The organism is Salinihabitans flavidus, from assembly GCF_900110425.1.
Lineage (GTDB): Bacteria > Pseudomonadota > Alphaproteobacteria > Rhodobacterales > Rhodobacteraceae > Salinihabitans > Salinihabitans flavidus.
This window is the reverse complement of sequence record NZ_FODS01000014.1, coordinates 1-104,768: the sequence shown is the minus strand read 5'-3', so window position 1 is coordinate 104,768 and position 104,768 is coordinate 1. Positions and strand designations below refer to the sequence as shown.

96 protein-coding genes, 3 tRNA genes and 3 pseudogenes are annotated in these 104,768 nt (G+C 63.4%); 52 read left to right on the top strand and 50 right to left on the bottom strand.

What is annotated here, in order from left to right:
- A partial coding sequence (tuf, locus tag BMW66_RS12290) for an elongation factor Tu (protein ID WP_093118913.1) occupies positions 1 to 1,174 on the bottom strand: 1,174 nt, incomplete at its 3' end.
- A 98-nt stretch (positions 1,175 to 1,272) separates the two neighbouring features.
- Entirely contained in the window at positions 1,273 to 1,869 is a 597-nt protein-coding gene (locus BMW66_RS12285) for a hypothetical protein (RefSeq protein WP_093118910.1), read from the bottom strand.
- A 122-nt stretch (positions 1,870 to 1,991) separates the two neighbouring features.
- Here BMW66_RS12285 and BMW66_RS12280 point away from each other — a divergent pair, with 122 nt between their 5' ends.
- Positions 1,992 to 3,344, top strand: a complete 1,353-nt coding sequence (locus BMW66_RS12280; RefSeq protein ID WP_093118908.1) for a cytochrome P450 — start codon at positions 1,992 to 1,994, stop codon at positions 3,342 to 3,344.
- A 272-nt stretch (positions 3,345 to 3,616) separates the two neighbouring features.
- On the opposite strand, the gene BMW66_RS12275 is transcribed toward BMW66_RS12280, so the two are convergent.
- Positions 3,617 to 5,926, bottom strand: coding sequence for a DNA topoisomerase IV subunit A (locus BMW66_RS12275; RefSeq protein ID WP_093118923.1), 2,310 nt, complete (start codon positions 5,924 to 5,926; stop codon positions 3,617 to 3,619).
- Between the two features lie 114 nt (positions 5,927 to 6,040).
- Between BMW66_RS12275 and BMW66_RS12270 the strand changes: the two genes are divergently transcribed.
- The 5 genes from BMW66_RS12270 (at position 6,041) to BMW66_RS12250 (ending at position 9,564) form a co-directional block, all read left to right on the top strand.
- Complete coding sequence (locus BMW66_RS12270) at positions 6,041 to 6,871, top strand: SDR family NAD(P)-dependent oxidoreductase (protein ID WP_093118906.1); 831 nt, start codon at positions 6,041 to 6,043, stop codon at positions 6,869 to 6,871.
- A 65-nt stretch (positions 6,872 to 6,936) separates the two neighbouring features.
- On the top strand, positions 6,937 to 7,140 hold the full coding sequence (locus BMW66_RS12265; protein ID WP_093118904.1) for a twin transmembrane helix small protein: 204 nt from the start codon (positions 6,937 to 6,939) through the stop codon (positions 7,138 to 7,140).
- 4 nt (positions 7,141 to 7,144) lie between these two features.
- On the top strand, positions 7,145 to 7,717 hold the full coding sequence (locus tag BMW66_RS12260; protein ID WP_093118902.1) for a cob(I)yrinic acid a,c-diamide adenosyltransferase: 573 nt from the start codon (positions 7,145 to 7,147) through the stop codon (positions 7,715 to 7,717).
- Positions 7,718 to 7,879: 162 nt separating this feature from the next.
- Complete coding sequence (locus BMW66_RS12255; RefSeq protein ID WP_093118900.1) at positions 7,880 to 8,638, top strand: electron transfer flavoprotein subunit beta/FixA family protein; 759 nt, start codon at positions 7,880 to 7,882, stop codon at positions 8,636 to 8,638.
- Positions 8,638 to 9,564, top strand: coding sequence for an electron transfer flavoprotein subunit alpha/FixB family protein (locus BMW66_RS12250; RefSeq protein WP_093118898.1), 927 nt, complete (start codon positions 8,638 to 8,640; stop codon positions 9,562 to 9,564). The genes BMW66_RS12255 and BMW66_RS12250 overlap by 1 nt, the downstream gene beginning before the upstream one ends.
- Positions 9,565 to 9,618: 54 nt before the next feature.
- Here BMW66_RS12250 and BMW66_RS12245 read toward each other — a convergent pair whose 3' ends face one another.
- The gene (locus tag BMW66_RS12245; RefSeq protein ID WP_093118896.1) at positions 9,619 to 10,455 is read right to left on the bottom strand and encodes a DUF6473 family protein; all 837 of its coding nucleotides are present in this window, start codon (positions 10,453 to 10,455) and stop codon (positions 9,619 to 9,621) included.
- Between the two features lie 172 nt (positions 10,456 to 10,627).
- On the opposite strand from BMW66_RS12245, the gene BMW66_RS12240 reads away from it, so the two are divergent.
- Positions 10,628 to 11,503, top strand: a complete 876-nt coding sequence (locus BMW66_RS12240; RefSeq protein ID WP_093118894.1) for a 3-hydroxybutyryl-CoA dehydrogenase — start codon at positions 10,628 to 10,630, stop codon at positions 11,501 to 11,503.
- A gap of 21 nt (positions 11,504 to 11,524) precedes the next feature.
- Here BMW66_RS12240 and BMW66_RS12235 read toward each other — a convergent pair whose 3' ends face one another.
- From BMW66_RS12235 to BMW66_RS12205, 7 genes are all read right to left on the bottom strand, one after another.
- Positions 11,525 to 12,340, bottom strand: a complete 816-nt coding sequence (locus BMW66_RS12235) for a lysophospholipid acyltransferase family protein (protein WP_245729469.1) — start codon at positions 12,338 to 12,340, stop codon at positions 11,525 to 11,527.
- 138 nt (positions 12,341 to 12,478) lie between these two features.
- On the bottom strand, positions 12,479 to 12,757 hold the full coding sequence (locus tag BMW66_RS12230) for an HPr family phosphocarrier protein (protein WP_093118892.1): 279 nt from the start codon (positions 12,755 to 12,757) through the stop codon (positions 12,479 to 12,481).
- Between the two features lie 5 nt (positions 12,758 to 12,762).
- Positions 12,763 to 13,155 (bottom strand): PTS sugar transporter subunit IIA, encoded by a 393-nt coding sequence (locus BMW66_RS12225; protein ID WP_093118890.1) that lies wholly within the window; start codon positions 13,153 to 13,155, stop codon positions 12,763 to 12,765.
- Entirely contained in the window at positions 13,152 to 14,108 is a 957-nt protein-coding gene (rapZ, locus tag BMW66_RS12220) for an RNase adapter RapZ (RefSeq protein WP_093118888.1), read from the bottom strand. Before rapZ ends, BMW66_RS12225 begins: the two co-directional genes overlap by 4 nt.
- The gene (locus BMW66_RS12215; RefSeq protein WP_093118886.1) at positions 14,105 to 14,593 is read right to left on the bottom strand and encodes an HPr kinase/phosphorylase; all 489 of its coding nucleotides are present in this window, start codon (positions 14,591 to 14,593) and stop codon (positions 14,105 to 14,107) included. The genes rapZ and BMW66_RS12215 overlap by 4 nt, the downstream gene beginning before the upstream one ends.
- Before the next feature lie 5 nt (positions 14,594 to 14,598).
- Positions 14,599 to 16,320 (bottom strand): sensor histidine kinase, encoded by a 1,722-nt coding sequence (locus tag BMW66_RS12210; protein WP_093118884.1) that lies wholly within the window; start codon positions 16,318 to 16,320, stop codon positions 14,599 to 14,601.
- On the bottom strand, positions 16,320 to 17,021 hold the full coding sequence (locus tag BMW66_RS12205) for a response regulator transcription factor (protein ID WP_093118882.1): 702 nt from the start codon (positions 17,019 to 17,021) through the stop codon (positions 16,320 to 16,322). Before BMW66_RS12205 ends, BMW66_RS12210 begins: the two co-directional genes overlap by 1 nt.
- Before the next feature lie 350 nt (positions 17,022 to 17,371).
- Between BMW66_RS12205 and BMW66_RS12200 the strand changes: the two genes are divergently transcribed.
- Positions 17,372 to 18,970, top strand: a complete 1,599-nt coding sequence (locus BMW66_RS12200; RefSeq protein ID WP_093118880.1) for a phosphoenolpyruvate carboxykinase — start codon at positions 17,372 to 17,374, stop codon at positions 18,968 to 18,970.
- A 344-nt stretch (positions 18,971 to 19,314) separates the two neighbouring features.
- On the opposite strand, the gene hppD is transcribed toward BMW66_RS12200, so the two are convergent.
- Complete coding sequence (hppD, locus tag BMW66_RS12195) at positions 19,315 to 20,412, bottom strand: 4-hydroxyphenylpyruvate dioxygenase (RefSeq protein ID WP_093118878.1); 1,098 nt, start codon at positions 20,410 to 20,412, stop codon at positions 19,315 to 19,317.
- Between the two features lie 154 nt (positions 20,413 to 20,566).
- Between hppD and BMW66_RS12190 the strand changes: the two genes are divergently transcribed.
- On the top strand, positions 20,567 to 21,022 hold the full coding sequence (locus tag BMW66_RS12190) for an Lrp/AsnC family transcriptional regulator (RefSeq protein WP_093118876.1): 456 nt from the start codon (positions 20,567 to 20,569) through the stop codon (positions 21,020 to 21,022).
- A gap of 26 nt (positions 21,023 to 21,048) precedes the next feature.
- Positions 21,049 to 22,929 carry a cation:proton antiporter domain-containing protein gene (locus BMW66_RS12185; protein WP_093118874.1) on the top strand — a complete coding sequence of 627 codons (1,881 nt, stop codon included), beginning with the start codon at positions 21,049 to 21,051 and terminating at the stop codon, positions 22,927 to 22,929.
- 21 nt (positions 22,930 to 22,950) lie between these two features.
- Here the strand turns inward: BMW66_RS12185 and cobT are convergent, their stop codons facing one another.
- Positions 22,951 to 23,964 carry a nicotinate-nucleotide--dimethylbenzimidazole phosphoribosyltransferase gene (cobT, locus tag BMW66_RS12180; RefSeq protein ID WP_093118919.1) on the bottom strand — a complete coding sequence of 338 codons (1,014 nt, stop codon included), beginning with the start codon at positions 23,962 to 23,964 and terminating at the stop codon, positions 22,951 to 22,953.
- Positions 23,965 to 24,045: 81 nt separating this feature from the next.
- On the opposite strand from cobT, the gene BMW66_RS12175 reads away from it, so the two are divergent.
- On the top strand, positions 24,046 to 24,801 hold the full coding sequence (locus tag BMW66_RS12175; RefSeq protein ID WP_093118872.1) for an adenosylcobinamide-GDP ribazoletransferase: 756 nt from the start codon (positions 24,046 to 24,048) through the stop codon (positions 24,799 to 24,801).
- A gap of 82 nt (positions 24,802 to 24,883) precedes the next feature.
- On the opposite strand, the gene BMW66_RS12170 is transcribed toward BMW66_RS12175, so the two are convergent.
- From BMW66_RS12170 to BMW66_RS12150, 5 genes are all read right to left on the bottom strand, one after another.
- Entirely contained in the window at positions 24,884 to 25,393 is a 510-nt protein-coding gene (locus tag BMW66_RS12170; protein ID WP_093118870.1) for a CarD family transcriptional regulator, read from the bottom strand.
- A 289-nt stretch (positions 25,394 to 25,682) separates the two neighbouring features.
- Positions 25,683 to 26,021: a ferredoxin FdxA gene (gene fdxA, locus BMW66_RS12165; protein WP_093118868.1), complete on the bottom strand. Its 339-nt coding sequence runs from the start codon at positions 26,019 to 26,021 to the stop codon at positions 25,683 to 25,685.
- 49 nt (positions 26,022 to 26,070) lie between these two features.
- Positions 26,071 to 26,463: an RNA-binding S4 domain-containing protein gene (locus tag BMW66_RS12160; RefSeq protein ID WP_245729467.1), complete on the bottom strand. Its 393-nt coding sequence runs from the start codon at positions 26,461 to 26,463 to the stop codon at positions 26,071 to 26,073.
- Between the two features lie 4 nt (positions 26,464 to 26,467).
- Complete coding sequence (locus BMW66_RS12155; protein ID WP_093118866.1) at positions 26,468 to 29,368, bottom strand: helicase-related protein; 2,901 nt, start codon at positions 29,366 to 29,368, stop codon at positions 26,468 to 26,470.
- A 24-nt stretch (positions 29,369 to 29,392) separates the two neighbouring features.
- Positions 29,393 to 29,944, bottom strand: a complete 552-nt coding sequence (locus BMW66_RS12150) for a tetratricopeptide repeat protein (protein ID WP_245729466.1) — start codon at positions 29,942 to 29,944, stop codon at positions 29,393 to 29,395.
- Positions 29,945 to 30,026: 82 nt separating this feature from the next.
- Between BMW66_RS12150 and BMW66_RS12145 the strand changes: the two genes are divergently transcribed.
- The 4 genes from BMW66_RS12145 to BMW66_RS12130 all read left to right on the top strand — a co-directional run bounded on the left by BMW66_RS12145 (position 30,027) and on the right by BMW66_RS12130 (position 33,654).
- Positions 30,027 to 30,317 (top strand): SCP2 sterol-binding domain-containing protein, encoded by a 291-nt coding sequence (locus BMW66_RS12145; protein ID WP_093118862.1) that lies wholly within the window; start codon positions 30,027 to 30,029, stop codon positions 30,315 to 30,317.
- Positions 30,318 to 30,321: 4 nt separating this feature from the next.
- Positions 30,322 to 31,284 (top strand): alpha/beta fold hydrolase, encoded by a 963-nt coding sequence (locus tag BMW66_RS12140; protein WP_093118860.1) that lies wholly within the window; start codon positions 30,322 to 30,324, stop codon positions 31,282 to 31,284.
- A gap of 82 nt (positions 31,285 to 31,366) precedes the next feature.
- The gene (locus BMW66_RS12135) at positions 31,367 to 33,184 is read left to right on the top strand and encodes a M3 family oligoendopeptidase (protein ID WP_093118858.1); all 1,818 of its coding nucleotides are present in this window, start codon (positions 31,367 to 31,369) and stop codon (positions 33,182 to 33,184) included.
- On the top strand, positions 33,181 to 33,654 hold the full coding sequence (locus BMW66_RS12130; RefSeq protein WP_093118856.1) for a hypothetical protein: 474 nt from the start codon (positions 33,181 to 33,183) through the stop codon (positions 33,652 to 33,654). The genes BMW66_RS12135 and BMW66_RS12130 overlap by 4 nt, the downstream gene beginning before the upstream one ends.
- A gap of 8 nt (positions 33,655 to 33,662) precedes the next feature.
- Here BMW66_RS12130 and BMW66_RS12125 read toward each other — a convergent pair whose 3' ends face one another.
- Complete coding sequence (locus BMW66_RS12125) at positions 33,663 to 34,865, bottom strand: hydantoinase/carbamoylase family amidase (protein WP_093118854.1); 1,203 nt, start codon at positions 34,863 to 34,865, stop codon at positions 33,663 to 33,665.
- Positions 34,866 to 34,928: 63 nt separating this feature from the next.
- Positions 34,929 to 37,703, bottom strand: a complete 2,775-nt coding sequence (fdhF, locus tag BMW66_RS12120) for a formate dehydrogenase subunit alpha (protein ID WP_093118852.1) — start codon at positions 37,701 to 37,703, stop codon at positions 34,929 to 34,931.
- Between the two features lie 205 nt (positions 37,704 to 37,908).
- Between fdhF and BMW66_RS12115 the strand changes: the two genes are divergently transcribed.
- A complete protein-coding gene (locus tag BMW66_RS12115) occupies positions 37,909 to 38,568 on the top strand; it encodes a histidine phosphatase family protein (protein ID WP_093118850.1) in 660 nt (219 codons plus the stop codon).
- Between the two features lie 52 nt (positions 38,569 to 38,620).
- On the opposite strand, the gene BMW66_RS12110 is transcribed toward BMW66_RS12115, so the two are convergent.
- Positions 38,621 to 38,803 (bottom strand): zinc-finger domain-containing protein, encoded by a 183-nt coding sequence (locus BMW66_RS12110; RefSeq protein WP_093118848.1) that lies wholly within the window; start codon positions 38,801 to 38,803, stop codon positions 38,621 to 38,623.
- Positions 38,804 to 38,889: 86 nt separating this feature from the next.
- Between BMW66_RS12110 and BMW66_RS12105 the strand changes: the two genes are divergently transcribed.
- Positions 38,890 to 39,822, top strand: a complete 933-nt coding sequence (locus BMW66_RS12105; protein ID WP_093118846.1) for an ABC transporter ATP-binding protein — start codon at positions 38,890 to 38,892, stop codon at positions 39,820 to 39,822.
- Positions 39,823 to 39,825: 3 nt separating this feature from the next.
- Here BMW66_RS12105 and BMW66_RS12100 read toward each other — a convergent pair whose 3' ends face one another.
- Positions 39,826 to 41,403 (bottom strand): DUF5928 domain-containing protein, encoded by a 1,578-nt coding sequence (locus BMW66_RS12100; RefSeq protein ID WP_093118844.1) that lies wholly within the window; start codon positions 41,401 to 41,403, stop codon positions 39,826 to 39,828.
- A 145-nt stretch (positions 41,404 to 41,548) separates the two neighbouring features.
- Between BMW66_RS12100 and BMW66_RS12095 the strand changes: the two genes are divergently transcribed.
- Positions 41,549 to 42,367, top strand: a complete 819-nt coding sequence (locus BMW66_RS12095) for a sulfotransferase family protein (protein WP_093118842.1) — start codon at positions 41,549 to 41,551, stop codon at positions 42,365 to 42,367.
- Positions 42,368 to 42,373: 6 nt separating this feature from the next.
- On the opposite strand, the gene BMW66_RS12090 is transcribed toward BMW66_RS12095, so the two are convergent.
- Positions 42,374 to 43,027, bottom strand: coding sequence for a YggS family pyridoxal phosphate-dependent enzyme (locus BMW66_RS12090; protein ID WP_093118840.1), 654 nt, complete (start codon positions 43,025 to 43,027; stop codon positions 42,374 to 42,376).
- 117 nt (positions 43,028 to 43,144) lie between these two features.
- The gene (locus BMW66_RS12085; RefSeq protein WP_093118838.1) at positions 43,145 to 44,071 is read right to left on the bottom strand and encodes a porin; all 927 of its coding nucleotides are present in this window, start codon (positions 44,069 to 44,071) and stop codon (positions 43,145 to 43,147) included.
- 267 nt (positions 44,072 to 44,338) lie between these two features.
- Between BMW66_RS12085 and BMW66_RS12080 the strand changes: the two genes are divergently transcribed.
- The gene (locus BMW66_RS12080; RefSeq protein WP_093118836.1) at positions 44,339 to 44,836 is read left to right on the top strand and encodes a DUF3576 domain-containing protein; all 498 of its coding nucleotides are present in this window, start codon (positions 44,339 to 44,341) and stop codon (positions 44,834 to 44,836) included.
- A gap of 16 nt (positions 44,837 to 44,852) precedes the next feature.
- On the opposite strand, the gene BMW66_RS12075 is transcribed toward BMW66_RS12080, so the two are convergent.
- Complete coding sequence (locus BMW66_RS12075) at positions 44,853 to 46,112, bottom strand: glycosyltransferase family 4 protein (protein WP_093118834.1); 1,260 nt, start codon at positions 46,110 to 46,112, stop codon at positions 44,853 to 44,855.
- A 177-nt stretch (positions 46,113 to 46,289) separates the two neighbouring features.
- Between BMW66_RS12075 and leuS the strand changes: the two genes are divergently transcribed.
- The 4 genes from leuS to BMW66_RS12055 all read left to right on the top strand — a co-directional run bounded on the left by leuS (position 46,290) and on the right by BMW66_RS12055 (position 51,019).
- On the top strand, positions 46,290 to 48,830 hold the full coding sequence (gene leuS / locus BMW66_RS12070; protein WP_093118832.1) for a leucine--tRNA ligase: 2,541 nt from the start codon (positions 46,290 to 46,292) through the stop codon (positions 48,828 to 48,830).
- A complete protein-coding gene (gene lptE / locus BMW66_RS12065; RefSeq protein WP_093118830.1) occupies positions 48,817 to 49,311 on the top strand; it encodes an LPS assembly lipoprotein LptE in 495 nt (164 codons plus the stop codon). The genes leuS and lptE overlap by 14 nt, the downstream gene beginning before the upstream one ends.
- Positions 49,308 to 50,333, top strand: coding sequence for a DNA polymerase III subunit delta (gene holA, locus BMW66_RS12060; protein WP_093118828.1), 1,026 nt, complete (start codon positions 49,308 to 49,310; stop codon positions 50,331 to 50,333). The genes lptE and holA overlap by 4 nt, the downstream gene beginning before the upstream one ends.
- Positions 50,334 to 50,431: 98 nt before the next feature.
- Entirely contained in the window at positions 50,432 to 51,019 is a 588-nt protein-coding gene (locus BMW66_RS12055) for a glutathione S-transferase family protein (protein ID WP_093118826.1), read from the top strand.
- 330 nt (positions 51,020 to 51,349) lie between these two features.
- Here BMW66_RS12055 and BMW66_RS12050 read toward each other — a convergent pair whose 3' ends face one another.
- The 3 genes from BMW66_RS12050 to BMW66_RS12040 are packed head-to-tail and all read right to left on the bottom strand — an operon-like array spanning position 51,350 to position 53,917.
- Complete coding sequence (locus BMW66_RS12050; protein WP_093118824.1) at positions 51,350 to 52,513, bottom strand: TIGR03862 family flavoprotein; 1,164 nt, start codon at positions 52,511 to 52,513, stop codon at positions 51,350 to 51,352.
- A 40-nt stretch (positions 52,514 to 52,553) separates the two neighbouring features.
- Positions 52,554 to 53,168, bottom strand: a complete 615-nt coding sequence (locus tag BMW66_RS12045) for an enoyl-CoA hydratase/isomerase family protein (protein ID WP_093118822.1) — start codon at positions 53,166 to 53,168, stop codon at positions 52,554 to 52,556.
- Complete coding sequence (locus BMW66_RS12040; RefSeq protein ID WP_093118820.1) at positions 53,165 to 53,917, bottom strand: SDR family oxidoreductase; 753 nt, start codon at positions 53,915 to 53,917, stop codon at positions 53,165 to 53,167. Before BMW66_RS12040 ends, BMW66_RS12045 begins: the two co-directional genes overlap by 4 nt.
- A gap of 148 nt (positions 53,918 to 54,065) precedes the next feature.
- On the opposite strand from BMW66_RS12040, the gene BMW66_RS12035 reads away from it, so the two are divergent.
- From BMW66_RS12035 to BMW66_RS12005, 7 genes are all read left to right on the top strand, one after another.
- Positions 54,066 to 55,577 (top strand): DUF2125 domain-containing protein, encoded by a 1,512-nt coding sequence (locus tag BMW66_RS12035; protein ID WP_093118818.1) that lies wholly within the window; start codon positions 54,066 to 54,068, stop codon positions 55,575 to 55,577.
- A 156-nt stretch (positions 55,578 to 55,733) separates the two neighbouring features.
- Positions 55,734 to 57,080, top strand: a complete 1,347-nt coding sequence (locus BMW66_RS12030) for a TldD/PmbA family protein (RefSeq protein ID WP_093118816.1) — start codon at positions 55,734 to 55,736, stop codon at positions 57,078 to 57,080.
- On the top strand, positions 57,067 to 57,846 hold the full coding sequence (locus BMW66_RS12025; protein WP_093118814.1) for an inositol monophosphatase family protein: 780 nt from the start codon (positions 57,067 to 57,069) through the stop codon (positions 57,844 to 57,846). The genes BMW66_RS12030 and BMW66_RS12025 overlap by 14 nt, the downstream gene beginning before the upstream one ends.
- Before the next feature lie 92 nt (positions 57,847 to 57,938).
- Positions 57,939 to 58,181, top strand: coding sequence for a DUF4170 domain-containing protein (locus BMW66_RS12020; protein WP_093118811.1), 243 nt, complete (start codon positions 57,939 to 57,941; stop codon positions 58,179 to 58,181).
- A 6-nt stretch (positions 58,182 to 58,187) separates the two neighbouring features.
- Positions 58,188 to 59,447, top strand: coding sequence for a 3-deoxy-D-manno-octulosonic acid transferase (locus BMW66_RS12015; RefSeq protein ID WP_093118809.1), 1,260 nt, complete (start codon positions 58,188 to 58,190; stop codon positions 59,445 to 59,447).
- Complete coding sequence (gene lpxK / locus BMW66_RS12010) at positions 59,447 to 60,430, top strand: tetraacyldisaccharide 4'-kinase (protein WP_093118807.1); 984 nt, start codon at positions 59,447 to 59,449, stop codon at positions 60,428 to 60,430. Before BMW66_RS12015 ends, lpxK begins: the two co-directional genes overlap by 1 nt.
- Positions 60,431 to 60,595: 165 nt before the next feature.
- Positions 60,596 to 61,765 (top strand): GGDEF domain-containing protein, encoded by a 1,170-nt coding sequence (locus tag BMW66_RS12005; protein ID WP_093118805.1) that lies wholly within the window; start codon positions 60,596 to 60,598, stop codon positions 61,763 to 61,765.
- A 115-nt stretch (positions 61,766 to 61,880) separates the two neighbouring features.
- On the opposite strand, the gene BMW66_RS12000 is transcribed toward BMW66_RS12005, so the two are convergent.
- The 3 genes from BMW66_RS12000 to BMW66_RS11990 form a co-directional block, all read right to left on the bottom strand.
- Positions 61,881 to 62,651: an EAL domain-containing protein gene (locus BMW66_RS12000; RefSeq protein ID WP_093118803.1), complete on the bottom strand. Its 771-nt coding sequence runs from the start codon at positions 62,649 to 62,651 to the stop codon at positions 61,881 to 61,883.
- 467 nt (positions 62,652 to 63,118) lie between these two features.
- A complete protein-coding gene (locus BMW66_RS11995; protein WP_093118801.1) occupies positions 63,119 to 63,802 on the bottom strand; it encodes a DsbA family protein in 684 nt (227 codons plus the stop codon).
- Between the two features lie 13 nt (positions 63,803 to 63,815).
- Positions 63,816 to 64,316 (bottom strand): DUF721 domain-containing protein, encoded by a 501-nt coding sequence (locus BMW66_RS11990; RefSeq protein ID WP_093118799.1) that lies wholly within the window; start codon positions 64,314 to 64,316, stop codon positions 63,816 to 63,818.
- Between the two features lie 104 nt (positions 64,317 to 64,420).
- On the opposite strand from BMW66_RS11990, the gene BMW66_RS11985 reads away from it, so the two are divergent.
- Positions 64,421 to 65,470: an A/G-specific adenine glycosylase gene (locus BMW66_RS11985; protein WP_093118797.1), complete on the top strand. Its 1,050-nt coding sequence runs from the start codon at positions 64,421 to 64,423 to the stop codon at positions 65,468 to 65,470.
- Positions 65,471 to 65,531: 61 nt separating this feature from the next.
- Positions 65,532 to 66,665, top strand: a complete 1,134-nt coding sequence (locus BMW66_RS11980) for an alkane 1-monooxygenase (protein ID WP_093118795.1) — start codon at positions 65,532 to 65,534, stop codon at positions 66,663 to 66,665.
- Between the two features lie 86 nt (positions 66,666 to 66,751).
- Here the strand turns inward: BMW66_RS11980 and BMW66_RS11975 are convergent, their stop codons facing one another.
- The 4 genes from BMW66_RS11975 to BMW66_RS11960 all read right to left on the bottom strand — a co-directional run bounded on the left by BMW66_RS11975 (position 66,752) and on the right by BMW66_RS11960 (position 70,699).
- Positions 66,752 to 68,194, bottom strand: a complete 1,443-nt coding sequence (locus BMW66_RS11975) for an adenylate/guanylate cyclase domain-containing protein (protein ID WP_093118793.1) — start codon at positions 68,192 to 68,194, stop codon at positions 66,752 to 66,754.
- Between the two features lie 137 nt (positions 68,195 to 68,331).
- Positions 68,332 to 69,447 (bottom strand): site-specific DNA-methyltransferase, encoded by a 1,116-nt coding sequence (locus BMW66_RS11970; protein ID WP_093118791.1) that lies wholly within the window; start codon positions 69,445 to 69,447, stop codon positions 68,332 to 68,334.
- Positions 69,448 to 69,538: 91 nt separating this feature from the next.
- Positions 69,539 to 70,174 carry a ribonuclease HII gene (locus BMW66_RS11965; RefSeq protein ID WP_093118789.1) on the bottom strand — a complete coding sequence of 212 codons (636 nt, stop codon included), beginning with the start codon at positions 70,172 to 70,174 and terminating at the stop codon, positions 69,539 to 69,541.
- Positions 70,175 to 70,291: 117 nt separating this feature from the next.
- Complete coding sequence (locus BMW66_RS11960; RefSeq protein ID WP_093118787.1) at positions 70,292 to 70,699, bottom strand: hypothetical protein; 408 nt, start codon at positions 70,697 to 70,699, stop codon at positions 70,292 to 70,294.
- 185 nt (positions 70,700 to 70,884) lie between these two features.
- Between BMW66_RS11960 and BMW66_RS11955 the strand changes: the two genes are divergently transcribed.
- Together BMW66_RS11955 and BMW66_RS11950 are read left to right on the top strand one after the other, a co-directional pair.
- On the top strand, positions 70,885 to 71,124 hold the full coding sequence (locus BMW66_RS11955) for a hypothetical protein (protein ID WP_093118785.1): 240 nt from the start codon (positions 70,885 to 70,887) through the stop codon (positions 71,122 to 71,124).
- Positions 71,125 to 71,148: 24 nt separating this feature from the next.
- Entirely contained in the window at positions 71,149 to 71,853 is a 705-nt protein-coding gene (locus tag BMW66_RS11950; protein WP_093118783.1) for a winged helix-turn-helix domain-containing protein, read from the top strand.
- A gap of 25 nt (positions 71,854 to 71,878) precedes the next feature.
- Here the strand turns inward: BMW66_RS11950 and BMW66_RS11945 are convergent.
- Positions 71,879 to 71,952: transfer RNA gene (locus BMW66_RS11945), tRNA-Arg, on the bottom strand.
- Positions 71,953 to 72,130: 178 nt separating this feature from the next.
- Here BMW66_RS11945 and BMW66_RS11940 point away from each other — a divergent pair.
- From BMW66_RS11940 to BMW66_RS11920, 6 genes are all read left to right on the top strand, one after another.
- Positions 72,131 to 73,519 (top strand): tyrosine-type recombinase/integrase, encoded by a 1,389-nt coding sequence (locus BMW66_RS11940; protein WP_093118781.1) that lies wholly within the window; start codon positions 72,131 to 72,133, stop codon positions 73,517 to 73,519.
- A 248-nt stretch (positions 73,520 to 73,767) separates the two neighbouring features.
- Positions 73,768 to 74,109 (top strand): hypothetical protein, encoded by a 342-nt coding sequence (locus tag BMW66_RS20045; protein ID WP_139196171.1) that lies wholly within the window; start codon positions 73,768 to 73,770, stop codon positions 74,107 to 74,109.
- Positions 74,110 to 74,604: 495 nt separating this feature from the next.
- Positions 74,605 to 74,943, top strand: coding sequence for a helix-turn-helix transcriptional regulator (locus BMW66_RS11935; protein ID WP_093118779.1), 339 nt, complete (start codon positions 74,605 to 74,607; stop codon positions 74,941 to 74,943).
- Positions 74,936 to 77,446 carry a primase-helicase family protein gene (locus tag BMW66_RS11930; protein WP_093118777.1) on the top strand — a complete coding sequence of 837 codons (2,511 nt, stop codon included), beginning with the start codon at positions 74,936 to 74,938 and terminating at the stop codon, positions 77,444 to 77,446. The genes BMW66_RS11935 and BMW66_RS11930 overlap by 8 nt, the downstream gene beginning before the upstream one ends.
- Positions 77,447 to 77,651: 205 nt before the next feature.
- Positions 77,652 to 77,921, top strand: a complete 270-nt coding sequence (locus BMW66_RS11925) for a hypothetical protein (protein WP_093118775.1) — start codon at positions 77,652 to 77,654, stop codon at positions 77,919 to 77,921.
- A gap of 758 nt (positions 77,922 to 78,679) precedes the next feature.
- Positions 78,680 to 79,357, top strand: coding sequence for a HEPN domain-containing protein (locus BMW66_RS11920; protein ID WP_175483231.1), 678 nt, complete (start codon positions 78,680 to 78,682; stop codon positions 79,355 to 79,357).
- 205 nt (positions 79,358 to 79,562) lie between these two features.
- On the opposite strand, the gene BMW66_RS11915 is transcribed toward BMW66_RS11920, so the two are convergent.
- On the bottom strand, positions 79,563 to 79,880 hold the full coding sequence (locus BMW66_RS11915; protein WP_093118771.1) for a type II toxin-antitoxin system RelE/ParE family toxin: 318 nt from the start codon (positions 79,878 to 79,880) through the stop codon (positions 79,563 to 79,565).
- Complete coding sequence (locus BMW66_RS11910; RefSeq protein WP_245729465.1) at positions 79,877 to 80,146, bottom strand: hypothetical protein; 270 nt, start codon at positions 80,144 to 80,146, stop codon at positions 79,877 to 79,879. The genes BMW66_RS11915 and BMW66_RS11910 overlap by 4 nt, the downstream gene beginning before the upstream one ends.
- Before the next feature lie 577 nt (positions 80,147 to 80,723).
- Here BMW66_RS11910 and BMW66_RS11905 point away from each other — a divergent pair.
- Both BMW66_RS11905 and BMW66_RS11900 read left to right on the top strand, forming a co-directional pair.
- A pseudogene (locus tag BMW66_RS11905) lies at positions 80,724 to 81,146 on the top strand (tyrosine-type recombinase/integrase); the annotation flags it as partial.
- Positions 81,122 to 81,934: pseudogene (locus BMW66_RS11900) on the top strand (IS91 family transposase); the annotation flags it as partial. The pseudogenes BMW66_RS11905 and BMW66_RS11900, both read left to right, overlap by 25 nt.
- Positions 81,935 to 82,545: 611 nt before the next feature.
- On the opposite strand, the gene BMW66_RS11895 reads toward BMW66_RS11900, so the two are convergent.
- The 4 genes from BMW66_RS11895 to BMW66_RS11880 all read right to left on the bottom strand — a co-directional run bounded on the left by BMW66_RS11895 (position 82,546) and on the right by BMW66_RS11880 (position 86,792).
- On the bottom strand, positions 82,546 to 83,271 hold the full coding sequence (locus tag BMW66_RS11895) for a cellulose biosynthesis protein BcsS (RefSeq protein ID WP_139196169.1): 726 nt from the start codon (positions 83,269 to 83,271) through the stop codon (positions 82,546 to 82,548).
- A 319-nt stretch (positions 83,272 to 83,590) separates the two neighbouring features.
- A complete protein-coding gene (galE, locus tag BMW66_RS11890) occupies positions 83,591 to 84,655 on the bottom strand; it encodes a UDP-glucose 4-epimerase GalE (protein WP_093118763.1) in 1,065 nt (354 codons plus the stop codon).
- Between the two features lie 21 nt (positions 84,656 to 84,676).
- Positions 84,677 to 85,651: a hypothetical protein gene (locus BMW66_RS11885; protein WP_139196168.1), complete on the bottom strand. Its 975-nt coding sequence runs from the start codon at positions 85,649 to 85,651 to the stop codon at positions 84,677 to 84,679.
- Positions 85,652 to 85,769: 118 nt separating this feature from the next.
- Positions 85,770 to 86,792: a glycosyltransferase family 4 protein gene (locus BMW66_RS11880; protein ID WP_175483230.1), complete on the bottom strand. Its 1,023-nt coding sequence runs from the start codon at positions 86,790 to 86,792 to the stop codon at positions 85,770 to 85,772.
- A gap of 191 nt (positions 86,793 to 86,983) precedes the next feature.
- Here BMW66_RS11880 and BMW66_RS11875 point away from each other — a divergent pair, with 191 nt between their 5' ends.
- Positions 86,984 to 88,765 (top strand): DUF2194 domain-containing protein, encoded by a 1,782-nt coding sequence (locus tag BMW66_RS11875; RefSeq protein WP_093118757.1) that lies wholly within the window; start codon positions 86,984 to 86,986, stop codon positions 88,763 to 88,765.
- A gap of 327 nt (positions 88,766 to 89,092) precedes the next feature.
- Here BMW66_RS11875 and BMW66_RS20340 read toward each other — a convergent pair whose 3' ends face one another.
- Entirely contained in the window at positions 89,093 to 89,239 is a 147-nt protein-coding gene (locus BMW66_RS20340) for a hypothetical protein (protein WP_175483229.1), read from the bottom strand.
- Positions 89,240 to 89,644: 405 nt separating this feature from the next.
- On the opposite strand from BMW66_RS20340, the gene BMW66_RS11870 reads away from it, so the two are divergent.
- From BMW66_RS11870 to BMW66_RS11855, 4 genes are all read left to right on the top strand, one after another.
- Positions 89,645 to 90,418: a hypothetical protein gene (locus BMW66_RS11870; RefSeq protein ID WP_093118755.1), complete on the top strand. Its 774-nt coding sequence runs from the start codon at positions 89,645 to 89,647 to the stop codon at positions 90,416 to 90,418.
- A gap of 14 nt (positions 90,419 to 90,432) precedes the next feature.
- Positions 90,433 to 91,827, top strand: a complete 1,395-nt coding sequence (locus BMW66_RS11865; protein WP_093118753.1) for a hypothetical protein — start codon at positions 90,433 to 90,435, stop codon at positions 91,825 to 91,827.
- A gap of 14 nt (positions 91,828 to 91,841) precedes the next feature.
- Complete coding sequence (locus BMW66_RS11860) at positions 91,842 to 92,990, top strand: hypothetical protein (protein WP_217639306.1); 1,149 nt, start codon at positions 91,842 to 91,844, stop codon at positions 92,988 to 92,990.
- Between the two features lie 82 nt (positions 92,991 to 93,072).
- Positions 93,073 to 93,816, top strand: coding sequence for an SH3 domain-containing protein (locus BMW66_RS11855; protein WP_139196164.1), 744 nt, complete (start codon positions 93,073 to 93,075; stop codon positions 93,814 to 93,816).
- Positions 93,817 to 93,864: 48 nt separating this feature from the next.
- Here BMW66_RS11855 and BMW66_RS20500 read toward each other — a convergent pair.
- Positions 93,865 to 93,948: pseudogene (locus BMW66_RS20500) on the bottom strand (IS5/IS1182 family transposase); the annotation flags it as partial.
- A gap of 287 nt (positions 93,949 to 94,235) precedes the next feature.
- Here BMW66_RS20500 and BMW66_RS11850 point away from each other — a divergent pair.
- Complete coding sequence (locus BMW66_RS11850) at positions 94,236 to 95,627, top strand: IS1182 family transposase (protein ID WP_093118915.1); 1,392 nt, start codon at positions 94,236 to 94,238, stop codon at positions 95,625 to 95,627.
- 357 nt (positions 95,628 to 95,984) lie between these two features.
- Here BMW66_RS11850 and BMW66_RS11845 read toward each other — a convergent pair.
- Positions 95,985 to 96,061 (bottom strand) — tRNA-Arg (locus BMW66_RS11845).
- A 145-nt stretch (positions 96,062 to 96,206) separates the two neighbouring features.
- On the opposite strand from BMW66_RS11845, the gene BMW66_RS11840 reads away from it, so the two are divergent.
- Positions 96,207 to 97,226 (top strand): LacI family DNA-binding transcriptional regulator, encoded by a 1,020-nt coding sequence (locus BMW66_RS11840; RefSeq protein WP_093118747.1) that lies wholly within the window; start codon positions 96,207 to 96,209, stop codon positions 97,224 to 97,226.
- Positions 97,227 to 97,318: 92 nt separating this feature from the next.
- Entirely contained in the window at positions 97,319 to 98,671 is a 1,353-nt protein-coding gene (locus BMW66_RS11835; RefSeq protein ID WP_093118745.1) for an aminotransferase class III-fold pyridoxal phosphate-dependent enzyme, read from the top strand.
- 134 nt (positions 98,672 to 98,805) lie between these two features.
- Here BMW66_RS11835 and ykgO read toward each other — a convergent pair whose 3' ends face one another.
- Together ykgO and BMW66_RS11825 are read right to left on the bottom strand one after the other, a co-directional pair.
- A complete protein-coding gene (ykgO, locus tag BMW66_RS11830; RefSeq protein WP_012177066.1) occupies positions 98,806 to 98,931 on the bottom strand; it encodes a type B 50S ribosomal protein L36 in 126 nt (41 codons plus the stop codon).
- Positions 98,932 to 99,008: 77 nt separating this feature from the next.
- Positions 99,009 to 99,083: transfer RNA gene (locus BMW66_RS11825), tRNA-Val, on the bottom strand.
- A 148-nt stretch (positions 99,084 to 99,231) separates the two neighbouring features.
- On the opposite strand from BMW66_RS11825, the gene BMW66_RS11820 reads away from it, so the two are divergent.
- Complete coding sequence (locus BMW66_RS11820; RefSeq protein WP_093118743.1) at positions 99,232 to 100,092, top strand: N-formylglutamate amidohydrolase; 861 nt, start codon at positions 99,232 to 99,234, stop codon at positions 100,090 to 100,092.
- Position 100,093: 1 nt separating this feature from the next.
- Here the strand turns inward: BMW66_RS11820 and BMW66_RS11815 are convergent, their stop codons facing one another.
- Positions 100,094 to 101,347 (bottom strand): DNA polymerase IV, encoded by a 1,254-nt coding sequence (locus tag BMW66_RS11815; RefSeq protein ID WP_093118741.1) that lies wholly within the window; start codon positions 101,345 to 101,347, stop codon positions 100,094 to 100,096.
- 309 nt (positions 101,348 to 101,656) lie between these two features.
- The gene (locus tag BMW66_RS11810; RefSeq protein WP_093118739.1) at positions 101,657 to 103,138 is read right to left on the bottom strand and encodes a WG repeat-containing protein; all 1,482 of its coding nucleotides are present in this window, start codon (positions 103,136 to 103,138) and stop codon (positions 101,657 to 101,659) included.
- Positions 103,139 to 103,381: 243 nt separating this feature from the next.
- Here BMW66_RS11810 and BMW66_RS11805 point away from each other — a divergent pair, with 243 nt between their 5' ends.
- Positions 103,382 to 104,419: a serine/threonine protein kinase gene (locus BMW66_RS11805; protein ID WP_093118737.1), complete on the top strand. Its 1,038-nt coding sequence runs from the start codon at positions 103,382 to 103,384 to the stop codon at positions 104,417 to 104,419.
- On the opposite strand, the gene BMW66_RS11800 is transcribed toward BMW66_RS11805, so the two are convergent.
- On the bottom strand, positions 104,416 to 104,768 hold a 353-nt coding region (locus BMW66_RS11800; protein ID WP_139196162.1), incomplete at its 5' end, for an integrase core domain-containing protein. The genes BMW66_RS11805 and BMW66_RS11800 overlap by 4 nt on opposite strands.

The window sequence follows — 104,768 nt, the reverse complement described above, 5'->3', positions numbered from 1 at the left end:
ACTCAAGGATTTTGGACACGACGCCGGAGCCGACGGTGCGGCCGCCTTCGCGGATGGCAAAGCGCAGCCCGTCTTCCATGGCGATCGGCGCGATCAGCTCGACCGAGAACTTCAGGTTGTCGCCCGGCATCACCATTTCCGTGCCCTCGGGCAGCGTCACCGTCCCGGTCACATCCGTCGTGCGGAAGTAGAACTGCGGGCGGTAGTTGGCGAAGAACGGCGTGTGGCGACCGCCCTCTTCCTTGGTCAGGATGTAGACCTCGCACTCGAACTTCGTGTGCGGATTCACCGACTTGGGCTTGCACAGGACCTGCCCGCGCTCCACGCCCTCGCGGTCGATGCCGCGCAGCAGAACACCCACGTTGTCGCCCGCCTCGCCGCGATCGAGCAGCTTGCGGAACATCTCAACGCCCGTGCAGGTCGTCTTCTTGGTGTCCTTGATGCCGACGATCTCAAGCTCGTCGCCGACGTTCACAACGCCGCGCTCAACCCGGCCGGTCACAACCGTGCCGCGCCCCGAGATCGAGAACACGTCCTCGATCGGCATCAGGAACGGCTGGTCGATGGCCCGCTCCGGCGTCGGGATATACTCGTCCACCGCCGCCATCAGCTCGCGGATCTTGTTCTCGCCGATTTCCGGGTTGTTGCCCTCCATCGCCGCCAGCGCGGAGCCCGCGATGATCGGAATGTCGTCGCCCGGATAGTCGTACTCGCTCAGAAGCTCGCGCACTTCCATCTCGACAAGCTCCAGAAGCTCCTCGTCGTCCACCTGGTCGACCTTGTTGAGGAACACCACCATCGCCGGAATACCGACCTGGCGGCCCAGAAGAATGTGCTCGCGCGTCTGCGGCATCGGCCCGTCGGCGGCGTTCACCACCAGGATCGCGCCGTCCATCTGCGCCGCGCCCGTGATCATGTTCTTGACGTAGTCGGCGTGGCCGGGGCAGTCGACATGCGCGTAGTGGCGGTTGTCGGTCTCGTATTCCACATGCGCCGTCGAGATCGTGATCCCGCGCGCCTTCTCCTCCGGCGCCCCGTCGATCGTGTCATACGCCTGGAAGTCGCCGAAATACTTCGTGATCGCCGCCGTCAGCGTCGTCTTGCCGTGGTCGACGTGGCCGATCGTGCCAATATTTACGTGCGGCTTGCCGCGCTCAAACTTTTGCTTTGCCATAGTATTCCGGCGCCTCGTGGTTCGGGGGCCATCTGGCCCAATTACTCTCCGCGCGGCTCATATTGGGTTGCGCGGGGAAAATCAAGCGGGTCCTGACGTTATTGCGAGCCCAGGTCCGGACCCGTGGATTTGGTGTTCCAGCAGTCCGCCTCGACCTCTGGCGGAACGTCGTCGCCAAGGCATTCGCGGTTCTGTTCCAGCCACCGCTCCACCGCCCGCGCGGCCGAGAACGTCAGGTTCTTGATCTGCTGTTCGCGCGTCGAGGCCCAGCCCGATCCGACGAGGATGCTCCCGCCCGAGAAATCCTCGGTCACGGTGATCTGATAGGGTTCTGGGTTGAGCTTCTTGTTGAGCTTGTCGTCCCAGACGCTCACAGTGATCACGAGCGCCGATTTCGGCGAGAACACCAGCGGCACCCCCGGCTGCGCCAGCACATAGCCCGACACATTCACCCCGAAATGATAGAATCTGTCGCCCTCATAACGCTCGAACCGGGCCGCCATGGCCGATTTCATCGCCTCGATCCACTCGTCCTTGCTGGCCTCGCGCGACAGCGGACCCTTCACCAAATCGGGCGCCACCACGATATTGTGCCCCAGAGCGAAATTGCCCAGATCGGCCGGCGGATCATTCAGATCGCCACCACAGGACGCCAGAGAGGTCAGCAGCGCAAGCAGGGAAAGAAGACGTGTCATCGGCGGGCTCCATTGCAACTCACGCACCGCAATAGCTGATGCGCCGCCCCCACGCAACAAAGCGCCGCAAACCTTTGCCCCGGCGCCGCGCCCCCCTATATTCCCCTCAAAGGGAGAAACCGATGACCGATGCCGCCCTGCCCGCCCACGCGCCGCTTGCCACACAGCCGCTCGGCCTTCTGGGCAGCCTGCGCGCCGCGCGCGAGAACCTGCTCACGATCCTGCCCGAGATTGCCACCCGCCAGCCGATGGTTTCCGGGCGCACCGGCATCCGCTGGCACATGGTGATGGAGCCGGGCGCGATTCGGCGCATCCTTCTCGAACGGGTCGATGACTACCCCAAGTCGCAGGCCACCAAGAACCTGCTGCGCCCGGCGATCGGCGAATCGCTCTTCATCGCGGAGGGCGCGCACTGGCGCTGGCAACGCCGCGCGGCGGCCCCCGTCTTCTCGCGCCGCAACGTGCAAGCGATGGGGCCGATCATGACCGCCGCCGCCACCCGTGCCACCGAACGGATCGAGGCCGCCGGCCCCCGCGCCGTCGATATGCTCGACGAGATGGTGCGCACCACCTTCGACGTGATCTCCGACGTGACCTTCTCGGGCGACGACGTGTTCGACAGCGGTGCAGTGCATCGCGCCATCGACGCCTATATCGCGGAGGCGGGGAAACTCTCGCTGCTCGACATGCTCGGCATGCCCGACTGGATACCGCGCCCCGGGCGAATGTTTTCCGGCCGCGCCGTGGCGGCGATGAAAACCGTGGCCGACGACGCGATCGAGGCGCGCCGCGCCAGCGGGCCGCGCGGCACGCCCGACCTGCTCGACCTGCTGCTGGAGGGCGAAGACCCCGAAACCAGACGCGCCATGAACACCGCGGAGCTGCGCGACAACCTGCTCACCTTCATCGTCGCGGGGCACGAGACGACCGCGCTCACCCTGTCGTGGGCGCTCTACCTCTGCGCCTTCGATCCCGAGGTGCAGGAAAAGGCCCGGCAAGAGGCGCAATCGGTGCTCGGCACCCGCACCGCCACCGGAGAGGACGCCGCCAAGCTGCCCTTCATCCGCGCCATCGTCGATGAGACCCTGCGCCTCTATCCGCCGGCGGGGATCATCTCGCGCACCGCGCGCGACCACGACACGCTCTGCGGGCGGCGGGTAGGCCCCGGCGATACCGTGATGATCCCGATCTACGCGCTGCACCGCCATCATCAGTTGTGGGACGCGCCCGATGCCTTCCGCCCGGAGCGTTTCGCCGATGGCGCCAAGGTGGACCGCTACGCCTATCTGCCCTTCGGGGACGGCCCGCGCGTCTGCATCGGGGCGAGCTTCGCGCTGCAAGAGGCGGTGCTGGTGCTGGCCACGCTGCTGACACGCTTTCGCTTTTCGGCCGTGCCGGGCAAATCGCCCCGTCCGGTGATGATCCTCACCCTGCGCCCCGAGGGCGGGGTCTGGCTCACCGCCGAGCCGGTCTGAGGCCGTGCCGTCACACGCGGAATGAACGCGCGGGACGCACCGCCGCGCAGCGCATGGCCGCCCCCCAATGCGGCCACACCGCACCCTGCCCGGTTCACGCAACCCGCCCTTTCTCTGTTCCAGAAATACTCAAAAATGCAACGCGTGCCGCGTTCATCACGCCCAATCGGGCACGATACGCTGCGGCCATACCGACGGAATACCGACGTTTTACCGACGCGATACCGAAACGGGTTTTTCTGTGATTTCAGCGCGTTAACCCTGATTCGCGTTCAGGTGAAGCGATTGTCCCTCGGAAACCCCCGCGGCGCCATGCGGCCGCTGCCGGCGCGCTTGCCCCGCCACTCGGTCAGATCGGTCTCGGTGCGCGTCCGTCCCGCCGGATCTTTCCAGCTCAGCCCCTCGGACAGGGTGAAGGTGATCGCATCGCTCAGCCCCCCGTCCTTGTACCGCTGAAGCCGCACCCCCTTGCCGCGTCCCATCTCGGGCAGTTCGTCCAGGTCGAAGACAAGCACCTTGCGGTTCTCGCCCACGCAGGCCACCGCATCGCCCGTCACCGGACGGCACAGCAGTGCCTTTGCCTCGCCCCGCACGTTCAGAACCTGCCGCCCGGTCCGCGTCTGGGCCACCACCTCGTCCTCGGACACGATGAACCCATCCCCCGCCGTGGAGGCCACAAGAAGCCTGCGACCCGGTTTATGTATAAGGATATCAACGATGTCAGCCTCATTGGGCAGATCGACCATGAGCCGCAGCGGCTCGCCCATGCCGCGCCCGCCGGGCAGGTTGGCGGCGCTCACGGTGTAGAATCGCCCGTTGGAGCCGAACACCAGAAGCTTGTCCGTCGTCTCGGCGTGGAACATGAAGCGCGGCCCGTCGCCGTCCTTGAACTTGAGCTCCCGGCCAAGGTCGATATGGCCGGTCATCGCCCGGATCCACCCCATCTGCGAACAGACCACCGTGATCGGCTCACGGTCGATCATCGCCTCGATCGGAACCTCCTCCGCCTCGTCGGCCTCGGCAAAGACAGAGCGCCGCGCCCCGCCCGGATAATCCTTTCCGAACAGGCGCTTGGTCTCCTTGATCTGGTCCGAGATCTGGCCCCATTGCAGGCTCTCGTCGTCCAGCAGATCCTCAAGCCCGGCGCGCTCCAGCATCAGATCGTCGCGCTCCTTGACAAGCGCCATCTCCTCCAGCCGCCGCAGGCTGCGCAGCCGCATGTTGAGGATCGCCTCCGCCTGCACTTCCGAAAGCTCGCCCTCTCCGGTCGCGGGCAGGGGCGAGACATAATCGGCCTCCGACGTGGCGCGCACATGATCGCGGCCCCAGTCCTCGGCCATGAGGGCCGCCTTGGGCGCCTCGTCATAGCGGATGATATCGATCACCCGGTCGAGGTTGAGAAAGGCGATGATGAAGCCTTCCAGTACTTCGAGCCGGTGGTCGATCTTCTCCAGCCGGTGCTGGGAGCGACGCTGCAACACCTCGCGCCGGTGATCGAGAAAGGCGCGCAGCACCTCTTTCATCGAACAGACCTTGGGCGTCACCCCGTCGATCAGAACGTTCATGTTGAGCGAAAACCGCAGCTCCAGATCGGAATTGCGGAACAGCATCCCCATGAGCACCTCCGGCTCCACGTTCTTGGAGCGCGGCTCGAGGATCATGCGGATGTCATCGGCGCTCTCGTCGCGGATGTCGGCCAAGATCGGCACCTTGCGCGTCTGGATCAGCTCCGCCAGCTTTTCCACCAGCTTGGATTTCTGCACCTGATAGGGGATTTCCGTGACCACGATCTGCCACTGGCCGCGGCCCAGATCCTCCACCTCCCATTTGCAGCGCACCCGGAAACTGCCGCGCCCGGTGCGATAGGCCTGCGCGATGTTCTCCTTCGGCTCCACGATCACGCCGCCGGTGGGGAAATCGGGGCCGGGAACATGATTCAGAAGCGTGTCGTCACGCGCATCCGGCACCTTGATCAGATGCAGGCAGGCATCGCAAAGCTCCGCGATATTATGCGGCGGGATGTTGGTCGCCATGCCCACCGCGATCCCGCTGGAGCCGTTGGCCAGAAGGTTGGGAAAGCTGGCCGGAAGGACAATCGGCTCTGTCAGGGTGCCGTCGTAATTCTCGCGGAAATCGACCGCGTTCTCGTCCAGCCCGTCCAGCAAGGCCTCGGCCACGGCGGTCATGCGCGCCTCGGTGTAACGCGGCGCGGCGGGGTTGTCGCCGTCGATATTGCCGAAGTTGCCTTGCCCGTCCACGAGCGGATAGCGCACGTTGAAATCCTGCGCCAGCCGCGCCATCGCGTCATAGATCGCGGCGTCGCCGTGCGGGTGATAGTTGCCCATCACATCGCCCGAGATCTTCGCCGATTTGCGAAAGCCCCCCGTCGAGGAGAGCTTCAGCTCGCGCATGGCGTAGAGGATGCGCCGGTGCACCGGCTTCAGCCCGTCGCGCGCATCGGGCAGCGCCCGGTGCATGATGGTCGAAAGCGCATAGGTCAGATACCGCTCGCTGAGCGCGCGGCGCAGCGGTTCGAACACGTTGAGAGAGGGCGTTTCGCCGTTATCGTGAAGGTCGGTCATGGCACGGTGATAGCGACACTGGCAAATCGCGGCAAGCGAAAGCATCCGCTCGCCGCCCATTGCACCCGGACCCGATTTTCGAATAGCTGAACGCGAGGTCAGACAGGGCGCGCCATGGCGAAATCCATTCTCATCACCGGCTGTTCCTCGGGGATCGGCCTGGACGCCGCGCAGGGTCTGCGGGCGCGCGGCTGGCGTGTGTTCGCGGCCTGCCGCAAACCCGATGACTGCACGCGCCTGCGCGAGATGGGGTTCGAAAGCCCGTTGATCGATTATGAGCGGGGCGAGACCATCGCCAGCGGCCTGCAAGAGGTGCTGAACGCCACGGGCGGCACGCTCGACGCGCTGTTCAACAACGGCGCCTATGCCGTGCCCGGCGCGGTCGAGGATTTGCCAGCCGGCGCGCTGCGCGCCATTTTCGAGGCCAATGTCTTCGGCTGGCACGATCTCACCCGGCAGGTGATCCCCGTGATGCGCGCGCAGGGCCACGGGCGGATTGTCAACTGCTCTTCGGTGCTGGGGCTGGTCTCGGCGCCGTGGCGCGGGGCCTATAACGCCACCAAATTCGCGCTTGAGGCACTGACCGACACGCTCCGGATCGAGATGCGCGACACGCCGCTGCATGTCGTGCTGATCGAACCGGGGCCGATCGACACCCCGTTCCGCGCCAATGCCGCCCTGCAATTCGAGAAATGGATCGACTGGCGCAAGAGCGCACGCGCGGCGCAGTATGACGCAAGACTGCGCCCACGGCTCTATGCTGAAACGGGCGGCGCCGACCGGTTCGAACTGCCCCCCGCCGCGGTCACGGCAAAGCTCCTGCGCGCGCTGGAGTCCCCCCGTCCCCGGCCGCGATATTTCGTCACGACCCCGACCTACGCGATGGCCTTTTTGCGCAGGGTTCTGCCGGTCCGCGCGCTGGACTGGCTGCTGGCAAAAGGATAACCTGCCCCTCGCCTTTTTTCCCGTACCTGCTAGGTACAGGCGCAAACGCCTGAAAGGAGCAATAGATGCTCGATGACCCGCTTTTCTACGTTGTCGCCGCTGCCGTGCTGGCCGTGCTCGTGATCCTGATGATCGGGGTCGGTGGCTTTGCCAAGGGGGGCGATTTCAACCGCAAATACGCCAACAAGATCATGCGCCTGCGCATCGCCGCGCAATTCGTCGCGGTGGTGCTGATCCTGCTGTTTGTCTGGCTCAGGCAAGGGGGCTGAAGAAATGGTCGTTCTCAACAAGATCTACACCCGCACCGGCGACAAGGGGCAGACCGCGCTTGGCGATGGCACGCGCGTGCACAAATACACCGACCGCGTCAGCGCCTATGGCACCACCGATGAGCTGAATTCCACCGTCGGGCTGGCGCGGCTGCATGCGGACGGTGACATAGACGCCGCACTGGCCCGGATTCAGAACGATCTGTTCGATCTGGGCGCCGATCTCTGCCGCCCCGACCTGGAGCGGGACGCGGAGGCCGACTATCCCCCGCTACGCATGGATGACGTTCAGGTCGAACGGCTCGAGGCCGAGATCGACGCGATGAACAAGGGGCTGGAGCCGCTGCGCAGCTTCATCCTGCCCGGCGGCACACCACTGGCCGCGCATCTGCATCTGTGCCGCACCGTGGCGCGCCGGGCCGAACGGCTGACCGTGTCGCTGACAGAGCACGAATCGGTCAACGCCGCCGCGCTGACCTATCTCAATCGCCTGTCGGACTGGTTCTTCGTCGCGGCGCGCACGGCCAATGATGGCGGCAAGGCGGATATCCTCTGGAGTCCGGGGGCGAACCGCTGATCGTATGTGAAATCGCGGTAAATCCCTGAAACGCGGCGTCGGAGGGGCGTCAGGTGACGATTTTGCTCTGTTGCAGACGCGTCAGAGCCGGTATCAACACCGCGGAGAGTCATAGTCAGGGGCCGGTGCGCCGGTTCGAACACGAAGAGGAGTCCAACGCTCATGAAGGTACTTGTGCCTGTGAAGCGCGTGATCGACTACAACGTGAAGGTCCGTGTGAAGGCGGACGGATCGGGTGTCGATCTCGCCAATGTAAAAATGTCGATGAACCCCTTCGACGAGATCGCCGTGGAAGAGGCGATCCGTCTGAAAGAGGCCGGCAAGGCCGATGAGGTCGTGGCCGTTTCCATCGGCGTGAAACAGGCGCAGGAAACGCTGCGCACGGCGCTGGCGATGGGCGCGGACCGGGCGATCCTCGTCGTGGCCGCCGATGACGTGAACACCGACATCGAACCGCTGGCCGTCGCCAAGATCCTCGCCAAGATCGTGGAAGAGGAACAGCCCGGCCTCGTGATCGCGGGCAAGCAGGCGATCGACAACGACATGAACGCCACCGGGCAGATGCTTTCGGCGCTGCTGGGCTGGTCGCAGGGCACCTTCGCCTCCAAGCTCGACATCGATGGCGATCATGCGCTGATCACGCGAGAGGTCGATGGCGGCCTTCAGACCATCAAGGTCACGATGCCCACCATCGTCACCGTGGACCTGCGCCTGAACGAGCCGCGCTATGCCTCGCTGCCGAACATCATGAAGGCCAAGAAAAAGCCGCTGGATGAAAAGACCGCCGAAGACTACGGCGTCGATGTCACACCGCGGCTGGAGATCGTGAAAACCACCGAACCGGAAACGCGCAAGGCCGGTGAAATCGTGGGCTCCGTCGATGAGCTTGTGGCGAAACTCAAGGAAGCGGGGGCAGTATAATGGCAGTTCTTCTACTTGCAGAAGTGACCGGCGGCGAACTGGCGATGGACGCCACCGCAAAGACCGTGACAGCGGCCGTGAAACTCGGCGATGTGACCGCGCTTTGCGCCGGGGCCTCGGCTGCCGCCGCTGGCGAAGCCGCCGCCAAGATCGAGGGCGTGAGCAAGGTGCTCGTGGCCGAAGACGAGAGCCTCGGCCACCGGCTCGCGGAATCCACCGCGGCGCTGATCGTGTCTCTTGCGGGTGACTATGATCATATCGTCGCACCGGCCACCACCGACGCCAAGAACGTGCTGCCGCGCGTGGCCGCGCTTCTCGACGTGATGGTGATCTCGGATGTCTCGGGCGTCGTCGATGCCGACACGTTCGAACGCCCGGTCTATGCCGGCAACGCCGTGCAAACGGTGAAATCGAAAGACGCCAAGAAGGTGATATCGATCCGCACCTCGACCTTCGATGCCGCCGGCGAAGGCTCCGCCGCGCCGATCGACACCGTTTCGGCGGCCGACAATCCGGGGCTTTCCGAATGGGTCGAGGACAAGGTGGCCGAAAGCGACCGTCCCGAGCTCACCTCTGCCGGTGTCGTCGTCTCGGGCGGTCGCGGCGTCGGTTCCGAAGATGATTTCAAGCTGATCGAGCAGCTTGCCGACAAACTCGGCGCCGCTGTCGGGGCTTCCCGCGCGGCGGTCGATTCGGGCTATGCCCCGAATGACTGGCAAGTGGGTCAGACCGGTAAGGTCGTGGCGCCGGATCTTTACGTCGCGGTCGGCATCTCCGGCGCGATTCAGCATCTCGCCGGCATGAAGGATTCCAAGATCATCGTGGCGATCAACAAGGACGAAGAGGCGCCGATCTTTCAGGTCGCCGATTACGGTCTCGTGGCCGACCTCTTCACCGCCGTGCCGGAGCTGATCGAAAAGCTCTGACGGCGCCGGAACAGCGCCATCAGGAAAGGCCCGCCCGATCCGGCGGGCCTTTTTTCATGCCATGAGCGCCCGGATCGGTTGCACCAGCGCCGCCGCCGCCTCTTCGTGGGCCGCCGGGTTGAGCATCCGCCGCGCCGCCGCCCTGTCGAGTTCGGAACACCTCATGCCCTCCGTTCCCTGCGCCAGAACCTGCGCGCTGGCTGTCACTTCGATGATCGACGCCAGCCCGGGACGCAGCGCCTCGATCATGCCCCGGTCAACGTAAATCGGGTCCGGGCCGATGCCGTCCTCGGCCGCCTGCCACTGTTCCGCCGGTGAGTGTCCGGCGAACCACAAGAGCACCACATCGCCCCCGATCCGCTCGATCAGCACCCGCATCCGCGCCATCCACGCCTCGCGCAACTCCTCGCGGATCAGATCGAACCGGTCCGGCGCCTCGGCAAACAGCGCGCCCAGCATGTGCCGCGTGAAATGGAACTCCGTGAAGTCCACCTCGGGAAACACCCTTTGCATGGTCGAAGAGGCCGTCACGAAACGGTCATTGCGACGCGGATGCACCTGGTAGAAGCGGTTCGACATGTTCTGCGCGCCCATGACCTGTATCACCGTCACCTGCGCAGCCCGGGCGATGGAAAGAACCTCCGGCTCATTCAGGAACACGTCGATCCCCGCATTCACCACACCGAGGTTGATCGCCTGCACCCGCGCGATCCGCTCAACCATCTCCGGAAAGGGCCTTTCAACGAACTTGCCGAAGGTTTCCGTTCCCCCGATGAACACGGCATACTCGCCCTGCGCTCTGCGCTTCGGGCCGCGAAACCGAACGCGGGACTTTCCATAGTGACAAAGCCGGTAATCCAGCCCAACATCTGACACTGCCTCATAAGACATCTCACCACCTATTGCTCTCACCCATGGACAGATTCGGGCAAACCCGTTGCCAATCCGCTAATGCTCGCTTTTGCATTGAGTTTTAGCGGCCCCGGCCAATTCCGATCCCCGGCCCTTGAGCCCCCGCCGCCCCCCGCATATGGTCGGCGCAACAGTTGGAAAGGGGCGGATCATGGACATCAAATCGGTCGGCGTGGTGGGTGCGGGGCAGATGGGCAACGGCATCGCCCATGTGATGGCCCTCGCGGGCTACGAGGTGAAGCTCAACGACATCAGCCAGGACGCGCTCGACGCCGCGATGGCCCGGATCGAAAAGAACATGGCCCGGCAGGTGAGCCGCGATCAGATCTCCGAAGACGATATGACCGCCGCTCTGGCGCGCCTCTCGCCGACGCAGGATCTGCCCGCGCTCGGCGGGGTCGATCTCATCATCGAATCCGCGACCGAGCGCGAAGAGGTCAAGCACAAGATCTTCGACACGCTCGCCCCGCATCTCGCGCCGCACACGATCCTGACGAGCAACACCTCCTCGATCTCGATTACCCGGCTGGCAAGCCGCACCGACCGGCCCGAACGCTTCATGGGGTTCCACTTCATGAACCCGGTCCCGCTGATGCAACTGGTGGAACTGATCCGCGGCATCGCCACCGACGAGGCGACCTACAAGACCTGTCTGGGGATCGTTGAGCGGCTCGGCAAGACCGCCGCCAGCTCCGAGGATTTTCCCGCCTTCATCGTCAACCGCATCCTGATCCCGATGATCAACGAGGCGTGCTACACCCTCTACGAAGGCGTCGGGAACGTCGCCTCCATCGACAATGCGATGAAACTCGGCGCCAACCATCCGATGGGGCCGCTGGAGCTGGCCGATTTCATCGGTCTGGACACCTGTCTTGCGATCATGAATGTCCTGCACGACGGGCTGGCGGATACCAAGTACCGCCCCTGCCCGCTGCTGACGAAATACGTCGAGGCCGGCTGGCTGGGCCGCAAGACCGAACGCGGTTTCTACGATTATCGCGGAGAGACTCCGGTGCCGACGCGCTGACCCTGCGCCGGGCCTGCCTCGTCAGACCGCGCCACGGCTTCCGAGCGACAGCGTATGCGCTCGAAGCCAGGCCATGAATCCACGCGGATCGGTTTCCAGTGGCTTCATCTGCTCTGCGGTGAGCGGTTTGCCGATCACCGGCTTCTGCGGCTTGCCCGCCGAATGGACGATCTCATGCAGCAAAAGCCCCTGCCGCAGGATCGGGGAAATCCGGTTGGCGATCTGATACAGGCGGGAATTGGCGCCCGGAAAGAAGACCGGCACCACACGCGCACCAGATTGCCGGATCATCTTGGCGGTAAAGACATTCCAGTCGCGCTCCAACGCCGGGCCGAACATGCTGTCCGACGACATCACCACCCCCGACGGAAACAACGCCACGACACCGCCTTCGGCCAGATGCGCCATCGAAAGGCCGCGCATCTCCACCATCTTGCGCTGCGCGTTCGGGTCATGTGGGAACGGCACCGGGATCATGAATGAGGTCGCGCTCTCGTCAAGCCCGGTCAGCACCGACCGCGACAGGATCCGGTAGTCAAGACGCACCCGCCCGATCAACTCTCCCAGAATCAGCCCGTCCACCATCCCGTGCGGATGGTTGGCAACGACCACGACTGGGCCATCGCGGGGAATGTTGGCGACCTCCTCGGGCGGCGTCGTCACCTCGATCCGAAGCGTCTTCAGAACCCCGCTCCAGAAGGCCTGTCCGCGGTATTCGGCATTGTTGCGCTCGAACTGCCGCACCAGCCGCAGAATGGTGGCCTTGCCCGTCAGCCACTCGATCGTGCGGATCGCGGTGGAGGTCATCCGGTCATCGAAGGAATTGGCATAGGTCAGGGTGCGGCGGTCATAGGTCTGCCCGACCGTCTGCGTGCCCTCTGACTCGGGCTCGCCCGACGAACCCCGCCTCGCCGCCTTGCGCTCTGTGGTCGTCTCCGCCAATATTCCGATCCCGTTTGCGCGCCCGGGCGCGCCCTAGAAGCCTTCGCCGAACTTGTCGGCCACCAGCGCCTCGATCGCGTCGGCCAGCGGACCGGCATCCGGTCCGGTGGTCTGAACATCGATCACCGATCCCCTGGACGCCGCAAGCATCAGCAACCCCATAATACTGTCACCCCCGGCGCTCAACCCATCCTTGGATACTTCGGCTGTTGCGTCAAACCCCTCGACAACCTCGACCAGCTTGGCCGACGCCCGCGCATGAAGTCCCTTTTCATTCTCGATCCTGAGAGACCGGGAGACCGTTTCCGTCATTAAGTTCAGTCCGTGCTTATACTTTGGCTGTCGATATACTTGCGCCCGGCCTCCAACGCAGCCCGAACTGCGTCGGGCACCGACATGTGGCGGCTTTTTGCCAGCTTGATCAGAAGCGGCAAATTCGCCCCGTAGAGGATACGCCGGTTCTCATGCGCGCAGGCCAGCAAACTGAGGTTGGAGGGCGAGCCGCCGAACATGTCTGTGACCACCACGACGCCATCGCCGCTATCGACCGCGTCGGCTGCGTCGCAAATCTCACGTTGCTTGCTGGTCCGGTTGTGATCCGCCTCGATATTGACCGCGCGAATGCCTTTCTGAGTGCCGACCACATGTTCGACCGCCGCCAGATATTCCCCGGCCAGCCTGCCATGTGCAACGATCACTATACCGATCACCGGTGCCTATCCCCATCATCCAGCCGCGCATCGCCGGGTGCCACGACCTCAGGACCGGGAGTGTCCTCTCGCCGGTCCATTTCGCGGTGCCTAACTGACACCTGCCAGCCCCCCTCCGCAAGGGCTTCCGCCACCCTTTCCGTAAGGAAAACCGACCGATGGCGCCCCCCCGTACATCCGAACCCAATCGAAAAATGCGCCTTTCCCTCTTCCAGATAGGCCGGAAGCAGCAGGTTGACCAGCCCCATCACCCTTTTGAAGAACGGGTCGAACCGGGGATCGGTGGCGACATGGTCTGCCACCTGACGGTTGACCCCGGTCAGCGCGCGCAATGCCGGCTCCCAGTGCGGGTTACGCAGGAAGCGGCAGTCAAACACCATGTCGAGCCCCGGCGGCAGCCCCCGCTTGTAGCTGAAACTGACCAGCGAAAGCGCCAGATGCCGCCCGCCCTTGGGCGCGAACCAATGCTCTATCCGGTCGCGCAGCCCGTGCGGCGTCAGCTCTGTCGTGTCGATCAGGACATCGGCCCGGAAACGCACATCCTCCAGCAGGCGGATCTCGCGCGCAATCCCCTCTTCGGGGCTGTCCTCCGGGGCCATCGGATGCCGGCGCCGGGTCTCCGAATAGCGCCGCAGGAGCACTTCCGGACTGCAATCGAGATAAAGAAGCTCCGGCTCTATCCCGGGGTGCTTCTCAAGGGTCGCCAGCAAGCTCAGAAGCGCGTGAGCCGAGAAATCGCGGTTGCGCACATCCAGTCCCAGCGCCATGGGCCGCGCCCGCACCGGCCCTGTGAACAACCGCTCCACCAATCCGAGCGGCAGGTTGTCGATCGCCTCGTAGCCGACATCCTCAAGCGCCTTGATCGCGGTCAGCCGCCCGGCCCCGGAGGGCCCCGTGACAAGGACCAGTCGCTGAGTATCGGCCGTGATCTCAGGGCCGGTGTCGTCGCTCATCTCGGCGCGCTCCTCGAGCTGCTGTCAAGGCGGATCAGAATCGCAGATGCAAAATGCGCCGCGTTGATCCCGAAAAGCAAGGGAACAGAACATCCGCTGATCATCGTGTCACGATCCGGCGGAAGCCGCTCATGCTCCTCCTGGTCAAGGTCCACCGCCAGCACCACCTCCGCCGGTCCGGTCGTCCGTGTGGTCAGTATTCCAACGCCGCGCGCCTCGATCCGGCCGCGGATCGTGGGCGGCACATCGGCCATGACACGCCCATCGCTCTGCCATAGCCGGGTGCGGTCGTCGGCCACCAGTTGCGCCCCCAGAGCGATCAGTTGCAGCGCCAGCGCCGACTTGCCGCACCCGGACGCGCCGGTGATCAGCACCGCGCGCCCGGCCCGCGCCACACAGGAGGCGTGCAGCACCGTCTCGTTTCTGCCAAAAAGGCCGCTGCCTTTCGGCACCGGCCCTGTGTCGCTTTGCTGCCCGTCGCCCATCGCAGCTATACCGGCAAGCCCACCACGAAACGCGCGCCCAGCGGCTCGGAGGTCACATCGGCATCGGTGGGGCGGATGTTCTCGGCCCAGATAACGCCGCCATGCGCCTCCACGATCTGCTTGGAAATCGCCAGCCCCAGCCCGGAATTGTTGCCGAACTGATCCTGCGGGCGCTGCGAATAGAAGCGATTGAAAATCTTGCCCAACGCCTCTTCGGGGATGCCGGTTCCGGTATCCTCGACCACCACCAGAACACGGTTCGACCGACGGCGCACCCAGACGCGAATGGCATCGCCCTGCTCGCAGAAGCTGATGGCATTGGTGATCAGGTTGACGAAAACCTGCGCCAGCCGCGCCTCCAGCCCGTGAATGATGATCGGCTCACGCGGCAGATCGGTGACGAAATCAATGCCCTTGCCCTTGGCATCCTCGCCCAGATACTGACCAAGGTTGCCGACCATTTCCAGCAGGTTGAACGGCTCCTGCTCTTCCTTGACCAACTCGCTGTCAAGGCGTGAGGCGTTGGAAATATCGCTCACCAGCCGGTCGAGCCGGCGGACATCGTGGTCGATCACGTCGAGCAGTTGCTCCCTCTGATCCTCACGCCGGGCCACGCGCATCGTCCCCACCGCAGAACGCAGACTCGCCAACGGATTCTTGATCTCATGCGCGACATCGGCGGCGAATTGTTCATTGCTGTCGATCCGATCGTACAGCGCGGCGACCATGCCCCGCAACGCGCCGGACAATCGCCCGATCTCATCGGGGCGGGCGGTCAGATCGGGGATCCGCACCCGGCTGGCCTGCATGTGCCCGTCATTGCTGTCGCGCCCGATCTCCGCCGCGGCGGCAAGGTCGCTCAGCGGATTGGAAATCGTCGACGCCAGCACCATCGACAGCCCCACCGAGACCACCGTCGCAATCACGAACATCTGCAAGACCCGTTCGCGTTCCGACCGCACCATCTGATCCAGCTCGCCCTCCGGGCTACCCAGCACGATCACACCCACGGTGCGCCCGTTCTGTTCGAACGGGGTGGCCACGGTAAAGACCGGGCGTCCCTCGGGGCCACGCAGGGTGGTCAGCTGCTCCTCCCCGCTTTGCAGCGCGGCACGCGCGGCCTCCACCGCCTGCTCTTCCAGTGGCGCAATCCGCTGCGGAAAATCCGAACGGTCGCCGGCGACCTTGTCCCACACCCATGTCATCGCATCGGTGAGCGGCGTTCCCGGCGGGCGTTCCGCTAGGCTCTGGGCCGCGCCATCGTCACCACGCCCCTGACCCATCCCGGCAAGCGTTCCGCCGGTGTCATAGACAAAGACCCGCGTTCCCTCTCTCAGGGTCAGCCGGTCAAGCGTGGTCTGAACATTTATCCCGTCTCCGGTGACAAGGTTAACCGGCGCTCCCGCAGGCATCTGGACCTCGAACGCACCGGCCACGAGCCGCGCCTCTGTCATGAGGCCGCTCGCGCGCTGCACCGCGAGGCTGTCACGGGCGGAATTGAGATACAGGATTCCCGCAACCAGCAGGCAAAGCGCGATCAGGTTGAAGGTCACGATCTTCCGCGTCAGCGGCGATTTGGTGAGCGGCAACAGCCTGCGGCGCTCACGACGGCCGCGGATTTCCCTCTCGGTGGTGGCGTTGGGCGCGACCCAGTCATCGCCCAGCACCACGTCGCCGTTGCGGCCCTGGCTCATGTAACGCCCCCCGATGCCCTCAGCCAGTGCCATTATTCCGCATTGTACCTGTAGCCGATTCCATACAGCGTCTCGATCGCCGAAAACTCGGAATCCGCGGTGCGCATCTTCTTGCGAAGCCGCTTGATATGGCTGTCGATGGTCCTGTCGTCCACATAGATGTCGTCATCATAGGCCACATCCATGAGCTGATCGCGGCTCTTGACGAAACCGGGCCGCTGCGCGAGCGCCTGCAACAGCAGGAACTCGGTCACGGTGAGGGTCACATTCTTGCCCTTCCACGTCACCGAATGGCGCAGCGGGTCCATCACCAGATCACCGCGATCCATGATCTTTGTATCCTCGGTCTCGGGCATGGCGATCCCGGCCACCGCATCCTGCCGCCGCAGCAATGAGCGGATACGCTCCACCAGAAGACGCTGCGAAAACGGTTTCTTCACGTAATCATCCGCGCCCATCCGAAGGCCCAGCACCTCGTCGATCTCATCATCCTTGGACGTGAGAAAGATGACCGGCATCTTCGTTTTCTGCCGCAGCCGCTGCAACAGATCCATCCCGTCCATGCGGGGCATCTTGATGTCCAGCACGGCCATATCGGGAAGTTTCTTGTTGAAAGCGTCCAGCGCCTGCTGGCCGTCATTATAGGTCTCGACTTCGAAACCCTCCGCCTCGAGAGTCATGGAGACGGATGTCAGGATGTTCCTGTCATCGTCCACCAAAGCGATCTTCGACATTGGTCGGTTCCTTGTTCTGCTCTGTTTGCCTGCTTTTTTCGGTCATTATGCGTCGTTTAACCTCCGGCAATCAATCCAAATCTGCGATTCGGGTCACATTCCGGCCCTATTTGTGCCCGAATTTGGTTAGCAGGGCCTGAATTTCCGGAAGTCGACGCCCCTTTGGCAGGGTGATTGCGCTAAACTTCGCGCTGGTAACGCTAACTGTGCGGAACCGTCCTGTTCTTTCGCAAAACCGTCATGCTAAGAGCAGGCCATCGGCCCGCGCCGGGCGCGCCGATGGGGCCCGGGCCGTTCCCGCCCGCCCCGGGAAAGGACCGCCGCATCCGCGCGGCTACAGGAGTGTGACAATGGCATCAGGACGGGTGAACCCGAATTTCCGCCTCGAGGATCAGGGGATCGACGGGCTGGGAAATGTCTTTTACAATCTTATGGAGCCCGCGCTGATCGAAGCGGCGCTGAAGAATGGCGAAGGCACGCTTGGCAAGGGCGGCGCCTTCCTCGTCACCACCGGCAAGTTCACCGGCCGTTCGCCCAGGGACAAGCATGTCGTCACGACCGACAGCGTGGCCGACAGCATCTGGTGGGAGAACAACGCCGCGATGAGCCCCGAGGGTTTCGATGCGCTCCATGCCGACATGATCGAGCACATGAAGGGCCGCGACTACTATGTGCAGGATCTCGTCGGCGGCGCCGACCCCACCCACGCGATCAATGTGCGCATGATCACCGAACTGGCCTGGCACAACCTCTTTATCCGTCACCTGCTGCGCCGCCCCGATCGCGAAGACCTCGATGAGTTCATCGCCGACTTCACGATCATCAACTGCCCCAGCTTTCAGGCCGACCCGGCGAAACACGACTGCAAGTCCGAAACCGTCATCGCACTCAATTTCGACCGCAAGACAATCCTGATCGGCGGCACCGAATACGCCGGCGAGAACAAGAAATCCGTGTTCACGCTGCTCAACTACCTGCTGCCCGAGAAAGGCGTCATGCCGATGCACTGCTCGGCCAACCACGCGGTGGACAATCCTGTGGACACCGCCGTGTTTTTCGGGCTGTCGGGCACCGGCAAGACCACGCTGTCGGCCGATCCCGAGCGCGTGCTCATCGGCGACGACGAACATGGCTGGTCCGAGCGCGGCACCTTCAACTTCGAAGGCGGGTGCTATGCCAAGACCATCAACCTCGACCCCGAGGCGGAGCCGGAGATCTACGCCACGACGACCAAGTTCGGCACCGTGATCGAGAACATGATCTTCGATCCCGAAACCTTCGAGCTTGATTTCGAGGATGACAGCCTGACCGCGAACATGCGTTGCGCCTATCCGCTGGAGTATATCTCCAACGCGTCCTCCACCGCGCTCGGCGGGCATCCCAAGAATATCATCATGCTGACCTGCGACGCCTTCGGCGTGCTGCCGCCCATTGCCCGACTGACCCCGGCGCAGGCGATGTATCACTTCCTGTCGGGCTTCACCTCCAAGGTGGCGGGCACCGAACGCGGCGTGACCGAGCCGGAGCCGACCTTCTCCACCTGTTTCGGCGCGCCCTTCATGCCGCGCCGCCCCGAGGTTTATGGCAACCTGCTACGCGAGAAGATCGCCAAGCATGGAGCGACCTGCTGGCTGGTGAACACCGGCTGGACCGGCGGCGCCTATGGCACCGGATCGCGGATGCCGATCAAGGCCACGCGCGCCCTGCTCACCGCCGCGCTGGACGGATCGCTCGCAGAGGCGGACTTCCGCAAGGATCAGAATTTCGGCTTCGACGTGCCGGTGGCCGCGCCCGGTGTCGCCGAGGTGCTGCTTGATCCGCGCCGCACATGGGACGACCCCGATGCCTATGACGCGCAGGCCGCGAAACTGGTGGAGATGTTCTCGAAGAATTTCGAACAGTATCTGCCCCATATCGACGCCGACGTGAAGGCCGCCGCGATCGGGTGACCGGCCCACGGGGCGCGTTTTCAAACGGGGCGCCTTGCGGCGCAACTCATTGTGGTGATGGGGGGCGCCGCCCCCCCAAAACCCCCCGAGGTATTTGACCCGAGAAGATAGGGCATAAGACCTGCCTTTTTCTCTGTTCCTGAAATACTCGATCATGCAACGCCCGCCGCGTTGACAACCGCTCGAACGGGCGCGGGGCGGTATCTGGCACCGACGCGATACCGACGTTTTACCGACGTTATACCGAAACAGGACTTTCAGCGTTTTCAGCGCGTTAACCCTGATTCGCAAAAAAGGGCGCACCCCGCCGCGCACGCCCCCTCTAAAATCCGGCCGTTGGTGAATTATTCTGCGGCGTTCAACTCGCCTTTTTCGATCTGCTCGCGCTCGATCGATTCGAATAGCGCCTTGAAGTTGCCTTCACCGAAACCGTCATCGCCCTTGCGCTGGATGAACTCGAAGAAGATCGGTCCGATCACGGTCTTGGAGAAGATCTGAAGCAGGATCCGCGTTTCACCGCCATCGACCACACCTTCGCCGTCGATCAGGATTCCGTGTTTCTTCATCCGGTCCACAGGCTCTTCATGTCCCTGCACACGGTCGAAGGACATCTCGTAGTAGGTCTCCGGCGGGGCGGGCATGAACTTCAGGCCACGCTCTGCGATCGTGTCGGTCGACTCGTAGATATCTTCGGTCCCGACCGCGATATGCTGAATGCCTTCGCCATTGTATTTCTCAAGATAGGCAACGATTTGCCCCTTCTCGCCGCGATCTTCGTTGATCGGGATGCGGATCTTGCCGCAGGGCGATGTCAGCGCGCGTGACAACAGACCGCTGACCTTTCCCTCGATGTCGAAGAAGCGGATTTCGCGGAAGTTGAACAGCTTGCCGTAGAACTGGAACCACTTGTCCATATTGCCCTTGAACACATTGTGGGTCAGGTGATCGAGGTAGTAGAAGCCTACTCCCTTGGGCTTGGATTGCCGGATCCAGTCGAATTCCTCGTTGTAGGGCGACGTGTCGTAATACTGATCGGTGAAGTAGATCAGCGACCCGCCAATACCCTTGATGGCGAGCCAGTCGACGGTCTTGTCGGTCCCCTCATAGGGTTCGGCCCCATTTGCCACGGCATGGTCAAAGGCCTTTTGCGCATCGGCCACACGCCAGCCCATCGAAGGCGCGCAGGGGCCATGCTCTTCGACGAAGCGGCTGGCAAAGCTGCCCGGCTCGTGGTTGATCACATAGGTGATGTCGCCCTGCTGCCACAACTCGACCTTCCGGGATTTGTGGTTGGCCACATGCTCATAGCCCATGCGGGTGAACAGCTCTCTTAGCTGGTCTGGCTCGGGGTGGGCAAACTCGACGAACTCGAAGCCGTCTGTGCCGGCGGGGTTCTCTGCGGTGATTTCGGCGCGCGGGGCGTCATGCGGGAAAGGTCCCATTCTGGCGTCTCCTCCTGATCTGGTTGGGGTCTGTGTTCGCTTGTCGCCACTCTAACGAAAATCGGGCACGAAGTTTCCGCGAAATGTCGTATCGAATTTACAAATTTCGCGGAGTATTTATGCTAGGCTCGGAAATGATGCGGAGATTGCGCAGATGCTCGATTCCATGGACTTGAAGCTTCTCTCCGCCCTGCAGACGGACGCGCATTTGACCGCGCAGGAGCTTGGCGAGATCCTCAACCTGTCGCCAAGCCAGGCCGGGCGCCGCCGCCAACGGCTTGAGGCCGAGGGCTATATCGAGGGCTATTCCGCCCGGCTCAATCCCGGCCGGCTCGGGCTCAGCGTGCAGGCGTTCGTTCAGGTTTCGCTTCACACGCACGGAACCGAACAATCGCACAGTCTCGCGGCACTGGTGAACAGCAGGCCCGAGATTACCTCCGCGTGGACACTGACAGGAGATGCGGATTACATGCTGCGTGTCTATTGCCGGGATCTCGGGGCTCTCAACACGCTGATTCACGAGGTGCTTCTGGCCCATCCGGCTGTCAGCCGGGTGCAAAGCCAGATCGTGATGGACCAGCTCAAGCGAGACGCGCCCCTGCCAACCTGACGCCCGGCCAAAGGATATTTGACTTCATGGAAGGTTTTCTGTTTCAGGCTTCGATCTACCTTGCCGCCGCGGTGATCGCCGTGCCCATTGCCGCGCGCCTCGGTCTCGGGTCGGTCCTGGGCTATCTCATCGCGGGCGTGATGATCGGGCCGGTGCTCGGGCTGGTCGGATCGGAGACGGAGGATCTGCGGCATTTCGCCGAATTCGGGGTGGTCCTGATGCTCTTTCTCATCGGGCTGGAGCTGGAGCCGCGCACGCTCTGGGCGATGCGGCATAAACTTGTGGGGCTCGGGGGCTTGCAGATCGGGCTGACCGGGGCAGCGGTCGTGGCGGGGGCGCTGGCGCTAGGCTATCCCGTGTCGGTGGCCATCGCTGTGGCGATGATCCTTGCCCTCTCCTCCACGGCAATCGTGGTTCAGACCCTATCGGAAAAACACCTCATGCAGACCGGCGGCGGCCGCTCGGCCTTTGCTGTGCTTCTGACACAGGACGTGGCCGTTATCCCGATGCTTGCGATCCTGCCGCTTCTGGCGCTGCCACCTGCGGCGCTGATCGCGCCCGACGGCTCGCTACAGCGCGGATCGGATCAGGCCGCGCATGGCGACGGGCACGCGGCGGGCCTGTCGCTGGTGGAGGGGCTGCCTGGCTGGGGCGTCACGCTGGTCACACTGGCGGTGGTGGCGGCGGTGGTGCTGGCGGGCGTCTATCTGATCCGGCCAGTGTTCCGCTTCATCAACGGTGCCCACCTTCGTGAGATCCACACCGCCTTCGCGCTTCTGATCGTGATCGGAATCGCCTTTCTGATGACTTTGGTGGGGCTGTCGCCCGCGCTTGGCACATTTCTTGCAGGCGTTGTGCTCGCCAACAGTGAATTCAAGCACGAGCTGGAAAGCAATATCGAGCCGTTCAAGGGACTCCTGCTTGGCCTGTTCTTCATCACGGTGGGCGCCGGAATCAATTTCGGCACCTTTCTGGGCGCACCCTGGATCATCCTCTCCCTGACCATGGCGGTCATCGCGATCAAGGCGGCGGTCCTGTTTGTGCTGGCGAGACTCTTCCGGCTGCGCGGACGGGATCAATGGCTTTTTACGCTCAGCCTTGCGCAGGCCGGGGAATTCGGGTTCGTCCTGATCTCATTCGCGCTTCAGCAGAATGTGCTACCGCCCGCACTTGGCGAACGGCTGCTTCTGGTGGTGGCCTTTTCGATGCTGATCACGCCGCTTCTGTTCATCCTGCACGATGTGCTTGCCAAACGGCTTACCCCGTCCGTCACGACGCGCGATGCCGACACGATCGACGACGAAGGCCCGGTGATCATCGCCGGGATCGGGCGTTTCGGACAGATCGTCAACCGGCTGGTGCGCGGCGCGGGGTTCAATACCGTGGTTCTGGACAACAACATGGATACCATCGACCTGATGCGCCAGTTCGGGGTCAAGGGATTCTTTGGCGATCCCACGCGCCCGGAGATGCTTCAGGCTGCCGGGATCGACGAGGCAAGGGTGATCGTTGTCACGCTCGATGATCCCGAGGCAACCCTGCGCCTTGTCGCACATGCACGCAGGATGCGGCCCGATATCCACATCGTCGCCCGCGCCCGCGACCGCACCCATGTGTTCAGGCTCTACAAGGCGGGCGCCAATGACATCGTGCGCGAGCTTTTCGACAGCTCGCTACGCGCCGGGCGCTATGTGCTCGAAAACATGGGCTTCAACGAATACGAAGCCGCGCAGGCCACCAACACCTTTTACAATCACGACAGGTATTCGGTGCGCGAACTGGCGCAGCTTTGGGACCCGGAGGTTCCGACAGCCAAGAACACCGCCTATGTCGAGCGTGCCCGCGAGCTTGAGAAAGAGCTTGAGACCGCGCTTCTGTCGAAGCTCGAAGGTGACGATGCCGCCTGAGCGCGGGCAATTCCCGTAGCGTCACCCGCCGGCGACACCCGCCTCCTCGAAGGTGGACATGCCAGAGTGACAGGCGACCGCCGCGCGCAGCAGATGTATCGCCACCGCCGCGCCGGAGCCCTCGCCCAGCCGCATCCCGAGTGCCAGTAGCGGCGCCTTGTCCAGGTTTCGCAGCAGGGTCTCATGCCCGGCTTCGGCACTGACATGGCCCGCCACCGCATGATCGAGCGCACCATTGCAGGCCGCCTCCAGTGCCGCCGCCGCCGCCGAACAGATGAACCCGTCAAGGATGACCGGGATACGCAGAACACGGGCGCGCGCGATTGCGCCGGCCATCGCCGCAAGCTCCCGCCCGCCGAGACAGCACAGTAGATCGAGCCCGTCACCGGCAGCCCCGTGCCGCGCGACACCCTCGCGCACCACCCGCGTCTTGTTGGCCAGCCCGGCCGCGTCCACGCCGGTGCCGCGTCCGACCCAATCCTCTGCCGCACCACCGAAAAGCGCGTGCGCAAGGGCCGAAGCAGAGGTGGTATTGCCAATACCCATCTCGCCCACGATGACAAGATCCGCCCCAGGGTCCACCGCATCCCAGCCGGTGCGCAGGGCATCGGCAAAGCCCGCCTCATCCATCGCCGGGGCCTGCGTGAAATCGGCAGTGGGCGTATCGAGCGACAGTGCATACACATCCATTTTCGCACCCGCCAGAGTCGACAACTGGTTGATGGCGGCGCCGCCCGCCTCGAAATTGGCGACCATCTGCACCGTGACCTCTGCCGGAAAGGCGGAGACGCCTTGCGCCGTCACTCCGTGGTTGCCGGCAAAAACGATCACCTGCGGCGCGGCAATCCGTGGACGGTCGGTTCCGCGCCAGCCCGCATACCAGATCGCCAGATCCTCCAACCGGCCAAGCGCGCCGGGAGGCTTGGTCAACTGCCTGTTGCGTGCCTGCGCGCCCTCGGTCGCGTCGGGGTCCGGCCCCGGCGCCGCTGCCAGTGCTTCGCGGAACGCGGCAAGCGTTGTGAACCTGTCGGACATGACCATCTCCCGTTGTGTTTTGCCTGTCGGGGCTGTTTACCTGATCACGCCCTCCCGGCAAGACAGGAATGAGACACCCGCATGTTCAGCGACGACACCTCCGCCGCAGTCCGCCCCGGTGACATCCTCACCGCGCTCGCGCTTCTGACCCGGCTTCCGGTGCGCGCCGACTTTTCGCGCGGGGCGCGGGCGGGATGGGCCTATCCTCTCGCGGGGGCGGTTCTGGCAGGACTCGCGGCACTGCCGACCGGCGCGGCCCTGGCGCTTGGGCTTCCGTCCGAGTTGGCGGCACTGCTCTTCATCGCAACGGTTGTCATCCTAAGCGGCGCAATGCACGAAGACGGGCTTTCGGACGCGGCGGACGGGCTCTGGGGCGGATGGGATCGCGCCCGGCGGCTGGAGATCATGAAGGACAGCCGGATTGGCGCCTATGGCGTGATCGCGCTCTGCCTCGCGCTTGCGGCGCGCTGGATGGCTGTCGGAGCCGTTCTTGCGGGTGACGATTGGCTTGGCCCCCTCATCGCGGTGGCCATGCTTTCGCGTGCGGCGATGCCGGCGCTGATGGCTGCCCTGCCACATGCGCGCGACAGCGGGCTGTCCCACGCGCAGGGCCGCGCAGACCGGGGCACCGCACTGATTGCCGCCGCGCTGGCAGGCCTCGCCGCGCTGATGCTTGCCGGAGGCACGGGCGTGTCTCTCATCATTGCAACCTTGCTGATCACCGCTGCCTGCGGCTCCATTGCTCGGGTCAAGATCGGCGGGCAGACCGGAGATATTCTCGGCGCCACTCAGCAGATTGCGGAGATCGCCCTTCTGCTGATCCTCGCCGCACAATGACCCCCCACGCCGGACAGATCGCAGCGCATGAAAAAGGCCGCGTCCTTTCGGACACGGCCTTTCAATCGCATGTTCCGGCAGATCAGGCCGCGCGGGCCATCAGAACGTCATCCACCTGTTTGGCGGCCGACACCTCGTCACCGCCGGCCACGGCGGCCACTTCGCGGGTCAGACGCTCCAGCGCCGCTTCGTAAAGCTGACGCTCGGAATAGCTCTGCTCGCGCTGATCGTCGGTGCGATGCAGATCACGCACCACCTCGGCGATGGCGATCAGATCGCCGGAGTTGATCTTCTGTTCGTATTCCTGCGCCCGCCGCGACCACATGGCGCGCTTGACCTTGGCCTTGCCTTTCAGCGTTTTCATCGCCTGGCTGATCACGTCCGGCGAGCTGAGAGACCGCATTCCGACCTCGGTGGCCTTGTTGGTCGGCACGCGCAGTGTCATCTTGTCCTTCTCGAATGAGATCACGAAAAGCTCCATAGCGATTCCGGCGATCTCCTGATCCTCGATCGAGATGATCTGCCCTACCCCGTGCGCGGGGTAGACAACATAATCATTCGGGCGAAACTCGTTCTTCTTACTCTTGCTCATACAGTCCTTCCTACGGCAGAGCCCCTGTCTTGCCGACAAAGAAACCCGGGCGGAAAACGTCGTTCCCCGCGTCGGGAGGCTTCAGGCGCAAAACCATCCTCGCCGCGGCGCTGGCGGAATGGCTATCAGGTGGTCCAATTCACATGTGGACATAATGTAACATAAAAATGACCCTAGCGGAAGCGCCCTGCATCCGTGGTCCGGGTTTCCCCTAAACAACAGACCCGTAGGGCGATTTTTCGCCACAGCGGCAAGGGTCATACGTCTGCGTCGGGCCGAATCGCCTCAGTCAGCCGCCTTCGCCCGGCTCCTCGGAGAAGTATTTCTCCATCTTGCCAGACTCGCCGTCCCGCTCTTCCGCCCCCGGAAGCGGGTCTTTCTTCGTGATAATCACCGGCCAGACTTCCGAGTACTTCCGGTTGAACTCCACCCATTTTTCCATGTCCGGCTCTGTATCGGGACGGATCGCATCCGCCGGGCATTCGGGCTCGCATACGCCGCAGTCGATGCACTCATCGGGATGAATCACGAGGCAATTCTCACCCTCATAAAAGCAATCCACCGGACAGACTTCAACGCAGTCCGTATATTTGCAGGCGATGCAGTTTTCGGTGACGACATAGGTCATGGCGATGTCTTTCCGGTGATGTTCTCTCGTGTAGCTAAATCAGGGCAAGTCATTCTTCAAGCGCCCTGCGCTTCATAAGATCGAGATTGCGACGTTCACGCTTGGTCGGGCGTCCATTTCCCGACTCGCGGCGCGGGCGCGGAACGCTGTCATCGGGATCGCTCAGGTCGGTGTAAAGGGTTTGCGCCTCCGCCGCCGGGCCGCGCCGCGTGCCAAGCTCGCAGACCTGCACCACCCGCACCACCTTCGCCTGCGGAAATGTCAACACATCCCCCGGCACGATCCCATGCGCGGGCTTGGAGGCGCGCGCGCCGTTGATCCGCAGATGCCCGCCGCTGATCACCTTCGCGGCAAGACTGCGCGTCTTGAAGAAGCGGGCCTGCCAGAGCCATTTGTCCACACGCAGTTTCACCGGGGTCCCGGAACGCTCCGGACCATCCACGGGTTCAGTCCTTCTCCTTCAACCCCATGAGCGCGGCGGCAAAGGGGTTGTCGGGGTCGATGGGCTTTTCCTTTTTCGGTGGACGCGCCTCGAACTGGCGCGCGCCCTGCTGCTCGCGCCGGGGCTTGTCCTTGCCGCCCTTGCCGCGCGGCTTGTCCTGTTGGCCCTTGGCGCCCGCGCCTTGAGGCTTGCGCCCCTTGCCGCGTGCTGGACCATCGTTCTGACGCCGCCCGCGCGGCGCCCATGTGAAGGTATAGAACACCTCGGTTTCGGCTTCTTTCGCAGCCGCCTCCTCTGCGGAGGCTTCCTCGCCATCGGCCTCTTGCGCGCCTGCGGCGGTCTCTTCGCCCGCAAGATCGGTCGTCCCCTGCGGCGGTTCAGGCACCTCGACCGGCGGCTCCGGCTCGGCCGGCGTCTCGGCGGGCTGCTCCACCGGGTTTTCCTGCGACGTCTCTGTCGGGGTCTCGCTCGGGGCGTCGCCCGGCACTTCGTGCGGCTGCTCTTCGGGCCTGGGTTCCTGTGCCGCCTTCACCTTCGGACGCTCGCCCTTCTCGGCCTTGTAGCCAAGGCCCTGCATCAGGTCCGCGAACTGCTCCAGCGTCATGCCGGTGATCGAGAGCATGTCCGGCTTCGCCTCGAACCCGCCCCGGCTGTCCTCGGCGCGCAGCATATCGGCCAACCGCTCCAGCATATCAATACGGATCGCGCGGGCACCGGCGGCGCGATACCCCGCCATGGTGTAATACCCCTTGGGCGCCCCCTCGGCCGCCGGCACGGTGACAAGGCCCGGCGGCGGCGCTTCGGGAAACTCGTCAAGTCCCTGAGACAGCGACCACAGCACGAGCCGAAGCCGCGTTGGCGCGGGCTTGAGCAGCAGCGGCATGAACACCGTGAACTGACCAAAGCGGATACCGTGCTTGCGCAGGCTGCCACGCATCTGCTGATCGAGGGCCTTGACCTCATCCGCGACCTCTGCGCGCGGGATCACACCCAGAGCCTCGACCATGCGGAAGGCAAATCCGCGCGCCAGCCCGGTCAGCGCCTCGTCCTTCTGCAAGGCAATCAACGGCTCGAACAGCGCGGCAATCTTGCGGTCGATGAAATGCTGCAACCGGCGCTGCACCTTCTGCAACACCTCCGGTCCGGCCTCTTCATCGACGAACACCTCGACCTGCGGACGCATCGGGTCGGCCCCGGCGACCAGCTTGCCGACCGCACTCTCGCCCCACATCAGGCCGCCTTGTTCGGTAAAATCAATCTCGGTATCGGGCGCGTTGTAGAACCTGTCGGCGCGCAGATGAAATTGCGGCGCCAGCGCCTGAACAGAGGCCGCCTTGAGCGTCTTGGCCTCGGCCCCCTCCGCTCCCTTGTCCGCCCGGAACCGGAACCCTTCAAGCCGACCGACGAATTCGCCTTCGACGATCACTTCACCCTTGTCATTCACCTCGGCCAAAAGGGCCTCCTTCTGCTTGAGCCGCCGCATGAGCACCGATGTGCGCCGGTCCACAAATTTTTCCGTCAGCCGCGCATGGAGCGCATCCGACAAGCGATCTTCTACCGCGCGAGTCTCGTCGCGCCAATGATTTTCGTCAACAACCCAGCCCGAACGCTGCGCGACATATGTCCATGTGCGGATAAACGCCAGTCGTTTCGACAGCGCGTCGATATCGCCATCCACCCGGTCAATGCGCTTCACCTGCCGGGCAAGCCAGTCACTGGGCACCTGTCCGCGCTCATGCAGATACCCGAAGATGCCTTCCAGAAGGCCGGTGTGTTCGGCATGGCTGATGCCGCGGAAATCGGGAATACGGCAGACATCCCACAAAAGCCGCACAGAGGGCGCGTCACTGGCGCGCGCGCGCACCTCCGCCCCCTGCGCCAAGGTTTTCAGCGCGCCAAGGTCATCGGCCTCCCGCGCGCGCATCAGCATCGGGATGTCAGGCCCCTCCTCCAGCGATCCGATCAACGCGTCGATACTGCCGAAGCGCAGCCCGGCATTGCGCCAGTTGAGCCGCTGAATCGGTGTAAAGCGGTGATCCATGATCGCCCGCGCCACTTCGTCGTCAAGCTGTGGCGCCTCGCCCGTCACACCGAAACTGCCATCGCGCATCCCGCGTCCCGCGCGGCCCGCGATCTGTGCAAGCTCATTGGGCGCAAGCGGCCGCATCCGCCGTCCGTCGAATTTCGTCGTCGAGGAGAAGGCCACATGGTCGATATCGAGATTGAGACCCATCCCGATGGCATCGGTCGCAACAAGATAGTCCACATCGCCGTTCTGATAGAGCGCAACCTGTGCGTTGCGGGTGCGCGGCGACAGCGCGCCCATCACCACAGCAGCGCCCCCTTTCTGGCGCCGGATCAGTTCCGCCATGGCATAGACGTTTTCGATCGAAAACCCGACGATGGCGCTGCGCGGCGGCATCCGCGAAATTTTGCGGCTGCCGGAATAACTGAGCGTGGACATGCGTTCGCGCTGAATGAACTGCGCCTCGGGCACAAGCGCGCGGATCGTGGGTCGCATCGTGTCGGAGCCGAGAAACAGTGTCTCATGCAACCCGCGAGAGCGCAAAAGCCTGTCGGTAAACACATGGCCCCGTTCGGGATCGGCGCAAAGCTGGATCTCGTCCACGGCAACAAAATCCGCACCCATGCCCTCGGGCATCGCCTCCACGGTGCAGACCCAATACTGGGTACGCGGCGGCACGATCCGCTCTTCCCCGGTGACAAGCGCCACCACGGACGGCCCGCGCGCCTTCACGATCCGGTCATAAACCTCCCGCGCCAGCAGCCGCAACGGAAGTCCGATCACCCCGGTGCGATAGCTCAGCATCCGTTCGATGGCATAATGGGTCTTGCCCGTGTTCGTCGGCCCGAGGACCGCCGCAATCCGCCCTTGTCCGGTCATGGCCTCGCCTCTGGTCTGATGATGTCAGAGCGACCGCCCCGAGAGACCGGGCGCGAGTCGTTTCATCGCCTCGTCTAGGTCGGGATGATGGGGATGTATAGCCTCGACCTCTTGCAACGCCTGATGCGCAGCCTCGCGCTCATCAAGCGCCTCCATGATGGAAGCCAGTCCCATGATCGCCTGAAAATGCGCCGGCTCCAGCGCCAGCGCCTGCTCAAGATCCCCGATTGCGGGGCCGAACAACTCTGCATGGGCATAGGCGCGGGCGCGCTCCACCCAGCCTTGGGCAAAGTCCGGCGCATGGTCGGTCAGCGCGGTGAAATGTTCGATTGCGGCATGCACCTCCTGCCGCTCCATCGCGTCGCGTCCGCGTTTGAGAAGCAAGTCAGCCGCGGCAGACCCCGACTTGGACCATGCATGGCGAATCTCCCGCTCCAGCCGCACCGCCTCCTCTGGTCCGGCTTCGCGCAACTGCGCCAGAAGATCGTCCCCGGACGCCTCTTGCGCCCCCGCAGCGCCCAAAAAAGCGATTGCGGCGAAAGCTGCCGCGACGATAGGTTTGAGATAGGATTTCATGACGCCCATAACAGAATCGAATGTAACCTGTGCCGACCGCTTTACCAACTCGGCACCATCAATTCGAAGAGGATATTCACTGATGAGTGATGTTGTGACCGCAGCCGTGGACGCGCTGAGCAAAAAGCTGGGCGATGAGAGCTTCGACGGCTCCGCCAAATTCGTGATCGAAGGTGAGGGTTCCATCGTGATCGACGCCGACGGCGTGCGCGCGAGCGACGACGACACCGACGTGACCCTGACCGCCGATACAGAGACCTTTCAATCCATCCTCGAAGGAGAGACCAACCCCACAGCAGCCTTCATGACCGGCAAGCTTTCGGTCGACGGCGACATGGGACAGGCGATGAAGCTGGGCGCGCTCCTGGGCTGACCGGATGGAGTGCGCGCCCTTCTACCACGATGTCGCACGCGGCCCCGCCGATGGCGCCGCCCATTGGGTGACGGCCTCCGACGGGGTGCGTCTGCGCATTGCGCACTGGCCGCTTGAAGGCGCGCGCGGCACGGTGCTGCTCTTTCCCGGGCGCACCGAGTATGTCGAGAAATATGCTTTGGCCGCCGAAGACCTTCGCTCCCGCGGCTACGCGATGATCGGCATCGACTGGCGCGGTCAGGGGCTGGCCGGTCGGCTTCTGACCGATCGCAGCACCGGCCATGTGCAACGCTTTGCCGACTATCAGCATGATGTTGCCGGCGCGATTGCCCATGCCCGCGCGCTTGACCTTCCCGAGCCCTTTCACCTGATCGCGCACAGCATGGGCGGCGCCATCGGCCTGCGCGCGGTGATGGCGGGGCTGCCCGTCAACAGCGCCGTGTTCACCGGCCCGATGTGGGGTATTCTTCTGTCGTCAGTGATGCGCCCCGCCGCATGGGCGATGAGCTGGGCCGGGCGCAAGGTCGGCGTCGGCCATGTCCTCGCCCCCGGCACGAAGCCGGTCACCTATGTCCTCGATCAGGCGTTCGAGGGCAACAACCTGACCACCGATGCCGACATGTATCACTACATGCGCGCGCAGGTGGGCGACTATCCGGACCTTGCCGTCGGCGGGCCGAGCCTTCACTGGGTGCATGAGGCGCTTCGCGAAACTCGTGCGCTCCGGCGCATGGCCTCGCCCGATCTGCCCTGCCTGACGTTCCTGGGCGGCGACGAACAGATCGTGGACAGAGAGGCGATCCGCGACCGGATGGGCCGCTGGCACGGCGGGGAGCTGACCCTGATCGACGGCGCCCAGCACGAGGTGATGATGGAGCCGCCCGCGACACGCGTGCGCATCTTCGATGCCGCTGTGGCCCTTTTCGACGCCAACCGCAGCAGCATCAGGTCGCGTCAAACCGCCTGAAGCACGCCCGCGCCCCTTGCACCTTGGGGCCTGCTCTGCCTATCTCCTGCGCAGACACGCAAACGAACATGAGGTTTTTCCGATGCAGCTTCCCTTTCCCGTCCGCGACGCCAACGCAAGCCACGGCAGCGAAGGACTGGGCAATCTGCCCGAATGGGATCTCACCGATCTCTACACCTCGCCCGACGCGCCGGAGCTGCAACGCGATCTGGACTGGCTGCAAAAGGAATGCGCCGCCTTCGCCGCGGACTACGAGGGCAGGCTTGCCGATCTCGACGCCGACGCGCTGCTGACCTGCGTGCAGCGCAACGAACGCATCTCCACCGTGGCGGGACGGGTGATGTCCTTCGCCGGGCTGCGGTATTACCAGTTCACCACGGACGCCGAGCGCACGCAGTTCCTGTCCAACTGTCAGGAAAAACTGACCGACTACACCACGCCGCTTGTGTTCTTCACGCTCGAACTCAACCGCATCGCCGATGACCGGATGGCCGCGCTCTTCGAGGCGAACCCCGATCTGGCCCGCTACAAGCCCGTCTTTGACCGCATTCGCGCGATGAAGCCCTATCAACTCTCTGACGAGCTGGAAAAATTCCTGCACGATCTGGGTGTCGTGGGCGACGCGTGGGAACGGCTTTTCGATGAAACCATCGCCGGGCTGACATTCCAAATCGACGGCGAGGATCTCAATATCGAATCCACGCTCAACCTGCTGACCGACCACGACCGTGACAAGCGCGAGGCCGCCGCGCGCGAACTGGCGCGCGTCTTTGCCGACAACATCCGCACCTTCGCCCGTGTCCACAACACCCAGACCAAGGAGAAGGAGGTCGTGGACCGCTGGCGCAAGATGCCGAGCGCCCAGACCTCCCGCCACCTCGCCAACGATGTCGAACCCGAAGTGGTCGAGGCGCTGCGCAACGCCGTGGTCTCCGCCTACCCGCGCCTGTCGCACCGCTATTACGAGCTGAAGCGCCAGTGGCTCGGGCTGGACCGGATGCAGGTCTGGGACCGCAACGCGCCGCTGCCGATGGACGATCCGCGCACCATCGGCTGGGACGAGGCGCGCGAGATGGTGATGTCCGCCTATGCCGGGTTCGACCCGCGCATGGCCGAGATTGCAGAGCCGTTCTTTGACAGGGGCTGGATCGACGCGGGCGTGAAACCCGGCAAGGCGCCCGGCGCCTTCGCCCATCCCACCGTGACCGAGGTGCATCCCTATGTGATGCTCAACTATCTGGGCAAGCCGCGCGACGTGATGACCCTCGCGCATGAGCTTGGCCACGGCGTGCATCAGGTGCTGGCCGCCGGACAGGGGGAAATGCTCTCCTCCACCCCCCTCACCCTTGCCGAGACCGCAAGCGTGTTCGGAGAAATGCTCACCTTCCGCAAGATGCTCGACGCCGCCGACACCCGCGAGCAACGCAAGGTGCTTCTCGCCGGCAAGGTCGAGGACATGATCAACACCGTCGTCCGCCAGATCGCCTTCTACGACTTCGAATGCAAGCTGCACGAGGCCCGGCGCGGCGGTGAACTCACCCCCGATGACATCAACGCCCTGTGGATGAGCGTTCAGGCCGAATCCCTCGGCCCCGCGTTCGATTTCATGGACGGGTATGAGGCGTTCTGGGCCTATATCCCGCATTTCGTCCACTCACCCTTCTACGTCTATGCCTATGCCTTCGGCGACGGGCTGGTAAACGCCCTTTACGCCGCCTACCGCGAAAGCCCCGAAGGCTTCGAAGACAAGTATTTCGACATGCTGAAGGCGGGCGGCTCCAAGCATCACAAGGAGCTGCTGGCCCCCTTCGGTCTCGACGCATCGGACCCGGCGTTCTGGGACAAGGGGCTGAGCATGATCGAAGGCTTCATCGATGAGCTGGAGGCGATGGAGGAATGATCCTTCGCCCGGCCACCGCCCTCTGCCTTGCTTGCGCCCTGCTCGCGGCGGGGGCGGGCGCGGACGATGGCGATCCGCTCGTGGGCACATGGGACTGCCGTCATGAAAGCGCCGAGGACCGCGTGACCGAGCGGATGGAGTTTACCGCAAGCGGGCGCTTCACCGGGACGGTGGAAACCGTCCAGACGACCGAGGACCGCCCCTTCGCCATCGCCTTCACCCATGCCGGGGACTGGTTTCGCAACGGGCGCGAGCTACGCCTGACCCGGCGCAATGTCACCGTCACCTCGCTGCGCCGCGCGGGGCAGGAGGTGATCGGAACCGAGGCCGGAAACGACACCGCGCGCCGCATCGGCCGCGTCTTCCTGCGCGAGCGTCCGCGCCCGAAGATCACCGAGATGACACCGGACACGCTCGTGCTGACCGAAGGCGGGACCAGCACCCGCTGCACCCGCCACGCGCCACAATAACCGCCGGCTTACGCTGCGCCAACCCGCGCCGCCGCCCCTGCCAGAACCTTCAGCCCGACCACAAGATCCGCCTCGTCGGTGTCTTCCGCAAAATCATGGCTTATCCCGCCTATGGAGGGGACAAAGACCATCGCCACCGGCAGATGCGCCGCCACGTTGGTCGCATCGTGAAGCGCGCCCGACGGCATCTCCCGCCAGCGCCCCGGCGCCGCCTCTTCCGCCGCGTCGCGGAGCGCGGCGCGCAGCCCTGCGTCCATCGCAACCGGCTCCAGCCCCAGCATCGGGCCGGTGGACAGGGTCAGCCCCCGCTCCTCGGCCACGGCCTCTGCGGTCTCACGGATGATTGCCTCCATGCGGCGCAGGCGTTCCGCATCGCCGTCGCGCCACTGCATCGAGAATGTCACCTTCCCCGGCACGATGGAACTGGCATTGGGATGCACCGCGACATGCCCGGTGGTCCAGACGGTCGCGGGCGTGACAACATTGCGAAAGGCCGCGTTGATCCGCGCGGTGAAATCGGCCAGCCCCTGGAACGCGTCCTTGCGCAGGTGCATCGGTGTGGTGCCGGCATGGTTCTGCGCGCCCTCGAAGGTGATCCTCATATCGCGGATGCCGACGATATCGGTCACGACCCCGATCGCCTCGCCCGCCTTTTCAAGCCACGGGCCCTGCTCGATATGCATCTCGATATAGCCGGTGAACCGCGCGGGATCGACGAAATCGCCCGCCAGATGCGCCATCCGCGCACGCGCCTGCGCAAAAGTCACGCCATCGCGGTCGGTCAGCGTGTCGGCCTTCTCAAGCGGCAGCGCACCGGACCAGACCGTGCTGCCCGTGGTCACGCCGAACCGCCCTTCCTCGTCCTGGAACGACACGACCGACACCGCCGGCCCCCCGGCCTCCTGCGCGGCCCGCGCGATCTCCAGCGCCGCGATCACGCCAAGCGCCCCGTCAAGCCATCCGCCCTCGGGCTGGCTGTCGGTATGCGATCCCAGAAGAAGCGACGGCCCCTCCGCCAGTCCCCAGACCGACCCCACCGGATCGACAACGACCTCGAGCCCGATCTGGCGCAGCTGCGCCATGAGCCATTCGCGCGCCGCAATGTCGGGAGCGGTATAGGCCGGACGCGCCACCCCCTTGCCGACACCGGCGGCGCCGAACTCCCGCAGGCGATGCAGATCCGCAAGAAAGCGGTCGGGGTTGGTGTTCATTGGCCGGTCTCCTCCCTTGTCCGGAACTGAAACATCCCGGTCCGTTTTCTTCGGGAGAAACGGTTACTCCGCGGCCACCGTGTCTTCAACCTTTTCCACCCGCACCGCGGCGAACTTGAACTCGGGGATCTTCCCGTAAGGGTCGAGCGCCGGGTTTGTGAGCACATTGGCCGCCGCCTCCACATAGGCGAAGGGCACGAACACCATGTCCTCGGCAATGGCGCGATCCGCGCGCGCCATGATACGGATCGACCCCCGCCGCGTGGTCAGCGCGACCGGCTCTCCCGGCGCCACCCCCAACCGCCGAAGCGTCTTGGGATGAAGCGAGCAACTCGCCTCCGGCTCCACCGCATCGAGCACCTTTGACCGCCGCGTCATCGACCCGGTGTGCCAATGCTCAAGCTGCCGCCCGGTTGTCAGGATCATCGGATAGTCCGCATCCGGTGTCTCATCGGGCGGAATGATGGAGGCGGGGGTGAATCTTGCCTTGCCCCCTTCGCGCGGGAACCCGTCGCCAAAGACCACGGCCTGCCCCGGATCGTCCGGGCTCAGCGACGGATAGGTGACGGATTCACGCTCCAGCCGCTCCCATGTGATGTTGTCGAGCGATGCCATCGTCTTCTTCATCTCGGCAAAGACCTCGCTCACGTCGCCATACTCCCAGTTCAGCCCGATGCGCCGTGCCAGATCCACGGTGATCTGCCAATCCTCCCGCGCCTGTCCGGGCGGGGGAACGGCGGGGCGCACCCGCTGCACCTGCCGGTTGGTGTTGCTCACCGTGCCGTTCTTTTCATAAAGCGCAGAGGCCGGCAGGATGATATCGGCGTAATTCGCGGTCTCGGTCAGGAATATATCCTGCACGATCAGCAGATCGAGCTTGGCCAGCGCATCACGCGCGTGTTCCACGTCCGGGTCGGACATGGCCGGGTTCTCGCCAAGGATATACATCCCCCGGATCATCCCGTCATGCACCGCGTCCATGATCTCCGTGACGGTCAACCCCTTCTCGCCGCTGAAATCCTCGCTGTTCCAGATCTCGGTGAAGACCCGGCGCACCGCGTCATCCGCCACCGGCTGGTAATCGGGCAGGAACATCGGCACCAGCCCGGCGTCGGACGCGCCCTGAACGTTGTTCTGTCCCCGAAGCGGATGCAGCCCCGCGCCCAACTTGCCGACGTTGCCCGTCATCAGCGCCAGAGAGATGAGACAGCGCGAATTGTCGGTGCCGTGGATATGCTGCGACACCCCCATGCCCCAGAAGATCATCCCCGCCTTCGCCCCCGCGAACATCCGCGCCACGCGGCGGATCTGCTCGGCCTCGATACCGCAGAGCGGGGCCATCTTCTCGGGCGTGAAGTCGCGCAGATGCTCTTTCTCGGCGTCCCAGTTCTCGGTCCAGCGGTGGATATACTGGCTGTCGTAGAGCTCTTCCTCCACGATCACGTGCATGATCGCGTTGAGCATGGAGACATCGGTGCCCGGCCGGAACTGAAGCATCTCCTCGGCATAGCGCCGCATCCCCACGCCGCGCGGGTCCATCACGATGAGCTTGCCGCCGCGCTTGGTGAACTGCTTGAAGTAGGTGGCCGCGACCGGGTGATTCTCGATCGGGTTGGCCCCGATCACGATCGCCACATCGGCGTTCTCGATCTCGTTGAACGTGGCCGTCACCGCACCGGAGCCGACATTCTCCATCAGCGCCGACACCGACGATGCATGACAAAGCCGGGTACAGTGGTCGACATTGTTGTGGCCAAAGCCCTGCCGGATCAGCTTCTGGAACAGATAGGCTTCCTCGTTGGTGCATTTGGCCGATCCGAACCCCGCCACCCGGCGCGGATCGTCCGCGCGCAGCGCCATCAACCCCTTGGCCGCGAGCGTCATGGCCTCATCCCATGTCGCCTCGCGGAAATGGCCCGACAACTCATCGGGATCGACGTTGAGACCCTTCTCCGGCGCATCCTCGCGGCGGATGAGCGGTTTGGTCAAGCGATGCGGATGGTGGATATAGTCGAATCCGAACCGCCCCTTGACGCAGAGCCGCCCCTCGTTGGCAGGGCCGTTGATCCCCTCGACATATCTGATCTTTCCGTCCTTGACCTTGAGGCTGACCTTGCAGCCTACGCCGCAGAACGGACAGACGCTTTCCGTCTCACTGTCGAAATCGGCGCTGTCGCCCAGCTGCGCGTCATCCATCACCGTGGCGGGCATCAGCGCCCCGGTCGGACACGCCTGCACGCATTCGCCGCAGGCCACGCAGGTCGAGTCGCCCATCGGATCGTCGATGTCGAACACCGGATAGGCATTGTGCCCCCGGCCCGCCATGCCGATCACGTCGTTGACCTGCACCTCGCGGCAGGCCCGCACGCACAGGCCGCACTGGATGCAGGCATCCAGATTCACCCGCATCGCCACATGGCTGTCATCCAGAAGCGGCACATGCCCCTCTTCCAGCTTGGGAAAGCGGCTTTCGCTGACGCCCTGCATTTCGGCCATGTCCCAGAAATGCGCCGAGGCGTCATGCGCGACATCCTGCGGCGGCTGATCAGCAGCCAGCATCTCCATCACCATACGGCGCGCGCCCTGCGCGCGGGCCGTGTCGGTGGAGACCACCATGCCCTCTGCCGGCTCGCGGATGCAGGAGGCCGCCAGCGTCCGCTCGCCCTCGATCTCCACCATGCAGGCGCGGCAGTTGCCATCGGGGCGATACCCGGGCGCGGGCTTGTGGCACAGATGCGGGATGATCAGCCCCCGGCCATGGGCCACCTCCCAGATCGTCTCTCCGGGCTGGGCCGTGGCTGTCTCGCCGTCGAGGGTAAAACGGATGGATCCTGACATGTCGCGCCTCCTGCTTCGCGGGCAGTGTAACGCGAATGACGGCGGGTTCGAGGCCCCCAATCCGACAGGCAAGCGCATTTTTGCGCCAAAGACGCGCCAAAAGACGACAGCGTGCCGCGCATCGGAACGGGACATGGGCGGCGGCGCTTTTCAATGCGCGACCAATGCCCTAGATACTCCCTGACGCAGCAGGCAGAGGCGCGAAATGCCCCATATCACCCTTGTCCGCCACGGACAGGCCAACACCGCCGCCCGGGACGAGATTTCCTATGACCGGCTCTCGGATCTGGGCCATCAGCAGGCCCGCTGGCTCGGAGAGCACATGACCGCCTCCGGCGATCGTTTTGCCCGAATCTACTGCGGCAGCCTGCAACGCCACCGCGAAACCGCCGAATCGATGGGCCTTGCGGCGGACGCAGAGGTTGTCGTGGACCCGCGTTTCAACGAATTTCCCTATTTCGCCCTTGCCCAGCTTCTTGAGGCGCAGCAAGGCCTGCCCGTTCCCGGCGTCCGCGAGAATTTCGTCACGCATCTGCCGCGCCTGCTCACGGCTTGGCAGCACGATGAGATCGCGGAAGCCCCTGAATCGCATGGCGATTTCACCGACCGCATCACCGACGCGATGGCCGACATCGCGGCGGGCGAAGGTCGCGCGGTCGTGGTGACCTCGGGCGGCGTGATCGGCGGGGTCATGCGCCAGACACTGGGGCTGACGACGGAAGGCTGGGCGCAGGTCTGTCTTGCCATCATGAACACCTCGGTCCATCGCTGGCAGCTTCTCGAAGGGCGGCCCATGCTGGCGCAGTTCAACGCCATCCCGCACCTTGAAACGCCAAAACGCCAGTTCGCGCAAACACACCTCTGACGGCGCGGCCGGTCAGCGGATCATGGAACGATCCGGGCGGCCACATGCGCTTTCAGGCGGCCTCGTCGGTGAAATCGCGATGGATGAACTTGCAATCGCAATAGGGGCATTCGACAAACCCCACCTCGTGCGGAATCTGAAGCCAGACCCTCGGATGGCCAAGCCCCGCCTCACCGCCGTCGCAGGCGATGCGATAGCTGTCCACGATCCGGGTTTCGGGCGCCTCGATGGTCATGCGCAATCGGTCCTTCTGGTTGTCGTTTCCCGCAGGTTTGGGTAGGGGGAATATGAGCGATCCACGCTCCGGGGGCAAGAGCAGCCATGTCACAGAACGCCATAGAAATCAGGGATCTGCGCAAGACCTACACCGGCGGCCGCAAGTCCCCGGCGAAAGAGGCGCTTTGCGGCGTCAGCCTCGACGTGCCCTCCGGCTCCGTCTTCGGGCTTCTTGGTCCGAACGGCGCGGGCAAATCCACCCTGATCAATATCATGGCTGGTCTCGTGACCAAGACCTCCGGCTCCGTGCGCATCTGGGGCTTCGACCAGGACACCAATCCGCGCCAGTCCCGCGCCGCCATCGGCGTGATGCCGCAGGAGCTCAACCTCGATCCGTTCTTCACCCCGCGTGGGGCGCTCGAAGTGCAGGCCGGGCTTTACGGTGTGCCCAGATCCCAGAGGCGCAGCGACGAGATCCTTGAAATGACCGGCCTCACCGACAAGGCCGAGGCTTACGCCCGCACCCTTTCGGGCGGGATGCGTCGGCGGCTCCTGCTCGGCAAGGCGCTGGTGCATCAGCCGCAGGTGCTCGTCCTCGATGAACCCACCGCCGGCGTGGACATCGAGTTGCGCCAGATGCTGTGGAACAACGTGCGCCGGCTCAACCGTGAACGTGGCATGACGATCATTCTGACCACGCATTACCTCGAAGAAGCCGAAGAGATGTGCGACGAGATTGCCATCATCAACCACGGTCGGCTTGTCGCACAGGACAGCACGGAAAACCTTCTGGGAAAGCTCGACGCCAGAACGATGGTGATCCAACCCGCCGCCCCGCCCGAACGCCTGCCCGAAGCCGAGGGACTCGAAGTGACCCACCGCGAGGACGGCGCGCTCGTGCTGGGGTATCACGCCAACGCCATGCCCGCCGAGGCGGTGCTTCAGGCTGTGCGCGATGCCGGAATCTCCATCCGCGACGTGAAAACCGAACAGGCCGACCTTCAGGATGTGTTCCTCGCGCTGACATCCGGGCGCTGAGCCTCAGTCGTCGAAGAGATGTTCCGTCCGCGCGATCCGCTCTGCCGTCTCGCGCGGGGCTGACAGAAACGCCATCAGCGGCTCGACAAAGCTTTCCACCGGGTCCCGCTCCCGGATGCGGTGGTGATTCTCGAAACCCGCATCGCGGATTCGGTCGCCTTCGTGGACAATATCCTGCCGGATCGTCGGAAGCAGCCGCTCAAGCGTTTCGCGCTTCGTCCGTTCCCCGGCCAGCCCGATCCGCATGGCATGACCTATCAGATACTCATCCGAAAAATCGCACTGGATCTCCAGCATCCGGGTGGTGGACCTGTCCCCGAAAAAATCCAGCATCAGGTCAAGCGCCCCGGGATCAAGACAGATGGCAAGCCGGTTTGTGTCGTAATAGTCGAACAGCATCCGCATGAGCGCCCGCCGGTGCCGGGTCCGCTTGCCGATCGTCGCCTGAATCCCGCCAAGATCGGGCAGTTCCGTGCCCTCCTCGTTGAACAGATAGGCGATCGCGGGAACCTCCGTCTCCCGGCGGATACTGTTCAGAAGCCGCTTGGCCACATGCCATTTCTTGCACACCAGAATCAAAAGCTCCCGATCCCGGCCCAGTGTCGATTCGGTTTCCCAGAACCGGGTGCCGAACCGCCGCCCTGTGCGCCCCCGCTCTGTCATGAAGCGAAACAGGCTCGGCCCCTCCGCGGAAATGCGGAACTCCACCCCCTTGGTGGCATAGAGCCGGCCCAGCCGCTCCTTGAGTTCCGTCGCCTCGGGGCTGATCTTGCGGGCGAAGAGATAATCCTGATTGAGCAACAGATCATAGTGATCGTTGTAGAAGGTCAGCGGCATCCCGTAGTCGGTGAACATCAGAAATGTCAGCGTGCGCGAACGGATCTGCGTTTCGGGCACCAGATGGCGCACGACGGTCTGGAAAAACGTCTCGTCGGGAATCCAGCTGGTGCGAAAGAACCGCATCACATCGGGCCTCTGCCGGGTGAAGGCCAATACCGCCTCGATCGTCTGGCGCCGCAGGCACCACCACTGGCTGCCGATCTGCACCTGAATATCCGCCGGGATTTTCCGCGTGAGGCCAAGACGTTTCTGGATCTCGAACATCGCGTAGAAACGCCGCCGCTGCGTGCGTTCGTTGAACCAGTGGCGATAGATCAACCGCTCCTGCTTCCAGCCGGTCTTGATCCAGTCACTTTCGAAATAATCAAAACTCTCGATGAAATCGACGTCATTGCTGTCGAGATACTCATGCACGTATTCCGACGACTTGATCGCCATGCAATCGCCCGACAGCATGTAGAAATGCGTGGCCCTCGGAAACGCCTCCACCGCCGCCTCCACCGCATGAAGCGTGGCCTGCACGAGCGACCATTCCCCCCAGCCGCACTTGAGCCGCTTTCTGGCGAAGGTGACGTTGGGGTTGCCCTCAAGGGCCTTGCGAATCTGCTCGAAATGCTCGGGCCGGGCGCGGGCGTCGAAATGGATCGCCATGCAGTCGCCCGTCGCCGTCAGACGCTGCGCCTGATCGATAATCGCCTCCGGATCCTTGTGGCACAGCAATATGAAGGCGATTTTTGCCATTCCGGAAACACAAACCCCATGTAGTGATTTATTGTTCTTCTAGATAACGGTGAACGGACATTGAATAAACACGGAATGTTTGGTTTTTTCAAAGGGTAATCAAAACCGTGGCCCATTGCCCGCCACGATAGCAGGAGATGCGCAGATGGGGTTTCCCGGCACCTGGATGACGGAAAGCGAAAGCGTGGTGTATCGCGTGGTGCCGAAATGCGCCTGCTCCACCATAGGGCAGATTCTCTACTACTCCGACCATGGCGAATTTTTCGACGGCGACATTCATGACGCCACCGCCGGCCTGCACAAATGGGGGATCGAGACGAGCCGGGATCTGATCACCGCCAATGTGCAGGGGCATAAATCCTATGCGTTCACCTGCGTGCGCAACCCCTACACCCGCCTTCTGTCGAGCTTTTTCGACAAGATCTGCGGCATTCAGCGCAACGGGAAACGCTATCGCGGCAATCTGGTGCCGCTGTTGATGCAGAAATACGGGGTGGAGGTCGGCGGCGACGACGGGCAGGACGACTTCGATCAGGTCCGCAGTTTCCGGCGCTTCCTGCTGTTCGTGCGCGACACGATCCGCTGGCGCCGCCCGATGGAGCCGGACATTCACTGGTCCGCCACCTCGGGCCATGTGGCCACCTTCATCGCCAATGGCGGCACCTACGATAAGATTTTCTGGACCGAGGAATTCAACGACGGGATGCAGGATGTGCTCGATCACATCGAAACGCCCCACAAGGTCGATCTGGCGACCATCCCGCGCTTCAACGAAAGCGAAAGCCATGGCCCCAAACGCGCCCACCCGGTCGAGGAGTATTTCGACGATCTGTCGATGCACCTGATCTACGAGATCTACAAACGCGACTTCGACCTGTTCAAATACGATTTCGAGAATCCGTCGAACAAGCGTCCCATCGCGGAGATCGACCTTGAGGAGGTGCACGCCAAGCTGGGCGACTGACCCCGATCAGCGCGCCTCGCGCTCTCCGAAGATGGCGGAGCCGACGCGAACATGCGTCGCGCCAAGGGCCACGGCGGTCTCGAAATCGCCGCTCATTCCCATGCTGAGGCCAGAAAGCCCGTTGCGCTCCGCGATCTTGGCCAGCAGCGCGAAATGCAGCGCGGGTTCCTCATCGACGGGCGGGATGCACATCAGCCCCGCAACCGGCAGGTCGAGCGCGCGGCAGTCGGCGACGAAATCATCCGCCTCGGTGGGCAGAACGCCCGCTTTCTGCGGCTCCTCGCCGGTATTGACCTGTATGAAAAGCTCCGGGCACTGGCCCATCTCCTGCGCCAGCCGCGCCAGTGTCTTGGCCAGCTTGGGCCGGTCCACCGAATGGATCGCCTCGAAAAGCTCCACCGCCTGCCGGGCCTTGTTGGTCTGAAGCGGGCCGACCAGATGCAGCTCGATCCCCTCGAACCGCGCGCGGAAATCGGGCCATTTGCCGGCGGCCTCCTGCACCATGTTCTCTCCGAACCGGCGGTGGCCCTCGCTGAGAACCGCCTCCACCCTCTCGTTGGGCTGCCGCTTGGACACGGCGATGAGCTTGACGCTGCCAGCCGCGCGCCCGGCCTCTGCCTCGGCCTTTTGGATGCGGGTCAGGATCTCGGATAGCGGCATGGCGGGCCCTCTGGCTGCAGTATTCTGTGACAGGGGCAAACAACACCATCGCGCCGCAAAAGAAAAGGGCAGGTCCGATGGACCTGCCCTCTAAGCGATACGTTCGACTTCCGAAGATCAGAAGTTGAAGCGAACACCGAAGTCGGCGTGGTTGTAGCCGTTCACATCGTGAACAACACCGGCTTCGAGCGACGCGCCGCCGCCGAGGCTGTGGGACACGCCCACACCGAAGGTTTCGCCGCCAGCGGCGCTGTCTTCAGTGGTCACAGTCGCGTCGATGCGGGTTGCCGCGCCAACGTTGAACTGACCGCCGAGCATGGCTTTGGTCACGCCGTCGTTATCCGCCACGCCAAAGCGCAGGCCCACGTCGCCGACCTTGCCGGTGGCGGTCAGGACGAGCTTGTCTTCGCCAGCAACTTCACTGTCCTGGTAACCCAGGGCAACGGTCCAGCCGTTGAAGTTGTAGGAACCGTGAACAGCAGTGCGCGCGGTGCCAATGTCGTTGGTGTGCGAGAGGTGTGCACCAAAGTCACCAGCCGAGTAGCTGATTTCGATACCCTGTGCCGCACCACTGGTGCCCACGCTGGCGCCGCCCGAGCTATAGGCGTCCCAGTTGAAGTAGCCCTGCTGCGACGTGTTGGTCACGAGGCTCATGAAGCCAAGGCCGGTCAGGCCGAGGTCGGCCGACTGGGTGGCCATGTAGATGCCGGGCATGCATTCGATGGCGCCGCAGATGTTGCCGATGGCAACGCGCGCACCTTGCCACTCTGCATAGACCTGCGGTGCGTTGAAAGCAAAGCCGGTCATGTTGTTGCCCATGGAAGTGGACTGCGCACGGATGCGACCACCGAAGGTGAGGCCGTTGTCGGCTTCGGTCTTCACGTCCACCTGGAGGCGGAAGCGGTTGTAGAGCAGGGTGGAAGAACCGGCTGCGGAATCGTCGTAACGAACACCCATACGGCCATAACCGCTGAGCGACACTTCGGCAGCTGCCATGCCGGCGGTGGCGATGAGCGCCGTCGTTGCAAAGAGAACTTTTTTCATCGTTTTTCCCTCGGATTTCTAAAGATGCGCCCAATCCAGTGAATCCGGAAAGGGTATGTGAGGTTCAATCGCTCTTTTCGGGGGGTGTTTGCAAGCGGCGCAGACCCCACCCCGGCATTGGGCCGCCAAGATGGTGCAACGATGCCACACCCTTTTCCCACCGCCGGACCGATACACCCCCATGCGCCCGGCGCCGCGGGCAAAAACCCTTGCCCCCGCCGCCCCCCTTGGATAGGACGGTAGGCGTTCCAGCAGGTGACCGGTGACATGACGAAAACCCGTATCGCAAACACCCTGATCTCGGGGGCATTGATTCTCACGCTCGCGGCTTGCGCCGGCGCGCGCAATACCGGCGGCGCCGGTGGCGACGCCCCGCAGAATCAGGGCGTGAGCCCGCGCGATGCCGGCAACGAGGCCGAACCCACCACGATCTGGGATCTGTTTCGCGGGAATCAGGCCGATGTCACCGTCAAGGTGAACAAGTACATCTGGAACGCGGCGCTTGAGGTGCTCGATTTCCTGCCGGTGCAATCGGTCGATCCCTTCTCGGGCGTGATCGTCACCGGCTACGGCACCCCGCCCGGCGGCGGGCGCGCCTATCGCGCCACCATCTATGTCAAGGATCCCGCGCTCGACGCCCGCTCGCTCAATCTCGCGATGCAGACCCGTGGCGGCACGCCCGTATCGGCCAGCACCGTCCGCGCGGTGGAAGATGCGATCCTGACCCGCGCCCGGCAGCTTCGCATCGCCGACGGCAACCTCTAGGCGGCGCACACCCGCCTCAGTCGCCCACCGTTCCCGGCCGCATCATCGCCAGCCTGCCGATCCAGTCGATCTGCCGGGGCAGGCAGACGCGCCGCAGGTCATACCCCTGCTGCACGAACTCCCGCGCCGACCGGCCCAACGCCGCGCGCGCCCCGGAATCCTCCAGCAGCGCGCACACCTCCTCCACCAGCCGGTTGCCGTCGAAAAACGGCACCAGCCGCCCGGTCTGCCCTTGTTTGATCACCTCGCGCACCGGCGCGGTATCGCTGGCCACGATCGCCGCGCCCGCGCTCATCGCCTCCAGCAGCGACCAGCTCAGCACGAAAGGATAGGTCAGGTAGACGTGCACCCGGCTGACCTGCAACAGCGACAGGAAGCGATCATATTCAATACGCCCGAGGAAATGCACCCGCGCCCAGTCCGCGTCAGGAATCTGGTCGCGCACCTCGTCGATGAAGATTTGCTTCCACGTCTGGCCCTTGGGCGCGCGCGCGCCATAGCTGACCTCGTCCCCGCCCACGATCAGCACCCGCGCGCCCGGCCTCTCCCGCAAAAGCCGGGGCAGCGCGCGCATGAAGACGTGATAGCCGCGATATGGCTCCAGGTTGCGATTCACGAAGGTGATCACCTCATCGGCGCGCGTCAGCCGCCCCGCCCCCTCGATCTCGATCGCGGCGTCCGGGTCCGGCACCACATGATCGGTGTCGATCCCGTCGTGAATCACCTCGATCTTCTTGCGGAACGCCATCGGGAAGGTATCGGCCTGATAGCGCGTGGGGCTGATTCCCATATCCCCGACCGGCAGATTGAGCATGTTGTTGAGGTTCTTCATGCGAATGCGCAGGCGGCGCGCCTCGCCCTCGCCGTCATCGAATTCGGGATCGAACGCGACATCGCCGGTGTCGGAACGGTGATAAAGCTCGAAATACAGACCGATCCGCGCCCTCGGCCAGACATCGCGCAGGAACATCGATTCGCCCCACCCGGGATGCGCCACGATCACATCGGGCGTATAGCCATCATCGCGCAACGCGCAGGCCGCGCGAAAGCAGGCCTCGCCCCGGATCACCTTGGTGTCGGTCTCGATCAGCCACGGATGCGTGCCCCCGCCCTGCTTGCGCTTCACCCGGTAGGGCAGAAGCTCCACCCCTTTCCAGTTGACGGGTTCCTTCACCCGAAGCGTCAGCGCCGTGCAACGATGCCCCGCCGCCGCCAATGCGGGGGCAAGATGCTTGAACTGGCCGGGAAAATTCTGGTGAATGAAAAGTATATTCATGACAATTCCGTATCGAACGCCCCTCCTTCCTTTCTACCCGCCCGCGCATCCACCTGCCAATGGGGTGTTTTTTCGCCTGCGGGACTGGACCACGCGCGCCGGTGCGCCTATCACGCGGCAAGGCCGGTCCGCTCGCGCCCGGCATCCCAACACGCCCAGTTGCGAAGGACCGTCCGCATGTCGCGCTACACCGCCGCCGAGATCGAAGCGAAATGGCAAGAGGCCTGGGACAAGGCCGGATCATTCCGGGCCGAACGGGACGAAACCCGGCCGAAGTATTACGTGCTGGAAATGTTTCCCTATCCGTCGGGACGCATTCACATCGGCCATGTGCGCAACTACACGATGGGCGACGTGGTGGCGCGCTACAAGCGGGCGACCGGGCACAACGTGCTGCACCCGATGGGCTGGGACGCCTTCGGAATGCCCGCCGAAAACGCCGCGATGGCGAGCGGCGGCCACCCCAAGGACTGGACCTATTCCAACATCGACGACATGCGCGACCAGATGAAGCCGCTGGGCCTGTCGATTGACTGGAGCCGCGAGTTCGCCACCTGCGATCCCGAATACTACGGCCAGCAACAGGCGCTGTTCCTCGACTTTCTCGAAAAGGGGCTGGTGTATCGCAAGAACGCGGTGGTCAACTGGGACCCGGTGGACATGACCGTTCTGGCCAACGAACAGGTGGAGAACGGACGCGGCTGGCGTTCCGGCGCCGAGGTGGAGCGGCGCGAGTTGACGCAGTGGTTCTTCCGCATCTCGGATTTCTCCGGCGAGCTTCTCGACGCGCTGGACACGCTCGACGACTGGCCCGCCAAGGTCCGGCTGATGCAGGAAAACTGGATCGGGCGCTCGCGCGGGCTGCAATTCTCCTTTGAGCGCACGGACGGCGGCGGGATCGAGGTTTACACGACCCGTCCCGACACGCTCATGGGCGCCTCCTTCATCGGCATCTCCCCCGATCACCCGCTGGCCCGGGAGCTTGAGGCGAAAGACCCCGCCGTGGCCCGCGCCGTCGCCGCCATGCGCAAGGGCGGCACCACCGAAGAGGCCATTGAGAAGGCCGAGAAAGTCGGCCTCGACACCGGGCTGACCGTGCGCCACCCGCTCGATCCGAACTGGGAGCTTCCGGTCTGGATCGCCAATTTCATCCTGATGGACTACGGCACCGGCGCGATCTTCGGCGTGCCCGCCCACGATCAGCGCGACCTCGATTTCGCGCGCAAATACGGGCTGCCGGTCAGGAACACCTTCTTCGCGCTGGACGACGATACGCCGGTCGGCGACGTGGCGTTCATCCCGCCGAAAACCGAAAAGGTGCGTTGGGTCGATCATTTCACCGGCATCGACGTAGCCACCGGTCAAGAGGCGATCGACGCCACGATCCGCTTTGCCGAGCAGCAGGGCTGGGGCAAGGGGGTGACCAACTACCGCCTGCGCGACTGGGGCCTGTCGCGGCAACGCTACTGGGGCTGCCCGATTCCCGTGGTCCATTGCGACGCCTGCGGCGTGGTGCCCGAGAAGAAAGAGAACCTGCCGATCCGCCTGCCCGATGACGTCAGCTTCGATCAGCCCGGCAACCCGCTTGACCGCCATCCCACATGGCGCGACTGCGCCTGCCCGGCCTGCGGCAACCACGCCCGGCGCGAGACCGACACAATGGACACATTCGTCGATTCCTCGTGGTATTTCGCCCGCTTCACCGCGCCGCACGCCGACACCCCCACGGTGATGGAGGATGCCGACTACTGGATGAACGTGGATCAGTATATCGGCGGCATCGAACACGCGATCCTGCACCTGCTCTATTCGCGCTTCTTCGCCCGCGCGATGCACCTGACCGGCCACCTGCCCGCCAAGTCGAAGGAACCCTTCGACGCGCTCTTCACCCAAGGCATGGTGACTCACGCCATCTATCAAAGCCGGGGCGCCGATGGCCGCCCGGTCTATCACTATCCCGAAGAGGTGACGCTGCGCGACGGCCGCGCCTTTCTGAAGGACGGCACGGAGGTGGACATCGTCCCCTCCGCCAAGATGTCGAAGTCCAAGAACAACGTGGTCGATCCCGTCACGATCATCTCGCAATACGGCGCCGATACCGCGCGCTGGTTCGTACTGTCCGACAGCCCGCCGGAACGTGACGTGGAGTGGACCGCCGCGGGCGCCGAGGCCGCGCATAAACACCTCGCCCGCGTCCACCGCCTCGCCTCCGACATCGCGCAGGCACAGGGCGAAGGACAGGGCGACGACGAGCTGCTGCGCGAGATGCACAAGACCATCCGCGACGTGACCCTCGGCGTGGACGCCTTCGGCTTCAACGCCGCCATCGCCAAGCTCTACGCCTTCACCGGAACGCTCGCCAGATCGAAGGCCGGCGCGCAGGCCCGCCAGCAGGCCGCCCGCACCCTCGCGCAGCTCATGTCCCCCATGACCCCGCACCTGTCCGAGGAGATATGGCAGATGCTTGGCGGGACGGGCCTTGTGCTCAATGCCCCGTGGCCGCAGGCAGACGAGGCCATGCTGGTGGAGGAAAACGTCACCCTGCCAATTCAGGTCAACGGCAAACGCCGCGCGGAAATCAGCGTGCCGCGCGATATGCCCAAACAAGAGGTTGAAAAGCTGGTCCTCGCGCACGAAGCTGTCATTCGTGTGCTGGACGGGGCCCAGCCGAAAAAACTCATCGTCGTCCCCGGACGGATCGTGAATGTCGTCATCTGACCGCCGCCGCTTCCTGTTTCTGTCCGCCGCCGTCCTTCTGGGCGGCTGCGGCTTCACGCCCGCCTACGGGCCATCGGGCGGCGCGTCGCAGCTTCAGAACCGCATCCTGATCGACGAGCCCACGGACAGCGACAGCTACCTTCTGGTGCGGGAACTGGAAAACCGGCTGGGCCGCGCGCAGGCACCGCAATACGGGCTCTCGCTCGCGCTCACCACGCGGCGCGAATCGATGGCCGTCACCTCCGACAACCGCACCACGCGCTACAACCTGCTGGGCGATCTGCGCTACACCCTGCGCGATCTGGGCACCGATGAAGAGCTGACATCGGGACGCGTCGACAGCTTCACCGGCTTTTCCACCACCGGCAGCACCGTGGCCACCCGCGCCGCCCGCGCCGACGCGCGCGAGCGGCTGATGACCATTCTGGCCGACCGCGTCACCGCGAACCTCATGGCCTATGCCGCCCGCCTGCCACAATGAAACTCTCGCCCCGCGACGCCCCGCGCTATTTCGCCCGGCCGGACCCCGACCGCACCGGCCTTCTGATCTACGGAGGCGACGCCATGCGCGTCGCCCTGCGCCGGCAAGAGGTGATCCGCGCCCTGATCGGCGAGACCGGAGAGGAGGAGATGCGCCTCACCCGCCTGCCCGGCGGCGACCTGCGAAAGGATCCCGCCGCGCTGCATGACGCGATCAAGGCGGCGGGATTTTTCCCCGGCCCCCGCGCCGCCTTTGTCGAGGATGCGAACGACACCGCCGCCCCCGCCATCGCCGCCGCGCTGGACGACTGGGCCCCCGGTGACGCGCAGGTGATCGTGACCGCCGGCGCGCTCAAGGCCACATCGAAACTGCGCAAGCTCTTCGAATCGCACCCCAACGCCTATGCGGCGGGCATCTACGACGATCCGCCCTCGCGCGAAGAGATCGAGGCGGAGCTGAAACGCTCCGGGCTGACCGATCTGGACCGCGACGCCATGACCGACCTCACCGCCCTGTCGCGCAGCATCGATCCGGGCGATTTCCGCCAGACCCTCCAGAAACTCGCGCTCTACAAGATCGGCGACGACACCCCCGTGACCTCCGAAGACATCGCCGCCTGCGCGCCCCTCTCGACCGAGGCCGCGCTCGACGACGTGCTGCACATCGTGGCAGAGGGACGGCCCGGCGATCTCGGCCCGGTGCTGCGCCGGCTTCAGGCGCAGGGGGTGCAGCCGGTGGGCCTGTGCATCGGCGCGACCCGGCATTTCCGCGCGCTCTACACCGCCGCCTCCGATCCCGGCGGCGCGGCGCAGGGCATCGCGCGGATGCGCCCGCCGATCTTCGGCCCCCGGCGCGACCGGATGCTGCGGCAGGCGCAGAACTGGGGCGCGCCGAGGCTGGAACAGGCGCTCACCCTGCTCACCGACACCGATCTCACGCTGCGCTCGGCGGGGCAGACCGCGCCCGCGATGGCGCTGGTGGAACGCGCGCTGCTGCGGCTGGCGTGGCTCGGCGCGCGCTGACCTCCCGAACCGGCCCGTGCCGCGCCCCCTTGCCCCGGCCCCGCAATCGCGGCAACACTCCGCCGCGACAGAACACAGGCAACAGGACACTCCCCCGAATGTATGATGTGATCGGCAAGACCACGACCCGCACCTTCCGCGTGCTCTGGGCGCTGGAGGAACTGGGCCAGCCCTACACCCATCAACAGGACGGGCCCCATTCCGACGCTGTCGCGGCCCTGTCGGCCTCGGGTAAGGTGCCGATCTTCCGCGACGGCGATGACGTGATCACCGATTCGGCGGCGATCCTCACCTATCTGGCCGACAAGCACGGCGCGCTGACCTACCCCGCGGGCACCATCGACCGCGCCCGGCTGGACGCCTTCACCCACCGCATCCTCGACGAGGTGGACGCCCTGCTCTGGACCGCCGCCCGCCACAGCTTCGTTCTGCCGGAAGAACATCGCGTTCCGGCCATCAAGGCACCGCTGAAATGGGAATACGCCCGCAATATCGACCGCCTCATGCAGGACTGCGAAGGCCCCTTCCTGATGGGAGAGGCGTTCACCATCCCCGACATCCTGCTGGCCCACTGCGGCGGCTGGGCGATGAAGGCGGAGTTTCCGGCGGACAACCCCGACTTCGCCGCCTACCTCAAACGCGCCCGCGCCCGCCCGGCCTTCAAACGCGCGCTCGCCACCGCCTGACGCTCCACGCAAGAGGCAAAGCGCCCCCTCCGATCCGCCGAACCCCCCGTCGTCTTTTCGGGCCAAATACCTCGGGGTCCGGGGCGGCGCCCCGGGGCCTGCGCGGCCCGAGCGCGAACTGACATGGGCCTGCGTGGCCTGAACGCAAAAATGACAATGGGCGCGCGGCACGCGCGCGCCGCTGGGTCAAACCCCGCCGACCGGCACAAAGGTTAACGCGCCCTCACCGTGCGCCGCGTTCACCGCGTCTCCCGGGCCCCTCGCCACCGACGTGATACCGACGCGATACCGACGTTTTACCGACATGCCGTTTTCTGCGAATTCAACCGCTTAACCTGATTCGCGCAGGAACCGCGCCGCATGCTCGCCAGCCCACCGTCCGGTGGCGAAACAGGCATTGAGAAGATAGCCCCCCGTCGGCGCCTCCCAGTCGATCATCTCGCCGGCCACGAACACCCCCGGCCGCGCCCGCAGCATCAGCCCCGAATCGAGCGCCGCGAACCGCACGCCACCTGCGACCGAAATCGCCTCATCCATCGGGCGCGGCCCCTCAAGGCGCAGCGGCAGCGCCTTGACCAGCGGCGCCAGATGCTCCGGCAGGGGCCGGGGCGCGCCCTCCATCAGCAATGCGCGCTTGACCGGATCGAGTCCCAGAGCCTTGCGCAAGTGATTGGAAACGGACGCTTTTCCGTGCCCCCGCGCCAGCTTGCGCGCGATCTCCGCCTGCGTCACATCGGGCATCAGATCAAGGTGAAGCGGCGCCCCCTCGCGCAGCGCACGCGCCACCGCGTAGATTCCCCCGCCTTCCAGACCTTCGGCGGAAATCACCACCTCCCCGCGCGACCGCACCGACCCGGCGATCAGCGCCACGCCCTTGACCGGGGCGCCGAAATGGGCCCGCATATGCGCCGACCACGCAACGCGAAACCCCACGTTCGCCGGCTGGAACGGCGCCAGCGGCACATCCTCCAACAGCGCCGTCCATGCCCCGTCCGATCCCAGCCGCGCCCAGCTTGCCCCGCCACAGGCCAGCACCACCACATCCGGCGTAACCTCCTGAATTCCTTGAGGCGTATCAAAGCGATACGCCCCCCCGATCCAGCGCCAGCGGGGCTTGATCTCCACCCCCAGACCGGCCAGCCGCGCCAGCCACGCCCGCACCAGCGGAGAGGCTTTCATCGCCTTTGGAAACACCCGCCCGGTGGACCCGGCGAACACATCCTGGCCAAGCCCTTCGACCCAGTCCCGCACCGCCTGCGGGCCGAACGCCTCCAGCATCGGGCGCAGGGGCGGCGCCGCCTCGGCATAGGCGGCGAGGAAGCGGTCGAACGGCTCCTCCTTCGTCAAGTTCAACCCCGATTTCCCGGCCATGAGAAGCTTGCGCGCCACCGACGGTTTCGCCTCGGCCACGATCACCCGCGCGCCGGTCTCCGCCAGCCGTTCCGCCGCCATGAGGCCAGCCGGGCCGCCCCCGATGACGAGCGCAAGGCTCATGGGGTATCCCCTTGAAAAACAGGCGAAACACGGCCCAAACCTACCCCCCGCAGGCGGATTTGATCCCGGCGGCGATCCGCGGATCGGCGGCCAGCGTATCGGTCAGGATCTCGCGCGCCGCCGCCACCACGTTCCCGTCCTCCACGATCCGTTCGATCAGCCCGAAGCGCAACGCCTCCGCCGCGTCGATCTTCTGCCCGCCCATCAGGATCATCTTCGTGCGCGCCGGCCCGATCAGCGCCGCCATCCGCGCCGGGTCCGACGGCTGCGGCAGATAGCCAAGCTTCATCACCGGGTAGAAGAATTTCGCCCCCGGCACCGCCAGCCGCATATCGCAGGCCAGCGCCATGCCCGTCGCGCCCCCCGCCAGCGTGCCGTTGAGCGCGGCAATCGTCATCCCCGGAAGGGCCGCGATGGCGCCCGAAAGCCTTTCCCACAAGGGGCTTGTCGCCAACCCCGCGCGCGCCTCGTCAAGATCGGCCCCGGCGGAAAACACCCGGCCCGCCCCGGTCAGGATCAGCCCCCGCGCCTCCTGCGCGCCCTCTGCGATCCCGGCCAGTTCCGTCAGCATCGCTTCGGTCAGCGAATTGGCCTTCTCCGGGCGATTGAGCGTCACGATCCAGAGCCCGCCCGCCTCTTTGTCCAGCTGGATCAAATCAGGCCCACCCTGCGCCGGATCTCCTCGTCGCGCAGCGCGATCTCCCCGCCAAGCCAGTCATCGGCGTCCGGCCCGCACATCCACAAAAGGGTTCTCGCGGGCCATTCGGGCGGCACATGGTCGGACCAGTCGAGCTTGCTGACCGGGTTGATGCCGCTGGCCTTGATCTCGCGCTGCATCTCGGTGGCCACCGTGCCGGGCGACAGGCCAATGGCGCGGATACCCTTCGCGCGCCCCTCCAGATCGGCGCAGGCGGTCAGCATCGCCACCCCCGCCTTGGAGGCGCAGTAATGGCTCCACGCCTCGATCGGGCTGTGCGCCGCGCCGGAACTCACGGTCAGGATCGACCCGCCGCCCGCCGCCTGCATCACCGGCATCGCCGCGCGCATCCCGTGGAACACGCCCTTGAGGTTGATGTCGATGGCATGGGCCCAGCCGTCGGGGTCCGCCTCGGCCAGATGGGCAATCGGCTCGATCACCCCGGCGTTGTTGATGAGCACGTCCAGCCCGCCGAACTGCCCCACGGTGGCGTTGATGGCCTTTTCCACCTCCCAGTAGCGGCTCACGTCGCAGGGGATCGCCACCGCCTGCGCGCCGATCTCGGCGGTCAGATCGGCAATCGCCTCCTCGCTGCGCGCCACAAGCGCGACATTCGCCCCCGCGTCGGCGAAAACCCGCGCCGCGCTGGCACCGATGCCCCGGCTCGCCCCGGTGATCAGAATCGTCTTTCCCGTCATGTCGGTCATATCGCGCCTCCGCCTGTGCTGCGTTCTGCCGCAAACTGGTAAACCGGCCGGCGCCACGGGTCCAGCCCCGACAGCCCGCACGCCCCCTTGACCCGGCGCGCGCATCGGCGGAAGCTGTGAAAAATTTTCCCGAAGCGAAAGGTGAGTTATGTTCCCATCAAATCATATTGTCCCGGCAACTGCCGTCTCCCTGATCCTGAGCGGCGGAGGCGCTCTCGCCGATGTCACCCCGCAGGATGTCTGGCAATCATGGCAAGGGTATCTTGGCAGTTCCGGCTATGAGGTTTCCGGCAACGAATCGCGGTCCGGCGATACGCTCACCGTCACCGGTCTCACCATGAGCGGCGACATTCCCGACGAGGACGGCACCGTCACCGTGTCGCTGTCGGAAATCGCCTTTCGCGACAATGGTGACGGCACGGTGCAGATCATCATGCCCGCCTCCTCTCCGCTCGTGATCAACCTCCGCCCCGAGGACGAGGAAGCGGTCGATATCACGCTGGATCTGACCTATGACACCCTCGCGATGACCGCCTCCGGCGCGCCGCGCGACATCAGCTATGCCTATTCCGCCGACAGCATGGGGGCCACCCTGACCGAAATCGTGGTGGACGGAGAAGTCGTCGAGGCCGCCGGTTTCGATGCCTCGCTGGACAATGTTCAGGGCAACTCCAGCATGGCGACAACGGATTTGCGCCGGGTCCGTCAATCCATCTCCGCCGAGACACTGACATACATGTTCTCGGGGCAGGATCTCGAGAACCCTGAACGTGATCGGGCCTCCTTCAATGGCGAGATGCGCGATCTGAGCCTTGATTTCCGTGGCGATCTGCCGCTCGACATGGACTCCGAAGACCCGGAGGAATTCTTCAACGCCGGGTTCGACATCGAAGGCCGCTTTGAACAGGGCGGCGGCTCGATGGCTTTTTCCGGCATGGAGAGCGGGAAGCCGATATCGGGCAATTTCTCCTCCGAATCGGGATTTTTCGAGGTCGCGATGAACAAGGAGCGGATGCGCTATGACGGCGGCACCAGCGGCGTGACGATCGACATGGCCGGCGCCGAGCTGCCGATTCCGATCAGTGCCGGCATCGGGGAGCTCGCCTATGGCCTTCTTTTGCCACTCGCCAAGAGCGAGGATTTGCAGGATTTCGGGCTGAAACTGCGGCTGGCCGATCTCAGCGTGGATGACGCGCTCTGGGGCATGTTCGACCCCGGCCAGATGCTGCCGCGCGATCCGGCCACACTGTCGCTCGATATCACCGGCACGGCGCGCCTGCTGATGAACATGATGAGCGAAGAGGCGCAGGAGATGGACGAGATGCCCGGAGAATTGCACAGCGCCTCGCTCAACGATCTGCGGCTGAACGTCGCCGGGGCGGAACTGACCGGCACCGGCGATTTCACCTTCGACAATTCCGACACGGAAACCTTCGATGGCCTGCCCCGGCCCGAGGGGGCACTCGATCTGCGTCTCACCGGCGCCAACCAGCTTCTCGACACGCTGGTGGAGATGGGGATGCTGCCCAAGGAGCAGGCCAGCGGCGCGCGCATGATGATGGGCATGTTCGCCGTGCCTGCGGGCGACGACAAGCTCACCTCGACGATCGAGATCAACGAGGAAGGTCAGGTGCTTGCCAACGGTCAGCGCCTGCGCTGAAACGTGGCGGCCCGCTCTGGCCCCTGACACTCCCATCTGCCCGCAATGCCTGCCGCATTGCGGGCAGCCGCCTGCCTGTTTCCACGCGAGCCGCCGAACCCTTGCGCCCCGCGTGGGCAGGCCGTAGGTCACAGGCATCACTTTCATGGAGACGATATGAGCTTTGATCTGGAGGATCTGACAGGCGCCCTGCTTGCCGCGGCGCGCAAGGCCGGGGCCGACACGGCCGATGCGATCGCCGTGCAGGGCACATCGCTGGCCATCGACGTGCGCGAGGGGACGCTGGAACAGGCCGAACGCGCCGAGGCCGTGGACATCGGGCTGCGCGTGATGATCGGGCAGCGGCAGGCCAATGTCTCCGCCTCCGACACGCGCACCGAGACCATCACCGCGATGGCCGAACGCGCCGTGACCATGGCGCGCGAGGCGCCGGAAGATCCCTATATCGGCCTTGCCGATCCCGATCAACTCGCGCAGGGCTGGGATCTCGCCGCACTGGAGCTGTGCGACCCGTCCCCCGAACCCGCCCCCGACGCGCTTCGCACGGATGCCGAGCGCGCAGAGGCCGCCGCGTTGGAATCGGACGGCATCAGTCAGGTGCAGGTCGCGAGCGCGGGCTATGGCCGCACCCAGGTCCATCTTTCCGCCACCAACGGCTTCTCGGGCGGCTATGAACGAAGCGAACGCGGCACCTCCTGCATCGCCATCGCTGGACGCGGCGACGCGATGGAACGCGATCACGATGGCGATTCGCGCGTTTTCCAGTCCGATCTGCGCAGCCCCGAGGACATCGGCCGCACCGCCGCGCGCCGCGCCCTCGAACGGCAGGGCGCGCGCCGTCCGCATACTGGCACATGGCCTGTGGTCTTCGACGAGCGCATCGCGGCAAGCCTCATCGGGCATTTTCTGGGCGCGGCGAATGGCACCAGCATCGCGCGCGGCTCCTCATGGCTGCGCGATGCGCTTGGCCAGCAGGTTCTGCCCGAAAGCCTGTCGATCGTCGAGGATCCTCACCGCCCCCGCGCCACAAGCTCGCGCCCCTTCGATGCCGAAGGGCTGCCGACGCGGCGCCGCAGCATCGTGGAGAACGGCGTGCTCACCGGCTGGACGCTCGATCTGGCCACCGGGCGCAAACTTGACATGCCCTCCACCGCCAACGCCGCGCGCGGCCCGTCCTCCGCGCCCTCTCCGGGGGCGTGGAACATCGCGCTGACACAGGGCGACAAGACGCGCGACGATCTTCTGCGTGAGATGGGCACAGGGCTTCTCGTCACGTCGCTCATCGGCTCCACCATCAGCCCGACCACCGGCGACTATTCGCGTGGCGCCTCGGGCCTGTGGATCGAGAACGGAGAGATCGCCTATCCGGTCAACGAATGCACCATCGCCGGCAACCTGCGCGAGATGCTGATGCGGATCACCCCGGCCAACGACGCGCGGCCATGGCTGTCGCGCGTGGTGCCCTCGCTTCTGGTCGAGGGGCTGACCCTTGCCGGCGACTGACGATCTGGCGCTGCTGGTCGCGGCGGCGCTTGCGGCGGGCAAAATCGCAACCCGCTTTACCGGCCCTTCGGCGCAGGCATGGGACAAACCCGGCGATGCCGGTCCGGTGACAGAGGCGGATCTGGCCGTGAACCGCCTGCTGGAACGGGATCTGCGCCCCGCCCGGCCCGATTACGGCTGGCTGAGCGAGGAATCACCCGACACCCCTGACCGGCTCACCTGCGAGCGGGTGTTCATCATCGACCCCATCGACGGCACCAGAAGCTTCATAGACGGCTCCCCCACATGGGCCCATTCGCTGGCCGTGGCCGACCGTGGACAGGTGATCGCCGCGGTGATCTACCTGCCCCTGCACGACAAGCTCTACGCCGCCGCCCGTGGCGCGGGGGCCACGCTCAATGACGCGCCCATCACCGTCTCCGACCGCGCTACGCTCACCGGCGCGGAGTTGCTCGCCGCCCGCCCGGCGATGGACGCCGCTCACTGGCCTTCCGGCGTGCCCGATGTCAAACGCAGCCACCGCCCTTCTCTCGCCTACCGCCTGTCGCTGGTGGCCGAAGGGCGCTTTGACGCGATGCTGACCCTGCGCCCGACCTGGGAATGGGACATCGCGGCGGGTGATCTGATCGGGCGCGAGGCAGGCGCGCGCACCTCCGACCGCTTCGGCGCACCGCTGCGCTTCAACAACCCCGATCCGCGCAGCGAAGGGGTGGTGGTGGCCGGACCGCGCCTTCACGCCGACCTGATCGCCCGCCTTGCGATGTGACCACGTCCGCAGGCCCCTTGCCGCCCACGCCGCGAGCGCCTAGTTTGCCGCCCGATGCCTCGCGCCACCCCTGACCGCAAAGGACCGCCCCCATGACCCAACGTTTGCATCTCGTTTTCGGCGGAGAGCTGGTGGACCCCACCCGCAACGTGTTCAAGAATGTCGATGACATCCATATCGTCGGAATTTTCCCCGACTACGCCAGCGCCTACAACGCCTGGAAATCCGAGGCGCAGCGCACCGTCGATAACGCCCATACGCGCTATTTCATCGCGCATCTGCACCGCCTGCGCGACGAGGAAGCGCCCACCTCCTCGACAGAGGAACTGGGCTGACCCATCATGTCCCGCTCTCTCAGCCTCAAGGCCTATCTCGCCCTGACCCGCCGCGAGAGCGATCGCACCCACCAGCATGACCCGGCTGCGGAGCGTCCGGCAGGCCGCCTTCTGTGGCTGCACACCACCCGGCCCGAAAAGGCCGCCGCACTGGCCGGGCTCGGCCTGCGGCTCATGGCACAACTCCACGGCACGCGGGCCTTGCTGACCGTGCCCGCCGGCGAAGCGGCCGCGCTTGACCTGCCCGAGGCGCTGCTCGTGCACGAAGCGCCCTCCGATAATCCCGGCGATATCGCGGGCTTTCTCGATCACTGGCGGCCCGATGTCGGACTCTGGCTTGGCGACATGCTGCGCCCCGCATTTCTGGCGGCGGCGCAGGATCGGGCCATCCCCCTGCTGCTGCTGGAGGCCGACCGCCCCAGTCTCGAAAGCCGGCGCCTGCGGTTCCTGCCCGATCCGGCCGGGCAGATCCTGCAGTGTTTCGACACGATCTTCGCCCGCAGCGATGACGCCGCCCGGCGCCTGCGCCGCTTCACCCGTGGCACCATCCGCATAGAGGAAAGCGGCCAGGTCACGGAATACGGCCCCGCACCCGGCTGCAATGCCCAGAACCTCGAAGAGCTGACCGGCGCGCTGTCCGGCCGCCCGGTCTGGCTCGCCGCCCATCTTCAGCCCGAAGAGCTTCGCCTCGTCCTGCGCGCCTACCGCGCCGCGCTTCGCCTTGCGCACCGACTGCTTCTGGTGATCGCGCCCGACAACCCGCACACGGCGCAGGAGATGGCCGCCGCCTGTGCGGAAGAAGGCTGGCGGCTGTGCCGCTGGGACGAGGGCGAGATGCCGCAGGAGAACAACCAGATCCTGATTTCCGCCGATCCACGAGAGCTGGGACTGTGGTATCGCGCCGCGCCGATCACGCTCATGGGCAGTTCGCTCACCTCGGGACACGGCGGGCGCGCGCCCCACGATGCCGCCGCGCTCGGCTCGGCCATTCTCTACGGTCCGGGGGTGCGGCGCCATCTCGATGCCTACTCCAGTCTGGCGCGCGCAGGCGCGGCCCGGATCGTGAAGGATGCCGACAGCCTCGCGCAGGCGCTCACCCATCTGATGGCACCCGATCAGGCCGCCGCAATGGCGCGCGGCGGCTGGGACATCGTGACCGAAGGCGCGACCGTCACCGATCAGATCACGGCCCGCGTGCAGGATATCCTCGATGGCGGCCCCGACGACGCGGCGAATGGCCGCCGCGCCGGCACCGGGGCGGGCTGATGCGCGCGCCCGCCTTCTGGGACCACGCGCCCGGCGCCCTTGCGCGGCTTCTGTCGCCACTGGGCTGGCTCTATGGCGCGGCCACCGCCCGGCGCCTGGCGCGCGGCACGCCGTATCGCGCCGATGTGCCGGTGATCTGCGTCGGTAACCTGAACGCGGGCGGCACCGGCAAGACCCCCACCGTCATCGCGCTGGTGCAGCAGCTTCAGGCGCGCGGGCACACGCCACATGTCGTCTCGCGCGGGCATGGCGGCAGCCTCGCCGGCCCCGTGCAGGTGGACGAGCGGCGCCACGGCGCCGACGAGACCGGCGATGAACCGCTCCTTCTGGCGGCCTTCGCGCCCACATGGGTCGCCCGCGACCGCGCCGCCGGCGCGCGCGCGGCGCAAGAGGCGGGCGCCGATGCGATCGTGCTCGACGACGGGTTTCAGAACCCCGCGCTGCACAAGGATCTGTCGATCGTGGTGGTCGATGCCACGCATGGCTTCGGCAATGGCCGCTGCATCCCCGCCGGCCCGCTGCGCGAGCCTGTCGCCACCGGACTGGCGCGCGCCGATCTTATTCTGTCCATCGGCCCGCCCCCGGCGCAGGACCGTTTCACCGCCCTGTGGGGCCATGCCGTGGCCGTGCCGCGCCTGACCGGCGCGCTGGAGCCGCTCCAGACCGGGATGGACTGGCAGGACATGGATTGCCTCGCCTTCGCCGGGATCGGCCACCCCGAGAAATTCTTCGCCACCCTGCGCGGGCTGGGGGCCAATCTGCTGCAAACCCATGCGCTCGACGATCACCAGCCGCTCACCCCCGCGCTTCTGGCCCGGCTTGAGGCCGACGCCAAACGCCACCGCGCACAGCTCGTCACCACCGAGAAAGACGCGGTGCGCCTGCCCGCCGCCCTGCGGCCCCATGTGCTCACCCTGCCGGTGCGTCTGCGCCTGAACGACAGCGCACCCCTTGACGCCGCGCTGTCGCGGCTGTTCGGCTGACGCGCCGGCTGGCCAAGCGAACAGGCCACAGGGACAGCTACTGCCTGACGGCGTCATCCGGCACACTCACATGTCATCATACGGCGCCGACGTCATGGCAGATACCGGCCGCCGGTTCCTCCGTCCGGTGCCCGGCCAGACCACGAAACAAGGAAGAAGAAGACCATGCTGCTGGACATGCAGACGGCCATCTTCATGGGCGCCTTCGTCCTCGTATCCGCTGGCGCGGTCCTGCTGATATACTGGCTGCTACACCGAAGAGAGTGGTCGGCACTCGCCTTTGCCATGGCCATGTTCGCGGAAGGCGCAGGCGTGATGCTCCTTGCGTTTCACCCCGCCTACGCTGGGCCCGTGGTGCTGCCGACGACCTTGCTGTTCACGGCGTCTTTGGCGCTGTCCTGGGCCGGTCTTCAACTGCTGACCAAATTGCATGTCGGCTGGATGACACTTGCCGTCGCCGTGGCTGGCGTGGCCCTTCCGCAGTTGGTTTCAGCGCTTCCGGTCGATGTGTCGACGCGCGCGGTCGGAACACTCGTCTTTTCCGTGGTCTACGGCGTAATGGCCTTTGTCGTCCTCGGGCTGCGGGAGGACAGGGTCTGGGTCCGCTCGGCCCTCGCGGGGATCTTCATGGTTCGATCCGTTGCCCTGTTCCTCCATGCGCTTTTCATTGGCCCGAACGAGGGTGCGGGCCTCCTCGTGATGGGCCTGCTGCATTTTGCAACGCCATTCAGCGCGGTCGGAATCGCGATCTTTCTCATCCAGATACTCGAACTGCGCCGCGTTCGCCATTTTCAGCAGATGGCGGAAACCGACTCGCTCACCGGCGCATTGAGCCGAGGGACGTTCCTCAAGAATGCGGAACGCCTGTTCGCGCGCAGCAGCAGGGGAAAAGAGCCGCTCGCGCTTCTGGCGCTTGACCTCGACCACTTCAAGCGTGTCAACGACGTCTATGGCCACGCATTCGGTGATGAGGTCTTGCGTGTTTTTGGCAAATCCGTGCGCGGTGGCTTGAGGCCCGGTGACCTGTTCGGCCGGATCGGCGGCGAGGAGTTCGCGATCCTGCTGCCCGGTTGCGACGAACCGGCAGTCGTCGCGATCTCGAACAGGATCGGTCAGCAATTCGGCCGGGCCGCAGAGATCGTCGATGGCAAGACTGTCGGGGCGACGGTATCAATCGGCGTCGCCATCGGACCGGGACCAACCCTCGCGGAACTGATGTCCGATGCCGACCGCGCGCTCTACCATGCCAAAGCGCAAGGCCGGAACCGCACCGTGGTGTGGAATGCCGTCAGACAGGACGCCGCGAATGGTGGCAATGTCGTCAAGATTTGCTGACCGGACGGTCAGCAATCTGGGCGGGATCCGCGCGGTGAACGACATCGCGCTGTATCGCTCTGCCGGAAACCACCTTCAATCAAGGCGCGCCTTGCCGGTGGTGTCCCTGTTCTTTTCAGTATCCGGTCGCGGCCAGCTCCGGCCATGCTATTGCGGGAAGTGCCTCGTAGGCCGGCTTGGCGAACAGATATCCCTGCATCAGATCGACGTCCATATCCTGCAGGACTGCCGCTTCTTCCGGGGTCTCGATCCCTTCGCAGATCACCTCCGACCCAAGGTCGCGCAGCATCGAGACGGTGTGCGCCAGGATCTTGCGCCGCGTTGGGTCGGTATCGCAGTCGCGGATCAGGTGCATGTCCAGCTTGGCCACGTCCGGCACGAAATCGCAAAGCAATCCAAGCCCGGCATACCCGGCCCCGAAGTCGTCGATCGCGGTCAGAAAACCAAGGCTTCGGTAATGGCGCAGGATGTTCAGCAGATGCGCCGGTTCGACCTTTTCGGCTTCGGTAAACTCGAACATGATGCGGTCGGTCGGAAAGCCCGCACGCTCTGCCGCCTCCAGCGTGACACGGATACAGGCGCGCGGATCATAAACCGCGTCGGTCAGAAAGTTGATCGACAGGAACGCGCCCGTCCCGGCGAGGCCGAGACGCGAGGCCAGATCGATCGCGGTGCTGCGGCAGACCTGATCGAACAGATACCGGTTTTTATCCGTCACTTCCTGAAACACGGCGGCGGCACCGCTACCGTCGGTGCCCCGCACCAGCGCCTCATATGCGAAGACCCGCCTTTCACGCAGCGACACAATGGGCTGGTATGCCATGGAGATCGGCTTGTGGAACGTCGCGCCATTGCGGCATCCATCGCACGGTTCGGGATTGGTCATTGCACATCTCCTTCACGGTCTGAGCAGCTTGTCGCCTTGACCGCAGGAGTTTCTTCTTGATTGTATCGGCCACATGAGGCTTTGACAGTGACGCACCGCCTTTTCCAGTGAGCCCGGTGGGCAGGCCAAACGGCCAGTGGCTGGCACAGCATTGGTTGAAAGCTGGCAGGAGGCGTGTCCTCCCACGCCGGGCGGCGCCATCAGTCTGGCGCGCGCGGCGCGCGCTCCTGGCGGCCGTCCATGGAACGCCCGTGTGAAAAACCCGCGCCCATTTCTCTGTTCCGGAAATACTCGAAAATGCAACGCGCGCCCCGTTCACCATGCCCGAGATGGCGCGATGCGCGGCATCGACACCGACGCAATACCGACGTTTTACCGACGTGATACCGAAACGGGTTTTTCCTTTATTTCAGTGCATTAACCCTGATTCGGGCCGGGGCGGCGCGCGCCGCCCCAAAACGCCGCTATCACAGCTTGCCGTCGATGATCTCTTTCATCTCGTCATAGCTCATGTTGGAATATTTCTGCCCGTCGATGACGAAACTCGGGGTGGAGTTGATGTCATGCTTGTTGGCGTTCTGCTGATACCATGCCACCAGAGTCTGGGCCCTTTCCTCATCCTGAAGACAGGCTTGCAAGGTCTCGTCCCCGACCCCGGCCAGCCGCCCGACCTTGCGGATCGCGTCGGCGATGGCGACCGGATCGTTGCCAGAGGTCCAGTCGCTCTGCCCCTTGTAAAGAAGGTCCGCGATGCCGAAGAACCGCTCCTGCCCGCCACACCGCGCCACCAGAGACGCCCAGAGGCCGAAGCGGTCGAAGTAGACCTCGCGATAGATGAAATGCACCTTGCCCGTCTCGATATAGTCGGCGCGCAACCGCTTGAAGGCGTTCTCGTGGAAGGTGGCACAATGCGGGCAGGTGAAAGAGGCGTATTCGATGATTTTAACCGGCGCGTCCGGCTCTCCGAGGGTCATCTCGGTGACGCTGGAAACATCAACGTCTTCAGCAGGTTGCGCCTCTTCATCGGGGCTCGATTGCGCCTGCGTCTGCAACTCAGTCGCGGCGGGTGTCGCGGATTGCTGCGTGTACCAGTAGACACCGCCGCCAATAGCGATCAGCGCGGCCAGCGCGATGGGAACGATACGGTTCATCCTGAAGCCTTTCTCAGCGTTTTGCCTTTGTAAATACGTTCTGCGCCAGTCGTTCAAGGGCTGTCCGCAACGCGTCGTCATTGAACCCCGCCGTCACTTCGCTCGCCGCCCGTGTCACGCCGGGGTCGGCGGCGGGCGTCTGTCGCGGGGGCTTGGGCGTGAACATGGCCTGCCCCTCGGCAAAGCCGGTGGGCGCGGTCTGCGTAATCCGCAGCCGCGCGATCGCGTTGTATCCATAGGCCGCGTTGACCCGCTTGCGCAGCGTTTCCTTCTGCATCTCCAGCATCGGCGCCTGCGCCCCCGTGGTCAGCACCGTCAGCGTTGCGCCGAATCCCTGCCGCCCGTATTTCACATCCACCGGCTTGCAGATCCGCGCCATGTCCTCGCCCACGATCTCGGGCCAATGCGTCAGCACCTTCGTGACCGCGAACCCCCGGCTTTCTCCGGCCTTGCGAATCCGCTCGCGCAAGAGCGACGAGGTCCGCTTGAATCCGTTTGTGGTGTCCTTGCGCATCTGACGGCTTGCATCCCTTCGTTCGGCGCTATTGTAGTGGCCCGGGCCCCATGCGCCAGCCCAACCGGACAAGGGGATGATAAAACTTGTGTGAGACGCTGCCAATGAACCCGCGGGCAAAGGAGCTTCTGGACTGGTATGACCACAACGCCCGCCGCCTGCCCTGGCGCACCTCTCCGCAGGCACGGGCGACCGGCGAGTTACCTGATCCCTACCGCGTCTGGCTGTCGGAGATCATGCTGCAACAGACCACAGTCGCGGCGGTGCGCAGCTATTTCGAAAGGTTCACATCGCTCTGGCCGACGGTCTATGATCTCGCCGCCGCACCCGACGCACAGGTGATGGGCGAATGGGCCGGGCTGGGCTACTACGCCCGCGCACGCAACCTGCTCAAATGCGCCCGCGTGGTGGCCTTCGACATGGGCGGCGCCTTTCCATGCGACCCCGATGCGTTGCAGGCCCTTCCGGGCATCGGCCCCTATACCGCCGCCGCCATCACAGCCATCGCCTTCGACCGGCCCGCCACCGTGGTTGACGGGAACGTGGAGCGTGTCATGGCGCGCCTGCACGACATCCACACCCCCCTGCCCGCCGCCAAGCTGGAGCTGACGGAAAAGGCCGCCATCGTGACCCCGCAGGACCGCCCCGGCGACTACGCGCAGGCGGTGATGGATCTCGGCGCGACGCTGTGCACCCCCAAAAATCCCGCCTGCGGTCTTTGCCCGTGGCGAGTGCCCTGCCGCGCGCGGGCCGAAGGCACCGCTGCCAGCCTGCCAAAGAAGACCCCGAAAAAGCCCAAGCCCACGCGCTTCGGCACGGTCTATCTCGCCCGACGGGTCGATGGCGCGTTTCTTCTCGAACGCCGCCCCGATTGCGGCCTTCTGGGCGGCATGCTGGGCTGGCCCGGCTCTGACTGGACCGAAGGCGAGGCCCCCGACCACAGCGCCCCGATCCGCGCCGAATGGAAGACCCTGCCCGCAGAGGCACGCCATACCTTCACCCATTTCCACCTGCGGTTGATAGTCCGGCACGCGCTCGTGCCGATGGACCGCACGCCGGAACGCGGTAGCTTTCTGATGCCTGAGGAGTTCCGCCCCTCCGACCTGCCGACGCTCATGCGCAAGGCGTTTGATCTGTGGCAAGGCGCAGCGTAATGATTGCGCGCAATGTGCCGTGGGGCCATAGTGTGCCCGTGATGTCTGAAAGAGGCCCCGAATGATCCCCGCCGCTCAGGTCGCCAAGGTGCAGAACGCCCTACCCTTCTGGCTCTCGCTGCTGCTCATCCCGCTGTTGTGGTGGAGCGCGGCGCAAGGCTCCTGGTGGGTGCTGAGCGTTCCGCTCGCAACGTGGTATCTGTTCTCCGCGCTGGATGCGGCCACCGGGCTGAACCTTGAGAACGCCGATCTCGACACTTCCGAGGATCAGCTTTTCTGGTATCGGCTCGTCACGCTGCTCTGGGTGCCGCTGCAATTTCTCACCCTCTTCGGCCTGCTGTGGTATGTCCGCGATGCCAGCCATCTGGGCACGCTGGAAAAGATCGTGCTGTTTTTCGGGGTGGGCGTGCTGACCGGCACGGTCGGGATCAACTATGGTCATGAGCTGATGCACCAGAGGCCGAAATTCGAACGCTGGCTGGCCGATATCCTGCTGGCGATGGTTCTGTATTCGCATTTCCGGTCCGAGCATCTTCTGGTGCATCACCGTCATGTCGGCACCCCGCGTGATCCGGTGACCGCGCGCTACAACGAAGGTTTTCACCGCTTCTTTCCCCGCGTTCTGCTGGGCTCGTTGAAATCTGCCTTCCGCGCAGAACGGGACATGCTCGCCCGCAAGGATCTCCCATGGCACGATCCGTCCAACCCGTTCTGGCGCTACTGGGCGCTTCAGGGCGCGATGCTGCTTCTGGCGCTCTGGGTTGGCGGATGGGGCGGACTGTTTCTCTTCATCTGGCAAGCCTGTATCGCGATCTGGCAGCTCGAGCTTGTGAACTACGTTGAGCACTACGGTCTGACGCGCAAGCATCTGGGAGACGGCAAATACGAACATGTCAAACCGCACCATAGCTGGAACGCCGCGCACAGGGCATCGAACTGGCTTCTGATCAATCTGCAACGCCATTCCGATCACCACTATAAACCCGACCGCCGCTTTCCGCTCTTGCAGAACTACAGCGAGTCGGAGGCGCCGCAACTTCCCTATGGCTATCCGATCATGACGACAGCCGCGATGATCCCGCCGCTCTGGCGCCGGGTGATGAACCCGCGCGTGCGTAAATGGCGCGATATGTATTACCCCGAGATCACTGACTGGAAACCCTACAACAAGGCGCTCAACCCACCGCCGCGCTGATGCGGGCCACTCCTTGCCGAACGCCCCGCCTGCGACGACGATCCGGCCCGATGCAGCACCGACGCAATACCGATAAAATACCGACGTTATACCGACACGGGTTTTCCAGCATTTACAGGGGCTTGAGACGAGTGGCCCCGGAAACGCGCCCACAACGTCATTTCCCCCTCCACGCCTCGGATTTTCTGACCGTGCAGACACTCCAGCGCATGAAGTGCCTCTCCCCCGCTTTCGGCCAGAACCCTCTCCCGCACCGCATCGCTGATCAGCAAATCGGCCCCAAGGGTTCGGGTCATAGCCTCAAGCCGACTTGCCACGTTCACCGTGCTCCCGATCACTGTGAATTCCAGTCGGTTCGTCCCGATATCGCCCAGCACCACGGGCCCGTAGTGTAATCCGATCCCCGCGCAGATTTCCGGCTCTCCGGCCATTTTCCGGTCCGCGTTCCACTCCTCCAAGGATCGCAACATCGCACAGGCGGCCCTAAGCGCCTGGGTCGCGTCACGCTCTCCGGCCTCCGGTGTGCCGAAAGTCGCCATCAGCCCGTCGCCCAGGTACTTGTCGAGCGTGCCTTCATACCGAAACACCTCGCGCTCCATCCGTCCGTGAAACTGCCGCAGCGTGTTGACGACCTCCTGCGCTGACCGTGGTGCGGCAAAGGCGGTAAATCCAACAATATCAATGAACAAAACAGCGACATCGTGGGTGCGAATCTGTTTGAGCGGCTCATCCTTGTGCGACAACTCCTCCACCATATTGGGCGAGAAATAGCGCGACAGGTTGGCCCGCTCCCGCTCCAGCCCGGCATGGGTCATCAGCAAAGCATAAAATCGACGCACAGACAGCATCAACACGGCAGCCGTCATCAGGAACACCATCGCCTCCTGCACCCGCAGGCCGATCTCGAAGTTGTTGGGATCAAGCTCCCGCGCCAGCGCGGCCCCCCGGGGGGCATCGGCGAGGGCGCTGCGCAGGGCTGCGCTAAGCTCCGGCATCGGCGTGGCAAAGCTGTAGGCGATCAAAAGCGCCACCAACCACATCACCGCCGCCCAAATCCCGATGGCCATCACCGTGCGCCATGAATAGGCCAGCGTTCCGGCCGCAAGTATCAGAAAGAAATAGAGGAAATTGTCGTTGCGATAGAGCATCGCCAGAGGCCATTCGGAGGGCGCAAAGGGGTTCGGCCCTACCATGCCAAGCGTCATAAGGAACAGGTCGATGAAAATCAGGAAAAGCTCCGCCCGCGACTGCCCCACTCGCCCCACCCGAAGCATCACCCAGCCGTTGAACGCCACCGCCGCGATGATCAGCTCGTAGTAGACGAGGCCCCACCCCAAATCGCGGTAGAACACCACAATCATGAGGGCGACGACAACCATGACCCCCCATCGCGCCCGCACTGCCAGTTCCAGCCCCTGCCGCTTGTGCCGCGCAAGTGCTGCTTCGGTATAGGCGTTGTCGGCGCGTCCCTCCGGCCCGAAAATCCTGTCGGTCAGGGGGCGGCGTCGCGGGCGGGCGGGGTCGGGCATCAGTCATCTCCGGCGGTTCAGCGCGCACCATATGCCCCTTGCCGTCCGAACGCAGCCCTTCGCGCGCACATTATCCTGCCGGCACACCGCGGAGTCAGATAGAAAGCCCGCAACTGCCGGGCCCTCCATTCAGGCGTTCAGATCGGGCGCTCTGCCATCTCCGCGCGGATCTGCTGTCGAAAGATGTCTATTGGCACGGTCTTGCCATCGCGCCGGATGCACCAGTAGGTCCAGCCGTTGCAGGACGGCGCCCCCTCAAGCGCAGCGCCCACCTGATGGATGGAACCCTTCACGTCCCCCCCCACGAGCGTGCCATCGGCGCGTACCTTTGCCTTGTGACGCATGTTCATTGAATAAAGCTGCTCTCCGGGGCGCAGCATTCCCCGCTCCACAAGCTGACCGAAAGGAATACGCGGTTCCGCACGCTTGCTTGCAGACACCTGCAATGCGTCCCTGTCGAACTTGCGCACATTCGCAATCCGCTTCTCGGCAACCTTGCGGTAACCCTCGTCACGCTCGATTCCTATGAACTCACGACCCAGCATCTTTGCCACTGCGCCGGTCGTACCAGTGCCGAAGAACGGATCGAGCACCACATCGCCGGGGTTGGTCGATCCCACCAGAACCCGGTGCAAAAGGCTTTCCGGTTTCTGTGTCGGATGCGCCTTCTCGCCGCTGTCATCCTTGAGCCGCTCATGCCCGTTGCAGATCGGCAGCACCCAGTCGGAGCGCATTTGTACGCCCTCGTTGAGAGATTTTAACGCCTCGTAGTTAAAGGTGTATTTCGCGCCTTCCTCTTTCGAGGCCCAGATCATCGTTTCATGCGCGTTGGTGAACCGCTTGCCACGGAAGTTCGGCATCGGGTTTGCCTTGCGCCAGACCACATCATTAAGGATCCAGTAACCTTCGTTCTGCAACGCCGTCCCGACCCGGAAGATATTGTGATAGGAGCCGATCACCCAGATCGCCCCGTTCGGCTTCAACAGACGGCGCGCCGCCTTGAGCCACGCGCTGGTGAACCTGTCATACACCTCGAAAGAGGCGAATTGATCCCAGGCATCGTCCACCGCGTCCACGCGCGAGTTGTCAGGTCGGTGAAGATCGCCTCGGAGTTGAAGATTGTAGGGCGGGTCCGCGAAAATCAGGTCAACGGACGCCTCCGGCAAACTGTTCATCATCTCGATGCAGTCTCCGGCCAGAATCGTATTGAGAGGGAGCGCATCCGCGCCCATTTTCTTTGTCATCGTTTTCATGTCCTGCCTCAATGAACCCGGCGCATTGGCGCGCTCTGTGGTTGTCCCAAAGAATGAGTCAAAGCTGATTCGGCGTCAATTTCTTTTTGAATCAAGAACTTAGAGATTTACCTTGATACAAGATATTGTGCACTGGCTTAAACGAACGTCTATGGTGTGGGGTGACCCCCAGATCTCGAAGGGCCGCCTTGTGCTGTTTCGAAGGATAGCCCGCATTCGTCTCCCAGCCATAGCCCGGATGCTGTTGCGCCAAATCCACCATGAGCCTGTCGCGGGTGATTTTCGCCACGATGGAGGCCGCCGCGATTGACAGCGAACGCGCGTCCCCTTTCACCACGGCCAGCGCCGGAATCGTCAACCCCGCGGGGATCATGTTGCCATCGATCAGAAGGTGATCGGGCGGCATTCGAAGCCCGGCAACAGCGCGTTCCATCGCCAGGTGGCTGGCGCGCAGAATATTCATCCGGTCGATTTCTTCGACCGAAGCATGCCCTACCGAAACCTCCGCACGTGAGATGATCTCCGAGAAAAGCGCGATGCGCTTCTTTCCACTCAAAAGCTTGGAATCATTAAGTCCATCCGGAATGTCAGCAGTATCCAGGATCACCACTGATGCCGTCACTGGCCCGGCGAGCGGCCCGCGTCCGACCTCATCCACACCGGCAACACGCATTACGCCGCACGCGCGCGCTTCAGCCTCCAACGTGTAGTCCGGTGCCATTGCCATGCTCCGCTCAAACCCCATTCCCATGGAAATCGCAACAAAAAACCGGGAAAGGCTGGGGCCTTCCCCGGTGGTGACGGACGACGGGGACAGCGCCGTCCGACTGCTCGACTTTTGATGTCAACGGTCGTGGCGCGGATTGCCATAGTGGCGCCTGTCATCGCGGCGGGTGTGATCGCGGTGCCTGTCATCGCGGCGGGTGTGATCGCGGCGGCGCTCACGATCAAAACGATTGTATCGGCGGTCGTGACGGTCCCAGCGGCGATGATCGCGCTTGTTCCAGTGGTGCCGCTTATGGTGCTTGCGATACTCGGGAAACGGTGTGCTGCGCTGTTGATAGACATGCACCTTGCCCCGATCCTCCTTTTTGAGGATATGGCCCAATGCAGCGATCGCAGCGACGCCAAAGATCACCGTTGCCACCGGATCGGGATCGGCCCTGGCCGGAGCGGTGCTCAGCCCGGTTATGCCAAGCGATGCCGCCAGGACAAGGGCAAGATACTTGTTCGGAAGAAATCTGCGGATCATGTGGGGGGTCCTTTCCATGTGATCCCGTATGCGGGATGCCACTCACAGGCTATTGCGAAGGCTTGTACCCAGATCGTCCGGCATCCCCCACACGACAGGCAATAACACCGCGGTGCTATCGAATAACACGCTGCGAAGGCCCTGTTGTTATTGAAAAACACGCGGCCGCCGCTCAGAGTGTCCGCATGAAGCATGTCATCTTCCCCCTTGCCGTACTGGCAACTCTCTCGGCCCTGCCCGCCACCGCGCAGGCCGCTTGTTATGCCGAATACAAGGCAAGGCAAGACAGCCCCTACAAACTCGTCTACGATATCGCTCCGATTAGCGGTCCCTGCACGCTCGACGCGGCAAAGGCGAAGTTGCAATCTCGGCTTGCGAAGCGAGGGCTGACGCTTCTGACCGTGATGTCGGTATCGGAAAGGTAGAGGCAGAAGAAGGAACGCAAGCACGTGCACGACAGCAATTGGTCGGCGGCTGATCTGCGCCGCTCAGGCGGTCATGTTGTAGTCACCGGAATTATCGCCATCGTGGCGATACTCGCTCTGGCGGCGGTGTTCCTCTTTCTCAACCTGCCCGACGCCAATGCCTTTAACGCACGGGTTGAGCGGATCTTCATCGATAACGACAACCTTACCAGCGATGCCGAGATCAAGCTTCTGGAAATTTTGGCCCTTTCCGGCACCGCCTTCTCCGAAACACTTGGCAGCTATCGCGTGGTGATCTTCGTGCTGCTCGTGTTCGCCACCGCGCTTTTGGTGGCGGCACTGCTTTTTCTGGTCATGCTCAACACCATCAATCGCCGGATGGCGCAGATTGAACGGTCTGGGATTCAGATCTCTTCCCTGCTCATCAGTCGCGAGGAGAAGACCGTCTATCTCAACAACATGGACTTCAAACTCACCGACTCCGCGCTTGAAACCCTGTCGGTACTGGCGGAGGCACGGCTCGATAACGAAATGCTGACCGGCGCCGAGATCGAAGCGATGATTTCCGGCCGCCCCGCCGCGGACTGCGACGAAGCCGCCGGCGCGACCCGCATCAAACGTCTGCGCGACACACTGGGCAATCAGATGGTGAGCGAGCTTCTGGTCAAGAACATCGCCCGCAGCGGTTACATGCTCGCCATCGACAAGGACGTGATCAAGATGATCTGATCGGGGCATTCGCGGACGGGGGATCTGGTGACCCCGGCAGGATTCGAACCTGCAACCTGCCCCTTAGGAGGGGGCACTCCCTACCGATCTGAGGCACCCTGAGGCGAACCTAGCCGAACCCATCGGACCACGAAATCACCCTTAAACACCTTAAAAACCTTTTCTTTTCCGCCATTTCAAGCGAACCTAGGGAAACCGAGACGAACGTTCGGGGTCGAGCGCCAAAGCGCGCCAAACCGTTCCCCCGGCGTTCCCCCAAGGCCCTAGGAGGACCGAAATGGCCCAAGCGACGACGCTCACCGAACCCGCGATCAAGAAGATGAAGGCCGCGCCCGAGGGCGGGCGGACCGACAAGCCGGACAAGCTGGCCCCCGGCTTGTTCCTGCGGATCAACGCGAAGGGCGCGAAGTCTTGGATGTGCCACTTCCGCTGCGCCGGGCGGCAAGGCAAGATCGCGCTGGGCCACTGGCCGGCCATGGGCGTTGCCGAGGCGCGAGAGGCTGCGCGCGAGGTCCGCGAGCAGGCCCGCGCCGGCGTCCACCCCAAGGCAGCGCGCGAGGCCGCGCGGCAGGCCGAGGCGGCGACAGCCACCAACACGCTCAAGACGGTGGGCGAGGCCTACATCGAGGCCATGGAGCGGGGCGAACTGGTCGGGGCGCGGCGGACGCCGGTTGTGCCCAAGACGGTCAAGGGGCGACGGACCTTGCTTGTCAATCAGGTTTACCCGGTGCTGGGCGACCGGCCCATCAACGAAATCGCGCAGCCCGAGGTGGCCATGCTCTTGGAGCGAATATCGGCCAAGGCAGGCCCGGTTGACCGCACGTTGCAGGCGCTGCGCCTCTTGTATCGGTTCGCCATTTCACGGGGTGTGTATTCGGGGACGCCACCGACTGAGGGGCTTTCCCCGCGCCAAGCGCCGCAACAGAAGGCCCGCGCGCTCTCGGACGCAGAACTGCGCGCCACGTGGAAAGCGGCGCTGCGCTGGGGCTTCCCGTATGGCAGCATCTTCCGCCTGCTGGCGCTGACCGGGCAACGCCGGGGCGAGATCAGGAGCGCGCGCTGGTCGGACGTTGACTTCGACCGCCGGATGCTGACGATCCCCGCCCACAAGGCGAAGAACCGCGCCGGAGCGCATGAGGTGCCGCTGTCTGCCCCTGCGCTGGAAGTGCTGACCGAGGCCCGCGACATTTGCCGCGCCCTGCGCGACCCGACCGGCTTCATATTCCCGAATGCTGACCAAACCGGGCACGTGGCGGGCTTCTCGAAGTCAGGCACGCACCTAATCCGCGACGCGCGGGGCGTGGTGGCAGGGCTGAGCGACGACGACCTCGACCTGCTGCACTCGAAGGGCGCGCAAGGCGCAGAGGCCCGCGCTCGCAAGGCGGCGCTGAAAGACCGCATCGAGGCGGTTCCCGGCTGGCGCATCCATGATCTGCGCCACACATTCGTGACGCGGCTGCGCATCGGCACCGAGAACGCGGAAGGCGAAACCGTCTATGCGGTGCCCCTCGACGTGATCCAAGCGACCGTGAACCACCGGCTCACGGCGGGCATCACGGCGACGTATGACCATTCTGACATGAACCGGCGCTACCGGCTGCGCAAGCGGGAAGCGCTGGATTGGTGGGCGGCGCGGTTGATGGAGATCGCGGGCGCGGAAGGCTAGGAGCGCGGTCGAGCTGGTGCAGGAGCGGCGGCGCGGGGCTGGCTGGGGCGGTTGCCCCAGTGCGTGGTCCGTGGCCGCCTGCTTGGGGCTTCGGTGCGCTGTTGACAAGCGTCCGCGATTCGTGGTCACTTCCGCCTCGGACATTACCGCGCGGGGCGCGGGCTACAAATCACCCCACCAATGTGTCCTTTCACCCAAAACTGACGAGACGCTGGGCCTTGTGCCCGGCAATGTGAAAGGAATGTCTGATGGCAGATATTATCGAAACTGTTTTCGACCAAGAAGGGCCATTGCCCCCTGAAGAGTGGGGCACTTGGAAGCGGTGCTGGAACGGGAAGCGTGGATACCGAGAATACGAAATCCATCGACCTGACGGCGGAACATTCAGTGCAACTTGGAAGCGCAATGAATGGGGTCCGGTTGAGAAGGTGTTGGTAAACCGCTGCCATCAGTTCTCAGATGCTCCCCCGTCAGAATTCGAGGCAATCAAATCCCTGATCCCGCCCAAGGGTGCCGAATGGGAATATCACTCTTGTGCCGGCAATGGCGGCTCATGGTGGGTGCGTGACCGAACCATAGTTGCGCGATAGTTATGTGACCCAAGGCCCCCGGCGTGAAAGCGTCGGGGGTTTTGCTTTGTGCGATGGGCGGAAATGAGTGCGACCGCCCCAGCAGGTGATTAAGCCAATGGAGCGGTCGCGGGTGCAAGATCCATGCGGGACCGACGCCTTTATCGCTCGAATCCATGCCGAAAGAAAGGGTTTTCAGAGCCTGAATCGCGGTTTTTATTGCGCGAAAACAATGGCATCGAATTAGTTTCGCGGACGCGTGAAAAAGTTGTTTTCCTCGGCACGAATCGGAGGCATAAAGATTCCAGAGCCGCCCCGCGCCGGATGCGGGGGCTGAGGCTCTGGGTGCAAGATCAATGCCAGCCGTGTGATGCGGCACCAGACCACCACCGCGCCACACGCGGCGCTGCAGAACCGGCCTCTCAAGCAGCAATGGGCGATGTCCTTTAGCGCAACCTGCGCCGAGGGACCATTACGCCAAGACGATCCCTCGGCCCGCACCGAGAGGATCACCCGATGACCCTATCCCCTAACGAACGAGAAATCGGAGCCAAGGCCCGTTACAAGGCCCGCTTCGAACAGAGCCGCAACCGCGTCCGCGAGTTGTCCGGCCACGCCCTGCTGTCGCCCACCGAGGTGGCGGCGATGCTGTGCATCACGACTAAGCATATCCGCGTCCTTGAGGACGCCGGAGAGTTCCCCGCCCGCGTGCAGCTTGGCCGGAACAAGAAGGGATGGCGGCTCAAGGATATCGAGGAATACATCGACACCCGCCAGAAGCGCCACCGCATCTGTGAGGACAACCGGCGTGGGCGCTGGGCTGCTGCCGATGAGCAGGAGGCCGACCATGGATGATTGGCAAGAAAACACCCCCGGCGCTGGGCCGGGGGCGAAGGCTGACGAGACAGGCAAGGAAGATCAAATGCCCAAGGATAGTATCCCTGATAAGAATGCTCAGGAAAAGGGCTCTTTCGCTGATGAGCCGGAAAATAGCGGGGCGGGCCACCTGAAAGCCGTCCCCGACGAACCCCCGGCCCCGGCGCACAAGATCGCGTCCGTGGGCGAATTGCCCGCCGTGCGCGACTATCTGAACCGCGTCGCCGTGGGCGATTGGAAGGCGGGGCTGAAATCGGCGCGCATCGAGGTTCAGCGGGGCAACTACCCGCAGACAGTCGCGCGGTTGAAGTTCACCGCCGAGGGCGTGGCCGTCACGGTTCCCGAGCCGGTGCGCTCCGACTACCCTTCCGAGGGCTTCACCCCGACCGAGGCTGAGGAAGCCCAGATCAAGGCCGCAATGGCTGCGGCCCGGTTCTTTGAGCGGACGGCGGTGCAGGTCCGTGCGGACAGGCCCCTGCCCGGCGAAGGGGCGGAGCCGATCGAGGAAGCACGAGCCAAGGGGCGCGGGCACTACTTCGAGTTCTACGCCAAGCCGCCCAGCGGCGCGGACGACCGCAATGGCAACTGGCTTGAGGCGGTGCAAATCCGCGTCGAGCGCGACGGGCGCAAGCAGTTCATCGTCTACACCCATTGGGGGGACAACGTCTGGCGCCCCGTCGAGCCGGAAAAACTGCCCGTCTGGAACGCGCATCGGCTGAAGGACGCCGGGGTTGTGTTTCTCCATGAAGGGGCCGGGGCCGCTGAACACTGCCAGTGGATGGCGGACGGGGCGACACCCGAAGCCCGCGCGGCCCGCGACGCACACCCGTGGCGCGATCACCTTTGCGGGGCTGACGTGGTGCATGTCGGGTGGATCGGCGGGGCCACGAACCCGTGGCGCACCGACTGGTCCGTGTTCGCCAAGGCGGGCGTGAAACACGTCTACATCGTTCCCGACAACGACGAAGAAGGGCGGGGAGCGATCAAGGCGATTGCCCGCGCGCTGAAGATCAAGGGCGAGGCTGTGATGTTCACGCCGCGCAAAGGCGATTCCGGCAAGGACGGTTGGCCGAAGGGATTTGACCTTGGGGACGCCCCAGCGACCGGCCCCGAACAATGGCCCCCGTTCACAGATGTTATTGAGCCAGCGACGTGGATTGCTCGTGTGACGGTCGATGAAAAAGGCAAGAAATCCGGCGTGGCATTGACCTCGGCGGCGCGGGGCGGATGGGCCTATCTGCGCGACGTTGAGTTGATCGTCCACACGCAACATCGGCGGCTGCAATACACGCCGCAGGGTTTTGATCGGGCGTGGGGCGGCTGGTGTGACTCGGGCGTGAAATGGCCGTCAAAGTTGGTCATGGATGCCGAGAACAACGCGCTCGACACTTGGACCTATCGCCCCGGTGGCCCGGACGTGGTGGCGCTGCCCGGTGGGGGCCGCGCGTTCAACCGTTACCTGCCCGGCCCGATCCGCCCCGCGAAGGGCGATCCCGAACCATGGCTTGAGTTCCTCGAATACCTTGTGCCCGACGAGCCTGATCGCGGACATTTCAAGCGGTGGCTGGCGACGCTGATCGCGCGGCCCGAGGTGCGCATGACTTGGGGCGTTCTTGCCATCAGCGAGACCCAAGGCACCGGTAAATCGACCCTGAGCGACCACATACTTGCCCGGCTGGTTGGGCGGCCGAATGTGAGTTGGCCCCGCAACGAGGATGTGAATTCACAGTTCAATTCCTGGGCTGCGCGCAAGCGTTTGGTCATCGTGCGGGAAATCTATCAGTCCCAAAGCTGGAAGGTCTATCACGCGCTCAAGGACGTGACTGCCGACGAAACCATCACCATCAACGAGAAGAATCGCCCTGAGGTGACGGTTGAAAACTGGTGCCATGTCTTTGCGTCCTCGAACGCGATGAATGCGCTCAAGATGGACGACAAGGATCGCCGCTGGTTCATCCCTGAAATCAGCGAAGTGCCGTGGCCGGATCAAAAGTTCAAAGCCCTGCATGAGTGGCTGAGCGGCGACGGGCTGCCGATCATCGCCCAGTGGGCCGAGGACTTCGGTGAATATGTCGGCCCCGGCGAACGCGCGCCAAACTCGCTCCGCAAGGCTGGGATCATCGACGACAGCCGGAGCGAATCCGCCAAGGCGGTTCTGGATTGGGCGCGGGATATTGCATCGCCGCCCGAGGATAATGCGGAAAAGTGGGTGGCTCCCTGCGTTTCGTTCTCGCAGGTGAAACGGATGGCGCGGGAGCACGGGCCGATCCCCGACGCTGAGCTTCGGCGGGTGCTGAGGCTGGCGGGCTTTGTTCCTGATCCGGTTCACAAGAGGCGCACGAAGCTGGGCACTAGCTCCGAGGCCAAGCACACTATCTGGGGCACTCCCGAATTCTGGGCGGACTGGAAAAAGACCGAGGCTGATGGCGAGTTTAAGTCGTTCGTTGATGATCGGCTGAAAGCGCCTGAAGGGCCGATGTAGGGCCGGGGTCTCAGGGTCTCACTTGAAGAAGATTCCTCCCCGTAACTTTTAAGAAGAGAGAGGGAAAAGAGAAGGGGGGCCGGGGCGCGCGGGCGCGGGGAAGGAATCTGGCCGATTTGCGACCCTGAGACCCTGACCCCCTCAACCGCCCGCAAGGGCACACCGCCGGGCAACCGGCACGACGAGCAGCACAAGGAGATTAGGAATGCTCATAAACACCATCACCGGCGGACAGCACGAGGTCCGCAACATCGATCATATCCGCCTGAAGGGCCACGCGGACGGGCGCTGGTCGCTGAAGATCTATCCCGCGTCCGGCGACCTGCTCATGCCGAGCGGCGCGTCGGAGTCAGAAGTCGAGGTGTCGCCCGAGGAGGTCGAGCGCATACGCCTTGTGGCGGGCCACCTGATCGCGTCCATCCCGCCTGAGTTCGGGGGCCAGCCGCTCCGCCCGTCGCCGATTGAGCTGCGATAGGAGGCCGCAGGAGCGCCATGCAGGGCGCAGGGTTGGGGCCGTCCGGCCCCTTCCCCCACGGGCGACGAACCCCCGCTGACGGGCCACCTCTGGGGCGCTACGGCGGGGGGGGGCGGTCGAAAGTTGAGAGCCTGTGAAGGGCAAACCGGCGGCCATCCCTTGATTGAGCTAAAGGCACCCAAAAAACTTTCGGAAACAGAATGTGTTCTGTGACCGAGAACATTCGCCAACCAGAATTCGTTCGGGGCGGTGTAGCCCGCCGTGGGCGTGGAAGGTGTTTAAAACACCGATGGTTTTTCCCTTATCATCGCGCGCGAAGGCATAAAGCGTCTGGGCATGAACCCCGCTTTTTACCGAGGACGCGTATAGCTGGTTGCAAGATCGAGGGGTGGGGGCTGTCTGCCCCTCCCCTTCCCCGCCACCGATGGACCGCACTGCAGGGCCATCTCCGGGCGCTACGGAGGTGCTGACTCTGACTTGAAAAACAATCAAGGAAATCAAATGCGCTCCGGCGATTGACGCATGTTGAGCGGGGTAAGCGCAAAGTCGGCAATGCGCAGGGAGCGGGCTTTGCAAAGTGTGGGCGTTGTTCCGACAGCGGCCATGCATGTTGTGAGAGGCGAAAGCCGGGAAAGAGGCTGATCGCCGGTGCTTCGCTTGCAGCATGCTCTTTCTCATCCCACGTCTTGCAGACCAATTGCTTGTTGAAGGCATATGTGACTAGTCTTCCTCACAAGCTGTTTTCCGGAGGTTAACCGTTGGATTTTGATAGGGTTCTCGCAAATCGTGAAGTCAGAGAAGGGCGACATGCTCGACCATATTTGAATTTCAGAGAAAGCGCCGATCAATGTATCGCCGCTGGTAGAGACATAGTTAAGAACGGCGGGCCATCTAGCCACTTGAAGCTTCTCGAGCGGTCAGTCGTCATAACTTTTGTCACACACGTCGAGGTTTACTTCAGAGACATGCTTGACGCCATCTTCCGACATTGTGATCCAGACTACTTCCTTCCTCTGCTTAAACACATACATCAAAGCAAATATAGCATTGAAGACTTGTTATTTATCTACCGCAAGCAAATTCATCCTCTGGAATTAGTTTCGAGCGATATGTCATTCCAGAACGCAGAAAAGTTTGAAAAAGTCTTCTCGAAATTTCTTGGGGGAAGCTTATGGAATGCGGCGATAAATACCAAGATTCGCATCAAAGACAAACCAGAGACCGCATACAGTTTTGAGCCTGAATACCTTGAAGGGTTGAAAAGAGTATTCGAACTGCGGCACGAATTGGTTCACAACCCTAAAAACACGCCTCATCTCACCGAGGATGTATTAGTCGACATCGAAAATGCAGACGGGCTTATTTTAGCCGTAGATTGCGTACTTTCTCAAATGTTACATGATCACAGAGACCCCGCCATAGATTCAAATCGCTAGGATCCAGTCGCACCGACTGCCCGCTCATCCGCATCTCTTTTTTGACTGAACTCAGCGCGTGAGTCCGCTTTTGCCGACCCTGTCGGTTCACGCCATGTCCGCTTCGGGGCTGGAACCAGCCATCTGCTGCGTGGCGCGAGCGGCCGGCAAGTAGATCGCGGTGCACGGCGGTGACCGGCAGAACCTGGGCGACATTGCTCCTCTGTCACCGGCGGCGGGCGCTGCTGCGCATGGCCCAATCCGCGCCGCCATAGGTGACGGCGTAGATCTGCACTTCGGCTGTATCATCGTCAACAACGAAGGCGATGATGGCTTTCCGGCCTGCCGGGATCGCGCGCAGGCCAGGGGCGATTTCATCGCGGAGACTGCCCTTATGGGGCGTAGCCTTCAGCGTGGCGATGGCCGCCTCGATTTCTGCCAGCTTGAGGGCGGCCGCGTCGGGCCCGGCATAGTCGAGGATCCACTGCACGATGGCATCAAGGTCTCGCGCGACAAGAGGGTGGTAACGGATGCGGTAGCTCAAGCGCCGCGGGCCGCCCCGATCGTGCGGCGGGCAGCGGCGAAGGCATCGTCCTGGTCGATGAAGGCTTCACGCGGGGTTTCCATCCGGGCGCGGATCTCTTGCGCGAGGGCCGAGAGTGCGACGTCACGTTCCTGCTCATCCTGCATCATCTGCTCCAGCGCGGCCGCGACTGCGGCGCTCTGGGTCGCGAACACGCCCTGCCCTACCTTTTCCGACAGGAACTGGTGGTGACGGTCGGTGAAGCTGAGAGTGGTTTTGACGGTCATCCGCGCCTCCATGGTATGACTGAGTCATATATCAAGAATGAGCGCTGGTTTCAACGGTGGCAGATTCGGCGCTGCGGCTGATGGTACTCAGACGCAAAAAGCCCCCTGCGAGGGGGGCTCGTAAAACGTTGAGGTGGTGTTGAGGTGTTTTGTGCAACGCCATACACAAGCGAAACACTCAGGTTCTAAGTATCTGTAATATTTCAGTATTTTGGTTGCGGGGGTAGGATTTGAACCTACGACCTTCAGGTTATGAGCCACAACATATTGATTCTGCGATTTCTATTGCTTTCAGGTAGCTAGCCGACAAGCCTTTGTAAGCACAACGCTATAAACCGTTTTCGATCGGATTTCATCGTATGCTTACGGAGCCAGATGTGCGCAAAACCGTGTTCACGGGTTGACCACACGTTGACCAGAGCATTCAACGATCATTACGCGAAGGCGGAAGGACTAAGCCGCTCCGCGGCATTGGTGCCTGATAGCGACGTCGGCGCACACTTCATGGTTTTTCTTTGTGGCAGGCCCTTCTGGGCTGACGATTGGGGTCTTTCCCACCGTCAGACAGGAGGTTCCCATGAAGGAGGAGAAGACCACCCCGCTGCGTCAGCGGATGATCGAAGACATGGATAATCGCGGGCTGTGCGAGAAGACGCAAAAAGCGCACATCCGGAATGTGAAGCATTTCGCGTCATTCCTCGGGCGGCCGCCCGACACAGCCACCCCTGAAGATCTGCGCGCCTATCAACTCAAGATGACACAGGACGGCGTGTCGGCCAGCACCTTCAACGTGCGCATCATCTCGTTGCGGTTTTTCTTCGGGATCACTTGCGGGCGTGATGAGATGAAGCGCTTCATGCAGTTTCATCGCAAGCCCCGCAAATTGCCGATCGTGTTAAGCGTCGAGGAAGTGGCTGATTTGATGGCTGCCGTGCCCGGTCCCGGGCTCAAATATCGCGCGGCTCTTGGGATCAGTTACGGTGCGGGGCTGCGTGCAAGCGCATGGGCGCGCGGGTGGGCATGACCAGTGTGCTGCACACCTGGGGATCGGCTCTGACACACCACCCGCATGTCCATATGATCGTCCCCGGCGGCGGCCTGTCACCTGACGGCACAAGGTGGGTTGCCTGCAAGCTCGGGTTCTTCCTGCATGTGCGGGTGCTGTCGCGGCTGTTCCGACGCCTGTTTCTGGACGGGCTGAGGGATCTGCATCGCGCCGGGAAACTGGTCTTCTTTGGTGATCTTGAACGGCTGGCGCAGGCTGATGCCTTCGCGCAGTGGCTCGCCCCGTTTCGCAAATCCGATTGGGTGGTCTACGCCAAACCGCCCTTCGGCGGCCCCGAGGCCGTGCTGGCATACCTGAGCCGCTATACCCATCGGGTGGCGATCTCGAACCACCGCTTGGTCAGCGCCGATACCCAAACCGTCGCCTTCCGCTGGAAGGATTACCGTATCAAATCCGGCGACCGCCAAAAGGTCATGCGGCTGGCCACGCCCGAGTTCATTCGTCGGTTCCTGATCCATGTCCTGCCCGATGGGTTCCACCGCATCCGGCATTACGGGGTACTGGCCAGTTCGACCCGCAAGGCAAACATCACGAAGATCCGTGCATTGCTCTGCGTTCAGCGCACCGAACAGACCCCTGCGTCAGAACCCGACGCCGAGATCATTCCCCTTACCCTGCGCGAACCATGCCCCTGTTGCGGTGGCCCCATGCGCATCATCGAGATCTTTCGTCGCGGGCAAAAGCCGATGTCGCGCGCGCCACCACGGGAGCAGGCCACATGACACACCGCCTGTCAGATGCCACAGACCACCACCGGCTGCCCACGGCAGACCCGGTCACGACAGGCTGCGCGCGTGCTCCTTCGGCGCGAAACACGACAGTTCTCTCGCCAAACCACTCAGCGTTTCCGGGCTCATCAAGCGCGTTTGCTCCCGTCTCAGGCACTATGCGCTCCTTCAGCCGCACCCGTGACGCAGCCGTCGCCCCTACCATCTGCACACTTTCCCCATAGCCCGATCCAAGCCCCCCGCGGCTTCCTCCTTCCGAGGTTTGTCAACGTGGGCCGCCAGCTCTTGGCCGTCAATGTCGTGCCGCGGCCCACATCGAAAAACCTTCAGGAGAGGCGACATTCGCCGCTGTCTGGGACAATGTCCGCTGGGCAGAAAAAGCGGTCGCTAGTTCCGAGGGATGCGATGGAATGAAGTGACTGGAGAGAGCGCTCCTGCCCGATTACAGGCCCGTCGCTTCAGATTTCTTTGTCGTGGCGATCTGTTCAATTCCCACTTCGAAATATTTCTGAACAGGTGCCGCCTTCTCACAAAGATCGACGACCCAGAACTGGACTCAGTGAACAGGCGAAGCTTGCGACTTGCCCAATTTACCGCCCGCAAATTCACCTCAGGGATAGCGGAATAGAGAAACCAATGGCCGTGTAAAAGCCGTCGCTGCGGCCCGGCTGAGACTCGTCCTGATAGCCAAGGGACGCGATCATACTGACATCACGACCGAGATCGATGCCCCCCATGAACACGCCATAGCGCAAGGTCTGGCCGGCGGTATTGTCGTCGAGATAGACGGTCTCGATCCCGTAGCGATATTGCTGGCCCATATACCCCGCCCGTCCAAGCGCATAGATCGAGTCGTTGATACCGGAGAAAGAGCCGTAGGACTGCAGGTACAAGGCGTTGGCGGCGGTGGTCTCGAAACCGTATTGCGCGAAACCACCGAATCCCTGGCCTTCCTCGGCAGCAAAACCCGCGCCGAGCGTGAAATAGCCGCCGGGAAGCTGCCAGACATGCCCCAGAGAGGACCACCCGCTCCACATATTGGTGCTGCCGCCCAGGGTCGTGCTGTTGGAATGGCTGAAATACGCCGAAAGCGTCCATCCGCCCGCGCTCATATCGTTGCCGAGCGAGGTTACGAACCCCGCCCCAAGGCCGATGTCATGCATGCTACTATCGTTTCGCGCGTAGTCGAGCCCCCAGAACACCACAGTATCGACAACGTCGTTCGCGGCATTTGTCTGAGCACTGGCTGACCCCGAAACGACAATTGTCGCAGCAAAGGCAAGGAGCCATGTGGCCGTAAGGCCTCTTCCATTCTGGTTCTTCGAAGTCATTGGCGCGTCCCCCGGGTTGGGATATTTGTGTCAAAGAGCGGCAAAGGTTGGCAACGAGTGCTTCGCCGAGTATCAACGCTGCGGAGCGGTCTGCAAAAAGCGCCCGCCCGGAAAATCAACCGCTTCGGCGGTCCAGCGGCGCTATGCGCCAGTTTGAACCGGAACGGTCTGTGGGTCTTCTGGTCAGAAACGGCTTTGATACGGATTGCGGCCCGCCATCCGGCGACGCGAGACTCGGCCAGATAGTAGCGCTTTCGCGTCGAAGCAACAACCTGCTGCAAGAGACGTAGCGGGGCACGTTCTTTGGGCGTTTCGCGTTTCATGGCGCCATCGCGATTCGGGTCGGTTCAAGGACAGGGTTCGGCGCAACCCGAACCGGCATCTTGATCGTATGGTCCACCGACAACGCGCGGCAGGCCTCGGACAGTCCGAACTTCGGGCGCCAGTCCAGACGGGCCGCGGCAAGGGCGATGTTCGCGCAGGAGATCGCGGCGTCCCCCGGGCGCGGGGCCAGAAACCGATAGGGCACGGCGATGCCGGTGACGCGTCGAAACACAGCGAGGAACTCAAGAATCGAATGGTCCTTGCCGCTGCCGATATTCAGGATTTCGATGGGATCGAGCCGATGCGCCTCGCGTCGGACGCTGGCTAAATGGGCCTCGACAATGTCCGCGATGTGAACAAAGTCACGGCGGCACGTTCCGTCCGGCGTCGGGTGATTGCGCCCAAAGATCTCAAGGTAGGGCCGCCGCCCCGTGGCAACCTCAGCGACAACTTCGGCAAGCGCCCTGGTCTGGCCGTTTCCGTTGCTTTGGTCGCACACGAGATCGGGAAGCGATCCGCATGGGTTGAAGTATCGCAATATCACAGCCCGCCGGGTCGCGGGAGCATCCAGAGCCCAATCGCGGACCAATGCCTCGGCCCGAAGCTTCGATAGGCCATAGGGCGACGAGGGGTCGGGCGCATCGGTTTCACGGGACGGGCCCCGCGCGGACCGGCCATAGATCGCTGCAGAAGACGAGAAGACAAAGCGCGCCACGCCGTACTTTGCTGCAGCGGCCAGCAAATTAGTCGTGCCACCGACATTGATTTCATCATAGGCTTGGGGGTCGGCGAACGAATGCGCGACATCCTTGAGACCGGCAAGATGAATGACCGTGTCGGGCCGGGTGGCCCCGAGAACCCGGTTTAACGCGCCGGGGTCCCGAACATCACACAAATCGAACCGATAGGCAGCGCGCGCAGTCCGTTCCAGGGCCCGCAAGCGATGAAGGTTGCCGGTGCTCAGATCGTCGATCACACAAACACCGATGCCGGAATCCAGAAGTCGTCGCGCAACGTGCGATCCGATGTATCCCGCGCCACCTGTCACCAGAACTCTCATTGTTACCCCCGAGAGTTCGGTTCAAGCGCCGTAGGCGATGTATACCGGGCTTTCCTCTGTTGTACGTTCCTTGGGCGTCACCGGCTCGCTGGATACCGCGACGGGCGGCGTGACGGCGACATCACCAAAGCCCGGGGGCTGGAAACTCGCATGGGTCAGGGCATCGGTGTCGCCGAAATAGAGCCGGAGTCCGCCAGCCGCCTTGAACAGGTTGCGCGTCCCGAAGGCGCTTTCGCCCAGGGCTGTCAGATCGACAAAGGCGGCGATCCCGGGCAAATGGCCGTCAAGGCCACGACCTTTCGTGTCTTGCAAGGTATCAGCAGCGGCCATGCTGCCAAAGCCGACCAAGGCTGCAAGTGCCGCCAGACGCACCCCGAGGCCAAACCTGCGGCGCGGCTTTTCAAACCATGGCGCGCTCGCATGGACCTTTTCATCCACCGGTGTGTATTGCCGGGACGGGTTGGGCTGGCCGACCTCGACGGATGCAATGACGCCACCGAGCAGGTCACCGCGATACTGCCAGACATGGGATTCGATGTCCTTCTGCAGGGTTTCGCGAACACCGGGGGCTTCGGCGACCGGCACCACAAGCAGGCGCGCGGCACGGGGTTCCCACAGGATCTGTCCGATCGCCGTCGCGAAGGTCGCGCGCAGGCCGTTCACCACGCTCAGAAGCGCGGTGAGCCTGCTAAAGGAGCGGGTCGGGTCCGCTAGGATCATGTCATGCGCAAATCGTGCCGCGAGCGCCTCGAGGCTGCGCGCTTCGTGCAGCGCGACCGGTTCGTGCTCGTGCAGCTTCAGCGTCAGTTCGGGAGCATGAGACGCGACCGCCTCGGTCAGGAAACCCCGCTCTTCGGGGCTGAGCAGTCCGCTCGCTGCGTGAACGGTCAGAAATTGCGGTCTTCCGGTCATTCCGACATCGATACCGGCAAGGAAAAACAATCCCGCCCGCGGGTCTTCCAGGGCGTCCATCAAGGGTCTCAACTGCATCGCCATCTCCCCTATAGCCTTATAAGATCTTCAAAAATGCAAAAAACTGTCTTGATTCCCTCAGATTTGCTAGCATGAATCCGCTGTTGAGTCGATTTATTGCGGCCTGCCCATGTTTTGCGCGTCAGTCCCCGTTCATGAGCAGACGCAGCCAGTTCTCGCGCCTTTCGGACAGGCGCGGATCCTGCGCGCGGGCAGCGCAAAGTTCCCAAAACGGCCACCAGCCTTTTGTAGTATTTTCCCATGATTGCAGCATCGCCTGATTTCGGTTCTCCACCTTGATATCGGCGATTAGCCTGGGCTCTGACGTCATCTCGATCACGGCGGCGGCGAAAAGATCGGGCTCGGGCGGATCGAGAATGAAGCGGCGCTGCAACGGGCCAAATATTTCGGGTACGATACCGACATCCGTCGAAATCACAGGAACGCCGCACGCCATTGCTTCGAGAACGGTATTCGGCGTGCCCTCGATCGCCGAGGTGCAAACGAAAATGTCGAGGCCGCGATAAAAATCAGGCATGTCGGAAAAGGGAATGCGGCCGACCCGCGGGTCGGCCACCCGGATCTCGACATCATGACCCTTTGCCCGCAGACGCGCGATCATCGGCTCGAAAAGGCGGGTATACCCTTTGACATCATATCCCTGACTGGCCCGCCCCCAGGCGCTGTTTCCCGCCCAGCCGATGGTGAGGGGCCGACATGATAGCCGCTCGTCGGTGCGTGGCGTGAAATGGGCGGTATCGACACCGTCACGAATGGTCGCATCGGGTGCGGGCACCTCGGACCTGCCTTGATAAATCTGGAAAAGCCGGTTTGACGATACCGTATAACCGTCTATCGCCGCGAAGCCTGCGCGCCGTTGGCCAATTTCCTCGTCGGCGGTGAAAAGATGATCGTAGACCGAGGATGTGAAGGCCACGCTTCCGATAGCTCGTGGTAGCATGTCGTCTTCCATGCCGAGCGCGCGGGCCGCATTCTGCAGCGCTTCGCGTTGGAGCATCCGAAAAAGGTCCTCGCGCCAGAACACATGGCAGACATCGACCCCGCGCGCCAGAATCGTGCGAAAAAGGCGACTTCCGTCGCCCGAAATCTCGCCCATGTAAAGTTTCGAGATGCGATGAGGGCCGCAATATCTGGCGATATTCACTGCAATGTTGTCAAAGGCCCAATTCGGCTGATCTGGGCACAACAAGACGTGGAGAGGCCTGAGACTGGCTGTTGCACCGCGTTTCGTAGACAGGCTCATGTGTCGCATGTGTTGTCTCACGGCATGGTCTAAGTATTTTTTTTCGATACAAGACTATCCACCGGGACTAATCAAGGATCACAGGGCACACCATGCCGTTGAAATTCTTTCGCTCGGCCAGACGCTCGGATGCGGCCCAGCCGGATCGACGGCCACGGCAAGAGGTCCTGGTCCTCTGTCATGGTGGCGATCTCGTCGGTCTTGGCGTGATGCAGAATACCCTCGCGGCGCTTGGTGCGGCGCGCATTCGCTATACGGTGCTCGATCTGGCCATCAGGCGCGCGCTTCCGGCTTTTGACCGATATGCGGCCCTAGTGATTTGCACGTCACTTCTGGAGGGACTGGGGGCGGAAAAGTCCCGGGCGATCGAAGACTGGGTTGTCGGCGGAAAGGGTGTGTTCGTCGCGATACGCTGTTGGCACTCTGAACTGGGATCACTGTTCGGACTGCCATCGCGCACCAAACCGCCCCTCGTTCACTCTTTCGGACTCGATTTTCGTGCCGAACTGGCACCCCATGTCGCGGGTCTGCATATCGACCTAGACGAATGGGTCTTTGAACACATCCGCTTTGTGCTGGACCCGACCGAACCGGACCTGGACTGCCAGATCGTTCTGAAGGACCAGAACGGCGCGGCCATTGCTTGGCGGCGAGCATTCGGCCAGGGGCGGGTGGTTTTCTGGAACTCCGATGTCCTACAAGCACGGGTTTTGCGGGGCATCCTTTTGCAGGGTATTCTCGATGCCATGGGCACCGCAGCCGCAGCCATCGCAGGGTTCGCGACGATCAATATCGACGACTTTCCGCCCTCAATTTCGTCCGCGACCCCTGAGCAGATCCTGCGCGAGTATCCCGACCTCGACGAGAGCGGCTTCTTCTTCGGCCCGTGGCTATCCGACATGCTGGACCTGAGGTCACGCCACGATCTTCGCTACAGCTGGTACTGCGTCATGGACTATGGCGCTACGCGCACCGGCCCGCCCGATGACGATGCAGTCAAGGAAGGGGCGCGGATTCTGGCGATGCGCTTCGAACGCGCCGCGCCCCTGCCTTCCGATGACGAGATCGGATTTCACGGCTACAGCCACCAGATCGCGACCGATGCGGGCGTCTCCGATCCGCAATCGTATCGCGAAGGTTTGCAGCTTGCCCGCCGACTGTGGCAGGATCATGTTCCCGTGCCCATGCCAACCTCCTGGGTACCGGCCGGAAACCAGTATCACGCGGTGCATGCACAAATGATAGCCACCGTGATCCCCGAAATCACGACGGTGGCGGGCCTGCATTCCATCGGCGCACCCGATCAAGGCGAATACCGCGAGTTCGGCCCCGAGCCATGGTGCGAGGATCTGTACTGCCTCCCACGCAACAATTTTGGATACACGTTGCGGCCAAAACAGCGGATCTTGCTGTTATCGCAGATCGCCGGATCGGGGGCCTGGACGCATTTCCTGCATCCGGACGATATCCTCGACGAACCACGCCCCGGCATCAACCCGGTCCATGTTCGCAATCCCCACCGCCAGATGTGGCAGAAAACCAACGCAGCGGGACAGCAAGGTTTGTTTCGCGAGTTCGAGGCTTTCGTGGAATTCGTCACGACGTCATTCCCCTGGTTGCGTTTCGTCACCAATTCGGAAGCGAGCACGGCCTTGAAACGTTTCGATGCCGCACAAGTTGACCTGAGGGTCGGTCCCGACGCCATCGAAATCAACAGCGAAGAATCGAGCCTCTTTTATCTTCGAGTACAAACCGGAGAGAGCCTTTCGTCGGCGCAAGGCGGGCGCTTGGTCTGGAAACACGCCGTCGTGGGCGGAACACTTTATGTGGCAGACTGTCCTTCTGGCATATCGGTGTTCAAAATTTCAAGGTGAGCGCCTCGCATCATGGCTTTGCCGAATTGGTCTTGGACACCCTCGAGAGCGATCTTTTGACGGTGCCGAACTATCGGACGGAACCGGTCGAGAGCGGAGCTTGATTGGTCCCCGCTCGAACGGCAGTTCTGGGCCCGATCGCACAACCGGGAGCGCCGAGCCGCAACGCCCGTCGCGCGAAGCGTGGCAACCCCGCCCCCCCCGGATTCCGCCCTTGACACGTCCGCGATTCGCCCACTACCCGCGCTGGGCGCCGACCCTAACCCCTTGGTCCCGCTATCCGGAATTCGCCTCCGCCTTTCAATTCCACCTTCCGCCTGGCTGCGGTCATCTGACGGTTTCTATCGGGCATTCCAGCCAGCCGATGCGCTTGAACAGCAGCAATGCGCAGATTGCGACCTTTGCAAAGTTGCGGGTCATGGTCGCTCTTCCGGACGCGACCGGCCCTTGCCAGTCATTCATCGCGTCGCCCACCGCTGCGGCGCAGCCTTCGCTTTGCGGCCATTTGTGCCTCGCGCAGCATTTGAAGCGGTTGAGGGGCAGCAGTGCGCAGGGCGCGTACCTGTACCCAATGATGCTCGCCAGGTTCACCGATCCAATAGGCCGGCGCCGCCAAGGCTGGCACAGGGGCTGCAGCTATCGTGGTAAGGTTCTGGGAAGTAATGCCTTGCAGCTTTTGATCTGATCTCGACTTCGGTGTGGTAGATGGTGGCCGGATCGCGAGGAAGACGAACCGCGCGCAACCTTTGGAATTCTTGGATCTAATTTGCCGCCGGGCGGGACAAGAGGCCGTGATTACGTTAGCGTTCCTATTTCAACAGCGTGGGCGACGCTCTCGGCTGGATTGAGCACGTATCAAATTTTTGAAGGAATCTCCCCATGCGAACCGATGGTCTTGCCCCCAACCTCTGTGTCGGCATCTTGCTTTCCAGCCTCACGGCGACACTCATGGCGCAGCCATCCGCGGCAGAGGGTACGCGCTCCATGACGGTGCTCGGCTCGATCGACGGCACGGCGGATGGCACTGAACGCGCGTGGCTGACCATCGCGGGCGAGGTCGAAGGACGGGCGATGTCGTCAGCCGCATGGCGCCCCTATTCGATGGCGAATGTGATGGGAAGCGCGCTTGATGGGATGAGCGACGCGCAGCGCGCTCAGATGCAGAAACAGATGGAGATGATGTCCGAGATGATGGGTGATGGGGCCGACAACCCGCTCGCGCAGATGTTCGGCGACGATGGCGAGGAACAGGTTCAGCTGCGGATCATGGGCGTCGATCCCGAAGCCGAGCGCATCTTGCGACAGGGCGGTCTGACCATCGAACTTCCCCCGTTCTCGCCCGAGAATACTGACAGTTTGCTGACCGGCCCGAACGAGGTGGAGATTTCGTATCACAAGAATTTCGGGGAAAGCACTGGCTTCTATGCCTCGTCCCATGACGTCGGAACTGCCGCTACGGTCGCCTTCGACCAGCTTGACATCGTGGCGGGCGGCGGATTTGCGGCCGGTGTGTTCGAAGGCACGCTGTGTCCGATCCGGGCCCTGATGAGCGGAGACCCCGATCCTGACGTCTGCATCACGGTCGCCGGCCGTTTCGAGACCGATCTTGGCGAGGAGGCAGCGGACAACTCAGGGTCCCAGGCTGGCAACTGATGCAGGCCTGTCCGATGAGGCGCGCCACGCTGTCGTTTGCCTTGGCGGCATTCGTGATGTTTCCTGGCAATATTGCGCTTGCGCAAATGACGCTCGAGATCCCCGAAGAGGAATTCGAGAGCGTCGAGGACTACAAGCCCATTCCGACACCTGACCCGTCGAGCCATCCGGTCGATCAGATGTTCGATACGATGGAGTTTGACATGACCGGCACGCTGCCCGAGGCGGTGCTGGAAGATATGCTGGGCGCGACGCCCTATGACTTTGTCGACGTGGTCTGGAGCATGGAGGTGACTGGCGACTGGACCGACCGCATGACCGGTAAAGGGACACTTCAGGTCACCGACTTCACCGAGGGCAAAGGCGCGCAGGCCCTGGCCGACCCCGAACGCTATACCGGGCAAGGAGGCTTTCGCATGTACAATGCGCGTCTTCGGACGGATGGCGATCACGTGTTCACGTTGAGCGCCGCCTTTCCGCCGGATGAGGGCGGAGTGGCCCTTGGTACCGAGCTCGACGGGGTAAAGGGTGTTTTCGAGGTCACGTGGCTTTGCCACATGTTTGAGCCGGGGCGAAGGGGCTGTGTTGACTACACGGACGACTACTACGAGACGGAGCTGCCCGAGTTAGAGAAGATGACGATCACGCGCACGCCCACCGGCCACAGGATTGAGTTCGCCGCTCGCGTACGGGAAACGCGCACCCACCGGGAACGGGGTTATCGTTTGACCGAACCAACCGGTCGTTTTGCGGACGTGCACGGTTGGGTCTGCGACAAGCCTTCGTTCAAGGCCGCGCCCGATGCGTGCGGCGAGACCGCTTCCGGGAGTGGGGACGTAGAAGATGTCCATACTCGCACCTTGTCCGAAGAGGCGCTGCGCGAGACCCAAGCCGAACTCGCAGATGCCATCGCCCGAGCACAGATTGAATCGGACACAGCAAGGATCGTAGCCGAATCCAAACGGCAGGCCCAAGAACAAGTCGATGAGGCGGCCCGACAGATGGAAGCCGAGGTCGAAAGGGTGCGGGCCGAAGTTGCTCGGGCTGATCTTGAAAGGCAAATCCAGGATATTGAAAGGCAAGCTCAGCAACAGGTGGACGATGCTGTCCGCCGGATGGAAGCGGAGGTTGCAAGGAAGCAGGCAGAGATCATGCGGGCCGAGCAGGATCGGCAAACACAGCAGCGTATCGATCAGGTGAACTCCGAGGTGCAGTCACAGATAGAGGCGGAGCTTGCTCGGGTGCGGGCGAAAAATGCACAACTGCAACTGGAGATCGAGATAGAAAGGATCAGGGCTCAGGCAGAGGAATTGCATGACGCGGCAATTGCCGAAGCCGAGAATGCGCTCGCAGAGTCTGATGCGGCAGAGAACGCCAGCATTGCAGAAGATGAGGCGGACGAACCTTGAATGCAAAAGCTCTCGTGCGTTTCAGCCGCGGGTCGTGGTTGGATTCAAGATCGGGCGATGTCTGCGTGACGATGACCGGCTGGTCGCGAAAGCAGTATCTGCAAGGTGGAACCGGTCAACCTGCCAATCTGCATGAAAAGCCAAAGCTTCGAGAAAAATCATTAGACTGTGCTCACCGTTGCTCTGTCGAGACCATGCCCTGTTCCGCGACTATCATTGGAGAAAAGGTGTCCCGTGAAATCCTGACGGAGCGGTTGGTGCACGCGACGCAGGCCGCTGAAGGCGACCGGCGGATCGGACTGGTCATCTCGACCCTTGAACGGATGCTCCGGGACAACGCCACGCTTTTTGCCCGCGCCATGACGCGACTGATCGAGGACGGACCTACGGACGCGCACAAGACCCTCGGGATAAAGCGGCAGGTGTTGTTCCTGCGCCGCACTTCCGATGCGGATGCGGCGACTACCCTGCGCCCGGTCTTCGCGGTGCTCGGGGGTGCTGCCGGATCGCTTGAGGCGAGAATTGCAGCATTCAAAGCGTTGCGCCAGCCGGTCACGCGCCTCGCCGCGATGGCCCCGGATTCCTTCATCGCCGACTTCGCTGCGTTGATCTGGCCGACTCGCACTCCGTCAGAGTCCGAGCTGCCCATGGCGCTGTTCGACTCGCTGATGTCATCTTCCGAACTGGCACCGCGCGTCGTCGAAGCCATCGAGACGCAGTTCGACATGCATTTGACGGATTGGTCGACCAATCCCGCAACGGCGATCGTAATCGCCAGCGGTTCCACCCGCGGTCTGGAAAGATCACCCACGCGCGAGCGCGCGACGATCATGATGGGCAAGGCGATAGAAAGCCCTGCCATCGACCTGCAATACTTGGGGCCGCGCCTTGGGCGCAATGGTGCCGCGCTGGCCAGTCTGCAGCAGAACACCGTCGCCGGAGTGATCGGCACCTACGTCCCGACGATCTTCGCGCAGAACAAGTCCGATAGCTACAGCTTCGCGATGGAACCCTACTTGCGCCCCATGCTCGAACGCCCGCGTTGGCTGCAACAGGATGCAGAGGCACAGGCCGAGTGGTTGGCGTTTCTTCCGCGCGTTGTAGATCTGGAGGATGAAAACTTCAGTCCCACGGCTCGGCGCGCACTCGACGGTTTCCGATAGGTGACCAGCGGCTGCGGCATTTGCACATCATAGGAGGAAGGATCATTCCATGCGCAGCTTATTGAAATCGGCTACCTGTATCATGTCCCTGTCATTTTTCGCCGCTTTCGCCCCGGCTAAGGCGACCGCGCAGTTCGACGGGCACGGCCTGGATGCCTGGCAGGTGACCGGCGTTGCAAGCGATGACTGGCTCAACCTGCGTATGGGGCCGGGCAGCGACTACGCCATCATCGGGTCGTTTTCCGCCCGGGCCACAGGGTTGACGATGACCACCTGTGTGCCATTCATGTCCGAAGGTCAGGGGATCATGTTGTCCGAAGCCGAACGCAATCTGCTCGACCTTCCGCCGCGGTGGTGCCTGATGAGCGACGGGCACACCCATGGCTGGGCCGCGGCTCGGTTCTTGATGGAGGCGATGGGGCCGACCACCCAGGATCAAAGCAGCGACACGATGATCTCAGACGCTGTTCTTCTGGTGGAACGGCTTTATGCCCACCACGAACAGGCCATGCGCGGCGACGCGCTGGATCCGCTGGGCGCGTCGCGTTCGATGGATTTCTTCATGGCGGACATCGCGTACGATCTGTCCCAGAGGACATGGCAGTCCGACCCGCTTTACGATGCACAGGATATCGATATCAGTGATTTTCGTGTCCGCCCGGACCCAAATCAGCCATTTCTCCGCGGCATGATTACGGTGCGGGCCGAGTTCCTGAATTTCGGGCGGTCGCAAACTGTGATCTTCAACCTTCGCGCGGATCCTGCGCTTCCCGGCGCGCCGGTGCGCATCATGCGTATTGACCATGGTGGATGGATGGTTCCGTAAGGTTGCCAGCGATATCGGCGATAGATCTCAAAGGTCGAAAAACCCAACATCCCTTGCCAGCAGGCGACAGCGTCCGAGCCAGGCGAAGGTGCGTTCGGCGAGCCATCTTCTGGGCAGCACTTGGGATCCCTTAGTTACAAATGCTGCGGAGCGGCTTGGTGCTATGGCTGTTTTCAGACATGCGGCATTGCAGATCGGAGCCCGGTAACGAGCGAACCTAATGTCGGCTCCCAGCTTTCCCACACATTCGTTTCGCCATCGCAGCGAATGACGGGAATCCGCCCGGTCTGCGGGTGACGCCATCGGATGCAAGTGCAGAATGAATGTCCATTTTGGGGCTTATTCTGTTGAAAAACTCGGCTTGATTGGATGCCTGATCGCTGATTCACTTTCCTCAGGGTTGGCGGAGGTGCATGGCGATGATGGGACCACGGCAATACACGCAGGGCGCGCTGTTTTACGAGTTCTCGATCGAAGATCATGTCCCGCCAGATCATATGCTGCGCTCGGTCGACCGGTTCGTGGACTTGTCCGGTATTCGCCAGCATCTCGCGCCCTTCTACAGTTCCACGGGACGACCGTCGGTTGATCCGGAACTGATGATCCGGATGCTGCTGGTCGGTTACATCATGGGCATCCGCTCGGAGCGCCGGCTGTGTGAAGAGGTCCACCTCAACCTCGCGTATCGCTGGTTCTGCCGCCTCGATCTGACCAGCCAGGTTCCCGACCATTCGACCTTTTCCAAGAACCGGCATGGCCGTTTCCGCGACAGTGATCTTCTCCGGCATCTGTTCGAGACGGTCGTCGCACGCTGCATCTCGGAAGGGCTGGCGAGTGGCCAGCGTCTGGCGGCGGATGCCAGCATCATTCAGGCGGATGCAAACCGGCAGAACTCGACGGCACAGGCTGAGTGGGACCCTATGGCCATCACTCCCGAGGACGCACCAAGGGCCGTCCGGGACTATCTTGCCACCCTCGATGATGCGGCGTTTGGCGCAGCCAGCCCCGTTGAGCCCAAGTTCACCTCACATTCGGACCCCGCATCGCAGTGGACCGGGGCGCGAGGCGGCCCGGCCTATTTTGCCTATTCCACCAACTATCTGATCGATACCGACAACGGCGTGATCCTCGATGTGGCGGCCACCCGCTCGATCCGCCAGGCCGAGGTTGGATCGGTGCGGACGATGATCGACCGCGTCAGTGATACCTTTGGCATCAAGCCGGAACGCCTGATCGCGGACACCGCTTATGGCAAGGGAGAGATGCTCGACTGGCTGGTTCAGCAGCGCGGGATCGCGCCGCACATTCCGGTCATTGACAAGTCAGGGCGCAAGGATGGCACATTCGAGCGGGCCGACTTCACCTATGATCCAGAAAAGGACATCTATACCTGTCCGGGCGGCAAGGAACTGACGCAGAACCGCCGGGCCTTTGCAAAGCCAAGAGAGAAGAAACCCGATGAAGATGGTCTGCTCCGTTACAGGGCCAGCAAGGCCGATTGCGATGCTTGTGCCCTGAAAGCGCGCTGCTGCCCGAAAGGACCGTCGCGTAAAGTGACCCGATCGATTTATGAGCCATCCCGCGATGTGGCCCGGGCAATCGCGCGCACGACGCAATACGCGATCTCCTGCAAGCTCCGTAAGAAGGTCGAGATGCTGTTTGCGCACCTGAAGCGGATCCTTGGCCTGAACCGTCTCCGATTACGCGGACCTTGCGGCGCACGCGATGAATTCCACCTCGCTGCCACCGCCCAGAACCTGAGGAAGCTCGCAAAGCTCCTCCCGACACCACCAAGCGCAAGACCAGCGTGATCGACAGAACGCGCGGCCAGTGAAGAGGTTACATCATCGCGGCAGAAACCTCGACTTTTTCAACAGAATAGGGCTGAGAGCGGCCCTTGCGATGATCGGGCCAACGCATCTGCGCCATGTTCTCCGAGGCCGACGCATGGGTGGCGAAGGTCGAACTTGACACGCTCAAGGCTCCGGCGACCACGCCCACGGATGCGCTGGAGGCGGTTTAGGCGTTGCCCTGAGTCGGGGCGCGCGTTCCCCCGGCGCTGAAACGTTCCCCTATTCGTTTCCCTATACGCCAAATCCAACCAAATCCGCAGTGCTTGCGGCAGGGCGAAAGGTCGGTCAAGTCGCTGTTCTTACTGAGTTTTTTGCTGGTGACCCCGGCAGGATTCGAACCTGCAACCTGCCCCTTAGGAGGGGGCTGCTCTATCCGGTTGAGCCACGGGGCCGCGCGCCCGGTTTTAGCGGCCCGGGAACAGATTGTCACCGGGGGAAACGGATTAATCCGCCAGCGACCGCCCGGCCCACTCAAATGCTTGAACAGGCGACATTGTTCGCGATAACATTCTCCCAAAGACAGGCAGAGGAAAAACCGTGGCCGCCGATGACAAACGTTCCTTGACCCTGCGCGACGTGTCAGAGGCATCAGGCGTGTCCGAGATGACCGTGAGCCGGGTGCTGCGCAACCGCGGTGACGTCTCGCAGGCCACGCGCGAGAGGGTTCTGCTTGTCGCAAAGGAACTGGGCTACGTTCCCAACAAGATTGCCGGCGCACTCGCCAGCCAGCGGGTCAATCTCGTGGCGGTTATCATCCCCTCCCTGAGCAATATGGTCTTCCCCGAAGTGCTTTCCGGCATAAGCCATGTCCTTGAGGAAACGGAGCTTCAGCCGGTGGTCGGCGTCACCGACTATCTGCCCGAGAAGGAAGAACGCGTACTCTATGAAATGCTGTCCTGGCGGCCCTCGGGCGTGATCATTGCCGGGCTCGAACATTCCGACGCATCGCGCGCCATGCTCCAGGCCTCCGGCATCCCTGTGGTCGAGATCATGGACGTGGACGGCAAGCCGGTGGACGCGATGGTCGGTATTTCGCATCGCCGCGCCGGCCGGGAAATGGCTCGCGCGATCCTCAAGGCAGGATATCGCAATATCGGTTTTCTCGGCACCAAGATGCCGCTCGACCACCGCGCCCGCAAACGGTTTGAGGGTTTTACCGAGGCCCTGGCCAAGGGCGGGGTGGAGATCATGGATCAGGAGTTCTACTCCGGCGGCTCTGCGCTCGCCAAGGGGCGCGAGATGACAAAGACCATCCTGGATCGTTCTCCTGAACTCGATTTCCTTTATTATTCCAACGATCTGATCGGCGCGGGCGGGTTGCTCTACCTTCTCGATCAGGGCATCGACATACCTGGCAGGATCGGGCTCGCGGGATTCAACGGTGTAGAGCTTCTTCAGGGTCTGCCACGCCAGCTCGCCACGATGGACGCTTGCCGCCGTGAATGCGGTCTGCGCGCAGCCGAGATCATCGCCGCCCGCGTGCGCGGTGAAACGCCTGATCCGGTTGTGGAACTGACCCCGAAAATCTCTTATGGGGATACGCTTAAGCGCCGCTGAGCCTCTGCGCAAGCTGACAGCTATGTGCTTCCCGCTGGACAGCGATCGATCCCGCCCATAGGAATTGATCAAATTTCCTGTGGAGGCGACTCATGAAAGACGACAACTTCCTGCGCGAAAACAATGCCCGTCATCTATGGCACCCGATGGCGGCGCCGGCGGACATGCAGACCAATGCCCCGAAGATCATCACCGGCGCCGAAGGCGTCTCCATCACCGATATCGACGACAATACCGTGGTGGATGCGGTCGGCGGGCTTTGGTGTGTGAACCTGGGTTATTCCAACAACACCGTGAAAGAAGCGATTGCAAAGCAACTCTACGATCTGCCCTATTATTCGGCGTTCGGCGGCACGTCCAACCCGCCGGCCATCGAGGCGAGCTATGCCGTGCGTGAATTCTTCGAACCCGATGGCATGGTGCGGATTTTCTTCACTTCCGGCGGCTCGGACAGCGTGGAGACCTGCCTGCGACTGGCGCGGCAATACCACCGCCTGCGCGGAGAGCCGACGCGCACCAAGTTCCTGAGCCTGAAAAAGGGCTATCACGGCACCCATTTCGGCGGGGCGAGCGTGAACGGCAACAATCGGTTCCGCATCAACTACGAGCCGCTGCTGCCGGGGTGCTTCCACATGCCGTCACCCTACACCTACCGCAATCCGTTCGATGAGACCGACCCGGCCAAGCTGGCGCAGTCTATCGCCAAGGTCACCGAAGACGAGATCGCATTTCAGGGCTCGAACACCATTGCCGCGCTTATCATGGAGCCGATTCAAGGTGCGGGCGGCGTCATCGTGCCCGATTCCTCCTTCATGAAGCTCTTGCGCGAGATCTGCGACCGGCACGGCATCCTGCTCATTTCCGATGAGGTAATCACCGGATTTGGCCGCACGGGGGACTGGTCGGGCGCGCGGCACTGGGGCGTGCAACCCGATATGATGAGCACCGCCAAGGGTATCACCAGCGGTTACTTTCCCGTCGGCGCCGCGATGATGAATCAGAAGGTCGCGGATGTCTTTGAAAACGACACCACTGGAGAGGCCGGGATTTACCACGGTTATACCTATTCGGCGCATCCGGTGGGGGCGGCAGCCGTCATCGCGACACTGGCCGAGACACAGCGGCTCGATCTGAAAACCAATGCCGCCGCACGCGGCACGCAACTCTATGAGGGTGCGCTGAAGCTGGCGGACAAGTACGACATCATCGGCGATGTGCGGGGCGGCCACGGCCTTATGACCGGGATCGAGATCGTCTCTGACCGAACCGCAAAAACACCCATGGACATGGATACGATGAAGCGCATCCACCAGACCGTCTATGAGGCCGGGACGATGGTCCGGCTGGGCGCGCACAATGTCCTGATGTCACCACCGCTCACCATCACCGAGGCAGAGGTGGACTCCATCCTCGCAGCCCTCGACAAAGGCTTCGCCGCAGCCTGACACGCCAAGGGCGGGCCCTTCGCGGGTCCGCCCGGTCCTGAACAATATCAATCACGCTGAACGCGCCCTACTGGGTCTCGAAAGCAAAAAAACCGCCCCGAAGGGCGGCTTTTCAGCTTCACTGCGGCAGGGGTTCAGCCCTGACGTGCCTTGAACCGTCGCTGTGTCTTGTTGATGACGTAAACGCGACCCTTGCGGCGCACAACGCGGCAGTCGCGATGACGCTGCTTGAGCGAGCGGAGCGAGTTCTTGACCTTCATGGTCCTCTCCTCATTTCGCGGCGCGGCGTGCGCCTTTGGTTTCAGGGTCTCCGAACGATCCGGAGACGTTTTATCCGTGGTGGGCGATACTGGGATTGAACCAGTGACCCCTTCGATGTCAACGAAGTGCTCTACCGCTGAGCTAATCGCCCTGACCAGCCCAGAAACACCCCCCTGAAAAGAAAAGGGGGCGCGGAATTCCGCGCCGGTAGCGGGGTCTATAAAAGGAGTCGGCGGGGGGATCAAGGGCTTTTGACGCCCATCTTTTTCGGTCTATGATCCCAGCATCGAGGAGACATGATGCAAACGCAAGCTTTCACATTGCTGGAACCGGTCCAGCGCAGTTCTTCGGTGGTTTTCGCCTCGCCGCACAGCGGGTGCGATTACCCCGAGGATTTCGTACGCGCCTCGATGCTGAATGCGCAGTCCATTCGCAGTTCGGAAGACGCCTTTGTCGACAGGCTTTTTACCTGTGCGGTGGAGTTCGGTTCACCCTTTCTTCAGGCCAGAGCGCCGCGCGCGTTCATTGATCTCAACCGCGGAGAGCAGGAACTTGACCCCGCGCTGATCGAAGGGGTCCGCCGCGCGGCACATAATCCGCGTGTGGCGTCGGGGCTTGGCGTGATTCCCCGCGTCGTGGCAAACGGGCAGGCGATTTATCAGGGCAAGATGCCTCTGGCCGAGGCGAACCGGCGAATCGCGAGCTACTGGCGCCCCTATCACGCGGCGCTTTCCGACCTACTCGACGAAACCCGAGCGCAATTCGGAGAGGCCATCCTGATTGATTGTCATTCCATGCCGCATGAGGCGATGGACAGTATCGTGCGCAAGCGGGGGCAACGCCCGCAGATCGTTCTTGGAGACCGCTTTGGCTCGGCGGCTGCGCCAGCGGTGGTGGACAAGATCGAGACCGCGTTTACCGAGGCCGGGCTCGTCGTGTCGCGCAACACACCCTTTGCCGGGGCCTATATCACGCAGCACTACGGCCGCCCCTCACGTCATCAACATGCGATCCAGATCGAGATCGACAGGGCGCTCTACATGGATGAAAAGCGGATCGAATTGCGCCCCGATTTCAATGAATTCCAGGAACGTCTGAGCAGCATCATCGCCCGGATCGTGGCCTTTGGCACCCCCTGCGACAGACTCGCGGCGGAATAGCCTATCGCATCGCACGCCCCTTGAGGATCGCGCCTGTGCCGAATCTGGCGCGGATACTGTCGGCGGCCCTTTCCGCGGCGCGGCGTTGGGCGGCCTGAGGGTCGAGCAGATCACCGGACACATCCGCGTCCGCCGCGTCCGAAATCTCGGAAATTCCAACACCGAGTAGTCGGTAGCGCCCGTTTTGTCCAACCTGATCAAAGAGATGACGGGCCGTGGCATAGATCGTGTCAGCCATCTGCGTCGGCTCGCGCAGGGCGTGGCGGCGGGTGATCAGCGAATGATCGGCGCGCTTGAGTTTGAGCGTCACCACACGGCCCGCGCGGCGCTTTGCCTTGGCGCGATCGGCGACCTTTTCGGCCATGCGCCACAGGTGACCGTCAAGGATTTCCGCATCGCCGGTATCCTCATGAAAGGTGGTTTCGTTGGAGATGCTTTTCACCGGGGTATTGGCCGAGACGCGGCGGATGTCCTGTCCGCGCGCCAGATGCCAGAGGCGGTGCCCCATGCTGCCGAAACGCGCAATCAAATCACGTTCCTCCCAGCGGCGCAGGTCAGAGAACGTACGTATCCCCGTGCGGTCAAGCGCGGCCTGTCCTGACGCGCCCACGCCCCAGATCATGCTGACGGGTTTTTCAGCAAGAAAATCAAGCGTTTCCTCCTGACCGATCACGGAAAACCCGTTCGGCTTGTCAAGATCAGAGGCGATCTTGGCGAGGAACTTGTTGTGGCTGAGCCCGATGGAGCCGGTTACGCCCAGTTCGTCGCGCATCCGGCGGACCAGCCGCGCCAGCATCACCGCCGGCGGCGCGCCGTGCAGGCGGGCGGTGCCGGTAAGGTCCATGAACGCCTCGTCGAGCGAGAGCGGCTCCACCGCCGGGGTCAATTCGTCCATCATCGAGCGAATGGCACGGCTGACCTCCGCGTAAACGTTCATCCGCGGTTTGACCACCACCGCGTCGGGGCAGAGTTTCAGCGCCCTGAACATCGGCATCGCACTATGAACGCCCCGGATTCTTGCGATATAACAAGCGGTTGAGACAACGCCGCGCCGACCTCCGCCGACGATCACGGGCTTGTCGGCAAGCTCCGGATTGTCGCGTTTCTCGACGCTGGCATAGAAGGCGTCGCAATCCATATGCGCGATCGAAAGATCGAAAAGCTCCGGGTGCCGCGCCACGCGGAAAGAGCGGCAGCGGGGACAGCGGGGGCCGGTTTCGAGCGGCACAAGACAGTCGCGGCAGAAGGCGGGCATGACGGGATTTCCGGGCACTGGAATGGCCAGTGTATCACCCTGTGGGGGCGGGGGGAACGGGCACGGTGGGCCCCATTTGGCCGAATCAGGAGCAAGTCCTTGTTAATACGCGAAAACCCCATGCTGTAAAACGTCGGTATTTTGTCGGTATTCCGTCGGTATCGTTTGCCAAATCCGCGCCGTTAACAGAGCGTGCGGCCGGCATTGACCAAGGTTCAGCCCCGACAGGCGGTCCTGCAAGCCTCGCCTCGCCGCCCGATCCGGCGGCGAGGTCCATTTCCATCAGACGCGAAGCACGACGATCCCCGGCTATTTGACCTGCTGCATGGCAACGCGGCCTTGCGTATCGAGGTAGAGGTAATGCGCCGCATCATAGGCGGGCGCACCGTCGAGATAGGACTCGTCCCCGCAACTCTCACCATCATCCGCGACGACCAGCCGGACCAGCCCATTGTGGAATTCCGGCCGCAACCGGGCATCGCAGAGTGCGATACCGTCGAGCCTGTCGGGCACGAAGGCCACCTCGCCCTGCTGGTTCATGTAGGCGAATTCCGTGGTGCCATCGTATACCGCGACCACCGGCGCCAGCCCGTCATGAAAGGGGCCGGCTGCCTCGATTTGCCCGCGCACAGGGTCACTTCCGTCCGCAGCCGGAAAGGTCACGTCATGAAAGGCGAAATCGCTGTCGTTCATATAGGCGATGTCGAAGGCGTCGGTCCAGACCTGCGCCAGACCTTCGGAAAACGGCTGCGCGTTGTGAAGCGTCCACTTGCGGGGAAGCACGAGCCGCCCATCGGGCGAGATGAACCCCGCCTGTCCCTCGCGCGAGCTCGCCGGAGCGAGGCCGCCGCTGAAATCGCCAGCGTCGACGAATTCCGGTTCTATGGCAACGCTGCCGCTGGCGTCGATCCAGCCGTAGCTCGGCTCGATGATGTCGCCATCCCAGAACCACGCGAGCCCTTCGGAGAAATTGCCGAAGTTCTTGATTTCCAATGCGGCCAATGCCTCGGGGCGTTCGTCGCGCCAATAGGCCTTGCCATCGCGATCCAGAAAGAAGGCGGGCTGCGATGTGTCTGTAAAGATATTGGCGACAGTGCACCCCTCGGAATACGGCGTGAATGGCGGCTGCCCGTCGACGTCGGAGGCATGTTCGGGGGCAATGATCTCTTCGCCATCACGGTCGATAATGCCCCAGGCGTTCTTGCCGCCGACGATGGCCCGGCCCTCGTGAAAATCCATGGCCCTGTCCCACTGGGGCTGAATTTGCCATTCCCCGTCACGGGTCACGTAGCCCCATTGCCCATCCTTCGGCATGGGATAGAGCGGTTCCCCCGCACCCTCGACCGGATCACCGCAAGGCAGCGGGCCGTCACCGCCGTATTCCAGCGACGCATAGGCCGGGGCAGAGCCGGCAAGTTGATCGAACAGCGGACCACCGCACTGATACGGTCCTGTGCGGCCTGTCATGCAGGCTTCCAGCGCGCCGAGAACCGTGTCCTCGGAGGCCTCATCGGGCGAAAGAACGAATGTCACCGGCTTGTCAACGAAGGTCGGGTTGGGGTTCTCGCTGTATTCGAAGCTGATTTCGCAGGCGGGGCCGGCCGGGCCGACAACCCTGTACACACCTTCGGCCCCGGTTCCCGCCGGGCTCTGGGTGCGGAAGGTTTCAGGCTCGCACGCCTGAACGGCCTCGACAAAGCAGTCCGCATCGGCGCACCCCCTGTCGAATTGAAGATACAGCAGATAGCTTCCGCCAACGAGAAGTCCCGCAACCAGTGCGATGAGGATCATTTTAGGCAAGTCGAGTCGTTCCACAAATTGAAGTGATCAGGATTTCCGGCGACAAAACACCGGGGTTCGCCCGTCAAACTGGCACAGCTCAGCCACCCCTCCAAGAAGTTCCTGCCGACCACACGCGACGTTAAGGGTGCGTCGTGGAGCATGGGCCGCTCCTCCCCCGGCGGGGCCTTTTCGTTTGCATCCCCTGCGCGCGCGGGGCTATCACGGCGCGGCAACTCCTGACAGGCGGGGCAGATGCCGCAGACCACCCAGACACTGATCTTCGTGCCCGAAACGGTGCACAAACGGGACGTGTTCTCCGAAACCATCTCGGGCCACCTGAAGGAAGATCCGACCCGCGCGGTCGCGCTGCGCAAGCTCGACGAAGTGCCATGGTTCACGCGGCCCATCGCGTGGTTCCTTGCCCGGCGCGAGATCCGGGCCCTGCGCGCGGTGCACGGCATCGACGGCGTGCCGGAATTGCTCCGGGTGGATGAGACCGGCCTGCTGCGAAGCTGGGCGCAGGGCACGCCGCTGCATCTCGCCCGCCCCGGCACCGCAGACTGGTATCGCGATGCCCGGCGCCTGCTGCGCGAGATGCGGCACCGGGGCGTGACGCATAACGACATCGCCAAGCCGCAAAACTGGCTGATGACGCCCGACGGGCGCGCGGCGGTGATCGACTTTCAGCTTGCGAGTGTCCACCGGCGGCGCGGCAAGCTGTTCCGCGTGATGGCACGCGAGGATCTGCGCCACCTGCTGAAACAGAAGCGCACCTATGCGCCGCAACTCCTGACCCCGGCGGAAACCGCGATGCTGGCGCGCAAAGCGCTGCCGGCGCGAGTCTGGATGGCGACGGGCAAGCGCCTCTACAATGTCATCACGCGGCGGCTGATGAACTGGTCCGACGGAGAGGGAACCGAGGACCGGGTGGCGCGCGACGGCCCCCGCATCCGCCAGCGCCTTGTCGCCGCCGGTCTGGCCCGCGACGTGGCGATCTGCCCCTATGCGCTCCCGGCGAGGGGCGTGGGGCTGTATGTCTTTGCCGAAAGCGATCTGCCCCCCGCAGCGCTTCGTGCCGCGGTGCCCGAGGCGCTGGCCGATCTGGTGCAGCCGGTGCCCGCGCTGCCCCGACACGCCGACGGCAGCCCGCGCGAGGATCTGTTGCAGCTTGTCGCCACGAACCGGCTCCAAGATCTGGAGACGGCCCTCGCGGCGGAACCGGATCTGCGCCCGGTCATGGCGCCAATCGTGGCCGGGCGGCTCAACCTCACAGACCGGATACTGCGCTAGGTGTTTAGTCCCGGCATCTGGTGGATCGGATTTAGGATGAAACGATCCGGCTCTGAGGTCCAGACCTTGCAGATGTATTCGTAGGGCGTGAGGCCGCCGAGAGTTTTGAGCCGCCGGGCGAAATTGTAGGCTGCCATGAAGTCTGTGAGGTGCGTGCGTAGCTGATTGTGGCTGTCGTAGTGGAAGCGCTTGACCGTCGCGTCCTTGATCGTGCGGTTCATCCTCTCGACCTGGCCGTTGGTCCATGGATGGTTGGGTTTGGTCAGCCGGTGCTCGATGCCGTTCGCCTCACAGATCATGTCGAAGCGCATCGGCCGGGAGATGATCGTGTTCCGGTTCCTCGGCTGCT

Excerpts from the sequence above, each read along its gene's own strand:
- BMW66_RS12245 (WP_093118896.1), bottom strand. The coding sequence starts at position 10,455 with ATGTCTTATGAGGCAGTGTCAGATGTTGGGCTGGATTACCGGCTTTGT.
- BMW66_RS12110 (WP_093118848.1), bottom strand. The coding sequence starts at position 38,803 with ATGACCATCGAGGCGCCCGAAACCCGGATCGTGGACAGCTATCGCATC.
- BMW66_RS12255 (WP_093118900.1), top strand. The coding sequence starts at position 7,880 with ATGAAGGTACTTGTGCCTGTGAAGCGCGTGATCGACTACAACGTGAAG.
- BMW66_RS12280 (WP_093118908.1), top strand. The coding sequence starts at position 1,992 with ATGACCGATGCCGCCCTGCCCGCCCACGCGCCGCTTGCCACACAGCCG.
- BMW66_RS11930 (WP_093118777.1), top strand. The coding sequence starts at position 74,936 with ATGGATGATTGGCAAGAAAACACCCCCGGCGCTGGGCCGGGGGCGAAG.
- BMW66_RS11815 (WP_093118741.1), bottom strand. The coding sequence starts at position 101,347 with ATGCCCGCCTTCTGCCGCGACTGTCTTGTGCCGCTCGAAACCGGCCCC.
- BMW66_RS12035 (WP_093118818.1), top strand. The coding sequence starts at position 54,066 with ATGTTCCCATCAAATCATATTGTCCCGGCAACTGCCGTCTCCCTGATC.
- BMW66_RS12055 (WP_093118826.1), top strand. The coding sequence starts at position 50,432 with ATGTATGATGTGATCGGCAAGACCACGACCCGCACCTTCCGCGTGCTC.
- BMW66_RS11990 (WP_093118799.1), bottom strand. The coding sequence starts at position 64,316 with ATGCGCAAGGACACCACAAACGGATTCAAGCGGACCTCGTCGCTCTTG.
- BMW66_RS12285 (WP_093118910.1), bottom strand. The coding sequence starts at position 1,869 with ATGACACGTCTTCTTTCCCTGCTTGCGCTGCTGACCTCTCTGGCGTCC.
- BMW66_RS12190 (WP_093118876.1), top strand. The coding sequence starts at position 20,567 with ATGCTCGATTCCATGGACTTGAAGCTTCTCTCCGCCCTGCAGACGGAC.
- BMW66_RS11940 (WP_093118781.1), top strand. The coding sequence starts at position 72,131 with ATGGCCCAAGCGACGACGCTCACCGAACCCGCGATCAAGAAGATGAAG.
- BMW66_RS11820 (WP_093118743.1), top strand. The coding sequence starts at position 99,232 with ATGCAAACGCAAGCTTTCACATTGCTGGAACCGGTCCAGCGCAGTTCT.
- BMW66_RS12080 (WP_093118836.1), top strand. The coding sequence starts at position 44,339 with ATGACGAAAACCCGTATCGCAAACACCCTGATCTCGGGGGCATTGATT.
- BMW66_RS11810 (WP_093118739.1), bottom strand. The coding sequence starts at position 103,138 with ATGATCCTCATCGCACTGGTTGCGGGACTTCTCGTTGGCGGAAGCTAT.
- BMW66_RS12260 (WP_093118902.1), top strand. The coding sequence starts at position 7,145 with ATGGTCGTTCTCAACAAGATCTACACCCGCACCGGCGACAAGGGGCAG.
- BMW66_RS11955 (WP_093118785.1), top strand. The coding sequence starts at position 70,885 with ATGAAGCATGTCATCTTCCCCCTTGCCGTACTGGCAACTCTCTCGGCC.
- BMW66_RS12135 (WP_093118858.1), top strand. The coding sequence starts at position 31,367 with ATGCAGCTTCCCTTTCCCGTCCGCGACGCCAACGCAAGCCACGGCAGC.
- BMW66_RS12050 (WP_093118824.1), bottom strand. The coding sequence starts at position 52,513 with ATGAGCCTTGCGCTCGTCATCGGGGGCGGCCCGGCTGGCCTCATGGCG.
- lpxK (WP_093118807.1), top strand. The coding sequence starts at position 59,447 with ATGCGCGCGCCCGCCTTCTGGGACCACGCGCCCGGCGCCCTTGCGCGG.
- BMW66_RS12090 (WP_093118840.1), bottom strand. The coding sequence starts at position 43,027 with ATGCCGCTATCCGAGATCCTGACCCGCATCCAAAAGGCCGAGGCAGAG.
- BMW66_RS11885 (WP_139196168.1), bottom strand. The coding sequence starts at position 85,651 with ATGGCGATGCAGTTGAGACCCTTGATGGACGCCCTGGAAGACCCGCGG.
- BMW66_RS12085 (WP_093118838.1), bottom strand. The coding sequence starts at position 44,071 with ATGAAAAAAGTTCTCTTTGCAACGACGGCGCTCATCGCCACCGCCGGC.
- BMW66_RS12125 (WP_093118854.1), bottom strand. The coding sequence starts at position 34,865 with ATGAACACCAACCCCGACCGCTTTCTTGCGGATCTGCATCGCCTGCGG.
- BMW66_RS12215 (WP_093118886.1), bottom strand. The coding sequence starts at position 14,593 with ATGGGCGACGGGCAGCAAAGCGACACAGGGCCGGTGCCGAAAGGCAGC.
- BMW66_RS12210 (WP_093118884.1), bottom strand. The coding sequence starts at position 16,320 with ATGGCACTGGCTGAGGGCATCGGGGGGCGTTACATGAGCCAGGGCCGC.
- BMW66_RS11980 (WP_093118795.1), top strand. The coding sequence starts at position 65,532 with ATGATCCCCGCCGCTCAGGTCGCCAAGGTGCAGAACGCCCTACCCTTC.
- BMW66_RS20045 (WP_139196171.1), top strand. The coding sequence starts at position 73,768 with ATGGCAGATATTATCGAAACTGTTTTCGACCAAGAAGGGCCATTGCCC.
- BMW66_RS11975 (WP_093118793.1), bottom strand. The coding sequence starts at position 68,194 with ATGCCCGACCCCGCCCGCCCGCGACGCCGCCCCCTGACCGACAGGATT.
- lptE (WP_093118830.1), top strand. The coding sequence starts at position 48,817 with ATGTCGTCATCTGACCGCCGCCGCTTCCTGTTTCTGTCCGCCGCCGTC.
- BMW66_RS11965 (WP_093118789.1), bottom strand. The coding sequence starts at position 70,174 with ATGGCAATGGCACCGGACTACACGTTGGAGGCTGAAGCGCGCGCGTGC.
- leuS (WP_093118832.1), top strand. The coding sequence starts at position 46,290 with ATGTCGCGCTACACCGCCGCCGAGATCGAAGCGAAATGGCAAGAGGCC.
- BMW66_RS12075 (WP_093118834.1), bottom strand. The coding sequence starts at position 46,112 with ATGAATATACTTTTCATTCACCAGAATTTTCCCGGCCAGTTCAAGCAT.
- galE (WP_093118763.1), bottom strand. The coding sequence starts at position 84,655 with ATGAGAGTTCTGGTGACAGGTGGCGCGGGATACATCGGATCGCACGTT.
- BMW66_RS11895 (WP_139196169.1), bottom strand. The coding sequence starts at position 83,271 with ATGACTTCGAAGAACCAGAATGGAAGAGGCCTTACGGCCACATGGCTC.
- BMW66_RS11995 (WP_093118801.1), bottom strand. The coding sequence starts at position 63,802 with ATGAACCGTATCGTTCCCATCGCGCTGGCCGCGCTGATCGCTATTGGC.
- BMW66_RS11925 (WP_093118775.1), top strand. The coding sequence starts at position 77,652 with ATGCTCATAAACACCATCACCGGCGGACAGCACGAGGTCCGCAACATC.
- holA (WP_093118828.1), top strand. The coding sequence starts at position 49,308 with ATGAAACTCTCGCCCCGCGACGCCCCGCGCTATTTCGCCCGGCCGGAC.
- rapZ (WP_093118888.1), bottom strand. The coding sequence starts at position 14,108 with ATGAGCGACGACACCGGCCCTGAGATCACGGCCGATACTCAGCGACTG.
- BMW66_RS12145 (WP_093118862.1), top strand. The coding sequence starts at position 30,027 with ATGAGTGATGTTGTGACCGCAGCCGTGGACGCGCTGAGCAAAAAGCTG.
- BMW66_RS11855 (WP_139196164.1), top strand. The coding sequence starts at position 93,073 with ATGTCCCTGTCATTTTTCGCCGCTTTCGCCCCGGCTAAGGCGACCGCG.
- fdxA (WP_093118868.1), bottom strand. The coding sequence starts at position 26,021 with ATGACCTATGTCGTCACCGAAAACTGCATCGCCTGCAAATATACGGAC.
- hppD (WP_093118878.1), bottom strand. The coding sequence starts at position 20,412 with ATGGGACCTTTCCCGCATGACGCCCCGCGCGCCGAAATCACCGCAGAG.
- BMW66_RS12200 (WP_093118880.1), top strand. The coding sequence starts at position 17,372 with ATGGCATCAGGACGGGTGAACCCGAATTTCCGCCTCGAGGATCAGGGG.
- BMW66_RS12270 (WP_093118906.1), top strand. The coding sequence starts at position 6,041 with ATGGCGAAATCCATTCTCATCACCGGCTGTTCCTCGGGGATCGGCCTG.
- BMW66_RS11935 (WP_093118779.1), top strand. The coding sequence starts at position 74,605 with ATGACCCTATCCCCTAACGAACGAGAAATCGGAGCCAAGGCCCGTTAC.
- BMW66_RS12175 (WP_093118872.1), top strand. The coding sequence starts at position 24,046 with ATGTTCAGCGACGACACCTCCGCCGCAGTCCGCCCCGGTGACATCCTC.
- ykgO (WP_012177066.1), bottom strand. The coding sequence starts at position 98,931 with ATGAAGGTCAAGAACTCGCTCCGCTCGCTCAAGCAGCGTCATCGCGAC.
- BMW66_RS12020 (WP_093118811.1), top strand. The coding sequence starts at position 57,939 with ATGACCCAACGTTTGCATCTCGTTTTCGGCGGAGAGCTGGTGGACCCC.
- BMW66_RS12040 (WP_093118820.1), bottom strand. The coding sequence starts at position 53,917 with ATGACCGACATGACGGGAAAGACGATTCTGATCACCGGGGCGAGCCGG.
- BMW66_RS11850 (WP_093118915.1), top strand. The coding sequence starts at position 94,236 with ATGATGGGACCACGGCAATACACGCAGGGCGCGCTGTTTTACGAGTTC.
- BMW66_RS12240 (WP_093118894.1), top strand. The coding sequence starts at position 10,628 with ATGGACATCAAATCGGTCGGCGTGGTGGGTGCGGGGCAGATGGGCAAC.
- BMW66_RS12115 (WP_093118850.1), top strand. The coding sequence starts at position 37,909 with ATGCCCCATATCACCCTTGTCCGCCACGGACAGGCCAACACCGCCGCC.
- BMW66_RS12000 (WP_093118803.1), bottom strand. The coding sequence starts at position 62,651 with ATGACCAATCCCGAACCGTGCGATGGATGCCGCAATGGCGCGACGTTC.
- BMW66_RS12130 (WP_093118856.1), top strand. The coding sequence starts at position 33,181 with ATGATCCTTCGCCCGGCCACCGCCCTCTGCCTTGCTTGCGCCCTGCTC.
- BMW66_RS12205 (WP_093118882.1), bottom strand. The coding sequence starts at position 17,021 with ATGTCGAAGATCGCTTTGGTGGACGATGACAGGAACATCCTGACATCC.
- BMW66_RS12155 (WP_093118866.1), bottom strand. The coding sequence starts at position 29,368 with ATGACCGGACAAGGGCGGATTGCGGCGGTCCTCGGGCCGACGAACACG.
- BMW66_RS11970 (WP_093118791.1), bottom strand. The coding sequence starts at position 69,447 with ATGAAAACGATGACAAAGAAAATGGGCGCGGATGCGCTCCCTCTCAAT.
- fdhF (WP_093118852.1), bottom strand. The coding sequence starts at position 37,703 with ATGTCAGGATCCATCCGTTTTACCCTCGACGGCGAGACAGCCACGGCC.
- BMW66_RS12230 (WP_093118892.1), bottom strand. The coding sequence starts at position 12,757 with ATGACGGAAACGGTCTCCCGGTCTCTCAGGATCGAGAATGAAAAGGGA.
- BMW66_RS11870 (WP_093118755.1), top strand. The coding sequence starts at position 89,645 with ATGCGAACCGATGGTCTTGCCCCCAACCTCTGTGTCGGCATCTTGCTT.
- BMW66_RS12015 (WP_093118809.1), top strand. The coding sequence starts at position 58,188 with ATGTCCCGCTCTCTCAGCCTCAAGGCCTATCTCGCCCTGACCCGCCGC.
- BMW66_RS12030 (WP_093118816.1), top strand. The coding sequence starts at position 55,734 with ATGAGCTTTGATCTGGAGGATCTGACAGGCGCCCTGCTTGCCGCGGCG.
- BMW66_RS12095 (WP_093118842.1), top strand. The coding sequence starts at position 41,549 with ATGGGGTTTCCCGGCACCTGGATGACGGAAAGCGAAAGCGTGGTGTAT.
- BMW66_RS12250 (WP_093118898.1), top strand. The coding sequence starts at position 8,638 with ATGGCAGTTCTTCTACTTGCAGAAGTGACCGGCGGCGAACTGGCGATG.
- BMW66_RS11875 (WP_093118757.1), top strand. The coding sequence starts at position 86,984 with ATGCCGTTGAAATTCTTTCGCTCGGCCAGACGCTCGGATGCGGCCCAG.
- BMW66_RS11910 (WP_245729465.1), bottom strand. The coding sequence starts at position 80,146 with ATGACCGTCAAAACCACTCTCAGCTTCACCGACCGTCACCACCAGTTC.
- cobT (WP_093118919.1), bottom strand. The coding sequence starts at position 23,964 with ATGTCCGACAGGTTCACAACGCTTGCCGCGTTCCGCGAAGCACTGGCA.
- BMW66_RS12265 (WP_093118904.1), top strand. The coding sequence starts at position 6,937 with ATGCTCGATGACCCGCTTTTCTACGTTGTCGCCGCTGCCGTGCTGGCC.
- BMW66_RS12170 (WP_093118870.1), bottom strand. The coding sequence starts at position 25,393 with ATGAGCAAGAGTAAGAAGAACGAGTTTCGCCCGAATGATTATGTTGTC.
- BMW66_RS12185 (WP_093118874.1), top strand. The coding sequence starts at position 21,049 with ATGGAAGGTTTTCTGTTTCAGGCTTCGATCTACCTTGCCGCCGCGGTG.
- BMW66_RS12150 (WP_245729466.1), bottom strand. The coding sequence starts at position 29,944 with ATGAAATCCTATCTCAAACCTATCGTCGCGGCAGCTTTCGCCGCAATC.
- BMW66_RS12105 (WP_093118846.1), top strand. The coding sequence starts at position 38,890 with ATGTCACAGAACGCCATAGAAATCAGGGATCTGCGCAAGACCTACACC.
- BMW66_RS11805 (WP_093118737.1), top strand. The coding sequence starts at position 103,382 with ATGCCGCAGACCACCCAGACACTGATCTTCGTGCCCGAAACGGTGCAC.
- BMW66_RS12100 (WP_093118844.1), bottom strand. The coding sequence starts at position 41,403 with ATGGCAAAAATCGCCTTCATATTGCTGTGCCACAAGGATCCGGAGGCG.
- BMW66_RS11865 (WP_093118753.1), top strand. The coding sequence starts at position 90,433 with ATGAGGCGCGCCACGCTGTCGTTTGCCTTGGCGGCATTCGTGATGTTT.
- BMW66_RS12275 (WP_093118923.1), bottom strand. The coding sequence starts at position 5,926 with ATGACCGACCTTCACGATAACGGCGAAACGCCCTCTCTCAACGTGTTC.
- BMW66_RS12140 (WP_093118860.1), top strand. The coding sequence starts at position 30,322 with ATGGAGTGCGCGCCCTTCTACCACGATGTCGCACGCGGCCCCGCCGAT.
- BMW66_RS11835 (WP_093118745.1), top strand. The coding sequence starts at position 97,319 with ATGAAAGACGACAACTTCCTGCGCGAAAACAATGCCCGTCATCTATGG.
- BMW66_RS11985 (WP_093118797.1), top strand. The coding sequence starts at position 64,421 with ATGAACCCGCGGGCAAAGGAGCTTCTGGACTGGTATGACCACAACGCC.
- BMW66_RS12005 (WP_093118805.1), top strand. The coding sequence starts at position 60,596 with ATGCTGCTGGACATGCAGACGGCCATCTTCATGGGCGCCTTCGTCCTC.
- BMW66_RS11960 (WP_093118787.1), bottom strand. The coding sequence starts at position 70,699 with ATGATCCGCAGATTTCTTCCGAACAAGTATCTTGCCCTTGTCCTGGCG.